Annotated in this window: 117 protein-coding genes, 6 pseudogenes and 1 riboswitch (1 of these 124 running past the window's edge); of the genes and pseudogenes, 18 read left to right on the top strand and 105 right to left on the bottom strand. The window is 35.0% G+C overall.

The window, feature by feature from the left end:
- The 11 genes from ABH966_RS15635 to xseA all read right to left on the bottom strand — a co-directional run.
- Window positions 1–462: the beginning of a HAMP domain-containing sensor histidine kinase gene (locus ABH966_RS15635; RefSeq protein WP_370079889.1), read on the bottom strand. 957 nt of this gene lie to the left of the window's left edge; 462 of the gene's 1,419 nt are visible here — the first part of the coding sequence; the start codon lies at window positions 460–462; its stop codon lies beyond the left edge, outside the window.
- A 3-nt stretch (window positions 463–465) separates the two neighbouring features.
- A complete protein-coding gene (locus ABH966_RS15630; protein ID WP_370079887.1) occupies window positions 466–1,230 on the bottom strand; it encodes a response regulator transcription factor in 765 nt (254 codons plus the stop codon).
- Window positions 1,231–1,963: 733 nt separating this feature from the next.
- The gene (spo0A, locus tag ABH966_RS15625) at window positions 1,964–2,755 is read right to left on the bottom strand and encodes a sporulation transcription factor Spo0A (RefSeq protein WP_370079885.1); all 792 of its coding nucleotides are present in this window, start codon (window positions 2,753–2,755) and stop codon (window positions 1,964–1,966) included.
- Between the two features lie 339 nt (window positions 2,756–3,094).
- A complete protein-coding gene (locus ABH966_RS15620) occupies window positions 3,095–4,042 on the bottom strand; it encodes a SpoIVB peptidase S55 domain-containing protein (RefSeq protein ID WP_370079883.1) in 948 nt (315 codons plus the stop codon).
- Window positions 4,043–4,163: 121 nt separating this feature from the next.
- Window positions 4,164–5,855: a DNA repair protein RecN gene (recN, locus tag ABH966_RS15615; protein ID WP_370079881.1), complete on the bottom strand. Its 1,692-nt coding sequence runs from the start codon at window positions 5,853–5,855 to the stop codon at window positions 4,164–4,166.
- Window positions 5,856–5,890: 35 nt separating this feature from the next.
- Window positions 5,891–6,340 (bottom strand): transcriptional regulator AhrC/ArgR, encoded by a 450-nt coding sequence (gene ahrC, locus ABH966_RS15610; protein ID WP_079561797.1) that lies wholly within the window; start codon window positions 6,338–6,340, stop codon window positions 5,891–5,893.
- A gap of 100 nt (window positions 6,341–6,440) precedes the next feature.
- Window positions 6,441–7,259 carry a TlyA family RNA methyltransferase gene (locus ABH966_RS15605; RefSeq protein WP_370079879.1) on the bottom strand — a complete coding sequence of 273 codons (819 nt, stop codon included), beginning with the start codon at window positions 7,257–7,259 and terminating at the stop codon, window positions 6,441–6,443.
- Window positions 7,259–9,160 carry a 1-deoxy-D-xylulose-5-phosphate synthase gene (dxs, locus tag ABH966_RS15600; RefSeq protein WP_370079877.1) on the bottom strand — a complete coding sequence of 634 codons (1,902 nt, stop codon included), beginning with the start codon at window positions 9,158–9,160 and terminating at the stop codon, window positions 7,259–7,261. Before dxs ends, ABH966_RS15605 begins: the two co-directional genes overlap by 1 nt.
- Window positions 9,161–9,324: 164 nt before the next feature.
- Window positions 9,325–10,206, bottom strand: a complete 882-nt coding sequence (locus ABH966_RS15595; protein ID WP_370079875.1) for a polyprenyl synthetase family protein — start codon at window positions 10,204–10,206, stop codon at window positions 9,325–9,327.
- 3 nt (window positions 10,207–10,209) lie between these two features.
- Window positions 10,210–10,443, bottom strand: a complete 234-nt coding sequence (gene xseB, locus ABH966_RS15590) for an exodeoxyribonuclease VII small subunit (protein WP_370079873.1) — start codon at window positions 10,441–10,443, stop codon at window positions 10,210–10,212.
- Window positions 10,444–10,445: 2 nt separating this feature from the next.
- Window positions 10,446–11,798, bottom strand: a complete 1,353-nt coding sequence (gene xseA / locus ABH966_RS15585; protein WP_370079871.1) for an exodeoxyribonuclease VII large subunit — start codon at window positions 11,796–11,798, stop codon at window positions 10,446–10,448.
- Between the two features lie 565 nt (window positions 11,799–12,363).
- Between xseA and ABH966_RS15580 the strand changes: the two are divergent.
- Both ABH966_RS15580 and ABH966_RS15575 read left to right on the top strand, forming a co-directional pair.
- Window positions 12,364–12,481 (top strand): annotated as a pseudogene (locus ABH966_RS15580) (IS1595 family transposase); the annotation flags it as partial.
- A 138-nt stretch (window positions 12,482–12,619) separates the two neighbouring features.
- A complete protein-coding gene (locus ABH966_RS15575; protein ID WP_370079869.1) occupies window positions 12,620–13,159 on the top strand; it encodes a GNAT family N-acetyltransferase in 540 nt (179 codons plus the stop codon).
- A gap of 73 nt (window positions 13,160–13,232) precedes the next feature.
- Here ABH966_RS15575 and ABH966_RS15570 read toward each other — a convergent pair whose 3' ends face one another.
- The 3 genes from ABH966_RS15570 to nusB form a co-directional block, all read right to left on the bottom strand.
- Window positions 13,233–14,048, bottom strand: coding sequence for an undecaprenyl-diphosphate phosphatase (locus ABH966_RS15570; protein ID WP_370079867.1), 816 nt, complete (start codon window positions 14,046–14,048; stop codon window positions 13,233–13,235).
- Window positions 14,049–14,216: 168 nt separating this feature from the next.
- On the bottom strand, window positions 14,217–15,083 hold the full coding sequence (gene folD / locus ABH966_RS15565; RefSeq protein ID WP_370079865.1) for a bifunctional methylenetetrahydrofolate dehydrogenase/methenyltetrahydrofolate cyclohydrolase FolD: 867 nt from the start codon (window positions 15,081–15,083) through the stop codon (window positions 14,217–14,219).
- Between the two features lie 33 nt (window positions 15,084–15,116).
- Window positions 15,117–15,497, bottom strand: a complete 381-nt coding sequence (gene nusB / locus ABH966_RS15560; RefSeq protein ID WP_142507174.1) for a transcription antitermination factor NusB — start codon at window positions 15,495–15,497, stop codon at window positions 15,117–15,119.
- Between the two features lie 592 nt (window positions 15,498–16,089).
- Between nusB and ABH966_RS15555 the strand changes: the two genes are divergently transcribed.
- A complete protein-coding gene (locus ABH966_RS15555; RefSeq protein ID WP_370079863.1) occupies window positions 16,090–17,259 on the top strand; it encodes an MFS transporter in 1,170 nt (389 codons plus the stop codon).
- 82 nt (window positions 17,260–17,341) lie between these two features.
- On the opposite strand, the gene ABH966_RS15550 is transcribed toward ABH966_RS15555, so the two are convergent.
- On the bottom strand, window positions 17,342–17,752 hold the full coding sequence (locus ABH966_RS15550; RefSeq protein ID WP_132356667.1) for an Asp23/Gls24 family envelope stress response protein: 411 nt from the start codon (window positions 17,750–17,752) through the stop codon (window positions 17,342–17,344).
- Between the two features lie 426 nt (window positions 17,753–18,178).
- Here ABH966_RS15550 and ABH966_RS15545 point away from each other — a divergent pair, with 426 nt between their 5' ends.
- Both ABH966_RS15545 and ABH966_RS15540 read left to right on the top strand, forming a co-directional pair.
- A complete protein-coding gene (locus tag ABH966_RS15545; RefSeq protein ID WP_370079917.1) occupies window positions 18,179–18,340 on the top strand; it encodes a hypothetical protein in 162 nt (53 codons plus the stop codon).
- A 229-nt stretch (window positions 18,341–18,569) separates the two neighbouring features.
- A complete protein-coding gene (locus ABH966_RS15540) occupies window positions 18,570–18,992 on the top strand; it encodes an NUDIX hydrolase (RefSeq protein WP_370079913.1) in 423 nt (140 codons plus the stop codon).
- 121 nt (window positions 18,993–19,113) lie between these two features.
- On the opposite strand, the gene ABH966_RS15535 is transcribed toward ABH966_RS15540, so the two are convergent.
- From ABH966_RS15535 to ABH966_RS15520, 4 genes are all read right to left on the bottom strand, one after another.
- Window positions 19,114–19,572: a hypothetical protein gene (locus tag ABH966_RS15535; RefSeq protein WP_370079861.1), complete on the bottom strand. Its 459-nt coding sequence runs from the start codon at window positions 19,570–19,572 to the stop codon at window positions 19,114–19,116.
- A 415-nt stretch (window positions 19,573–19,987) separates the two neighbouring features.
- A complete protein-coding gene (locus ABH966_RS15530) occupies window positions 19,988–20,923 on the bottom strand; it encodes an alpha/beta fold hydrolase (protein WP_370079859.1) in 936 nt (311 codons plus the stop codon).
- A 398-nt stretch (window positions 20,924–21,321) separates the two neighbouring features.
- Entirely contained in the window at window positions 21,322–21,642 is a 321-nt protein-coding gene (locus tag ABH966_RS15525) for a hypothetical protein (protein ID WP_370079915.1), read from the bottom strand.
- 366 nt (window positions 21,643–22,008) lie between these two features.
- On the bottom strand, window positions 22,009–22,242 hold the full coding sequence (locus ABH966_RS15520) for a hypothetical protein (RefSeq protein ID WP_370079911.1): 234 nt from the start codon (window positions 22,240–22,242) through the stop codon (window positions 22,009–22,011).
- Between the two features lie 506 nt (window positions 22,243–22,748).
- Between ABH966_RS15520 and ABH966_RS15515 the strand changes: the two genes are divergently transcribed.
- Complete coding sequence (locus ABH966_RS15515) at window positions 22,749–23,195, top strand: hypothetical protein (protein ID WP_370079857.1); 447 nt, start codon at window positions 22,749–22,751, stop codon at window positions 23,193–23,195.
- Between the two features lie 302 nt (window positions 23,196–23,497).
- Here ABH966_RS15515 and ABH966_RS15510 read toward each other — a convergent pair whose 3' ends face one another.
- From ABH966_RS15510 to ABH966_RS15440, 15 genes are all read right to left on the bottom strand, one after another.
- A complete protein-coding gene (locus ABH966_RS15510) occupies window positions 23,498–24,088 on the bottom strand; it encodes a hypothetical protein (protein ID WP_370079855.1) in 591 nt (196 codons plus the stop codon).
- 26 nt (window positions 24,089–24,114) lie between these two features.
- On the bottom strand, window positions 24,115–24,351 hold the full coding sequence (locus ABH966_RS15505; RefSeq protein ID WP_370079853.1) for a hypothetical protein: 237 nt from the start codon (window positions 24,349–24,351) through the stop codon (window positions 24,115–24,117).
- 88 nt (window positions 24,352–24,439) lie between these two features.
- The gene (gene accC / locus ABH966_RS15500; RefSeq protein ID WP_370079851.1) at window positions 24,440–25,798 is read right to left on the bottom strand and encodes an acetyl-CoA carboxylase biotin carboxylase subunit; all 1,359 of its coding nucleotides are present in this window, start codon (window positions 25,796–25,798) and stop codon (window positions 24,440–24,442) included.
- Between the two features lie 13 nt (window positions 25,799–25,811).
- Window positions 25,812–26,312 carry an acetyl-CoA carboxylase biotin carboxyl carrier protein gene (gene accB / locus ABH966_RS15495; protein WP_370079849.1) on the bottom strand — a complete coding sequence of 167 codons (501 nt, stop codon included), beginning with the start codon at window positions 26,310–26,312 and terminating at the stop codon, window positions 25,812–25,814.
- 200 nt (window positions 26,313–26,512) lie between these two features.
- Entirely contained in the window at window positions 26,513–27,070 is a 558-nt protein-coding gene (locus ABH966_RS15490) for a SpoIIIAH-like family protein (RefSeq protein ID WP_370079847.1), read from the bottom strand.
- Window positions 27,071–27,490 (bottom strand): hypothetical protein, encoded by a 420-nt coding sequence (locus ABH966_RS15485; protein ID WP_370079845.1) that lies wholly within the window; start codon window positions 27,488–27,490, stop codon window positions 27,071–27,073. It abuts the gene before it with no gap.
- 62 nt (window positions 27,491–27,552) lie between these two features.
- On the bottom strand, window positions 27,553–27,696 hold the full coding sequence (locus tag ABH966_RS15480) for a hypothetical protein (RefSeq protein ID WP_199777723.1): 144 nt from the start codon (window positions 27,694–27,696) through the stop codon (window positions 27,553–27,555).
- A gap of 1 nt (window position 27,697) precedes the next feature.
- Window positions 27,698–28,609 carry a stage III sporulation protein AE gene (locus tag ABH966_RS15475; RefSeq protein ID WP_370079843.1) on the bottom strand — a complete coding sequence of 304 codons (912 nt, stop codon included), beginning with the start codon at window positions 28,607–28,609 and terminating at the stop codon, window positions 27,698–27,700.
- A 12-nt stretch (window positions 28,610–28,621) separates the two neighbouring features.
- Window positions 28,622–28,999 (bottom strand): hypothetical protein, encoded by a 378-nt coding sequence (locus tag ABH966_RS15470; RefSeq protein WP_370079841.1) that lies wholly within the window; start codon window positions 28,997–28,999, stop codon window positions 28,622–28,624.
- A 5-nt stretch (window positions 29,000–29,004) separates the two neighbouring features.
- Window positions 29,005–29,214, bottom strand: a complete 210-nt coding sequence (locus ABH966_RS15465) for a hypothetical protein (protein ID WP_012295089.1) — start codon at window positions 29,212–29,214, stop codon at window positions 29,005–29,007.
- A 136-nt stretch (window positions 29,215–29,350) separates the two neighbouring features.
- On the bottom strand, window positions 29,351–30,358 hold the full coding sequence (locus ABH966_RS15460) for an NAD(P)H-dependent flavin oxidoreductase (RefSeq protein ID WP_370079839.1): 1,008 nt from the start codon (window positions 30,356–30,358) through the stop codon (window positions 29,351–29,353).
- Window positions 30,359–30,625: 267 nt separating this feature from the next.
- Window positions 30,626–31,183, bottom strand: coding sequence for an elongation factor P (gene efp, locus ABH966_RS15455; protein WP_370079837.1), 558 nt, complete (start codon window positions 31,181–31,183; stop codon window positions 30,626–30,628).
- A gap of 17 nt (window positions 31,184–31,200) precedes the next feature.
- A complete protein-coding gene (locus tag ABH966_RS15450; protein ID WP_370079835.1) occupies window positions 31,201–32,262 on the bottom strand; it encodes a M24 family metallopeptidase in 1,062 nt (353 codons plus the stop codon).
- A 2-nt stretch (window positions 32,263–32,264) separates the two neighbouring features.
- Window positions 32,265–32,699, bottom strand: a complete 435-nt coding sequence (gene aroQ, locus ABH966_RS15445) for a type II 3-dehydroquinate dehydratase (RefSeq protein ID WP_053483682.1) — start codon at window positions 32,697–32,699, stop codon at window positions 32,265–32,267.
- A gap of 60 nt (window positions 32,700–32,759) precedes the next feature.
- Window positions 32,760–33,185, bottom strand: a complete 426-nt coding sequence (locus ABH966_RS15440; protein ID WP_370079833.1) for a hypothetical protein — start codon at window positions 33,183–33,185, stop codon at window positions 32,760–32,762.
- Between the two features lie 170 nt (window positions 33,186–33,355).
- On the opposite strand from ABH966_RS15440, the gene ABH966_RS15435 reads away from it, so the two are divergent.
- The gene (locus ABH966_RS15435) at window positions 33,356–34,288 is read left to right on the top strand and encodes a DUF1385 domain-containing protein (protein ID WP_370079831.1); all 933 of its coding nucleotides are present in this window, start codon (window positions 33,356–33,358) and stop codon (window positions 34,286–34,288) included.
- Window positions 34,289–34,345: 57 nt separating this feature from the next.
- Here the strand turns inward: ABH966_RS15435 and ABH966_RS15430 are convergent, their stop codons facing one another.
- Window positions 34,346–35,254 carry an NAD(P)H-dependent flavin oxidoreductase gene (locus ABH966_RS15430; protein WP_370079829.1) on the bottom strand — a complete coding sequence of 303 codons (909 nt, stop codon included), beginning with the start codon at window positions 35,252–35,254 and terminating at the stop codon, window positions 34,346–34,348.
- Between the two features lie 876 nt (window positions 35,255–36,130).
- On the opposite strand from ABH966_RS15430, the gene ppsA reads away from it, so the two are divergent.
- Window positions 36,131–38,731 (top strand): phosphoenolpyruvate synthase, encoded by a 2,601-nt coding sequence (ppsA, locus tag ABH966_RS15425; RefSeq protein WP_370079827.1) that lies wholly within the window; start codon window positions 36,131–36,133, stop codon window positions 38,729–38,731.
- 168 nt (window positions 38,732–38,899) lie between these two features.
- Here ppsA and ABH966_RS15420 read toward each other — a convergent pair.
- The 4 genes and pseudogenes from ABH966_RS15420 to ABH966_RS15405 form a co-directional block, all read right to left on the bottom strand.
- Window positions 38,900–40,681 (bottom strand): annotated as a pseudogene (locus tag ABH966_RS15420) (vitamin B12-dependent ribonucleotide reductase); the annotation flags it as partial.
- 228 nt (window positions 40,682–40,909) lie between these two features.
- Window positions 40,910–41,791 (bottom strand): endonuclease domain-containing protein, encoded by an 882-nt coding sequence (locus ABH966_RS15415; protein ID WP_370079825.1) that lies wholly within the window; start codon window positions 41,789–41,791, stop codon window positions 40,910–40,912.
- A 93-nt stretch (window positions 41,792–41,884) separates the two neighbouring features.
- Window positions 41,885–42,679 (bottom strand): annotated as a pseudogene (locus ABH966_RS15410) (ribonucleotide reductase N-terminal alpha domain-containing protein); the annotation flags it as partial.
- A gap of 202 nt (window positions 42,680–42,881) precedes the next feature.
- Window positions 42,882–43,712 (bottom strand): lipoate--protein ligase family protein, encoded by an 831-nt coding sequence (locus tag ABH966_RS15405; protein WP_370079823.1) that lies wholly within the window; start codon window positions 43,710–43,712, stop codon window positions 42,882–42,884.
- Between the two features lie 352 nt (window positions 43,713–44,064).
- Between ABH966_RS15405 and ABH966_RS15400 the strand changes: the two genes are divergently transcribed.
- Together ABH966_RS15400 and ABH966_RS15395 are read left to right on the top strand one after the other, a co-directional pair.
- Window positions 44,065–44,454, top strand: a complete 390-nt coding sequence (locus tag ABH966_RS15400; RefSeq protein ID WP_132357268.1) for a rhodanese-like domain-containing protein — start codon at window positions 44,065–44,067, stop codon at window positions 44,452–44,454.
- 524 nt (window positions 44,455–44,978) lie between these two features.
- Window positions 44,979–45,055: riboswitch (glycine riboswitch) on the top strand.
- A 164-nt stretch (window positions 45,056–45,219) separates the two neighbouring features.
- On the top strand, window positions 45,220–46,560 hold the full coding sequence (locus ABH966_RS15395; protein ID WP_370079821.1) for an amino acid permease: 1,341 nt from the start codon (window positions 45,220–45,222) through the stop codon (window positions 46,558–46,560).
- Window positions 46,561–46,699: 139 nt separating this feature from the next.
- On the opposite strand, the gene ABH966_RS15390 is transcribed toward ABH966_RS15395, so the two are convergent.
- The 3 genes and pseudogenes from ABH966_RS15390 to ABH966_RS15380 all read right to left on the bottom strand — a co-directional run bounded on the left by ABH966_RS15390 (window position 46,700) and on the right by ABH966_RS15380 (window position 51,381).
- Window positions 46,700–47,668, bottom strand: a complete 969-nt coding sequence (locus ABH966_RS15390; RefSeq protein ID WP_370079819.1) for a glutaminase — start codon at window positions 47,666–47,668, stop codon at window positions 46,700–46,702.
- A gap of 302 nt (window positions 47,669–47,970) precedes the next feature.
- Window positions 47,971–48,295, bottom strand: a pseudogene (locus ABH966_RS15385) (amidohydrolase); the annotation flags it as partial.
- Between the two features lie 224 nt (window positions 48,296–48,519).
- Window positions 48,520–51,381: a hypothetical protein gene (locus ABH966_RS15380; RefSeq protein WP_370079817.1), complete on the bottom strand. Its 2,862-nt coding sequence runs from the start codon at window positions 51,379–51,381 to the stop codon at window positions 48,520–48,522.
- Window positions 51,382–51,789: 408 nt separating this feature from the next.
- On the opposite strand from ABH966_RS15380, the gene ABH966_RS15375 reads away from it, so the two are divergent.
- From ABH966_RS15375 to ABH966_RS15365, 3 genes are read left to right on the top strand one after another with little or no spacing between them, the layout of a single operon-like run.
- Window positions 51,790–52,239 carry a hypothetical protein gene (locus ABH966_RS15375; RefSeq protein WP_370079816.1) on the top strand — a complete coding sequence of 150 codons (450 nt, stop codon included), beginning with the start codon at window positions 51,790–51,792 and terminating at the stop codon, window positions 52,237–52,239.
- 10 nt (window positions 52,240–52,249) lie between these two features.
- On the top strand, window positions 52,250–53,152 hold the full coding sequence (locus ABH966_RS15370) for a tetratricopeptide repeat protein (protein WP_370079815.1): 903 nt from the start codon (window positions 52,250–52,252) through the stop codon (window positions 53,150–53,152).
- Complete coding sequence (locus tag ABH966_RS15365; protein WP_370079814.1) at window positions 53,145–54,431, top strand: AAA family ATPase; 1,287 nt, start codon at window positions 53,145–53,147, stop codon at window positions 54,429–54,431. Before ABH966_RS15370 ends, ABH966_RS15365 begins: the two co-directional genes overlap by 8 nt.
- Before the next feature lie 81 nt (window positions 54,432–54,512).
- Here the strand turns inward: ABH966_RS15365 and ABH966_RS15360 are convergent, their stop codons facing one another.
- From ABH966_RS15360 to comX, 3 genes are all read right to left on the bottom strand, one after another.
- A complete protein-coding gene (locus tag ABH966_RS15360) occupies window positions 54,513–55,805 on the bottom strand; it encodes a serine hydrolase domain-containing protein (protein ID WP_370079813.1) in 1,293 nt (430 codons plus the stop codon).
- A gap of 193 nt (window positions 55,806–55,998) precedes the next feature.
- Window positions 55,999–58,320 carry an ATP-binding protein gene (locus tag ABH966_RS15355; protein ID WP_370079812.1) on the bottom strand — a complete coding sequence of 774 codons (2,322 nt, stop codon included), beginning with the start codon at window positions 58,318–58,320 and terminating at the stop codon, window positions 55,999–56,001.
- A gap of 5 nt (window positions 58,321–58,325) precedes the next feature.
- Window positions 58,326–58,484, bottom strand: a complete 159-nt coding sequence (gene comX, locus ABH966_RS15350) for a competence pheromone ComX (RefSeq protein ID WP_370079811.1) — start codon at window positions 58,482–58,484, stop codon at window positions 58,326–58,328.
- A 576-nt stretch (window positions 58,485–59,060) separates the two neighbouring features.
- On the opposite strand from comX, the gene ABH966_RS15345 reads away from it, so the two are divergent.
- Window positions 59,061–60,293, top strand: a complete 1,233-nt coding sequence (locus ABH966_RS15345) for a DUF418 domain-containing protein (protein WP_370079810.1) — start codon at window positions 59,061–59,063, stop codon at window positions 60,291–60,293.
- Between the two features lie 206 nt (window positions 60,294–60,499).
- Here ABH966_RS15345 and ABH966_RS15340 read toward each other — a convergent pair whose 3' ends face one another.
- The 23 genes from ABH966_RS15340 to ABH966_RS15230 all read right to left on the bottom strand — a co-directional run bounded on the left by ABH966_RS15340 (window position 60,500) and on the right by ABH966_RS15230 (window position 75,740).
- Window positions 60,500–60,688 (bottom strand): hypothetical protein, encoded by a 189-nt coding sequence (locus ABH966_RS15340; RefSeq protein WP_370079808.1) that lies wholly within the window; start codon window positions 60,686–60,688, stop codon window positions 60,500–60,502.
- Window positions 60,689–60,979: 291 nt separating this feature from the next.
- Complete coding sequence (locus tag ABH966_RS15335; protein ID WP_370079806.1) at window positions 60,980–61,402, bottom strand: hypothetical protein; 423 nt, start codon at window positions 61,400–61,402, stop codon at window positions 60,980–60,982.
- Between the two features lie 26 nt (window positions 61,403–61,428).
- The gene (locus ABH966_RS15330; RefSeq protein WP_370079804.1) at window positions 61,429–61,749 is read right to left on the bottom strand and encodes a hypothetical protein; all 321 of its coding nucleotides are present in this window, start codon (window positions 61,747–61,749) and stop codon (window positions 61,429–61,431) included.
- A complete protein-coding gene (locus ABH966_RS15325; RefSeq protein ID WP_370079802.1) occupies window positions 61,749–62,180 on the bottom strand; it encodes a hypothetical protein in 432 nt (143 codons plus the stop codon). The genes ABH966_RS15330 and ABH966_RS15325 overlap by 1 nt, the downstream gene beginning before the upstream one ends.
- Before the next feature lie 327 nt (window positions 62,181–62,507).
- Window positions 62,508–62,966, bottom strand: a complete 459-nt coding sequence (locus tag ABH966_RS15320) for a hypothetical protein (protein ID WP_370079800.1) — start codon at window positions 62,964–62,966, stop codon at window positions 62,508–62,510.
- Between the two features lie 328 nt (window positions 62,967–63,294).
- Window positions 63,295–63,693: an immunity 22 family protein gene (locus ABH966_RS15315; protein WP_370079799.1), complete on the bottom strand. Its 399-nt coding sequence runs from the start codon at window positions 63,691–63,693 to the stop codon at window positions 63,295–63,297.
- Window positions 63,694–63,717: 24 nt separating this feature from the next.
- The gene (locus ABH966_RS15310; protein WP_370079797.1) at window positions 63,718–64,143 is read right to left on the bottom strand and encodes a hypothetical protein; all 426 of its coding nucleotides are present in this window, start codon (window positions 64,141–64,143) and stop codon (window positions 63,718–63,720) included.
- Between the two features lie 128 nt (window positions 64,144–64,271).
- A complete protein-coding gene (locus ABH966_RS15305) occupies window positions 64,272–64,832 on the bottom strand; it encodes an SMI1/KNR4 family protein (protein ID WP_370079795.1) in 561 nt (186 codons plus the stop codon).
- On the bottom strand, window positions 64,816–65,322 hold the full coding sequence (locus ABH966_RS15300) for an SMI1/KNR4 family protein (protein ID WP_370079793.1): 507 nt from the start codon (window positions 65,320–65,322) through the stop codon (window positions 64,816–64,818). The genes ABH966_RS15305 and ABH966_RS15300 overlap by 17 nt, the downstream gene beginning before the upstream one ends.
- Before the next feature lie 429 nt (window positions 65,323–65,751).
- Window positions 65,752–66,447, bottom strand: coding sequence for an imm11 family protein (locus ABH966_RS15295; RefSeq protein ID WP_370079791.1), 696 nt, complete (start codon window positions 66,445–66,447; stop codon window positions 65,752–65,754).
- Window positions 66,448–66,508: 61 nt separating this feature from the next.
- Window positions 66,509–66,826, bottom strand: a complete 318-nt coding sequence (locus ABH966_RS15290) for a hypothetical protein (RefSeq protein WP_370079789.1) — start codon at window positions 66,824–66,826, stop codon at window positions 66,509–66,511.
- A gap of 522 nt (window positions 66,827–67,348) precedes the next feature.
- Complete coding sequence (locus tag ABH966_RS15285) at window positions 67,349–67,741, bottom strand: immunity 22 family protein (RefSeq protein WP_370079788.1); 393 nt, start codon at window positions 67,739–67,741, stop codon at window positions 67,349–67,351.
- A 207-nt stretch (window positions 67,742–67,948) separates the two neighbouring features.
- On the bottom strand, window positions 67,949–68,341 hold the full coding sequence (locus ABH966_RS15280; RefSeq protein WP_370079786.1) for a hypothetical protein: 393 nt from the start codon (window positions 68,339–68,341) through the stop codon (window positions 67,949–67,951).
- 159 nt (window positions 68,342–68,500) lie between these two features.
- A complete protein-coding gene (locus ABH966_RS15275) occupies window positions 68,501–69,175 on the bottom strand; it encodes a hypothetical protein (RefSeq protein WP_370079784.1) in 675 nt (224 codons plus the stop codon).
- A gap of 210 nt (window positions 69,176–69,385) precedes the next feature.
- On the bottom strand, window positions 69,386–69,826 hold the full coding sequence (locus ABH966_RS15270) for an ankyrin repeat domain-containing protein (protein WP_370079782.1): 441 nt from the start codon (window positions 69,824–69,826) through the stop codon (window positions 69,386–69,388).
- Window positions 69,819–70,058: a hypothetical protein gene (locus ABH966_RS15265; protein ID WP_370079780.1), complete on the bottom strand. Its 240-nt coding sequence runs from the start codon at window positions 70,056–70,058 to the stop codon at window positions 69,819–69,821. Before ABH966_RS15265 ends, ABH966_RS15270 begins: the two co-directional genes overlap by 8 nt.
- 67 nt (window positions 70,059–70,125) lie before the next feature.
- Complete coding sequence (locus ABH966_RS15260; protein ID WP_370079778.1) at window positions 70,126–70,443, bottom strand: hypothetical protein; 318 nt, start codon at window positions 70,441–70,443, stop codon at window positions 70,126–70,128.
- A 253-nt stretch (window positions 70,444–70,696) separates the two neighbouring features.
- Window positions 70,697–71,326: a hypothetical protein gene (locus ABH966_RS15255; RefSeq protein WP_370079776.1), complete on the bottom strand. Its 630-nt coding sequence runs from the start codon at window positions 71,324–71,326 to the stop codon at window positions 70,697–70,699.
- A gap of 194 nt (window positions 71,327–71,520) precedes the next feature.
- Window positions 71,521–71,865 carry a hypothetical protein gene (locus tag ABH966_RS15250; RefSeq protein WP_370079774.1) on the bottom strand — a complete coding sequence of 115 codons (345 nt, stop codon included), beginning with the start codon at window positions 71,863–71,865 and terminating at the stop codon, window positions 71,521–71,523.
- A gap of 92 nt (window positions 71,866–71,957) precedes the next feature.
- Complete coding sequence (locus ABH966_RS15245; RefSeq protein ID WP_370079772.1) at window positions 71,958–72,371, bottom strand: hypothetical protein; 414 nt, start codon at window positions 72,369–72,371, stop codon at window positions 71,958–71,960.
- A gap of 231 nt (window positions 72,372–72,602) precedes the next feature.
- The gene (locus ABH966_RS15240) at window positions 72,603–73,277 is read right to left on the bottom strand and encodes a hypothetical protein (protein WP_370079770.1); all 675 of its coding nucleotides are present in this window, start codon (window positions 73,275–73,277) and stop codon (window positions 72,603–72,605) included.
- 184 nt (window positions 73,278–73,461) lie between these two features.
- Window positions 73,462–73,899 (bottom strand): SMI1/KNR4 family protein, encoded by a 438-nt coding sequence (locus ABH966_RS15235; protein WP_370079768.1) that lies wholly within the window; start codon window positions 73,897–73,899, stop codon window positions 73,462–73,464.
- 944 nt (window positions 73,900–74,843) lie between these two features.
- The gene (locus ABH966_RS15230) at window positions 74,844–75,740 is read right to left on the bottom strand and encodes a DegV family protein (RefSeq protein WP_323646460.1); all 897 of its coding nucleotides are present in this window, start codon (window positions 75,738–75,740) and stop codon (window positions 74,844–74,846) included.
- A 166-nt stretch (window positions 75,741–75,906) separates the two neighbouring features.
- Here ABH966_RS15230 and ABH966_RS15225 point away from each other — a divergent pair.
- Window positions 75,907–76,495 (top strand): annotated as a pseudogene (locus tag ABH966_RS15225) (IS66 family transposase); the annotation flags it as partial.
- A 251-nt stretch (window positions 76,496–76,746) separates the two neighbouring features.
- Here the strand turns inward: ABH966_RS15225 and ABH966_RS15220 are convergent.
- The 12 genes from ABH966_RS15220 to ABH966_RS15165 all read right to left on the bottom strand — a co-directional run bounded on the left by ABH966_RS15220 (window position 76,747) and on the right by ABH966_RS15165 (window position 88,792).
- Window positions 76,747–77,067: a hypothetical protein gene (locus ABH966_RS15220; protein ID WP_370079766.1), complete on the bottom strand. Its 321-nt coding sequence runs from the start codon at window positions 77,065–77,067 to the stop codon at window positions 76,747–76,749.
- A 124-nt stretch (window positions 77,068–77,191) separates the two neighbouring features.
- A complete protein-coding gene (locus ABH966_RS15215; protein ID WP_370079764.1) occupies window positions 77,192–77,692 on the bottom strand; it encodes a CPCC family cysteine-rich protein in 501 nt (166 codons plus the stop codon).
- Window positions 77,693–77,850: 158 nt separating this feature from the next.
- Window positions 77,851–78,297, bottom strand: coding sequence for a hypothetical protein (locus tag ABH966_RS15210; RefSeq protein WP_370079762.1), 447 nt, complete (start codon window positions 78,295–78,297; stop codon window positions 77,851–77,853).
- Between the two features lie 337 nt (window positions 78,298–78,634).
- Entirely contained in the window at window positions 78,635–79,060 is a 426-nt protein-coding gene (locus tag ABH966_RS15205; protein WP_370079761.1) for a hypothetical protein, read from the bottom strand.
- A gap of 82 nt (window positions 79,061–79,142) precedes the next feature.
- Window positions 79,143–79,907 carry a macro domain-containing protein gene (locus ABH966_RS15200; RefSeq protein WP_370079759.1) on the bottom strand — a complete coding sequence of 255 codons (765 nt, stop codon included), beginning with the start codon at window positions 79,905–79,907 and terminating at the stop codon, window positions 79,143–79,145.
- An 885-nt stretch (window positions 79,908–80,792) separates the two neighbouring features.
- A complete protein-coding gene (imm45, locus tag ABH966_RS15195; RefSeq protein WP_370079757.1) occupies window positions 80,793–81,122 on the bottom strand; it encodes an Imm45 family immunity protein in 330 nt (109 codons plus the stop codon).
- Window positions 81,123–81,296: 174 nt separating this feature from the next.
- Complete coding sequence (locus tag ABH966_RS15190) at window positions 81,297–81,734, bottom strand: SMI1/KNR4 family protein (protein WP_370079755.1); 438 nt, start codon at window positions 81,732–81,734, stop codon at window positions 81,297–81,299.
- Window positions 81,735–81,950: 216 nt separating this feature from the next.
- Window positions 81,951–82,397 carry a contact-dependent growth inhibition system immunity protein gene (locus ABH966_RS15185; RefSeq protein ID WP_370079753.1) on the bottom strand — a complete coding sequence of 149 codons (447 nt, stop codon included), beginning with the start codon at window positions 82,395–82,397 and terminating at the stop codon, window positions 81,951–81,953.
- Window positions 82,398–82,999: 602 nt separating this feature from the next.
- Window positions 83,000–83,941 (bottom strand): hypothetical protein, encoded by a 942-nt coding sequence (locus tag ABH966_RS15180; protein WP_370079751.1) that lies wholly within the window; start codon window positions 83,939–83,941, stop codon window positions 83,000–83,002.
- On the bottom strand, window positions 83,932–86,172 hold the full coding sequence (locus ABH966_RS15175; protein ID WP_427447857.1) for an RHS repeat domain-containing protein: 2,241 nt from the start codon (window positions 86,170–86,172) through the stop codon (window positions 83,932–83,934). Before ABH966_RS15175 ends, ABH966_RS15180 begins: the two co-directional genes overlap by 10 nt.
- Before the next feature lie 689 nt (window positions 86,173–86,861).
- Complete coding sequence (locus ABH966_RS15170; protein WP_370079750.1) at window positions 86,862–87,854, bottom strand: DUF5713 family protein; 993 nt, start codon at window positions 87,852–87,854, stop codon at window positions 86,862–86,864.
- Window positions 87,839–88,792: an RHS repeat domain-containing protein gene (locus ABH966_RS15165; RefSeq protein WP_370079748.1), complete on the bottom strand. Its 954-nt coding sequence runs from the start codon at window positions 88,790–88,792 to the stop codon at window positions 87,839–87,841. Before ABH966_RS15165 ends, ABH966_RS15170 begins: the two co-directional genes overlap by 16 nt.
- 45 nt (window positions 88,793–88,837) lie before the next feature.
- On the opposite strand from ABH966_RS15165, the gene ABH966_RS15160 reads away from it, so the two are divergent.
- From ABH966_RS15160 to ABH966_RS15150, 3 genes and pseudogenes are all read left to right on the top strand, one after another.
- Entirely contained in the window at window positions 88,838–89,032 is a 195-nt protein-coding gene (locus ABH966_RS15160) for a hypothetical protein (RefSeq protein ID WP_370079746.1), read from the top strand.
- Entirely contained in the window at window positions 89,029–89,382 is a 354-nt protein-coding gene (gene tnpB, locus ABH966_RS15155) for an IS66 family insertion sequence element accessory protein TnpB (protein WP_370079744.1), read from the top strand. The genes ABH966_RS15160 and tnpB overlap by 4 nt, the downstream gene beginning before the upstream one ends.
- A 65-nt stretch (window positions 89,383–89,447) precedes the next feature.
- Window positions 89,448–90,377, top strand: a pseudogene (locus ABH966_RS15150) (IS66 family transposase); the annotation flags it as partial.
- On the opposite strand, the gene ABH966_RS15145 reads toward ABH966_RS15150, so the two are convergent.
- The 25 genes from ABH966_RS15145 to ABH966_RS15020 form a co-directional block, all read right to left on the bottom strand.
- Entirely contained in the window at window positions 90,323–91,183 is an 861-nt protein-coding gene (locus ABH966_RS15145; protein WP_483308139.1) for an RHS repeat domain-containing protein, read from the bottom strand. The pseudogene ABH966_RS15150 and the gene ABH966_RS15145 overlap by 55 nt on opposite strands.
- 305 nt (window positions 91,184–91,488) lie before the next feature.
- Window positions 91,489–92,169, bottom strand: coding sequence for a hypothetical protein (locus tag ABH966_RS15140; RefSeq protein ID WP_370079738.1), 681 nt, complete (start codon window positions 92,167–92,169; stop codon window positions 91,489–91,491).
- A gap of 157 nt (window positions 92,170–92,326) precedes the next feature.
- Window positions 92,327–92,941, bottom strand: coding sequence for an RHS repeat domain-containing protein (locus ABH966_RS15135; RefSeq protein ID WP_370079736.1), 615 nt, complete (start codon window positions 92,939–92,941; stop codon window positions 92,327–92,329).
- 30 nt (window positions 92,942–92,971) lie between these two features.
- Window positions 92,972–93,538 (bottom strand): RHS repeat domain-containing protein, encoded by a 567-nt coding sequence (locus ABH966_RS15130; protein WP_370079734.1) that lies wholly within the window; start codon window positions 93,536–93,538, stop codon window positions 92,972–92,974.
- 104 nt (window positions 93,539–93,642) lie between these two features.
- A complete protein-coding gene (locus ABH966_RS15125; protein ID WP_370079732.1) occupies window positions 93,643–94,260 on the bottom strand; it encodes a hypothetical protein in 618 nt (205 codons plus the stop codon).
- Between the two features lies 1 nt (window position 94,261).
- The gene (locus ABH966_RS15120) at window positions 94,262–99,676 is read right to left on the bottom strand and encodes a DUF6531 domain-containing protein (RefSeq protein WP_370079730.1); all 5,415 of its coding nucleotides are present in this window, start codon (window positions 99,674–99,676) and stop codon (window positions 94,262–94,264) included.
- Window positions 99,677–99,706: 30 nt separating this feature from the next.
- Complete coding sequence (locus tag ABH966_RS15115) at window positions 99,707–100,105, bottom strand: DUF4280 domain-containing protein (RefSeq protein ID WP_370079728.1); 399 nt, start codon at window positions 100,103–100,105, stop codon at window positions 99,707–99,709.
- A gap of 321 nt (window positions 100,106–100,426) precedes the next feature.
- Window positions 100,427–100,924 carry a hypothetical protein gene (locus ABH966_RS15110; protein WP_370079726.1) on the bottom strand — a complete coding sequence of 166 codons (498 nt, stop codon included), beginning with the start codon at window positions 100,922–100,924 and terminating at the stop codon, window positions 100,427–100,429.
- A gap of 39 nt (window positions 100,925–100,963) precedes the next feature.
- The gene (locus tag ABH966_RS15105) at window positions 100,964–102,061 is read right to left on the bottom strand and encodes a pentapeptide repeat-containing protein (RefSeq protein ID WP_370079724.1); all 1,098 of its coding nucleotides are present in this window, start codon (window positions 102,059–102,061) and stop codon (window positions 100,964–100,966) included.
- Between the two features lie 15 nt (window positions 102,062–102,076).
- Window positions 102,077–103,612 carry a phage baseplate assembly protein V gene (locus ABH966_RS15100; protein ID WP_370079722.1) on the bottom strand — a complete coding sequence of 512 codons (1,536 nt, stop codon included), beginning with the start codon at window positions 103,610–103,612 and terminating at the stop codon, window positions 102,077–102,079.
- Complete coding sequence (locus tag ABH966_RS15095) at window positions 103,609–104,253, bottom strand: hypothetical protein (RefSeq protein ID WP_370079720.1); 645 nt, start codon at window positions 104,251–104,253, stop codon at window positions 103,609–103,611. Before ABH966_RS15095 ends, ABH966_RS15100 begins: the two co-directional genes overlap by 4 nt.
- 960 nt (window positions 104,254–105,213) lie before the next feature.
- Complete coding sequence (locus ABH966_RS15090; RefSeq protein WP_370079719.1) at window positions 105,214–105,657, bottom strand: hypothetical protein; 444 nt, start codon at window positions 105,655–105,657, stop codon at window positions 105,214–105,216.
- An 87-nt stretch (window positions 105,658–105,744) separates the two neighbouring features.
- A complete protein-coding gene (gene cdiI / locus ABH966_RS15085) occupies window positions 105,745–106,119 on the bottom strand; it encodes a ribonuclease toxin immunity protein CdiI (protein ID WP_370079717.1) in 375 nt (124 codons plus the stop codon).
- 11 nt (window positions 106,120–106,130) lie between these two features.
- The gene (locus tag ABH966_RS15080) at window positions 106,131–106,292 is read right to left on the bottom strand and encodes a hypothetical protein (RefSeq protein ID WP_370079715.1); all 162 of its coding nucleotides are present in this window, start codon (window positions 106,290–106,292) and stop codon (window positions 106,131–106,133) included.
- A gap of 534 nt (window positions 106,293–106,826) precedes the next feature.
- Window positions 106,827–107,237, bottom strand: coding sequence for a hypothetical protein (locus ABH966_RS15075; protein ID WP_370079713.1), 411 nt, complete (start codon window positions 107,235–107,237; stop codon window positions 106,827–106,829).
- A 13-nt stretch (window positions 107,238–107,250) separates the two neighbouring features.
- Window positions 107,251–107,649 carry an EndoU domain-containing protein gene (locus ABH966_RS15070; RefSeq protein ID WP_370079711.1) on the bottom strand — a complete coding sequence of 133 codons (399 nt, stop codon included), beginning with the start codon at window positions 107,647–107,649 and terminating at the stop codon, window positions 107,251–107,253.
- Window positions 107,650–107,936: 287 nt separating this feature from the next.
- Window positions 107,937–108,389 carry a hypothetical protein gene (locus ABH966_RS15065; protein ID WP_370079709.1) on the bottom strand — a complete coding sequence of 151 codons (453 nt, stop codon included), beginning with the start codon at window positions 108,387–108,389 and terminating at the stop codon, window positions 107,937–107,939.
- A gap of 826 nt (window positions 108,390–109,215) precedes the next feature.
- On the bottom strand, window positions 109,216–109,407 hold the full coding sequence (locus ABH966_RS15055) for a hypothetical protein (protein WP_370079707.1): 192 nt from the start codon (window positions 109,405–109,407) through the stop codon (window positions 109,216–109,218).
- Window positions 109,408–109,914: 507 nt separating this feature from the next.
- Window positions 109,915–110,712, bottom strand: a complete 798-nt coding sequence (locus ABH966_RS15050) for a hypothetical protein (RefSeq protein ID WP_370079705.1) — start codon at window positions 110,710–110,712, stop codon at window positions 109,915–109,917.
- Between the two features lie 420 nt (window positions 110,713–111,132).
- Window positions 111,133–111,654, bottom strand: a complete 522-nt coding sequence (locus ABH966_RS15045; protein WP_370079905.1) for a DUF2247 family protein — start codon at window positions 111,652–111,654, stop codon at window positions 111,133–111,135.
- Window positions 111,655–112,609: 955 nt separating this feature from the next.
- Window positions 112,610–112,975, bottom strand: coding sequence for a hypothetical protein (locus tag ABH966_RS15040; protein ID WP_370079703.1), 366 nt, complete (start codon window positions 112,973–112,975; stop codon window positions 112,610–112,612).
- 172 nt (window positions 112,976–113,147) lie between these two features.
- Window positions 113,148–113,597 carry a hypothetical protein gene (locus tag ABH966_RS15035; RefSeq protein WP_370079702.1) on the bottom strand — a complete coding sequence of 150 codons (450 nt, stop codon included), beginning with the start codon at window positions 113,595–113,597 and terminating at the stop codon, window positions 113,148–113,150.
- Between the two features lie 194 nt (window positions 113,598–113,791).
- Window positions 113,792–114,031, bottom strand: a complete 240-nt coding sequence (locus ABH966_RS15030) for a hypothetical protein (RefSeq protein WP_370079701.1) — start codon at window positions 114,029–114,031, stop codon at window positions 113,792–113,794.
- 679 nt (window positions 114,032–114,710) lie between these two features.
- Window positions 114,711–114,836, bottom strand: coding sequence for a pentapeptide repeat-containing protein (locus tag ABH966_RS15025; RefSeq protein ID WP_370079903.1), 126 nt, complete (start codon window positions 114,834–114,836; stop codon window positions 114,711–114,713).
- A gap of 17 nt (window positions 114,837–114,853) precedes the next feature.
- Window positions 114,854–115,135, bottom strand: coding sequence for a pentapeptide repeat-containing protein (locus ABH966_RS15020; RefSeq protein ID WP_370079700.1), 282 nt, complete (start codon window positions 115,133–115,135; stop codon window positions 114,854–114,856).
- Between the last annotated feature and the right edge of the window lie 208 nt (window positions 115,136–115,343).

Genomic DNA, 115,343 nt, shown 5'->3' with positions numbered 1-115,343 from the left:
AGGTATCGGAGGAGGGCTAATATATACCGTTGCAATGAACGAATTATCAGCTGAATAAACATTATAATGAGCTGTATATAAATAAGATTGAACTAGATATAAATTAGATTTTTCATCGAGATTTTCTGAAAGGGCTTGATCACCTTCAGGGAGTAGAGTATTTTCAGGTTCCTTCATTCTTTCAGTGTAGAGCAACTCATCATCTGCAAAAATAATGAGCAGATCAAGATTATCTTCTTCGGCTTTCTTTCTTAATTGACTTTTCCATTCTTCCTTATCAAACTGTGTCTTATCAGTATTCACTATATTATTCTGCACCCATGAGTCCAAATCGAATCTTTGACTCTCTTTGGATGAAAAAACATTCGTTAGTTGTGAAGCAGTTTTCGCTAAAAGGATTGGCGTGAAAACAATAGCGATAAGGCTCAACGCAATAAACGCCTTAAAACTAATCTTTGGCATTTTTTATCCTCTCATTCCTTTATGCAACTGGTAACCAACGGATCTAATTGTTTTTATCTCGGGAACTGTATCGAAAGGAGCTAGCTTTTCTCTTAATTTTGCAACATGGACTCGCACACTGTGAAACCCAGTTACATCGTCATTCCATATTCTATCTATAATTTGCTCATACGTTAGCACAATCCCCTCATTTTCCATAAAATAATATAATAAATCAAACTCAATTGTCGTTAGCTCTACTGCTTGTTGTCCTACCCTCACTGACCTCGTGTCTAGGTTTAATTCAAGTTGATTGATAGATAAAACCCTCTGCACATCTATAGCTTTCCGAGAATGTATAGCTATTCTTCTTTCAACTGCCTTGACCCTTGCCACGATTTCACTTGGACTTGCCGTTTTGACAATATAATCATCAGCTCCAAGCATGAGACCTCTAATTTTATCTGCATCGGTTTGATGATTGGCACTTAAAAATAAAATAGGAACCTCTGAATCTTTTCGAATTCTCTTGCAAAGGGTAAAGCCATCAGTTCCAGGCAGCATAATGTCTAAAATAATACAATCTATTGTCATTTGACGTAACAGTGTTTCTACCTCTTCAGCATTTTTAGCACCATAAACTTCGTAATTTTCCATTTCTAGAAAATCAGTCATTAATTGAATAATTTCTATATGGTCATCAACAATTAAAATATTTCTAAAAGGCAATTTAACCACCTCTTTAATTAAATTTCTATAGCTTATTTTACCATTTTTAACTATCTTCATACTATTCTACTATATAATTCATTAAAGAGCATGCTTTACAATTCAAACAAACCACTTCTATTTATTTTTTAAGAAAGAAATTATGTCATAGAAAGTACAAGCTGTTCCAAAAAGATCTATTACTTTTATAGTACTAGATTGTTCTATTTCAAGAAAAGTTTATTTATAAAATGTTAAAAGTCTTGATTTTTTAAATGATACTTCTGCCCCCGAAACGTCTTATCGTCTGCTACACGCTCTCGTAACATGTTCACAAATTATGTAGAACACGGCAACAACGAAAATGTATTGTATATTCTGCGTAGCCATAGCCACTCAGACCTTCCATTCCTGCCCTTTATGTTCGGCAGCACCATTCAGTTACCAAAGCCAACAAGGAGGCTTCTAGCGATATCCTAGACGTTTGTATGTGGTAGAAACGTCATAACCTGTCAAGTTTAGTTGCAATTGGTATTACTAGGTATCCACCAATAGCTAGCTCATGCTGACTAAAAAAGACAAATAAGAAACTAGACCTTTGCATTCGTCTAGTCCCTTTGCCACACAATCCAACATAAAACGGACTATTTCATTATCGAAATTAGTCATAAAAAAAAACACCTCCATGAATGGGAATTCCCATAAATGAATGTGTTTCATAGTTTAATTCAATTATTATGATCTCAGTAATTAGTGGGTATAAATTCAATGAATTCTCTCTAAATAAGTCCTGTAATCTTTTGTGGCTCTAACCTTAACTCGCCATCATATCGATGCGAATCTTGTCTGCGATCATGGCGATGAATTCGCTATTTGTCGGTTTCGATTTTAAATGATGCACCGTATAACCAAACATCGACGAAATTGATTCATAATTGCCACGGTTCCACGCGACTTCAATGGCATGACGAATCGCACGTTCAACTCGTGATGGCGTTGTATTGAATTTTTTAGCAATTTCTGGATATAAAATTTTCGTCACAGAGCCCAATAACTCGATATCTTCGAACACCATCTGGATAGCTTCTCGCAAATAAGAGTAACCTTTAATATGAGCTGGAACGCCGATTTCTTTAATAATGGCTGTAATCGTGCTATCTAATTGATGTTGATTTAATTTTTGAGGTGCAGCTGGTTGTAAAACACTTGTCTTTTTAGGGAGTGTAGCCTTCTGCCCAGCACAATGTAAGATCTTTTGAACCAATTGATCAAATTCAAATGGCTTTAGCATGAAATAGGATGCACCTAAGTCTACAGCTTGTTTCATCACATCTTCTTGGCCAAAAGCAGTTAACATTATAACTTGAATTGATGACATTCGTTCATTTTGATACATCGACTCTAAAACAGCTAACCCATCAAGATGCGGCATGATTATATCTAGAAGCAAAATATCTGGTGCGAATTCTTCTAGCATTTGTAAACAAACTTTCCCGTTTGAAGCAGTTGCAATTATTTCAATTTCAGGATGCCCTTGAAAATACTGCTCCATCGTTTTTAATAACTCACGATTATCATCTGCAATCGCTACTTTAACCTTTGTCATTTAAATTCCTCCTTTTGAACTGTGCTTTGAAATACCCCAAAGCGTCACCTATCCCCTAATGCAATTTTTGCACACTTTGGAATTTTCGACATTTTCGTTTTAAAAACCTTTTCAATTTCCAAAAATGAGTATGTAGTCCGATACTTTCTTTTTATATCGACAAGTTATGATAAATACCTGCAAAGCTTCGAATGCTTATATCATTTATTTTAGAGAAAAAACGGAGATAAAACTACAGTTTTTTTTTAGTATCGCAAATCGCTTCATAAATAAACGAAATACTTGATGAACAAGATATTTTCATGAAGAATGGAGCTACCTTTTTGGCAGCTCCTTCTTTTAAGATGATTTTTTTAACATTTCTGCTACTGTAAGCGCTGCTCCCTTTTTTGGCTCCTCCACAAACATATGTGTAACCGCACCTACAAAACGACCGTCTTGAATGATAGGACTGCCACTCATCCCCTGCAAAATACCACCGGTTTTTTCAATGAGCTTTTTGTCAGTTACTATGAATTCAAGGCGTTCATTTTCAACCTTGGTAATTTCTATTGAAAAAGTTTCCACCTTACTGCCCTCAATCGCAGTATAGATTTCAGCCTTCCCTGTTTTTATATCCTTTTCATGCATAATTTCAATTGCTTTAGGCAAACTTTGTTGATAACCGTCTTCCCAACGGCCAAAAATTCCATAAACTGTATTTTTATCTATACTCCCTAATCGATTATGATGTTTTTCAATGGAGGATATTTTATAGCCAGGTTGACCGGGTATGCTTTTACGAATTTGTTGAATCGAAGCTAAAAAAATGGAGCCAGCATGAAAAATAGGGGCTTCTTGTAACGTTGAATCAACGATTTGGTGGCCTAATGCACCGTAATTTTTTGTCTCTGGATCAATGTATGTCAATGTTCCTACTCCATCTGTTTCATCTTTTAGAAAGGAAATAACATGTTCTGCTTCTTGCTCCTGTAAATCAAGTGTCATTTCTTTTCCTTCACTTTTTATCGTCCATTTCTGTTGTCCTTGCCGAGCAACAGCTTTTTTGGCATCTACAAGCGTTTTTACTGTAATATCATTTATTTTTTCAATTACAGCGCCTCCTTTCATCCACTGATTGGAAGCTAACAGTACATCATGTGCTACAAATACATGTGATAGCTGAAGTTGAATACCAATTGCTTCGCCCATCGGAATAAGCTTTTTTGCGGCAAAAGCCTTTACGGGCATGAATAATAAAACGATGAGCATAGGCAAAATGACAAATTGACGCCAACGACGATACATACGACACCTCCTTTTTATTTTTGTCTTTTTACTATGTGTTTTTGTGGCGTTCTTATAAGCGGTAAATATTTGCGCAAAAAGAAAAAACCCAGAAACAACGAGCTGTTTCTGGATTCTTTTGCTATCTCATTTGTTTTTTTCGTGCATTAGCCATGTTTAAGAGCTCTGTTGCATGCTGCAAAGTTAAATCTGTAATTTCCGCTCCAGACATCATGCGACTGATTTCTTCAATACGAGCATTCGTATCTATTTCCAGTAATGACGTAAATGTTCGATCATGCTCGACTTCTTTTTTAATAAAATAGTGATGATCGGCCATCGCAGCCACTTGCGGTAAATGCGAAATACATAAAACTTGAGAATTAACGGATATTGCAGCAATTTTTTCTGCAATTGCTTGTGCTACACGACCACTTACACCTGTATCTACCTCATCAAAAATAATAGATGTTATGCCATTAGAGGAGGAGAAAATCGTCTTTAACGCAAGCATCATACGCGATAATTCTCCACCAGAAGCAATTTTCGGTAAAGATTTTGGCGGTTCACCGACATTCGTAGAAATATAAAAAATTACTTGGTCTTTACCATTTGCATCAAAGTAAGGCAATTCATCAAAATTAACAATGAATTTTGCTTTTTCCATATGTAATTCACGTAGTTCGGCCATAATAGCTTCACTTAAATTATGTGCAGCGTCCTTTCGAACAGTAGAAAGTTCTGCAGCAAGTTCAGTTAATACTGCTTCCATTTCCAATACTTTTCGTTCTTTTACTTGTAAAATTTCGTCTCGATTTAAAAGCTCATTTAACTCTGTTTTAATTTTATCGTAATACGCTAAAATTTCTTCAACTGTTGAACCATATTTGCGCTTCAAATTTTGTATTAAGGCTAAACGTTGCTCAACTTCATTTAATCGAGCCGGATCAAATTCTAATTCATCCAATACATTTTTGACCTGGTAAGCAGCATCCTGTAATGCATAAAATGCAGTCGTGACAGATTCTGATGCTTCTTTAAATTGCTCGTCAACTGTCGCAGCATCTTCTAATGCACCCATTGCATTGCCAATCCAGTCAAGGCCTTTTGAATCACCTTGAATAGCTTCATATGCGGCACTCGAGCGTTCGAAAATCTTATTGAAATTCATTAAACGGCGACGTTCATCCAGCAACTCATCTTCCTCGCCAAGTTTTAAGTTGGCATCCTCTAGCTCTTTCATTTGGAATTGGTACAAATCAATACGTTGCGCCATTAACTGTTCGTCAATCGAAATCGAAGCTAATTCTTTTTTAAGTGAACGATATTCATCGTATTGAGAACTGTACAAATCTTGAATAGGTGTTAGTTGTTCCTCAGCAAAATGATCAAGTAAATAGATATGCTGTTTCTCATCCATAAGCTCTTGATTTTCATGCTGACCATGAATATCGATAAGACTAGCCCCAATATCACGTAGTACAGATAATGGCACAAGTTTACCGTTTACTCGACAAACACTTTTTCCAGAATCATTTAAATCACGGCGTAGAATAATGGTATCTTCTTCTATTTCTATGCCCGCCTCTTCAAGTTTCTTATAAACAGGATGCCCAGAACTTGAAATTTGAAATAAACCACCTAATTCAGCCTTTTTAGCTCCATGACGAATAAATTCGGAATTCCCTCGGCCGCCAGCAAGTAAATGCACGGCATCGATAATAATTGATTTTCCTGCACCCGTTTCACCTGTTAAAACTGTTAAACCATCTAAAAAACTAACTGTTAAATCCTCAATGATGGCAAAGTTTCGAATACTAAGCTCTCTTAACACAAATTGTCACCTCTGTATCAAATTACCCTGCTATTTTATAGCATTTCTAATAAGCGATTTTTTGTATTTTCACGCTCATCTTCGTTACGACAAATAATTAAAATAGTATCGTCTCCAGAAATAGTACCTAAAATTTCAGGCCAATCTAAATGGTCAAGTAGTGATGCAATAGCATTGGCATTACCAGGAAGAGCCTTCATTACTAAAAAGTGTGATGCACCATCAATGCTGACAAAAGCATCAGCTAATGCACGATGTAATTTTTGTATAGGATTGAAACGTTGGTCTGCGGGCAAGCTATATTTATAGCGTCCATCCTGTAAAGGTACTTTCACAAGATGAAGCTCTTTAATATCACGTGATACTGTTGCTTGTGTCACATTATAGCCTGCATCCTTTAAAAAATCGACTAAATCATCTTGTGTTTCAATTTCATGATTGGCAATAATATCCCGAATTCGTATATGCCTCTGTCCTTTATTCATGTCGGTCACCTCTTATAAATAGTTGAATATTTGTATATTTACACTACCATTTTAAACATAAAAGCACAAGAAAAAACACGGCTCTATAAGAGAGCACGTGTTATTTTAGTGCACTATGCGCTTCTTCAACGAGTGCATTAAAAGCTGTATATGCAGGAATTTCTTCATTACCTACAGGATTCACTAAATGGAATAAAAATTCAATATTTCCTTCGCCTCCTGTAATTGGCGAAAACGAAGCATCCTTAACGACAAAGCCAACCTCTGTCGCCATTGCAGCAGTTTTTTCTAAAACTTCTAAATGTACTTTTTTATCACGAACAATGCCTTTTTTACCGACATTCTCTTTCCCAGCTTCAAACTGAGGCTTCACTAGTGCCATTACATCGCCACCTGGCATTAACACTGTTTTTAAGACAGGTAAAATAAGCGATAATGAAATAAAGCTAACGTCAATTGTTGCAAATTCTGGTAAGCCCTCTGTTAAATCTGCCGCTGTCGTATAACGGAAATTTGTTTTTTCCATTACAGTTACACGTTCATCAGAACGGATCTTCCATGCTAGTTGGTTAGAACCAACATCTAATGCATAGCAATGTCTTGCACCATTCTGTAATGCGCAATCTGTAAAACCTCCTGTAGAGGAGCCAATATCAAGCATTAGCTTCCCCTCTACAGACATATCAAAAATTTGTAGCGCTTTTTCAAGTTTCAAGCCGCCACGACTAACATATTTTAAATCAGAGCCTTTTACTTGTAGTGGTGCATCTATAGCAATTTTTTCCCCCGCCTTATCGATGCGAGTTTCATTAGAAAAAACAAGCCCTGCCATAATAGAGCGCTTTGCTTTTTCTCGCGTTTCGCATAGTCCACGCTCTACAAGTAAAATGTCTACACGTTCTTTTGGTTGTTTTGTCATTATTTATTCAAACCTACTTGCTGTTTTTGTTGAAGTAACACATGCAGACGTGCCACTGTATCCTCAGCCGTCATATGAATTTCAGCGAGAAGCTGATCTACATTACCATGCTCAATAAAATGATCAGGGATTCCCATACGATCGATTATTGCACTTAAATAGCCATGGTCATGGGCAAATTCTAATACACCACTACCAAAACCACCTTTTAGGACTGCCTCTTCAATCGTCAATATTGGCTTACGGCTTGTTAATATACGGTGAAGCATATCCTCATCCATCGGTTTAATGAAACGGGCATTGACTACCTCTATCTCTACACCTTGCTGCGCTAAAATATTGGCTGCTTCCATTGCCATTGGAATGGTCGTACCAAAGGTTAAAATCGTTGCATCCTTACCTTCACGTAATACTTCCCAGCTACCAATTGGTAACCTCATAAGCTCATCATCCAACGGAACACCTATACCATTACCTCGAGGATAACGTAATGCAATTGGACCGCCATCATAGTCTATGGCTGTTTTCACCATATGCTGACCTTCATTTTCATCTTTTGGCATCATAATTGTCATATTTGGTATATGACGAAGGAATGCAATATCAAATACGCCTTGATGTGTTTCACCGTCTGCGCCAACTAAGCCTGCACGGTCAATCCCTAGAAAGACATTTAGATTTGGACGTGCAATATCATGTAGCACTTGGTCATAGGCACGTTGAAGGAATGTTGAGTAAATGGCTAAAAACGGCTTCATGTTTTGTGTCGCTAAACCTGCCGCCATCGTTGCTGCATGTTGTTCAGCAATCCCTACATCAAAGAAACGTTCTGGGAAATCTTTTTGGATCCCTTGTAATTTTGAACCCACTGGCATTGCAGGAGTAATAGTGACAACGCGTTTATCCTCATGAGAAATTTTGCGGACTGTCTCAGCAATCAAGCTACTCCAAGCTGGACCTTTCGTCTCAGACTTTACAAAGGCACCGTTTTCAATTTTATAAGGTCCTGTCCCATGCCAATTACCAATTGTATCATCTTCAGCAGGTTTATAACCTTTGCCTTTTTTCGTAATGACATGAACGAGCACTGGGCCTTTTACTTTTTTAGCTTGTGATAAAGTTGTCTCAAGAGCATCAAAATCATGTCCATCAATCGGACCAAGATATTTAAAGCCAAGCTCCTCAAAGAACACACCTGATACTACTAAATATTTTAAGCTATCCTTTACGCGCTCAGCCGTTGTAGCAAGCTTACCACCTAGCACTGGAATTTTATTAATGAGCGATTCCAATTCTTCTTTGGCTTTTGAATATTCTTTGGCTGTACGAAGACGTCCTAGTACATTGTGTAACGCTCCGACGTTTGGAGCGATTGACATTTCATTATCGTTTAAAATGACAATCATATTTGTTTTAGCATGGCCGATATGGTTTAATGCCTCAAGAGCCATACCACCAGTTAAAGCTCCATCTCCAATAATTGGTATCACGAAATTCTTATCTTTTTTGATATCTCGTGCTGCTGCCATACCCATAGCTCCTGACAAAGATGTCGAGCTATGACCTGTCTCCCACTCATCATGTTCACTCTCCACACGCTTCGGAAAACCACAAAGCCCATTGAACTGACGTAATGTATCAAATTGATTTGCACGACCTGTCAAAATTTTATGCACGTAAGCTTGGTGGCCAACATCCCATAAAAACTTATCTTTTGGACTGTCAAACATTTTATGGAGCATAATCGTTAGCTCCACAACACCTAGGTTCGGTCCAATATGACCACCCGTGACAGAACATTTTTCGATTAAGAAGGTACGAATTTCTTCTGCAAGTCGCTCAAGACCCTTCTTATCTAAGCTTTTTAAAAAGGCTGGACTAGTTATCTTATTTAAATCCACCTTTCTCACACACCTTTTCAATAAATTATTCACCGTAATCGTGTTTCCACTATTATAACAGTGTTATTAATATGCTAAAAGTACGAACACTTTATTGTTTGCACATTGGCAAACGCCCTCACCTATTTTAGCATATTATATGCCTTTAACGCCTCGTTTTTCCCCTAGTTTTTACGATGTACAATATAGGCTGCAAACTCACGTAATAAGTTGGCGTCTACTTCCAATTTATCTAGTGCGTTAATGGCATGCTGATAATGCTCAGCAAGCTTTTCTTTTGCCCCATCTAAAGATAATAGAGCCGGGTATGTGCTTTTATCACTTGCTACATCTTTACCTGCAGTTTTACCTAGTTCTTCTGTAGTACCCTCAATATCTAAAATATCATCTTGAATTTGGAAGGCAAGACCGATATGATGCGCATATTCCTTTAAAGTTTCGCGTTCTTCTTGCGTTACATCAGCTAATACTGCTCCCGCTTCAATACTAAATCGTAATAGAGCGCCCGTTTTATTAATATGGACATGCTCAAGCTCAGCTATGTTGAGCTGACGCTTCTCACCTTCCATATCGAGTACTTGACCCCCAACCATACCTTCTGCACCAGCTGCTTTACTTAACAGATTGACTAGTTCAATGCGTTTTTCAGCTGATACATCCATGCGTGCCAATATGCCAAACGCAAGTGTATTCAATGCATCGCCTGCAAGTGTCGCTAATGCCTCACCATAAACTTTATGATTTGTTGGCTTACCTCTACGGAAATCATCATTATCCATACTTGGTAAATCATCATGGATTAACGAATACGTATGGATGATTTCAATGACTGATCCTACAGTTAATCCATTCTTTAAATTTGTATTGTATAGTTCAAGAACAGCCAATACGAAAAGAGGGCGAATACGTTTACCTCCAGCTTTTAATGAATAAAGCATTGATTCCTTTAAATTGGCTGGTGCATCAATTTTCTCGACTAGTGCAAACATTTCAGCTTCAACTTGTGGTATGTTGCTTTCAATAAAATGTTTTAATTGCTCGTTCATTTCTTAGTTCTCTCCCTTTAGTGGATCAAATGCCGTAGTCTCACCTGTCTCTTGGACAATAGAAATTAACTGCTCCTCAGCATGTTGCAGCTTGCCATGGCAAAATTGTGATAGCTCCATACCTTGTTTATATAAATCAATCGCGTTTTCTAGAGGCACATCACCTTGCTCTAACTGACGGACAATTTCCTCAAGTGCCGTCATTGCATCTGCGAAAGTTTGTTGTTTCTCTGCCACAATTATTCCCCCTCATTTTTCGGCAAGATCTTTACCACATCAGCAATAACCTTTCCATCATGGAAGGAAAGTGTTAATTGATCCTGTGGCTTTACATCAACTGATGATTTTAACATTTGATTATCTTTATAAGCTACCGTGAAGCCCCTTGTTAAAATGGCAAGTGGATTCAATGCTTCTAAAGTTCTGACAGTTGCCTCAAATTGTTGTTTTTGTTTCGTTACATAATGAGTTGCAGCACGAGTTAATTGTTGGACGTGAGTTTCTAGCTCTCGTTGATGGAAAGCTAATGCCTTTTTTGGCGAGTGCTGCTCTACCGCACTATGTAATTGTTGAAACTTTGCTTTTTTCTTCATTAAATCGACCTGCATTGCTTTTTGTAATCCCGATTCAAGTTGTGCTAGCCTTTCCGTAAATGGTCGATATAGGCGTTCTGGCATTGACAACGGATAAGATTGTTGGAGCTTATTTAGACGCTGACGTTCTGCCATAAGTTGCGCTCTCACGATTTGATGCAGTTGTGATTTTTGTGTAAGCACCCGTTGATATAAATCTTGTTGATCAGGTACAGCCATTTCAGCCGCTGCCGTTGGTGTCGGAGCGCGCAAATCAGCTACATAATCCGCGATAGTCGTATCGGTTTCATGACCTACTGCACTAATAATCGGGATACGACTTCCAAAAATCGCTCGTGCAACAGCTTCCTCATTAAATGCCCATAAATCCTCAATCGATCCACCGCCACGCCCAACAATCAGTACATCGCAACTCGCATCGATATTTGCTCGCTCAATATTTTGAACAATATTTGGCGCTGCTTGTGCTCCCTGTACAAGGGTTGGATAAATAAAAACTTCAGCAAGTGGATAGCGTCTTTTTAATGTTGTACAGATATCTCGAATGGCAGCACCTGTTGTTGACGTTAAAACACCAATTTTTTCTGGAAACCTCGGAATTGGTTGTTTCCACTCAGCTTTAAAAAGTCCTTCTTGTTGTAACTGCTCTTTCAGCTGGTTAAAGGCAACAAACAGGCTACCTATTCCATCTGGTTGCATTTCCTGTACATATAATTGATATGTACCGTAGCCTTCATAAACGTTTACATCTCCACGGATAAATACTTGCATACCTTCCTTTGGTTCAAACGCTAATTTTGTGGCTGCAGTTTTAAACATGGTAGCCGCAATTCGTGCTCCATCATCCTTTAATGTAAAGTAAATATGTCCTGATTGATGAATCTTGACATTGGATAGCTCTCCCTTTACATAGACTTCACGTAAATGCGGATCAGCATCAAATTTCCGTTTAATATATTTTGTTAATGCTTTTACAGTTAAATAAGAAGCAGATGACATTTTCCCGGCTCCTTTACTAAAATCAAGTTTTTCACAAAACTACACCTATCATAACATTTTTTATTGCGCTTGACGTGCCAAAATGCAGTTTCGTTAGAAAAAACGACTGTCTTTCATAGTATTGAAAACCTTACTATAACATTTCTATAGTATTGTTACCTGAATAAAGCTTCTTTAAAATGATATTGCTTATGCAAACGAATCGCATTTAAAAATTTCGATAATTCACTGAAATAAAATAAAGAATCACAAAGCTATGAGATTTTCATGTTATTTTTAACTAAGGGATATATTAAATAAAGTATGGCTTTCAATGCAAAGCGAGGGGTTGATTTCCGTTCCGACTGGGCGCTTTCCTGGGGGCGTCCAGCCTCCACTCCAATCAACCATTTCTCTTATATGTGTCTTTAGGTCGTTACTCTAATTTAGAACTCCTACCATTTCGTTTTTCAACATCAAGAAAACCTCACAACTAAATATAGTTATGAGGCTTTTTAAATTAATACCTATGTTTAAGAACTTTGTTGATATTTGATAAGAACGAACTCAGATGGAAGAAACGAGTCAAGGGGTTTATCATATTCGAATGTAAAAAGTTTTCATAGTCGTTTGAAAGCTGGATAAGTCGATTTAATGGCGTGGCGACGAAATACCTTGACCATTATTTAAGTTGCTTTCAATTTTTCACAAAATAACCGTAATGATGATACAACAGGTAGCAAGATCATTATTGAAAATTGCTTGTTCTCAACGATTGTTACCTATGATAAACTCAAGCTATCAAAATTTTCCATTTAGAAAAATAATCAGGGGGAAAGAGGATGAATACAACTGAATTACCAAAAGTCAATTTAAGAGAATTAACTCTTAATGATGTTGAAGACCGTTATCAATGGTGTCTTGATAAAGAAGTGATAAAACATTTAAATATGCCAGCGAAATATCCACCTTTTAGTAGGGAAGAAACTGAAGGTTGGATTAAAATGTGCATTACCAAAACAAATGGATATGAACAAAAAGCGATCATTACAGAAGAAGGAAAGCATATAGGTTGGATAGATTTGAAGAACATCGACACACTCAACAAACATGCAGAACTAGGGGTGGCAATAGGAGATAAAACCTATTGGGGTAAGGGCTATGGATTATCTGCAATGAAAGAAATGCTTTTGTGGGGCTTTAATGAATTAGACCTTAACAAGATTTGGCTTAGAGTAGAAGTTGACAATGCAAAAGCAATTAAGTCTTATAAGAGAATTGGGTATGTTGAAGAAGGTATACTAAGACAGGACCGACTAAGAAATGGTGAATTTATTGACCGTTTAAGAATGAGTATTCTGAAACACGAGTTCGTCAGTTAGCAAGAGCATAAATAGAGAAAGGGAACTCCAAAGATGTAGTTCCCTTCTAACAATATTCTTTAACATAGCTAAATTAATAAAATATTAATAAGAGAATACCTACAAGAAAGCAATAATATGTAAAGTAGCTAAGCTTGCCACTTTTCATGATTCCCATAAACCAACGCATTGCAAAATAAGTCATAAATAATGTCACAATAAATGTCGAAGCGTATGGAATTGCTAATACACCTTTATTTGGCTCATTTAAAAAATCTGAAATTCCAAGGACAACCCCACCAAGACTTACAGGAATATAAAGCATGAAGGAAAATCGCAAAGCAGTTTCCTGCTTCATACCAACTGCAACGGCTGAAATAATGGTCGCTCCTGAACGGCTAATGCCAGGTGTTAAAGCTACAGCTTGACCAAGACCTACGATAATGGCGTCTTTTGCAGTCAAATCCGCATCCTTTTTCGTACCACGCATATTACGGATTAGCCATAGGGCAATACCTGTCACAAATAGCATAAGTGCTATCGTAGTCATACTAACATTATCCGCAATAACATCCCTTAATAAAACACCTAAAACGCCTGCTGGAATAGAACCAATCACAATGAAAACGGCAAAACGGAAATCAGCTTTATAACGATTCTTTCCTGTTTTGAGATACAGGAAAAAGTTTGTAATGAGTCGGACAATATCCTCTCGATAAATATAGACAATAGCTAGTAAAGAAGCTGTGTTCGTTAAAATAGCAAAAGTAAAACCTTGCTCACCAAGACCAAGAATTTCGCTAGCAATCATAACATGTCCGCTCGATGATACAGGAATTGGCTCAGTAAATCCTTGTACAAGACCGATAATGATATGTTTGATTATAAGTATTAAATCTATGTTTTCCATAAAAACCTCCCTATTAAAATGTATGACCCAAACATTACATTAGACGTTGAAGGCAATGAAAAGTTCATAAAGAATACCTGAAAAGTAAAATAATGCAAAAAAAGCCACCTCAATAAAAAAATTGAGGTAGCTTTTTTGCAAACTAAAGAGTCATTCAATCATTCAAAATTATAACTTAACTGTATGTGCAAGCTTATTTTCTGCTGCTTGAACTGTGTTGAATAGAAGCATAGTAATTGTCATTGGTCCTACACCGCCTGGTACAGGTGTAATGTGAGAAGCAATACCATCGACCTCACTAAAGTTTACGTCACCGCAAAGCTTGTTATTTTCATCACGATTAATACCAACATCTATAACAACTGCTCCTTCTTTAACGTGTTCCTTCGTAATAAAGTTTGCACGTCCAACTGCCGCAATTAATATATCTGCTTGTTTAGTGAATGAAGGTAGATTCGGTGTTTTGGAATGCGTATATGTAACGGTTGCATCTTTTTGTAGTAGTAGTTGTCCCATTGGTTTACCCACGATATGACTACGCCCCACGATGACCGCGTGCTTTCCTGCTACTTCAATTCCTGAATATTCAAGAAGTTTCATTACGCCAAACGGTGTACAAGGCAAAAATGTTTCTTGGCCAAGCATCATTTTCCCAACGCTTACTGGTGAGAAGCCATCAACGTCTTTTTCCACAGCAATTGTGGCAATAACAATATCCTCATCAATATGTTTTGGGAGTGGTAATTGTACTAAAATACCATGAATATCTTCACGATTATTTAATAATTCGATTTGTGCTAATAATGAATCCTGTGTAGTTTCTTCTGGCAGTTTGATTAACTCAGAAAACATACCAATCGCTTCACAAGATTTTTGCTTATTTCTCACATATGTAGCCGAGGCTTGGTTGTCTCCTACTAAAACAACCGCTAAGCCTGGTGTTAATCCTTGCTCTTTTAAACGCGTTACTCGCTCTGCTACTGAATTACGAATTTCTTGACCAATTTCTTTACCATTAATAATTGCACTTGACATAGACCTTAGTTACTCCTTCCAATTCAACACATTTTATTGTTCTGTAAATTTAGAAAGTACGCCATTAACAAATTTCGACGAGCCATCGTCGCCAAATGTTTTGCATAACTCGATTGCTTCATTAAGTACTACTCTTTTTGGTGTTTCTGGCATGTATAAAATCTCGTATACAGCTAGACGTAAAACCGTTCTTTCAATTTTAGGTAAACGGGCAAGTGACCACTTTTCAAGATGCTGCTCTATAGTAGCATCGATTTCCTCTAAATGTTCAACTGTTCCAGTAACAATCTTTTCGTAGAAGACATTTGTTGGTTGTCCTTTAATATGACCCATTGCTTCTTCTACTGTTAGTTCAGTATTGTCTAGCTGAAACAAAACTTGCAACGCTTTTTCGCGTGCCTCATGTCGTTTCATGTAAAGCTCTCCTTCTTAAGTGGCATTAAGGTTTATAATAGCATAAATTCGTGAGAGAAACACGAATTCAAGCAAGTTTTAAATAATCTGATACCTTTTTCAAGCAACTTTTTGCTTATTTTAACACCCTGCAATTAACTTTTCTAAGAAATATATTGAAATTAAAAATCAACCTTTATTGTTTAAATACCAAGAATGTTATAATTAAGGAAATTAAACATCATTTTTCAGGTGTTCATTACGCATTATGAAGTTATATGTACAAGCCGTAAAAGAACGAACGCAAATCCCGCCTATTTTACTGCGATATTTGTAAATATAAAATTCATTTTGATGCGATATAAAACTTCTTTAGCTCTTACCAGTAAGGGCATTTTATGAATGAACGTAGAGAAATAAATATGCCTGCTCCATTGACATCGTATGAAAGAAATATATAACACTTTGTATAACCGCGAACGAATACTTCCACACTTATAAAAAGTTAAAACAAATCTTTTGACTCTATAGTTACTATAGGGTTTATTGTATTACTTGGAAATATTCTAGTAGACTTTGATTCATGTATCGTGAAAGATTGAAGGAGAACAATATGAATAAGCAACAACTTTTAACTTTAAGTATTTTATTATCGAATTTATTCATTGCCTTTTTAGGTATTGGTTTAGTTATACCTGTGCTACCAACACTTATGAATGAGCTGAAAATTTCAGGCTCTGTCGTTGGTTATATGGTGGCCGCATTTGCTATCACTCAACTTATCGTCTCGCCGATTTCTGGTAAAATGGTGGATAACATTGGCCGTAAAATTATGATCGTTGCGGGTCTTTTTATATTCGGTTTTTCAGAGCTATTATTCGGGCTTGGACGCACAGTTGAAATACTCTTTATCTCACGTATGTTAGGTGGTATCAGTGCTGCTTTCATCATGCCTGCGGTAACTGCATATATCGCTGACATTACAACCCTGTCACAACGTCCAAAGGCATTAGGTTACATGAGCGCAGCGATTAGTACTGGCTTTATTATCGGACCAGGTATCGGTGGATTTTTGGCCGAATTCGGAACGCGCTTACCGTTTTATGCTGCTGGTATACTCGGATTTTTAGCAGCGCTCTTGTCATTCTTTTTACTAAAAGAACCGACACGTGCTGCCGATGATGAACAGTCTGCACCATCAATTTTAGGCAGTATGAAGCGTATTTTTAGCCCACTATACCTTATTCCATTCGTGCTTATTTTCGTATTATCATTTGGTTTAGCTGCATTTGAATCGTTATTTAGCCTATTTGTGGATCATAAATTCGCATTTACACCTTCAGATATCGCGATTATTATTACGGGAAGTGGAGTAGTCGGGGCTCTTGCTCAGCTAGTTTTATTCGATTGGCTAACAAAGAAAATGGGCGAGATTAATCTTATCCGTTATTCACTCGTCCTATCTGCTGTTTTAACATTTGCTATGACATTTGTAAGCCACTATTTCGCAATATTATTTGTCACATTCTTTATTTTCGTCGGCTTCGATTTAATTCGTCCTGCCGTTACCTCTTATTTATCAAAAATAGCTGGTAATGAACAAGGGTTCGTTGGTGGCATGAACTCCATGTTTACAAGTCTTGGTAATATCTTCGGCCCTATTTTAGGTGGAGTATTGTTCGATATCAATTTGAACTACCCATATTACTTTGCGACAATTGTTTTAACACTCGGTGTTATCCTTGCTTTGTTCTGGAGAAAACCAAAGCATATTGAAATATAATAAAATAGCAATACTAATCACTGCTGATCAATTTCCATTAATAACGTAAAAAGAAGGATTGCCCTATAGGCAACCCTTCTTTTTATTCTTGTACGGCTACTTCTTCTTTTTCAAAGTGAATACCTGTAATGTGTACATTCACTTCTGCTGTTTCAAGTGCTGTCATATTATAAATCGCTTGGCGAATTTGAGTTTGTACTTCCTTCGCCACTTTCGGAATTGTATAGCCGTATTTTACAGAGCAAAATACATCAATGGCAATCTCACCAGTTTCAGTAACACCCGATTTAATGCCCTTATTGTGAACTTTTTTACCGAAGCGTTCTACTACGCCAGTAGCAATATTACCACGAGTGGCCGCGACCCCTTCTACCTCGTTCACTGCGATTCCAGCAACAACCTCGATTACTTCCGCTGCTACTTCAATTTTCCCAAGTTCTTCTTTTCCAGAAGGCGTTGGTTGTACGAAAGATTGTCCTACTTTCTCTGCCATACAAATATCATCCTTTCCCTTACACATCACAAACAAATGCTGTACTTACGCTTATTATACTATAAAAAGGGAGGTTTGGCTTCGTAAAGCAGATTTAATTTATATGAGACAGATTTATGTCTATATATTTAAAAAGTTGGGCGATAAAAATGAAAAGCGAAAACAACCGCTACCTCTCAATAAATTTTCCACTTCCCTCTTTGTAAAATAATCAAATTTAACTTACAGAAGATTGAATCCTCCTACTAGCCATTTTTCACTCGGAAACCTGACGTTGATTTTATCACCTACGACTTCTTATTCCGATAATCAACATCCCAAAATATTTCATTTTTTCCATTTTGATTTCAATAAACAATCATAATACACTATAATTCTCTTATATACGGATTTTCTGAATAATTAAGAAATATGTAGGAGAAGGAATTGAACAACATGGATATTTTTACGTTTATATTAGTATTAATTTTAGTTTTCACAGGTTTAGCAATAGAAAGAATTATGAAGGATATACGGGAACAAAATAAAGAAATTATTGAAATATTGAAGAAGAACAACCGAGATACAGAAGAAAATACAAGCAATTAAATTGAACATTTATTCTAAGTTTCTGCGTATGAAATTAACTCTAGAAAATTTAAATAAATTGCAGAGTCAATGTATTTTCACAAACAAAACCGCTTTTAAGCGAGATCGATAAATATAAAAAGTTGGGCGATAAATCCAAAATTTTAATCGTTAAATTCAAATAACCTCTCGATAAAAATTGAAAAGCGAAGAAATCTTCGTAGGTTTCTTCAGTATGGGGGAATTAGATTTGTTTATTGTCAATGTTGAAGGGGCTATAAGAAAAGATGATAAGTGGATAATTGTTGAAAGAAGTAAAAAAGAAGAACATGCGGGTGGATTACTTTCACTTGTTGGAGGAAAAGTAGATATTGAAGGAATTTCATCAAATATATTAGAAAAAACTTTAAAAAGAGAAGTTTTTGAAGAAATTGGTATTAAAATTAAAGAGAATTTAAAATATATACATAGCACTTCATTTGTAACAAATAAAGGTGAAAACGTTGTTGATATTATTTTCCTCTGTGAATATGAATCAGGTGATATTTTTGTTAAACAACCTGAAGAAGTAGAAAAAGTATTTTTATTAGCTACGGAAGAAATACTTAACAACCCTCAAGCTCCTAAATTTTTAAAAGAGTATATCAAATATGCTGAATTAGCACTGTTCTAAAGTAGGTGAAATAATGGGGAAATAAAAGTAGCAGTATAAAAAACATAATGTTTTCGAATTACTCTAAAGGGAGCAATTTTTTCCTTACGTTGTGCAATAATAGCTCCCTTTAATGAACTACCTAATCTACTTCTAAAGCGAAGGCGTAGAAAGCGTCGCCACGAGATAAATTCGCTTCCTTTTCATCCTTCCACCATACACCATATGAATAATAATAAACTCCACGTTGTGTTGGTGCGGTAAAACGATTGTCTTTCACCATTACTTCAGTTTCCTTTTTATCACTTATTAGGACAAGATTAAATTCATTTGGTTTTGGTTCGTATTCCATCACAAGAGTTATATTTTTACCAGATTTAACTTTTATAGGTTTTTTACCTTCTAATAGTTCAACTGGTCCAGCGGTATCAACGCATTTATTTGGCCAACAATAGGTACCGAGTGTAGTTTCAAATTTTTTATTATCAATTTCTATATAGACTTTTGGAGGCTTTCCTCCTGGCAATCCATTAGTATTTGAACACCCCATTAAGGTGAGTCCAAAAAGAGCTGCTAAATATAAAAAATATTTCTTCTTCATGCACATCCCCCTCAATATTTGGCGAACTCATTTATACTACGTTACAAAACAATTTTTATATTTTCTGATCCGTTTCATATTTTTTTGTTTTATCACATGGATATGTATCATTTCTTCGATATATGCATTTTTATTAATTTGATTCATATATTGTTAATTTGTAAACAATCAGCTTTTTCCCCTTTCTTTTTCTATATATTCTCTAATTGCAATAATCGTTCGTCTAAAATAATCTCGTCCTATAAATCTACGCCTGAATAAAACCTCCTGACTAGTAAAAGTCAGAAAGTATAAGAAATAGACGTTAGCGCTTTATTCCGTTGTTAACGAATCAATTCCTTGCTTGTCCCCAAAACATCATTCTCTTCTAGGAAATTCGTATTGAATTGAGCTGATTTAAAGACGTCATTGTTCATTAATTCTGCTTTCTGATACTTATCAAAGACTGATTAAACTTGACTGACTCTTCCCACTGGGGAAAATGACTTGAGTTTTCGAACCAAATGAGTTTTTTTGTCGTTTTTATCGTGTGATAGTAATCCTCTACTAATGAAGAAGAAACATGCTGATCATGACGCCCCTCAAAAAACGTAATAGGGACATCGAAACTCTTGTATTCACTAAAATCAATTTCCATGAGCTCTTGCCACAAATATTGTATAGATTGTAGACTACCTTTTTCGCGATTGATTAAATCTTTAAATGTGTACTTTGATGAAAAAATGAAATCCCTTACCAGTTGGTTGTAATTGCTTTTCCCATATAAAGAATGTCTGTATCGAACCACTAATTTAGTAACAAATAATAAATCGTTTAACCAATCTTTTTGAGTCAATGAAAGGTCAATATTTTCCAATCGCTGAACAATCTTTTTTTTATTTTGTTCTCGACTTTCTTTCAAAACAAAATCATATTGACACTGCAATCCTTTTTTCATGTTAACTACTTGACCACATCCAAAATAACTATGTACTAATTGTGGATATTTTTTAATGAAAATTAAGCCTAGGACACTTCCCCATGAGTGACCTAAAAGGTAAACTTTCTCTTGTTTAAACGTTTCTAACAAATAATGAATTAAACTGTATAAGTCTTCTATATAAGTTTCAATAGTTATTTGTTCCTCTTCCGAAAAAGTATAGTAAGATTTCCCCGCCCCTCTTTGTTCCCAGACTACAACATTAAACGTTTTTCCAAGTTCTGAGTTATATTTATAAATCAGTGGTAAAGCGGCATCACCTGGACCACCGTGCAAATACACTAAAAGAGGCAGATCGTTATCTTCACCAAAAATAGAAATAAATTGTTCTGAAGAGCCTATTTTTATATAGTTTGACACTTGAGTTTTCATTTTCTTCTCCTTCCTTACTATCGATTTGTTCCAACTTGTAATTACCGCGTTGTTTAAAATAAGGAACAATTTAGTTTTTGAATTATGGCTCTTCATCAAAATGTATGCTTGACTGTATATTCCGTTACAGGTGAATGCTTTCCGTCGGCACAGCTTTGCTTTCGGAACTAAAACTCGCCACCATTGCAAGTACATATTTTGATGTTGGCCTGAATTATATTTATTGTATCATTTTTCCAAAAAAGATATTTTATTTAAGCGTTAAAAAGTACATTAGTATATAAAAAATAAGCCGATCAATAATCGACTTATTAAACACCCTAATTGAATAAGTGAGAGTCTACATTACCACGCTTCTCACTTTATTAACTTATATAAATTATTGTGAATATGTAGTGTTACTGTCTCTTTTCAACAAATAATAAAATTAGTGTTGCTAATGGGCCTAACAAAAGAGAAAGTAAAAACCAATTGAACCCTGTTCTATTCTTCCCTTGTGCAAGTGCAGCATTTATCAACGCCAATGTACCCCAACCTACGACATATTGATTATCCATCATCTGTCCCCCTATTTCATTTAACCATACTGCACCGTTAGTGTAGATTTCTTCATAAATTTGATTATAACACATCCAAATAACATGCTTCATAAAAGGTGGCAATACTGTTAAATCAAATAAGCCTGACCTCGAATTCTGCTTACGAGTAATATAAACCATTACAACCTCCATAACTACCTAGCCTCTCACAATTCCGATATCTCCAAGACAAAAGCATTCTTATTAGTATGTAAGCCTAGCTTTATGCGTACTTGGTCTACTGATAAATTTCGTGTATGCACCGTCAATCACTCTCCTTAATTCGGAGTATAATGCCCTTGACACAACATGATAATCGGCTGTCATGACTTTTATTTTGGGCTATTAAAACGAGTTATGAGCTTGTGGGGATTCCTGCGCTTATTTTTTTAACGCAAAACTGACGTAAGTTAATCGGGATAACTAAATTCTATATATTGCTCATGACTACCAACTATCCACTTAAACGATCTCGATACGTCTGACAGCGTTGAATAAGTGAGGTAACTAAAGAATGATAATTTCACCAGAGTATTCTCTTAAATGTTCAATGGCTAATGTCACTGCACCTTCTTCTGTCTCAATTAAACTCAATCCTATCTTTATTGGACTCCAAAATTCATATCCGCAGTCTTCTTGCCACATATATACTTCTGTTGTATAAAGACCATCCCTCCTTTTTATAATTTGAACTTTATATTGATTACTTGGAGACATCATTTCCTTTATCATCTGTTCCATCGTTTCACCATCTTTACAAATATTAATGTGTATATTATAACTATTATTCTTCAAAATGTTTAAAAGCTGTGCGCAAGTTCCGAACACCAGAATGCACCTGTCAGAATAAAGGGCTTTGGGGTCACGCACTTTCAACGCAAAAAAGAACGACCAACAAACGAGATTTAATTCTTTCGTTGATCGTTTTGTTATCGTTTTATTCCTTCACGTCCAAGCAATCGATAAATTGTTCCTTTTCCGGCTTTGTAAGTCTTGCGAATGTCAACAATTGAAACGCCGTATTGATAATCCTTAATGATTGCGTTGCGTCTGACTTCTTCTTCTTCGCCTTCAACTAACTTCGTTTACGCTCTTTAAACTTTCCTTTAGCTTTAGACCCCTTTATTCAAATTAATCATGAATAATAATCCTGTTTACCTTGATAAGAATAATACGATAAAATATGTTAGGCCAACTTCAAATTTGCACAAGGAAATATTCAACAGTTATACATAGGAAGTGAAGAATTGTATTATATAGTACTCTCAATAGGATTAATACTCGCTCTCTCGCAAGCTATATCATTAATTTTTATGTATCAAGACAAAGAATTGCTATCTTTCGATGGATTTAAGTCTCTTTTTGGTTTTTTAGTAGGTGTTACGTTATTAGTGATTACCCTACCGAGTCTAAAATCTATTATCCAAAAAGATTATGACGTTATTAGTGGAGAGTGTACGATCGAAGTTGGTTCATTCGGACGCCGTACATCAGCAACTTTTGAAATGATCGAAACTGGTGAACAATATACCTCATTCGATATTCCTGAACTGGATGCTTATGGTATGTCAATTCCTTACTATTGTAAGGTGTCAGTTGCAAAAGAAAATATGTTTACAAAAGACAATATGTTTACTATGGGTTACGAAATTTACGATGTAAAATCCCGAAAATTAATATTAAAAAATGACTAGAGACGAATGCAAACGTCTCTAGTTTTTTTTAATCACTATTGGCACAAAGACCGTGTATGGGATTGTTGGCAAATGAAATGCTTGGAGATAATTTTAAAAAAGAGCAATGCATTAGCGATTTTGATGCCCTTCTCCTGACTACTCCCACAGCTAAAGCAGTGGGGTTCTTATGTACTTAAGAGAAGCGTTACAAAGCTCTCCACAGATGGTGTTGCCATGTCCTGTGTACAACATCTTTGATTTATCCTCTGTTCCATAAGACTTTCTTATTTACACAACCGATGTTGTGTTGGCAATAAGTTTTAACGAAGGCAGGTAGCTCTACCTACGAAGGAATACCCCTCAATTACAAACAAATCTTGTTTGCGAATACGCACAGGAAGGGTTAATCCATTCCAATAGACAATATTCTCTTTAAATCGAATGCCTGCTTTATTAGATTTCCCTTCTACAGAATGAAGCATTCCGTAACGTTTAAAGTGTTCTTTACTCCCTTTAAATAGAACATCTTGAACCGCTTTCCAGACAGTAGAGGCGATCTTCTGAGAAGTATTGCTATCTATATGTTTTTTATAGTTATGTTGATGCTTTTTAATATACGCATGCAGTTGATATTCACTTAACCCAAAAGATTGACGAATGTTATCTAATTCTTTTGCAGTCTGCTTCAACTCTTTTGAATCATTCGATTTTTTCGCTTTTTGGTAGCAACGTAATTGTTTTCGATAGTGTTTTGATTCTTGCATTAAAGTATATTGTTTTACTGCATAAGACAAAGTTGTATTATAGAGTGTACGGGCAATTTCAAAACGTTTTAATAGAATATCCTTTTGCCATGTATCTATAAGTAACTTGAGTTCTATAACAAAACAATCTTTCTTCCCTTTCGTCATTACCCGTCACTCCTTTCTTTTTTTGATTATTTACAATATACAATATAAACATATGTTCTATAAAGAAAAAAGCACTTCATTCCTTCCATCTCTGAAGAAGTGGGCTTCCAGAAGCTCAATTCTGTGACGTCCACTAAAAATTTTGGAGGTGCAATTAGCTCTTTGTCATCCTGTTGAAATGCTCCATTAAAGTTTGGTATCTGTATGCCTCCTGTAAAGTCATTCAAATCAAATATCCCTGTTCTCTGTATATTTTGGGACATAAAAAAACCTCCTAACTAATAAAAGTTAGGAGGTAATAAAATTAAGAACTTTGATGGGTGTTCTATTCCCTAAATCCACAAATCACAATTACTTGCTTTTCCCCAAAACATCATTCTCTTCTAGGAACTTCGTATTGAATTGCGCTGATTTGAACACGTCATTGTTCATCAATGCTTGGTGGAACGGAATTGTTGTATTGATCCCAGGACCAGATACTTCAAATTCGCTAAGCGCACGATTCATTTTCGCGATCGCTTCTTCACGTGTATTGGCATGAACAATTAGTTTCGCAACCATTGAATCATAGTATGGTGGGATTGTATAGCCAGCATATACAGCAGAGTCAATACGTACACCGTAGCCACCTGGAGTTACGTAAGTATCTACAGTACCAGCTGATGGCATGAAGTTTTTATAAGCATTTTCTGCGTTAATACGGCATTCAATTGCCCAACCATTTAATTGTATATCATCTTGAGTGAAAGGAAGTTTTTCACCAGATGCAATTTTTAATTGTTGTTGTACAAGATCCACACCAGAAATCATTTCAGTTACTGGGTGTTCTACTTGGATACGAGTATTCATTTCCATGAAGTAGAATTTATCTTCTTGATAGTCATAAATAAACTCAATTGTTCCGGCACCTTCATAGTTACAAGCTTCAGCAGCTTTAACGGCAGCGGCACCCATTTCAGCACGACGCTCAGAAGATAGCGCTGGAGATGGAGCTTCCTCTACTAATTTCTGCATACGGCGTTGAACGGTACAGTCACGTTCACCTAAATGTACAACGTTACCATAGCCATCCGCTAATACTTGGATTTCACAGTGACGGAAGTACTCGATGAATTTTTCTAAATATACGCCTGGGTTACCGAATGCTGCAGCAGCCTCTTTTTGCGTAATTTCAATGCCTTTTACAAGGTCTTCTTCTGTACGAGCTACACGGATACCTTTACCGCCACCACCAGCAGTTGCTTTGATGATCACAGGGTAACCAATTTTAGCAGCCCATTCTTTACCTGTTTCGATATCTGGAACAATACCAGTACCCGGAACAAGTGGAACACCTGCTGCTTCCATTGTTGTACGTGCAACGTCTTTAATACCCATAATTTTAATAGAATCAGATGAAGGTCCAATGAACTTAATGCCTGCGTTTTCACAAGCCTCAGCGAAGTCAGCGTTTTCAGATACAAAACCGTAACCTGGGTGGATACCGTCTGCACCAGTTTTTTCTGCTACGCTAAGTAAAGCTGGGAAGCTAAGATATGAATCTTTTGAAAGCTTTGGCCCGATACAATATGCTTCGTCTGCTAATTTCACATGTAATGCGTCAGCGTCTGCTTCTGAGTATACGGCAACAGATTGAATGCCTAACTCTTTACAAGCACGAATAATACGCACAGCGATTTCGCCGCGGTTTGCAATTAAAACTTTTTTCATGGTTGTGCACTCCTTACTCAGCTTTTACAAGGAATAATGGTTGACCGTATTCTACTAATTCACCGTCTTTAACAAGTACTTCAACGATTTCCCCTTGAACTTCTGCTTCAATTTCGTTGAATAGTTTCATAGCTTCTACGATACATACGATTGTTTCATCACCAACTTTGTCCCCCACTTTAACGTAAGCTGGTGAATCTGGATTTGGAGATTGATAAAAAGTTCCAACCATCGGTGACACAATTTTATGTAACGATGGGTCGTTATTTGCTGGTGCTGCAGCTGGTGCTTCTTCAGCTTTTGCTGGAGTAGCTGGTGCTACAGGAGCTGCTACAGGCGCAGACTGTTGTACAACAGGTGCAACTACTTCTTTTTTAGGTGCTACAGTATCAGTAACAACAACACCATTCTTTTTTAATTTAACTTTTGCGCCATCTACTTCGTAAACGAACTCGTCAATCGAAGAAGAATCTACTAATTTAATAATTTCGCGAATTTCTTGAATTTTGAACATTTCTAACTCTCCTTATGAAATAAAATCTACTACAAATACTATTTTATATTTTTTTCGAACAATTTGAAATACTTTAATGCAAATTAAGTAAATATGAACAAAATAAAAGGCTTTCCTTTACTAAACGAAAGCCTTTTCATTATACTGATATATAACAACAGTTTCAAATAAACAGAAAATTCCTCTTTTTCTCTCTATTTTTAATAGTTATTCGCGCTGAATTTTACTTGGACGTCATTTGCGCCTTCCATCTCTGTTTTTACCAAGTAAATAATTTCATTTGCTTGAGCTTTTGATAGCTCCTCAGCCATAACAGTTACCTGTACTTTATCACCATCTGCTCGAACAAACGCATCGGAGTAACCTGAAGATTTAATAAGCATTTCTAACATTGCTTCAGAGGATTCTTGTTTTATAAGGTTATCCATTTCATTATAAGCTTCACTTTTTTGTTCTGCTGTGTAATCTTTTGAACCGATCTTCTGCTCTAATTGCAAACGAAGCTGGCTTCTTTCATCACTAACTTGCATGCGCATTTCTTCAAATAAATGACTTGGAGAAGATACTTCCTTCGTCTCTCCCTCTTTCGTTGCTTCTTGATCAGTCACACCCGTTACCGCAGTTTGCTGTAATGCGTCATCTGTGAAAATAGTTAGTCCATTAAATTGTTTTGCTGGATCAACCAAATAATACACTGAGATAACCGCTACTAGACTTAATAATGTCATAAACCAAACTGTTCTTCTACGTACGCGCATTTACTTTTCCTCCTTATTCTCCATTGGAACGATAATAATTCGATGAATCGGCAATTGCATTACTTGACTAACAACAGCACGAATTTCATTTTTCACAAAGATATCTGATGCTCCTTCTGAAACAATTAGCATCCCTGTTACTTCTTTCGTGCCTTGTTCAGTTCCTCGAAAATATTGACTGAATAGTTTATTGTCATCCTTCTCAGCTGTCATATCTCCGTAATAAAAATAGACTTTAACCTCCCCAACACCTTTCATAGCCTTTAGTGTTTGCTCAAGTTTTTCTTCACTGGTCATCGAAGTTACTTGCCCATTCGTTGTACCCGTTTGATACATTGGTAAAATGATGAAAATTCCCACGGAGGCAGCAATAAGCATTAAGACTATAAATGACGTTGATTTTTTTCGTTTCTTTTCCACATCACTTGTACATTGCCTCCTTTCATCTTCTCTTTTTCAAGTGTATGTACGCTTGTTTCCTCCTATGAATTGATAAATGGAATCTTTAATAGCAATTGCAAAAATACTAACGTAATAACAAGCTTTGTAAGTGAAATTATTTCTTTATCTTCTGTTAAAAACACAAATATCTGACAGATAAAGAGCATCGCTAATAAAAGAATCAATCTATCTCCCCCCAGCCATAACTTGCACAAAAACGATGAGGAATAAACAAGAAAACATAAATGAAAAAGCAATTAGAAATGATACAGCACATAAGGTAAATAGAGATTTACTAACATGATCAAGTAGTTTACAAATATCATCAAAAGCAATCGGTTCTAAAATAGCAGCTAACATTTTCAACGAATACGCACTGACAACAAGCTGAACTGTTGGAATAAACGACACGGTAATAACCGCTATAAAAGCAGAAATACTAGTAATAGAAGAGGAAAATTGCGTCATATGCTGGAACATCGAAAAACTATCTACTATAAAGGAACCAACAACCGGAATATTTTCCTCTATTAATTTCTTCACAGGCTCTGCAACAGCTGCATTGACACTAAATGCGGCCACGCCACTCGCCGACATTAAAATGATGTAACAAATTACAGATGCCGAGACGATGCTCATAATGGTAAAACGAATCAATTCGGCAATTCTCGTAAACGAGATTTCTTTAACAATGACACTGCAGACATCAAACACAATGGCAAAAAGCACTCCTGGAATAAGCCATTTACTACTAATAATCGTTAAGACTTGTACAAAGAAAAGTAAAAAAGGCTGCCAAGAAGCTATCGCTGTAATACTGCTAGATAAAAGAAAACTTGAAGTAAGAATGGGATAAAATGCAGTAAATATATGTGCAAGTCCCTGTGCTATTTCGTCTATCAAATTAAATGAACTCACAACAACTGGTCCTATAGTCGCCAGTACAATAAGAAAAAAAAGTATCCTTGTCCCTTTTTCAAATTCTGGTAAAATCATATTAACAATCAAAATAATAATGACATAGCTACACAAAATAAGCGTCATCTTCAGCAATAGAAAGAATGGATCCGTTAAAAACGAAAATATTTGCTCCAGCAATGTCTTCGCCCCTTAGTTTAGCCGTTGTAAAATGGCCGACACCTCCTGTAAAACAGCCAAAAATTCCTTAAACCAGTACAACAAAATAACAATCTTGACCCCATCGTAGACAATATGCCCGAGTACTTTATAGCTTTGTTCTACAAGTAAAAAAGACACCCATTGCCCCACATAAAAAAGGCTAGCACTTACTACAATTGCTTTTGCATAAGGCAAAAAAGCTAATGTCTCAAGCAATTGCTTGATGAATGGCAATAGGAGTGTAGAAAACAGCATACTAAACAGCAAAAACGAAAACATTACACTAATCAGCGCATGGAGTGGCTTTATGACTTCTTTTATAAGCAATAATAAAAGCAGCATGACAACAGCTACAATGACAATTTCCATTTACACTACCCAGAAGAGGTCAGCCATTGAAAGAATGTAAGGATTTCATTGAAAAATAGACGTAAAAATCGCAGTAATTCCGCTGTCATATATAAGTAGGCAATGAAAAATAGGAAAAATGAAAATTCTTTTTTTCCTGTTTGATCAAAGAAGACATGAAGAAGCGCAACTACTAGTCCCACTCCAGCGACTCTTAATACGTCTTGTAATTCCATTTCATACGCCCCCTCGTGTACAGCAATATATGTTGCTACCCCCAAAAAAAGACCTCTATACATACGTATAGAGATCTTAGTATTTTTATGAAATTAATGATGCCTTGGTATAACTTCGCCCAGAATCGGAAAGAAGTTACAGTAGCTTTTCAATGATGCTTTTCACAGTACCTCGTTGTTTCACTAAATAGCTCTTTTCACCCATCCACATCGATAAATATTCGGCTTTGCCCTGTTTTGCACTTTCTTTACGAATAGTGGTAGTTAGATCATTTTGCAATGGATAAGGTGCTACAACAGCATCCTTCATACGTTCCGTAAAAGCATTTGCTAAACCTCTTGCTGGTTTACCAGAAAAAGCACGAGTAATCGTCGTCTGCTGCGCTTTCGATTCAAGCAAGGCATTTTTATAAAGAGGTGAAATTTCACACTCATCCGCTACTAATAACGCTGTACCAATTTGAACCGCTTGAGCACCTATTGCTAGTGCTTTACTTACATCTTCCTTTGTGACAATGCCCCCAGCAGCAATAATCGGAATGGAAATTTGTCCTACTACTTGCTGCAGTAAATCATGCAAATCTATTAATTGCATTGGTTCAGTGAAAGAACCACGATGACCACCGGCTTCACCACCCTGAAGGACAACAGCTTGCATCCCTGCTTGTTCTACACGCTTCGCTTCCTCTAATGTAGTAGCTGTACCAATAACATAAACATTGTTGTCCTTTAAACGATGAATCACATCTGCTGAAGGAATGCCAAACGTAAAGGAACAAATGGCTACATTTTCATCAAGAACAGCTTGTACTTGTTCTTCAAATACTTCCTTGGACGTGACACTTTGTACAGGCGAAAGCCCAAGCTCATCATAAAACGGTTGTAAAGCCATTCGAGCTTTTTGAAGTACATCGATATCAATACGTGGCTCTTCCTGTACAAATAAATTAACAGCAAATGGCTTTTTCGTTAGCTTTTTAACTTCCTGAATAAAACTTTTTGTTTGCTTGCCATCTAAATAGCCTGCTCCAATCGAGCCTAAAATACCTTCCTCTGCACAGGCAGCCACAAATTTTGGCGTAGTTACACCAGCCATTGGCGCCTGTATTATTGGAGACGTGGTCTCAAAAATTGTTTGTAACATAGCATTCACTCCTTACTATTATTGTAAACAACTTTTCCAAATATGACCACATACCAAATGATAGAAACTACTTTTTATAAAAATAGTAAAGGTCGCTATTTCTCTATCTATTGTCACAAAAAATTTAACTTTATATGTATCAAATACGAGCAGATGTTTTATGTGCGAAAGCGTAGCGACAGGTACAGATGTTTGGACACCCCTGAAAGAATTTAAATAAAAACCTACCCTTTTGTTAAAAAAGAGTAGGTTGATTGTTTTTATTTATTACGCACGAGAAACGTAAGAAGCTTCTTCTGTATTGATGATTAACTTGTCACCTTGGTTTACGAAGAATGGCACTTGTACAATAAGACCTGTTTCAAGAGTTGCAGGTTTTGTACCACCAGAAGCTGTATCACCTTTAATACCAGGCTCTGTTTCTGTTACTTCTAGCTCAACAGTATTTGGTAATTCAACACCTAGCATTTCACTTTGGTATGATTGAATATGAACTTCCATGTTTTCTTTTAGGAATTTTAATTCATATTCAATTGCAGCTGAAGCAAGTTCAGTTTGCTCATATGATTCTAAGTCCATGAAAACATGCTCGTCACCTTGTGCATAAAGGTATTGCATTTTACGGTTATCGATTTGTGCTTTTTCAACTTTCTCACCAGCACGGAAAGTTTTTTCATTTACTGAACCGTTACGTAAGTTACGTAATTTAGAGCGTACGAACGCAGCACCTTTACCTGGTTTAACGTGTTGGAAATCTAACACGCGATATAATTGGCCATCTACAACAATTGTTAGACCTGTACGGAAATCGTTTACTGAAATCATTTGTGTTCCTCCATAGTTTATAAAATAATAAGTTCTTTTGACGAATGAGTTAGCAGTTCATTACCTGTCTCTGTGATTAAAATATCGTCCTCGATACGTACACCACCGATTCCCGGTAAATACACTCCTGGTTCAATCGTTACGGCCATACCTGGCTCTAGCACCGCTTCTGAACGCATTGATAAGCCAGGGCCTTCATGTACTTCAAGACCAATCCCGTGTCCTAATGAATGACCAAATGCCGCGCCATATCCTTTTTCTGTTAAGTAGTTACGTGCAATCGCATCTGCTTGAATCCCTGTAAAGCCAGGCCCAACCTTTTCAAGTGCTAAAAGCTGGGAAGCAAGGACTGCGTTGTACATATCCACTAATTTTTCAGATGGCTCGCCAACTGCCACAGTACGTGTAATATCCGAGATATAGCCATTGTACAGTGCTCCATAGTCTAATGTGACAAAGTCGCCTTTTTCAATCACTTTATTCGTTGCAACGCCATGTGGTAAAGCTGAGCGAAGACCAGACGCAACAATTATATCAAACGAGGATTGAGTTGCTCCTTGTTTACGCATGAAAAATTCTAATTCATTCGAAACCTCAAGCTCTGTTTTACCAGGCTTAATGAAGTTTAAGATATGTGTATATGCGTGATCAGCAATTTCACACGCAACCTTAATAATATTAATCTCTTGTTGCGTCTTAATCAAGCGAATTTTTTCAATTAGCCCAGAAATCGGCACTAAATCAGCTTGAATTTTATTTTTATACAGCTCATACGTGCCATAGCTAACAGTATCTTTCTCAAAGCCCAATAATTTGATGCCCATATTTTTTACTTGTGTTGCAATTTCTTCAATGATCGTCGCCTCATGCTTTACAATTCGGAAGTCCTGTACTTGCGCAGTTGCTTGCTCTGTATAACGAAAATCCGTGATAAACACAGCATCATTTTGAGACACAATCGCTACGCCCGCTGTTCCTGTAAAACCAGTCATATAACGACGATTGTACTCGTTTGTAATTAAAATACCGTCAATATTTTGTTCCTGAAGTGCCTTACGTAGCTTTTGTAATTTCATCATAATCAATTCTCCCTCTCAATAAATGTGCGTAGTGCCAGTTCATAGCCTTTCGTACCTAGTCCACTGATTTGACCAAGGCATGCCGGAGCGAGATAAGAATGATGACGGAAAGCCTCACGTTTATGGATATTTGAAATATGTACTTCTATAACCGGCACAGAAATCCCTGCAATTGCATCATGTAACGCAATGCTTGTATGGGTATATGCACCGGGATTAAAGATTATACCATCATATTTTTCGTCCTCTGCTTCATGTACCCAATCAACAAGTACCCCTTCATGATTAGATTGACGAAACTCGACAGTTGCACCTAAAGACGCCGCAAGATTCTGAACATTGTTTTTCACATCTTCTAATGTTTCATACCCATAAATATGTGGCTCTCGTTTGCCTAGTCGATTTAAGTTAGGTCCATTCAAACATAATAACTTCACGCATATTCGCCTCTTTCTATGTACTTGCCATTATTTTATCATACAAGGCGCAGACAGCAACTAATTTCCTTTTTGTGCTGTGTGTTCCTTTTGATGAAAATTCGCAGTTTCAAGCAAGAAACGTAATAGACAAATAACAATGACCATGAAAGGGATTGATAGTTTTTTAAAGGAAGAAGATTGTAAAGGCAAATCCAGAACAATCCATTCTAATGTGATGGACAAAAATAGGCCAAGTAGAAAAGAAGATAGCACAGCTGGGATAATATAGACATATCTCAATGTAATAAATAATAAAAATCCAATAAAAAATAAGACTAGGATGAGAAAGCTCCATTGAAATAGTTTTGAGCTACCTTCAAATATATCCCACTTCTTATAAAAACCTATTGGATTCCATTTAATGAGTTGAAAGTATTCAAGTCCCTTTAAACACAATGCTAAAACAAGTGCACTGACGAGCGATGTTATACTAGCTACTTTCAAGTAAAATCCTCCTAACTTGTACCACGAGTTTATTTTCAAACGTTAATCATTTCCTAAACTGTACGATTAGTGTAACCATATAGAAATTTTACTATGCGTAACTCTAGAGGTTTTTCACTAAATTTAGTACAATGGTACAGTTGAAATATATAAAGAGAGTGGTGTTAGCCTTGAGCAATTCACCTGTATACGGGGGACAAGCACAATTAGAAGGTGTAATGTTCGGAGGAAAGGAACATACGGTTACCGCTATTCGCCGTAACGATGATTCCATTGATTATTATCATTTTAAAAAAGTTCAAAACCCTATTTTACAAAAGCTTAAAAAAATTCCATTGATACGGGGCGTTGTAGCACTGATTGAATCAGCTGGTTTAGGCTCTCGCCACATGCAATTTTCAGGGGACCGTTTCGACGTTACACCTGGCGAAGAAGAAGAGCATAAAGAGGAAGGCTCGAGACTTCAAATGATTTTAGGCGTTGCAGTTGTAGGTATTCTTACCTTTTTATTCAGTAAATTTGCCTTTACATTAATTCCAGTATTTATTGCGGATTTTTTCTCTAAATGGATAGAAGGCAAAACTGGTCAAATTTTACTTGAAAGTGGCATTAAGTTAGTTTTACTACTTTCCTATTTATATTTTATATCTTTAACGCCACTAATTAAACGAGTATTCCAATATCATGGTGCAGAACATAAGGTTATCAATTGCTATGAAGCTGGTATGGACGTAACAGTGGAAAATGTGCAAGCACAATCACGCTTACACTATCGTTGCGGTAGTAGTTTTATGCTGTTCACTGTGTTTGTAGGCATGTTTTTATATTTCTTCGTGCCAACTGATCCACTTTGGTTACGCATTTTGGACCGTATTCTATTAATTCCAGTTGTTCTTGGTATATCATTTGAAGTACTTCAAGCGACAAATGCGTGCCGTAATATTCCCGTGTTACGCTTCCTGGGCTATCCAGGCTTATGGCTACAATTACTAACAACACGTGAGCCAAAGGATGAGCAAGTAGAAGTAGCCATCGCATCCTTCAATATGCTGCTTCAAGTTGAACAGCAACCAGAAATCGCAGCTACTTTAAATCATGATTAAAAATTAAGGGCAAGTCCAACTGATGAGTTTGGTTGGACTTGCCCTTTTTTATAGTTTTTACAATGGCTGTACAGAAATTATTTGTTGCTTTGCTTTCTCGTACTCCGCTTCCAATGTTATGAGTATTTCACGAACCGATTCTCGCTTGATAACATTTGTGATACCATGACCCGCCGACCAAATATCTCGCCATGCTTTTACATTGACAAGATGTGTCAAATCAACATCCTCTCTTGGCTTCAATGTCGCTGGATCAATGCCTTCCTTCAATAAAGATGGAATTAACACATTAACATGGACACCGCTAAAGGCATCGGTATATAAAATATCAGAGGTATCACTGTCAATTACCATATTTTTGTACTCCTCAGGTGCATTTCCTTCATCACAAGCTAAAAAACGAGTACCCATATAAGCATAGTCTGCCCCCATTATTTGAGCAGCTAATACGTCTGCACCGCTAGAGATGGAACCTGATAAAATAATTGTCCCCGTAAAGAATTTCTTTACGGCAGATACAAAGCCAAATGGGTTCAGTTGCCCACCATGCCCACCAGCACCTGCACAAACAAGAATTAGTCCGTCTACACCCGTTGCAGCAGACTTTTCTGCATGCTTGACGTTCGCAACATCTGCATAGACCCTCCCACCATAGCCATGTACAATGTCCAAAACTCTCTTTGGATTACCGAGTGACGTAATGACAATTGGTGGCTGAAACTGTTCAATTAACTGTATATCTTCCTCAAAACGTGTATTCGCTACAGGATGACATATTAAGTTGACTGCCCATTGCTCAGTCGGTAGTGCCTTTTTTATTTCTTCTAGCCACTCAGCACATGTTGAAGCGGGTCTTGCGTTTAATAATGGAAATGAACCGATAGCCCCTGCTCTACTAGCTTCAATAACCATCTTAGGGTTAGAAACTAAAAACATCGGAGCTACTATAATTGGTAAACTAAACATACACTCTCCCCCTCTATACTTAAATATTTCGAGAGATTTCCTGAAAATCCTACTAAAAAAATTTAAATTTTAGTTCTGACCCCACATCTTACGTTGAAATGACAAGGACCCATCTCCCCTCTCAAAGGTGGGAGACTTCCGTAGCTAGGGTTTGTCTAAATGAAGATAAAAAAAGTACCTATCCGTCTTGTTAACGATATAGATGGTTACTTTGAAATAAAGTTCGATCAAAAATACCCCACAACCAGTATTTTACGATAAATAAAAAGAATCCATTTTGAACATAGATAGATCAAAATGGATTCTTATCCAGAAGAATTAATTATCAGTTTTATAAAAAAGTTTGATCATTTTCTACCTGCGTCCTTCACAATCGCGCCCTTTAATGGATATCATATTATTTTTATTATGTGGTTTTGTTGAAGAACATTGCTTAAGCGTAATTCAACATAAGCACCCGTTGGTGGCAAGATAATCCGTATAGGCAATTTTTAATGACGGTTATGGGTATAGTAAATCCGTTAGACGTGATCTAATTCGAATACGTCAACGTGAAGGAATTAATTTAGCGAAATAGGAAAGAAAAAACCGCAGAAGAGTTAAAAAGTATCTTAGGCATGCCGGGATTAACTATGTATTGAGTCGGATTAAATCAGGTTTTTGATGTGATTAGCGGAAGAGGGAAATCAAGAAGAGACTTGGATATTTTCACCAAGTTCTTTAATATTGCACAAAAACAGACACGAAGATATAATTATATTACAATTGTCGTCTACAAAATGTGCATAGTAATCCTATTTTATAATTTAATTATATCGCACTGGTAAGCTCTTGTCAAATATTTTTTCTCAATAAAATGGTTAGGAGAGATGCAGAATGAATTCTTTAGTTCTTGGTTTTCAGGAAATGGATAAAACACAGCTTTTGCTCGTTGGTGGAAAAGGGTCAAATTTAGGGGAATTATCAAAAATCGAAGGAATACAAGTACCAGAGGGATTTTGTGTTACAACGGTGGGTTATCAAAAAGCCATCGAACAAAACGAAACGTTTCAAATATTGTTGGACCAACTATTAACGCTAAAAGTAGAGGATCGAGATCAAGTTGGCGAAATCAGCAGGAAGATTCGACAAATCATTATGGAAGTAGAAATCCCTTCGGACGTTGTAAATTCAGTTGCACACACACTCTCTCAGCTAGGTGATGACCATGCTTACGCAGTGCGTTCTAGTGCGACTGCTGAAGATTTACCACATGCCTCTTTTGCTGGTCAACAAGACTCCTATTTAAATATCATCGGCAAAGATTCCATCTTGCAGCATATTCGCAAATGTTGGGCTTCCCTATTTACGGATCGCGCGGTAATCTACCGTATGCAAAATGGATTTGACCACAGTCAAGTGTATTTATCCGTTATCATACAACGGATGGTTTTCCCACAAGCATCAGGGATTTTATTTACCGCTGATCCGATAACTTCTAACCGAAAACTGCTATCAATCAATGCCAGTTTTGGACTCGGAGAAGCACTGGTCTCTGGCTTGGTCTCTCCCGATTGTTATAAAGTACAGGAAGATAAAATCGTCGATAAAATGATAGCAACCAAGAAATTAGCTATCTATAGCCTAAAAGGAGGAGGAACAGAGACACAACAGATCGATCCGAATCAGCAAAAGACACAAACACTTACCGATCAACAGATTTTACAACTAGCACGCATCGGCAGACAGATCGAAGCTTATTTTGATTGCCCACAAGATATCGAATGGTGTTTGGTTGATGATACATTTTATATTGTCCAAAGTCGCCCAATCACGACCCTTTTCCCCATCCCTAAAGCGAATGATCAAGAAAACCACGTCTATATATCTGTCGGTCACCAACAAATGATGACCGATCCTATGAAACCATTGGGATTGTCTTTTTTTCTGTTAACGACTTCTGCGCCCATGCGTAAAGCAGGCGGAAGGTTGTTTGTTGATGTTACGCATCAACTAGCTTTACCGGTCAGTAGAAACAATTTATTAAATGCTATGGGACAACACGATCCGCTCATGAAAGACGCACTTATGAACATCATTGAGCGTGGAGATTTTATAAAATCGTTACCGAATGATATTAAAGCACCGAGTCCCAACAGAGGCAATACAGATACGCTAGCACAAATTGAAAACAATCCATCAATCGTTTCTGAATTGATTAAGCGAAATCAAACATCCATAGAAGAGTTAAAACAAAACATCCAAACGAAATCAGGAATAGATTTATTTGATTTTATTCTAGAAGATATTCAGGAATTAAAGAAGTTTTTATTTGACCCACAAAGTTCAGCTGTATTTATGGCTGCTATAAATGCTTCAATATGGGTTAATGAAAAAATGAACGAGTGGTTAGGTGAAAAAAACGTAGCAGACACGCTTTCTCAATCTGTACCAAATAATATTACTTCGGAAATGGGTCTAGCACTATTAGATGTCGCAGATGTGATCCGTCCTTATCCAGAAGTAATTGCATATTTACAACACACAAAAGATGATACCTTTTTGGTTGAACTAGTTAAATTCAATGGTGGACAGGAAGCTAGAGACGCTTTCTATGTTTTTCTCAACAAATACGGAATGCGATGTGCTGGAGAAATCGATATTACGAAACCTCGTTGGAGTGAAAAACCGATTACACTTGTCCCCATGATTCTTAACAATATCAAAAACTTGCAGCCTAATGCCAGCACTCGGAAATTTGAGCAAGGGCGACAGGAAGCTTTGAAAAAAGAACAAGAGTTATTAGAGCGATTGAAGCAATTACCGGATGGTGAACAAAAAGCCAAAGAAACAAAACGAATGATCAGCCTAATCCGAAATTTCATCGGTTATCGCGAGTATCCAAAATACGGCATGATTAATCGCTACTTCGTTTATAAGCAGGCTTTACTGAAAGAAGCCGGACAACTCGTACAAGCCAACGTTATTCATGAAAAAGAAGATATATACTATCTCACTTTTGAAGAACTTCGTGAAATCGTACACACAAATAAACTAGATTACCAGATCATCAGCGAGCGAAAAGACGAGTACAAATTATATGAAAGAATTACTCCCCCACGCGTTATCACGTCTGATGGTGAAATCATTGTAGGTGAATACAAACGAGAAAATCTCCCAGCCAAAGCTATTGTAGGGCTGCCTGTTTCTTCTGGAGTTATCGAGGGACGCGCTCGTGTCATCTTAAACATGGAAGATGCCGATATAGAAGAAGGAGATATATTAGTTACCTCCTTTACTGACCCTAGCTGGACACCATTGTTTGTATCCATAAAAGGTCTAGTTACCGAAGTTGGTGGACTGATGACCCATGGAGCAGTTATCGCGCGTGAATATGGCTTACCAGCAGTTGTTGGGGTGGAAAATGCCATTAAACTGATTAAAGACGGGCAACGAATTCGCGTACATGGAACAGAAGGGTATATTGAAATATTGTAATAACTAAAAACGTCAAGTAAGAGCCTCTGTCTTAATGGACGGCAATCGGCTTTGTGCTTAGGCCTCCCCCTCAAAGGTGGGGGTACTTCCGTAGTTAGCTTTTGTCTAAATGAAGATAAAAAAAGTGTCTATCCGTCATTTTGACGAGATAGACACTTTTTCATTATTTTATAGGCCACATTTCAACTGTGCAGCACAGTTTGTACATGTATTACAGCCACCAATTTCTTCAACAGTTCCTTTACGGCATACAGGACAAGTATTCCCTACATCCGAACCAATAACTGTTGTCGATTCTAATGCTTGAATCGTATCTACTAATACAACAGGACGCTTCGTTGGTACTTCTACTAATTCTTCTTCAAATGATAGTTGATCCATATCATTTTCTTCAGCTTTTAGTGTCAGTACTTGTGAATCACGGCTACCATCTACATAGACCGTACCACCTTTAGCGCCACCTTTATATAAGCGCTCGTATACTTTTTCAACTTGTTGTACTGTATAACCTTTTGGTGCGTTTACAGTTTTTGAAATAGATGAATCGATCCATTTTTGGATGATACATTGTACATCAGCATGTGCTTCTGGTTTTAACTCCATAGCCGTAACGAACCATTCAGGAAGTTCATTCTCATTAGCTTCTGGATGACGTCCTAAATATTCTTGTACGATTTCTGCTTTTACCTCGATGAATTTACCTAAACGACCAGAACGGTAATATGTGAATGAGAAGTATGGCTCAAGACCTGTTGCCACACCAACCATCGTACCAGTAGAACCAGTTGGAGCTACTGTCAGTAAATGTGAGTTGCGAATACCAGTTGCTAAAATTTGTTCTTTAATGTGTGCAGGCATTTTTTGCATAAAGCCTGTTTCAGTAAATGCTTTACGTAAACGTGCTGTCTCTTCCTCAGTTGCTCCTACAAGGAATGGGAAGCTACCGCGTTCTTTTGCAAGCTCCGTTGACGTCTCATACGCAGTTTCAGCAATCGTTTTAAAGATTTCATCAACTAGCTCATTACCCGCTTCTGAGCCATATTCTTTCTCACAATAAATTAGTAAGTCCGCTAAGCCCATTACACCCAAGCCAACACGACGCTCTCCAAGAGCTTGTACACGGTTTTCTTCTAAGAAGTATGGTGTAGCATCAATAACATTATCTTGCATACGAACACCAACACGAACTGTTTCACGTAGTGCTTCATAATCAATTGTTTGATCTTCCTTATTCGCAAACTGTGCTAAGTTCACAGCCGCTAAGTTACACACAGAATATGGTGCAAGTGGTTGTTCCCCACACGGATTTGTCGCTACAACGCTTTGACCATAAGCTTTTGCGTTTGTCATGTCATTAGCGTTGTCGATGAAGAAAATACCTGGCTCTGCAGAGTATGTTGCACAAACGTTGATTAAATTCCATAATTCCTTCGCTTTAATCGTGCGGTAAGTGCGTACTTTATAGCCCATTTTCTCCCATTCGCGTACATCTCCAACTTTATGCCATTCACTGTTGTAAATAGCCATCTCTTCTTTTGTATATTCTTCAACAGCTGGGAAACGAAGCTCAAAGTCAGCGTCATTTTCTACAGCTTGCATAAATTCTTTTGTTAATGTTACAGAAATATTTGCACCAGTTAAAAACTCTTGATTGTGAACAGTATAAGTACCACCATCACGAAGTTTGTTTTCTGCTTCACGAATAATAGCCGTATCAAAACCGCCTAAGCCTTCGATACCTTTATAGTTAACAATACCTTGGTACATAGCTTCCTCTTGAGATGAAAGAGGCTTAAAGTTTAATTTTTCTTTTGCTAGACGAATAATTGAATTATCCGTTGTATTTTCGATTAGGTATCGAAGAATACGTGGATTTTGCATTTTCGAAATAATAAATTCCACGATATCAGGATGCCAATCTGCCAGCATAATCATTTGTGCCGATTTCTTACGCGGGTTCGCTATACCCACTCTCTATGTCACCATAGAAGTTGAGACCATATCTTACATCTTATTAGATGTCCTCGCACTTCGGAGTGGCTTCACTCCTACTCTACTCACTTCCGCTAACATAGCGTGCTTTCGATGGTCGTTGAACCTTCCTCTCTGAAAGAGGCTTGGCTGCTGATTGTCTTTATCCCACTGCTATTTTCAAGCATTCACGCTTACCGTTTCCAGTTACGTTGTAGCTAGCAGTGCATTTATAATGCGTTTTTTAACATTTTCAAAATCACTTTTTATCTCATCTTCCCAGAAACGAAGTAAAGTGTACCCGTGAGCCGCTGCAATTCGATTTTTTTCAATATCCCTGGCTTTTATCCTCTTTTGAACTTCATAAAAAGTGGAATAAAATTTTGGATTCCTATGCCAAAAATCGCCATCACACTCAATTAGAATATTTGTCCCTAATAGTAGAAAATCAAATTGTGCTCCTTCAAAGATGAAGGAATATTTGTAGGGAATTGATTGTTCAACTAAGAAATGCTCTAAAGCTCTTTCAATACTAGTTTTTCTAAATGTTTCCCTCTCTAGTTGCTTTAATGCAGCTTGTCGAATCTTTTCGATGGTTTCTTCACTATAAACCCCTGTCTTACCGCTATTCCATGAAGGAGTTCCATTTATTTTTCTAGTTTTAGCTGTTTTTGAAATGATATTTTCAAAATGAACCTTCTTTTGTTCATCCGGCATTTCATTATGCCATTTTCCTGTATTTTGTGATCGAAGCCTACTCGCACACTCTTTACTACAAGTTTTAGTCTGCCGATGTTTTTCATCGAATAGTTTTCCACAAATTACACAAGTTAAAGGCTCACCTTTTCCTCGACAGCTTCTACTACAAAATTGATTGGGAATACCACGCCTCAATTTAACCTCTTTATTACATAAAATATATTGGCAGGTAACCATTTCTATTGGATAAAAATAAGATATTAAATAATTATCTAACGTTAAGTTATGCTCATTTTTCAAATGAGACGTATACCAACCTTGTTTATTATGATTTATTGTAAAACCACATATTAAACAAGTCTGTGGCTGTTTCGCATCATAAACATCCATAATTCCCACCTCGATTAAAGTGACAATATTTCCGTTAAAGAGTTTCCAGCAATTCACGAGGTTTGTTTACGCAGAAGCACCTAGATTATGCTTACCTCTGCGGCTACCACCTTGTTCAACAAGATGAGTCAGCTTCGCAATATCATCTAACCATGATACAGAGCCAGATGATTTACCATTTACACCACGTGCTAAAGTGTTACGTGGACGCAATGTCGAACCATTTGTCCCTACACCACCACCGCGGCTCATAATTTCCATTACTTGCTTACGGTGATCACTAATTCCTTCACGTGAATCTGCTACAAATGGCATTACGTAACAGTTGAAGAACGTTACATCTGTTTCAGATCCTGCTCCGTAAATAACTCGTCCAGCTGGAATGAATTTTAATGATACTAACTGCTCATAAAATTTCTCAAACCATTCTTGGCGTTTCTCTGGTGTTTTTTCAACAGAAGCAAGTCCTGTTGCATTTCGTTTTGCGATTTGTTCATAAAATATTTCAAGAGGCTTTTCTAGCACGTCAATTGAACGCGTAATCACACCCGTTTCTTGCTCTTTCGGATCATCTAAAGCACTACGGTAATCTTCCTCAATCAAAATTTCTGCTGTTTTTGTAGACATATCAAGCTTTTGGATTGTCCCTAAACCACGTGCAGGGAATTTTGGATCTGACTTCACTGTTAATACGACGAAATCACCGGCTTTTAACGTTTTCTTCTCCGTATCCTTAAACGAGTAGCGATCGATCATCACAAGTCTAGATACACCTTTATGCGTTATGTGCATATTAGGTGTTACAGGATGAACCTGTGGAAATTGTTCAATATCTTTGTTTAACTGTTCAAATTTGTTTACTTCGGGTTGATGATTTGTAAGTACCATCGTTTTGCCTCCCTTGTTTTCTGCATTACAATAATAAATACACAATATCATGTGTCGTTAAACACTACATATTGTGTATGTTTCTTTAAAAAAGATACTATATATAGTTTTTTAATTCAACTCTTGCAATTTCGAATAGAATCCGAACTGCTTGTTATTACAAGGGTTGAACGATAAAAAAATATTTTTCTTATACCATTTTTTATTTTTTGAAGTTCCAATCATCACATGCATATTTTTTTTCTTCTAGTGCATGTACATATTCTAATTGCTCCTCAGAAAGTGTAAATGGTTTTAAATCAATTTGCAACGATTTTGCAAAACCATCACGAAAAGCTGTCACACATTGTTCAATAGTCACTGGTTCTTTGACAAGATTATTGATAGCAACCGCTTTCTCTGGCATCTTTCTACGCATACGGTCCTTCGCTTCTTCACTTGAAAAATTGAAAACAGACAATAATTTCTCCTGATCTAAATCAAGTAAAATAGCTCCGTGCTGTAAAATAACACCTTTTTGACGAGTTTGTGCACTACCCGCTACTTTTTTACCTTCTACAACAAGCTCATACCAGCTTGGCGCATCAAAGCAAACTGCGCTTTTTGGTTTCTTTAAGTCTGCTCTTTGTTCTTCTGTATCAGGTACACTAAAATAAGCATCCATACCTAGATTATGAAAACCTTTCAATATACCTTCACTTAACACTCTATACGCCTCTGTCACTGATTCAGGCATATTTGGATAGCTTTCTGAAACAATGACACTATAAGTCAATTCATGTTCATGTAAAACAGCTCTACCACCTGTTGGACGACGAACAAAGCCTAGTCCTTGTTCTCGTACCGCATCTAGATTGATATCTCTTTTCGCTTGTTGAAAATAGCCAATCGAAAGTGTTGCTGGCTCCCACTCATAAAAACGAATAACTGGTGGAATTAAACCTTCACTATGCCAATCAAGTAATGCTTCATCTAATGCCATATTAAAAGAAGGGCTACATTTCCCTGAATTTAGAAAATACCAAGTTGTCATATTTTCATCTCCTACAAATATTTAATTAAACTTTAGCGAAAGTGTACAAAATAAGTCACCTTATATATGGCATTCATTTTAACAAATGTTATCCAATTCTTTGTTATGAGCCAAAAATAATGCTTCTCAAAATTTTGACACCGTGCGTTAAGTTCTATTCTTTATGAAAGTATCCACCACCCTAATCCAAGAAAATAGTGGAAAGATACTGTGACAGTTCACTAATAAAATCCATATAAATAGAGATAAATTAATTCTAGCCACAATCTAATTTATTTTATCAAACTCATTGGACTATCGCTAGCGCATCTTTTATAATAATAAAGAAGATAGAAAGGGGTAAGAAATTTTGTTGAACATACTTATCACAATCGGTGTTATTTTAGTAGTTGTAATTGCTTATATCGGCATTAACGCCCTACGACTAAAAAAAGCCGTAACAAACCTAACACAAGAACAATTTATTGAAGGCTATCGTAAAGCACAGCTTATCGACGTACGTGAACAAAAAGAATTTGATGCTGGTCACATCCTTGGTGCACGCAATGTTCCTTCAACTACTCTACGTCAACGTCACAAAGAAATCCGCCCAGATTTACCAGTATATTTATACTGTCAAAATACAGGCCGTAGCTCACGTGCTGCTTTATTTCTTAAAAAACGTGGCTACAACCAAATTTACCAACTTCAAGGCGGCTTCCGTACTTGGACAGGTAAAATAAAGTCCAAAAAACAAAATTAAAAAATCAATAAGACATTAGTGACTAATATAAATAAATCTACTCACGGAAACAAAGTAAATTTATTTATATTTACCTATATCACATTGTTTAAACTAAAAGAAACCATCTCAAATGACTATGAGATGGTTTACTTTTTGCAAAAAATTCTGAGTTTCTACTATATTATATATTTTGTTTAATGTCTGACAAGTTAGTTGGAGTAAGTTAAAGCAACGAAAGATACATACTCTCTTTCACATTCCTTTACCAAAATGCGAGCCGCTTCCTAAGCTAGTTCCAATTTTCATCTCTTCCAACTCCATATACCGCGAATTAAAACATTATCCTTAAATTTACATATGTCTAAAAATACTATTTTTCGTAAAGTATTTACCTAGATGAACTCCATTCTTCTTTTTTTCTGAAAATGTCTGAAATTTATCCTTGAATAATTAAGTAGGCACTGATAGGATTTATAATATCTTAAAATAATGTCATACAGACATACAATATAAGCTATGAATGCTATGGATAACACTATAGCAGGAGCAGTTCTGGAGAGAGCGCATTTTGCGTCGCCGAAGGGTTCACTATCTCAGGCAAAAGGACAGAGGAGTAATATCAACTTTCAACATGAAAGCTATACCACACGAATGTTTTCTTTTTTTACATACAACATCCGCAATTGGTATTTGTTATTCTGTCATTTACGAGACTAGTGTCACTACTAGTCTCTTTTTTTATTTTCCAGTCATAGTTTTTACGTATCTTTGAGGGGGATTAACGTGGAACAACAACAATTAAAACGTGAATTAAAAAATCGCCATGTGCAGCTCATAGCGATTGGTGGAACAATCGGTACTGGTTTATTTTTAGGATCAGGCAAAGCCATTGCTTTAGCGGGACCTTCCATTATCTTTGCTTATCTCATTGTCGGAACCGCCTTATTTTTTGTTATGCGGGCATTAGGTGAACTATTATTATCGAATGCTGGCTATACATCGTTTACTGATTTTGCATCCGAATACATAGGACCTTGGGCAGGTTACATCACTGGCTGGACATACTGGTTCTGCTGGATCATGACCGCTATGGCAGATATTATTGCTGTCGGCGTTTATGTACAATATTGGTTTGATATACCACAATGGGTGCCTGCAATTGGCTGTTTAGTACTGTTATTAATGTTGAATTTATTAACTGTAAAACTATTTGGCGAACTAGAATTTTGGTTTGCACTTATAAAAGTCATTACAATTGTGGCACTGATTGTGATTGGAGTATTCATGTTATTTACAGGTTTTCAAACAAGCTCTGGCACAGTTTCTGTTGAAAATCTTTGGGCACATGGCGGGTTATTCCCGAACGGCTTACACGGTTTCCTAATGGCATTCCAAATGGTTGTTTTCGCTTTTGTTGGTGTCGAGTTAGTAGGGGTTTCTGCTGCTGAAACAGCCAATCCTAAAAAAAATATTCCTTCTGCCATTAACAAAATTCCATTACGCATTTTATTATTCTACGTAGGGGCATTATTTGTTATTTTATGCATTAATCCTTGGAATGAAATGTCTGCCTCTAGTAGTCCATTTGTACAAGTATTTACACTAGCTGGTATTCCAATTGCTGCAGGTATTATTAATTTTGTCGTACTTACATCTGCCGCTTCTGCCGGTAATAGTGGTTTATTTTCTACTAGCCGTATGCTTTTTAATCTTGGGAACAACAAGCAAGCTTCGCCAAAGTTTGCAAAGCTCAATAAAAACAGTGTGCCAAGTAACGCACTCGTTGTTTCTGCAATTGTAGTTTCCGCTGGTGCATTACTAAGTAAATTAATGCCTGAAAACGCCTTTAGTGTTGTTACAACGATTAGTGCTATTTGCTTTATATGGGTATGGAGTATTATATTAATCTCTCATATCATTTATAAACGTAAAAATCGCGCACTTCATGAAGCATCGATTTTCAAGGCACCTTTTACTCCGTTCGTGAACTATTTAGTACTTGCCTTCTTTGCTTTTCTATTAGTAGTCATGTTCATTTCAGAGGCAACACGTACCGCATTACTGTTAACACCAATTTGGTTTATCATACTAATGATTATTTATAAAATGAAAAGAAAGAACTAATACGGTAAAATGAATTGTCCCGAATAGTGACACTTTTAAAGAAAGTGTACCTATTCAGGGCTTTATTTATTGTGCGAAAGCGAAGTAAAATCACAAAAAAGATGACTACGTCCATTTACGAAGTCATCTTTCATATTGATTAAAAAATATTCATATTCCACTCGGTAGCAATATGCTTGAGTAAATTCACTCCGGCTACACTGTTCCCAATGTCATCAATTGCTGGTCCATAAATGCCTATACCACAGCCGGTAGGAAAAGGTGAATCTAAGCCTGCGTGACTTGGTACAGCCGCCAAAATTGCCCCAGAGACACCACTTTTAGCGGGTAATCCTATAAATGCCGCAAATTTCCCAGAAGCATTATACATACCGCAAGTAACCATCAATGCCTTCGCTAATTTTGCTACTTGTTTAGGGAAGAGCTGTTTATTTAAATGAGGATGATAGCCATCATTGGCAATGACTAAACCAATCATTGCCAAATCCGAAACATTTACTTCAATAGCACATTGTTTCAAATATACCTCTAATGCTTCTTCTACAGGACAATTTAAAAAGCCCGAATCCATTAAATAATAGGCTAATGAACGGTTTCGATTTGCAGTTTGCCACTCAGATTGATAAACCTCTTCATTAACCTTTAATTCCTTGCCAACGATTTGTTCTAAAAATTGAAGGATTTTTGAAACCTTCTCTTGCGGAGAATTTCCATCAAGCATAGAGGATACTGTAATTGCACCTGCATTAATCATTGGATTAAAAGGTTTTCCAGGTTGATGGCTCTCTAGACGAATAATTGAATTGAAGGTGTCACCTGTAGGTTCAACATCTACTCGTTCTAAAACATAAGGTAGCCCTCGTTCCATACACGCTAAAATAAATGTAACGACTTTTGAAACACTTTGCAGGGTAAATAGTTCAGTTGTCTCTCCGGCTTTCATTTCCTCATTATTAGTACCGATAATCGAAATCGCTAATTGATTTGGATCTTTTTCCGCTAAAGCGGGAATATAGCTTGCGCATTTCCCCTCTTTTGCGTAAGGACGAAACTGTTTCACCCATTCTGCCGCAAGCTGATTATTATGATTGATATGTTCTGTCGGCATTTTGTGATCTCCTTTCAAAAAACGGCATTTTTACGCCATAACTACTCAATAAATACACTTTACTAAGAAAAAAACTTAATAATAGGCAAAAACAGAGTCTCCATAGTTTACCCTACGAAGACTCTATTTGGTATAACTTTTTAAAGACTTTTTAAAGTTTTCGAGGCTTAGCCTTCTGGAATTAGCGAAACATAAGTCTCCCCATCCAGACGTTCCTACCACTCTTTTTTAGCTTCTTCAATAAGTACTGGATTGTCAATTAAATCAACAGCAGTCTATTTCATAAGTTGGTATTCCTAAATCACTAAGTATGTCACCCCTGCAAATGGTTGAACGACATTTGGAGACGATCCTCCTATGTTTGTAACCGCATAATGCGTGCTTCTGGAATGATATGCTCATGTAAATAGTTTACCCCAACATTCATGAGTTCAACTGCATCTAATGCACTTCTTCCTAAATGTGATGTGGCTGCTTCTCGCTAAGCTTAAAAGTAGCTGCATAGTTTGCTAGAGAGGTGTAAGTCAAAACAGATGTAAAAGTACCAGGATGATAAGATATTGCATCATTGACATCATCAAAAATACCAGCTTTCTCCATATAAGCTTTACCTGAACCATTTTCCTCTCTCCAATCAACTTATCCACATGACATCCTTTTAACATAATGTCATTCAACTTTTGAATTTCATCGGAACATTTTTTTGTTTTATCAACCAACTTTTGAATTTTATCGACTAACTTTCACGTTTTATCACCCAACTTTTAATTTTTATCGACATCCACCTTCCAGGCACACACACTAAAACCCCGAATAAATTCGTTATTCGGGGTTTTAGTTTAAACTATTTTTTATAAATCGTTTGCATACATTTTATTATATAAAATTTCTAATTTTTTCGAGAGCTTACCGTAAGCAGTTTGCCAAGTTTTACGAGCTGCTGCATTCTCTTCTGTCGAAGGTACATAAAGAGCATGTACATCGGCTACCTTTTTCAAATCACTCTCGGCCTGTGTTAGCTTAGAATAATTTTTTACGATGCTCTTTTCTGAAGCACTAAGGCCATCATATGCTGTACGAATTTCTTTTACTTTAGTCTCCAAATCATCAATATATTCACCATTTACAAGGAGTGAATTAATTGATTCTACTAACTTCAAAGCACTTTCATTAGACTGTTGTTGACCTTGATCCTTATCGATAATGGATTGTCGTATTTCTGGACTGACTAAACTCATTTGTTTTGATGTTAGCTTATAAAAAGCTTTAATGACAGTTGTTGGGTTATTAGTAAATGATTTTTCATACGTCTTCATAAATGATTCTACTTTTTTCACATCGGAAACCGCTGTTGTTAAGATAGACGCATTCGTAATACGTTTTTTATCACTAGAGCTCAGCTTATTATATTGCGTTGAAAGCTCATTAATTTTTTCTATTGAAACTGTATACGTATCGTTTGAGACAATTTTTGCAATTTCATTATTTAACTTTGTGATATCTGGTGCATTAACATCTTCTAAACGATGGTTAAGCAAGTCTTCATATTGCTGTTTTGCTAGAAACTGTTGATTTGCAGGTAGCTTTGCATAAGCAGTTTGTACTGTTTGAATTTTTTTCGCTTGTTTCGTAGCATCTGTTTCTTCTCTTGCAGTTTGCACTTTTTTATGGAATGACTTAACACCAGAAAGATCTTTACTAGCCGCTGTTAATAAATAATAGTTTGTTACGTACTTTCGTCCAGCGGAAGATAAGTTTTTATATTTTGTTGTTGCTGCATTAACAGCACTTTCGAATTGGGTAAACGTATATTTCGTTACATCAGTAAGCTTATCAACATCAGCCTTTAAAGCCAATGCAGCAGCTTTATCAGCAGGTTCCTTACCATTTAAATCAACCGTAATAGTCGGGGTATTTAATAAAAAATCGTTTGCATTATAAACAAGTGATTGTTGTAGACTAGTTAACTTATTATAAGCTTTCAATACATTAGTGTAATTAGTTTTCAACTTACTTTCAGCTACCCCTGGCGTTACTGATAGCTTTTGATAGGCGTCCATGTCCTTAATAATTTTTTCAGCTGCTTTAAAATCCTTTTGCAGGGTTACCATGCTATCATATCCGACAATTTTAGCCGCTGAATTTTTCGTTAAGCCCTTATATTCATTAATAATACGGTTTACATTATTAACATGACTTTGCCAAGTAGTTACTGACGGATCAATTGGATAACTGTCATCCACATCGCCTACATAATTGTCAATCTCGATATTTAATCTGTCAATTTGACTGTTTTCTGCGTTTTCTGCTTGAAGTAATGTACTAATATATTTTGCTGGTACAAGTTGAAGTTGTTTATAAGTTAACTTTTCATAAGACGTACGAATTGATTTTGCTGTTGTCACCTGTTTGCTAGGCGAATCATTTTGTGACAGCTTATCGAAAAGTTTAATAAATTGTTCAATCTTTTTAATATCCGACTTAGCATCACTTAAAATTGTTTGATTTTGAACAGTTGCTCGGTAAGTTTGAGATAATTTTGCTATATCCTTTTCAATTGTTTCAACTGCTGTTTGTAAAGATTCTATGCTAGTAGGTACATACGTAACAAAAGAATTTTTATATGCTAACAATTCTACAATTGCCTGATTTAGTCTTCTAACTTCTTTAAATTCTTCAATATGTGACGGATCTATCAAAATGTTTTTAATACTATTGTATAAAGCATCATTTATATCTAAACTACGTTGTAATAAATCAAACTTATCATAGGACTCATCGATTTCTTTTAAATATTTCGGTAGGTCTTTTTCATTAACCTCTTTTACCTTATCTACTTTCTCATTTAACTTGCTAATTAAATCTACATCTGCAGCTGCTCTCTTTAATACGTCATAATTTGTCACATTCGCCTTTGCTGCAGTTGATAGTGCCTGATATTTACTTTCTAATGCCGTTACTTCTGCTTTAAAAGATTCTAAACTTTTTACATTATATTTGTTGTCATTTATTAGTAAAGTTTTTATTTCCTTAATCATTGACTCAGATGGTTCGTTAGATACTGTTACCACACTAGAAAACTCAGATTCTACGAAAGCAGTTCCTACCTTTGCCTTTACATTAACCATTATATCTGTGATGCCAATACTTAAAGCATTATTAGGAATTCGGTATGTGTCGTTAGTAGCTCCATCAATTATTGTGAAGGATTCACCTACTTTATAAAACCATTGATAGCTATATGTAATCTGACTGCTTTTCAACTTTGCTCCGGCATCATCGGTTACAATCGCACCTGCGACTTGTACCAATTCACCAGGTACTGCATAATTTGAACTACTATCAATTCTTGGCGCAGTTATTGAAAGTTTTAGTTCATTAATCGAACGGGGTTCACTCTTATACTTATCGCCATTTGTTGTAGTCGCTTCCACGAAAACTGCTTTGCCTGCCGCTTCTACTGGTATTGTAAATGACGCTGTTGTGGCACCAGAGATTGGTTTATTCGTTGAATCGTTAGAACCATCTACATAATACCACTGATAACCTTTAACAATCGAATTTGCTGGTAAGTTTTCAATAGAAGCTTTTAAAGTTTCATTTACTGTATTTTGTCCTGTGATGGAAACTGTATTGGCTGCTGCTCCTGCAACTGTTGGTACAATAAGAGCTACTGGGATAGCTGCTGCTGTCAAAAATAATTTTTTATTCAAATTTTCATACCTCCTCTATCATCTATTGAATTATATCGGTTACATTTTTAATAATTCTCTTCATTTTATTGAATATTTCTAAAAAGTGTATTTCCTCCCTATTCCAATAACGAAAATAATAATATTTTGATTATCCATTGATTTTAATACTACTTATTTCCCCTTCCACATTTTCACAGCAAATGTCATTCACTTGGGATAATGAGATCCAAAACGACGAAACAAAAGAGATCATTAAATGAATTTGATTCAAAAAATTAACCTGAACAATATTGTAAGTAATGAGAATTAAGGAGCATAATAACCGTTTTACAATCCTGCAAAGAAGGTGTTTCCAGTTTCAAGAAATATATGTATAATACAACTATTATTAGGATATTAATAGGGAACAAGGAGCTTGATGGTATTATGGAAAATCTTTATGAACCTAGTTTAACAAACAATGAAGTAGACAGGACAAGAAGCTACGAGATTGGTAATCTATTTTTTGTTGCTATGTTTGGTGGTATTTTTGCCATTACCATACTAGGTATACAAAACGCTAAATGGCTAAAAATCGAGAAAAAATACATACAGTTGTTAACGATTATTAGTATTGTACTTATTATTGCGAAGCTTGCAATCGTTTACGCAATTGGTCAACAACTAATCCTCATAGATGAAAAGTATATTAAATTAGTTGGCCGACTATTTGGGGTTGCCTGTTTTTTCATTTTCTTCGTTTTTTTAGACGAGCCATATAAAGAACATTTAGCAGTAGATGGTGTTGCTGAATCATTATGGAAGCCAGGGTTTATCGCAATCATCTTCTCTGGCTTAATCGATGCTTTGATTACGTTATTCTTACTAGCACTATAGGAGGTATATTATGAGTGAATTCGAAGAATATGATGAATATGAAGAACCATCCTTTGAAGTTATTAATCATTATTTTAATATAGGGAAATATCCCCAAGTTATCGAGCTTATTAACGAGGAATTACAAGACAATATTGAAAATAGCGGGCTTTGGTATATGTTAGCTTACAGTAACTATGCAATAAATGAATTTGACGAAGCTGAAGAACAATTTCATGAAGCCATGAGATTAGGATTCGATGAGGAACTCATATTTTATTTTCTCGGCCATCTATACATGGAAACGGAGCGATGGCAAGAAGCAGAAAAAGCCTTTCTTGAATCACTTCGCTTAAATCCAAATAATGCAGAAACACATGCAAGCTATGCTGTTTTAATGAAACAAACAGGATATCGTAATAAATCAAAGTTATTAATCAATAAAGCATTAGAATTAGATCCAGAAAATTCATATGTGTTACGTAGAAACTTTATTTTACAAGGTGTACATGGAAGTAAAGAACAACAAATCCTTGCATTAGAACAATATATGAATTCAGCAGATAGTGAAGTTGCAAAATTGTTGCACCTTGGAATAAATGCCTCCTTCCGAAATAATGAAAAAGAAGCGAAAGAATATTACAGACAAGCCTTTCTTTTAAATCCTGAGGATCAAACATTACTATCTATATTAGAAGAGATGGAAATTACAACTCACCCTCTGCTAGCGCCTAATCGTTTTATGGAACGTTTAGGGGGTCCCTCTATCATGTGGCTTGTAGGGATTGGGCTAACCTTTTTATTAATAGCATTAGGGTTTGATAGTCTAGCCATGCTGTTTTTAAAATGCTATGTAGTACTTGCACTCTATACATGGATATCAGTTCCTTTGACAAAAGGGCTAAGAAAAATAAGGGGTTATCGATATGGATAAAATTAAATGGTTACAGCAAATGGTGGAACAAAGCCCAACTGACCCTCAAGCACATTACTGGCTTGGAAAAGAGCTTGCTGAAAACGATCGCTGGCTAGAAGCTGTACAATCGTATTCAACAGGAATTTCTCTCTGTACAGATGATGCACTACGTATGGAAATCATTAATGAATTAACAAAAACGAGTATACAAATTCAGCAAACGAAGTCAATGGATATCCAATCACCAGTTATTGAGCAGGAAAGTCCTGATTTAGATGAAGTGATTGAGACTACTGAAGACATTGCCGCTTCAGCAGAAGAATTACTTGAAAGAGAAGTCAAAAGTGAAGAAACCGAGTCGGATCAATTAATAGACTTTACACCTAGGTTAAAAGTTATTGATGGTAAAGCCCCTAAAGCAGTAAAAAAAGGTAAGGAACAAATCACTTTTACAGATGTTGCTGGGCTTGATGACTTAAAAAAGACCATTACTTTACGTATCATTAGCCCATTTTATAACAAAGGTCTATTTGCTAAGTTTCGAAAAAAAGTTGGCGGCGGCGTTCTTCTCTATGGTCCCCCGGGTTGTGGAAAAACATTTATCGCCAAGGCAACCGCTGGTGAATGTAAGGCTAATTTCTATCCTGTTCATATTACAGACATATTAAATCGCTATATTGGAGAAAGTGAACAAAATTTAAAAGCTGCTTTTGATAAAGCGCGTTTTCAAAAGCCAAGTATTATGTTTTTTGATGAAGTAGACACGATTGGTATGAGTCGGTCTAAAGCTTCTGAATATACTCGAGGAATCATCGACACATTCCTTACAGAGTTAGAGGGAATTGATACAAGCACAGATGAAGTGCTTATTATGGCTGCTACAAATACCCCTTGGGATATCGATAATGCCTTAAAGCGCCCTGGTCGATTCGACCGTCTCATCTTTGTCGCTCCACCAGATAAAAAAGCGAGAGAGCAAATTTTTAAATTGAAGCTAGCGGGAAGATATGCTGAAGAAATAGATGTAGCAACACTAGCCGCTCAAACAGAATTTTTCTCAGGTGCAGACATTGAAAATATGATTGAATTAGCTACTGAAAATGTACTTGCTGAAATTTTAGCAACCGGTGATGAACGTCCAATCACAACTAATGATTTATTACACGTTTTAGAAGAGATACAACCATCTACATTAGATTGGTTACGTACTGCAAAAAACTACGTGAAATACGCAAATCAATCAGGACTTTACAATGATGTCGAAAAGTATCTTCGTATTCACGCTAAGCGCATATAATGAATAAAATCAAAGAGGCATCTCAACTAATGATTTGGGATGCCTCTTTCTAAGTTTCAAAATATGATATTGATTCTCCATCTATTGCTTATGAAGCGTATAAGATTTTTCATAACAATCAACGTATTGCACACACTCTATTTCGCCTGATAATGAATAATAAAATATCAATCGTTCATAAATCATCTCTGTTAAAAAAGTGCTTTTCGTAGCGTCATGACTAATTGGTATAAGCTTAAATTTATATAATGCTCCATACATCTTAGGGACCGTTAGATAAAGCTCTTCATTTTTAATAGAAATAGTAAGTACTTTATTTTCCATTAAATATTGTCCCACGATAGATTCTTTCTTTGTGAACGTTATCGGAACTGCAGGTGCCGGTGAAGATACATTTTTATCAAAAACAATCTTTGCAATCTCTCTACTTAAGTGCATGACAGGTGTAACATTCATATTACTTAAAAAGATAATCGTAACTTGGTCATCAACAAATCTAAGGAAATCACTTGAATAACCGCTAATATCTCCAAAATGATGCACACATTTTTTCCCCATTACTTCAGAGACCATCCAGCCACACGCATAGGATCCAAGATTTGGAGTCAACATTTTCTCTGTTAATTCTTTGCGAAGTATTTTGGATGATGTTAATGCCTGATCCCAAATAAATAGGTCCTCTGTTGTTGAATATAAACCGTAGGAACCTAATGGGAATGACATATCCGCATACGCTGAATGAATGGGTTCTTCCCAAAATGAATAACCAGAAGCTAAACCTGGAACAAGCTTCACCCCATCATCACAGCCTGTATGATACATACCTAATGGATGACATATATGCTGCTGTATATAATCTGCATAAGACATGTCTGAAACTTCTTCAATAATAGCCGTTAACAACGCATACGCTGAATTCGAATAGCCAAATTTACTACCAGGTTCAAACTCTAATTCCCTTTCTTTAAAGGAATCAATTAACTGATCTAATGTTGATGGCAATCTCATTGTGCGAAACCAAAAATCAGGGGCATTTGTATAATTAGGTATTCCAGAACTATTAGTTAAACAATGAAATATTGTTATCTGTTGACCATTCGGATAATCTTGTAGATATTTTCCTACACAATCATTTATATTCAACTTTTGCTTTTCATGCAATTGAAATATTGCCATCGCTGTAAATGCTTTCGTGAGCGACCCTATACGAAATTTAGTTGTGGGTACATTGGGAATGCTATGCTCCCAATTCGCCATACCAAACCCTCTGTTTAAAAGAATATTCTCATTAGATGCAATTAATAAAGTACCATTCAAATAACCGTTTCGATTATAAGAATCTACCCAATTATTTAACCGTTCTTCTAATAGCATGTGAGTTTCTCCTTACTAAAATGAATAATCATTCTTTAATTTTTTTACCTGATGAGTTGCCAAATCCGCATATCTTGAAGTTCTATATACTTCAATGCAAAACCTCCCAATCCAACTCGCACTGTAATTTCTACACAATACGAGAAGATTAGGAGGTGTTTAAATGGTTCATATCTTTCTTTCTATTCATATATTATCCTCTACTAAGAGTTGGCTTTCTATTATAAGTATCGTAGTCATAGGGATGAGTATGATTTCCTTCATTTATCTTAATTCGAATGGACATTCCTTCTCCTACATTGGTATTGATAGAAAACTGGCCATTAAAAGCATGTACCCTCTCTTGCATTCCCCTGATTCCCATTGAATCAGAAACAATAATTCCATCCATTTGGCATCCTACACCATCGTCTAAATAAATAATTTCAAAGCCATCGTCTGTTTCTAACAAATGAATTTCGACAGTGTTGGCATACGAGTGTCTTAATGCATTGTTTAACAACTCTTGAAAAAGCCGATAAATCATCAAGTTTAAACGCTCATCTTCTAAATATAGACGATCAATTGTGTAAACTAAAACAAAATTCGCACGCTTATGAACTTTTTGAATAAGCTTCTCAAGTGCAGCATTTAAGCCTAGTGTATCTAATAATGGCGGCTTCAAATTTTCACAGTAGCCTCTTAAATCATTCAACGATGCAATCATATGATCATGAATCTTAGAAAGGTTCACCTGAATATCCGTTGTCCTCTTCGCATGAATACATACATCCATTTCTCGAGCAATATGTAGCTGCTCTTGTAAAACCGTATCATGAAGCTCTTGAGCTAATTGATATTTTTCTTGTTCAAATCGTAGCCAAAGAAGCTTATTGAGCCATGGTAGCTGACTTTTATCAGCCTCTTTCATATGCTTTAACTGTTCTAATAGACCTTCCACCATTTTCGTATTTTCAATAAAATTATTTACATATAAAAGTAATAATTCAAGCCATAATAACTCCTCATCCTTTAAATAAATCGATTTATTATGGTCTACGACTAGTATTCTTTTATAATTTACATCTTGGTGGATAAAAGCTATATAAAAATGCTCCGTTTTCTTTATATCCCCCATGTGGAGATTCTCAAGTAATATTTCGTCCATTTGATTTTGAGTATAGTCTTTTGATGTACTTGTGGAAGTAACTTGATGTGTTTGCAAATCATAGGTTAATACGTAAACATGTTTAATCTCAAGGTGTAAAGCAATTTCTTGAACAAATTTATCTAGCAAGTCTTCAATCTTCACGACCCTACCTATACTATCAACTGTCGTATACAATCGATGGATATAATCCCCTTTTGTTGAAAAAAGAATTTTTCGCTTATGATAATCTATTTTCTCTTTAATATAGAAAAGTGCTATTAATGATAAGAAGGCAAAAAAGAATAATTCCGCCATTCTTGAAATAGACAAATCAGTAATTACATACAGACCTATTAATAACCAAATCGTAAAAACAAATGAAAAATTAAAGTAATAGCGTAAACGGGTAATAAAGTATTCCATATCAAATATACGTTCAGTGAGCTGTGTACATATAAAGCTGAAAGGTATTATTACTAGAAAGAGGGAACAAATATCTGCAGAGAGTATTTGTTTATGAAAGATAACTTCTGGTAACGCGTATAAAAAAAGAAAAGGTATAAACGGAATGATTATACTGCTCAATAATATTTTTAATTGTGGTACTTTATATTTAAAATACCCCGAAATCATAATCCCTAGAATTATAATAAGTAATAAGAAAAATGCTCCTAAGATTACATTTGAAAGCACAACATGTATGGAGTTATTTCTAATACCATAAATGCTTAAAAATACTACCGAAAGTGGGAGTATATATAGTATCTTTATATTTTTTATAAACAACCATTTTATATTTAAAAAATCAAAATAAAGCCTTAAAAAATGTATTAAAAGTACAGGACATAGCAGCATACTACTACGATTTACAATGATCCCTACATTATTTAATATCCCAGACGCACCTATACTTACATATGCTAATGAAACTGTTAAAATAAATAGAATTAATAGATTTAATAGCGGTGTATTCTTCTGTTTAATATACAAATATACAGAAAGTATTAATGATAGGAAATAATATACAGTAGGTACAACGAATACATAATAAAATTGTTGAGGAATATCAAATGTTTTTATTTGTACATGTACTTCATCACCATTAGGTTTCAAAATTGTTAAATCATTTGCTGAACGAATAATAAAATCATATTGTATGATCTGAATATCATTAATAGAGCTTCCATCTATTTTTAGCACAATATCTCCAGGCGATATTTTTTGCTTCCTTGCCCAATCTTTATAATAGGAATCTGTAACAATCCACTGTCCGTCTTCTTGTTTTATTTTTATACCTAAAAAAGAAGTGCCATAAGTAATAAATAATAAATAGACACCTATTATTAAATAGATACTTATAGCACTACAAAACCAATTATTTTTCAAAAAACTCAGTTCCACAGACCCCACTCTGGGCGTAGCTCTTCATCAAACGAGTCTAAAATTGCCTTCTGCTCAAGCTCAGTAACACCAACTAGAGAAGCTTTTTTTTCTTTTAACAAAGATACCATCGACGGATTTTGCTCTAAAAATTGAATCATTTTAATCATAAAATCTCCTCATTTCATCAGTTTTTTTATACCTTTTACACACAGTTACATCATTTAAAGTATTGAGTATATTCAAACTTCTCTCACTAATTCTTTTCCAAGGAATTAATAACCAATAATGTAACCTCAACTTTATTGTACCATTATTTTACATACATTCAACAATATTTTCTATAAATTGCTAAAAAATAATAGATTACGCAGTATTTTCACATAATGTACTAATTTTCACAATACTTCGTTATATTTTTATTATAAATTTCTACCATTACAAAAATAAAAAGCTTATTCCTCCTCCTCTTTTAAAGTTGGAATAAGCCAATGTTTTATAAATTATTTTTAGTAAAGGAAACTACTTTTAAGGATATCCCTAAACAGTTCATTCGGAAGAATCATAAACTCCTAACATTAAATTTCCAAATCCCTCTCCCCATCTAACTCTTTGATTCATATATTACGATGCCTTAAATTTCCTTATAAAATCCTGATAATTATCATTTAAAGTCTCATTAACAAAGGTTTTTCAACGGTAACCATTTGTTGAAAGAACAAAATAACAATGAAAAGGATGATTATATGAAGCAAAAGCTTTCACCCATATCTGCCAAAGAGCGGATTGAAACACTCGATGTATTAAGGGGGTTCGCATTATTAGGAATCATATTAGCCAATATTGTTTGGTTCCTTTACCCCGCCTACATGCAGGAAGATTTAAGTTTTAAAAATGAATGGACTTCTTTTTGGAATGGCGCCGATTATACAGTTAAAACTATACTTACTATGTTTGTCGATGGAAAATTTGTCATGCTCTTTTCCATGCTGTTCGGTTTTGGCATGGTCATCATGCAGGAAAGGGCTGCCGCAAAGCAATTAAACTTTTGGGGAATTTATTCTAGACGACTTATTGCGTTATTTATTTTCGGTTGTATCCACGCCTATTTCATTTGGTTTGGAGATATTTTAACAGACTATGCAATTTTAGGATTATTACTCCTTCTCATGCATAAGTTAAAACCAAAAGCTATGTTAATTATTAGTTTAACTTTATATAGCTTACTTTTGGGGTCATTTACGTTTGGGGCAATATCTTCTGATTCTACTACGCCAATGTCAATGTCCATGTCAGAGGAAAGTCGTCAGCTCATGCAAGTTACGATCGAGGCCCACCAAAATGGAGATATTCAAGAATTATTAGATGCTAATCTTATGGAAAGAACTTTTTATACAATGCGTAATGGGCTATATGTTCTTTTTTTAGGCAATCCTATATTTTTTTTATTTTCAAATCTTCCATTCTTACTAATGTTCTTATTTGGAGCAGCTGTTGCGAAGAAAAAATGGCTTCATCGTTTTGAAGAATATCGAAAAGGATTTTTCATTACGTGGTTACTAACATTGATTTTTGGTGGAACATTGGGCTGGATATTACCTTCCCTTTCAGAAAACTTTTCTACTGTTCAATATATTAGCTCGCCACTCCTAACAATCTTTTATGCCATTAGCTTAATCTTTATTTATCACACGGTGAAAGGGAAGAAAATTTTACAGTGGTTAGCGTTCCCAGGAAGAATGGCATTCACAAACTATATCGGGCAATCTATTATATGTACATTTTTATTTGGACCATTTGCATTCGGCGTATACGGAAAACTCCACTTAACTACAGCTATCATCATTGCCATTGTCATTTTTGTTTTCCAAGTGATTTTTAGTAAGCTTTGGTTATCCAAATTCCGCTTCGGGCCATTAGAATATGTTTGGAGGTCATTCACTTATTTAGGTATTAAAAAGGAATCTAAAAATGCATAGCTTAGGTGAGGATTGACTGCAATTCGGTGAATTCCTCGATAAAACGAACTAAGAGGCTGCCTCTTAACTATCTAAAAAACAGCCAGAAATCGGCTTGACCGTTGACTGGCTGTTTTTATGATTCCAAAGAAAAAGTATTTGAATTTAAAAATTTCCGACCGAGCTATAGCATTCTCGTTGGTAATTGCGTAAAGTACCTTAAATTATTATAACTTCTTTAATATCGGCTCATTTGTTGTAAGCAATTCTACTCCAGTATCAACTCTATTAAATAACAGGTAATGTTTTATGTTGTCTGTTGGAATTGTTCCAGAAATTTGAAGTGTAAAGTTATTAAAATAACTTGAGTCTGTTAGCACAAACATTCTATTATTTTTAAGGATATCTACTGGCATATTAGAGACTCTATCAATGAAACCATTTTCAATAGAATATCTTATATCCAATACATCGTTAAATTGTAATTTAAATTTGTTATTTACACGATTAGAGAAATAAATCAATAAGGGAATTTCCTCACAATACCTATCCTCTACAAATTATTTTACACCATTTACTATATTTATTTGAGTGTTCTTCTTGTATTGAAACCTCTGAAAAATTTGTTCTTGCATATCACATGAAAGCTTTTGCAAATTTATCAACATTGTATTCATACGCTTACTCTATTTTCTTTGTCATTCAATCTAAATATTTTTAATAAACAATTCTAGAAAATACTCTTCTTCAAATATCACAATCCATTTTTTAAAATCCCTATTCAGTATCATAATATCTAGAGATTGGCTTTCTTTTAAATAATGTTGCAAAAACATTTCAATACTTTCAAAGAAAACTGCTAAACCTCCATTACCACCAATAATGAACTCAGTATTATAATTCAAATAAGGTAGTATCTTTTCTTTTATCCAATCGATCATATTACATCTATTAGAATCAATCGGAATTCTATCATCACATTTACTATCAATCTTTCTTATAGCATCGATTACATCCGTTTCATTTTTCGTTAGTTCCCCTTTTGAAACCATTCTAAATGATTTAATTCCAGGGAAATTTTCGTATTTCTTTTTGAATTTGAAGAGCTCTATTTTGTCCTTAAAATCCACTTACTCACCCCTTGCTTACATTTGATTTAACGTATAATACGTTGCAAATCAGGTACTTTTTCATTTTGAATTACGAATTGCAATATCTTATCCTCATCAAATTTGTATCCAGGTTTATCCTTTGGAATTTCAGCAAGAGGTGTTTGAAGCAACGGATGCTCTATATTAGGCGTGTCTAGTCCCTCTTTTTCTCTTATTAATTGAATACAATAATAATCGTAAGGAATACAGTCAAACGATAAAATTTCACTTAATTTATGAGGCGTGTCGCTTAGACTATAAATGTGGAAATCACATAGTTCATAAAGATGCTCTCCAAAATTATTTGTATCGTTCCAACTGTGCATTAATCTTTGGTAGACATGATCATCTGTAAAATATTAAACAATTCAGGCATTTCCCCAGTTTGCCAATAATGATATAAGCATGTCATGAAAACATGGTGAGTCTTATTCTCATAATAAAAATCTCGATCTTTTGTAAACATATTCGTTGCATATTTGTATGTTAGCTCTGCAATATCTTCATAGCCCCATAATAAAGAAAGTCCGATGAGCCCTCCTATTTCCCTGTCCGATACATTTCTTTCACTTGGATTGCTTTTGATCATTTGATTCAACCAAAGAAGTTGTAGCTCTATTAAAATCCATGCTGACGGTTCTCCATTTAGTATTCTATTTTTTGCGTTCATTTCTAGGTGAACACCAATTAATAAGCCTAAGCTATCAGCTAAGTGATTTCGTTCATTTTTTTGAATTAAGTCCTTTACTTCCTTCATTCGTTCATTCGTTCATCTAGTATTTCTTTTACCTCTTCATCTGAAATTACTCTTTTTTTGTACTCCTTCATTGCTCGATCAAAATACTTCCAATATTTATTAGTACGCATTCTTCCACTCCTTTTGATGTCATTTTGCAATGAGAAAATTACTTTATAATCTACAATAGCATATCAAAATCTATTTTTTTGCCTTCTTAAAGTACCTTTATGAATTTCATCCAAGATATCTATAAAATAATTAATTTTTCACAAAAAAACATATGTAAAGAAAGGATTTTGGTATCTTCTTTACATATGTTTTGAAATTTTATATTGATTTACCTAATTAACTACTTAGTTTTATAGTCATTTCCTCTGGTTTGTTAATATTTATCACATAGATTAAATCAGCGGTTGAATGTGCTTTCAATAAGTTATCTTCTAATTCCAATTTATAAAATGGATTGGAAGCCGTTGAAAAGAATGCCCATATCAAATTATTGTTCATGTCAACATTAGCAATAAACCCTTCATTGCCCATACCACCTTCACCACAAATAAATATTCTATCATTATGTTGAATTTGTGGATGTTTCTCAATCTCACACCAGATGTCCTCATTAAAAGACATGATACTTTCTAAAGAGGTTTCGCATAGGGGATTTATAAAGTAATTTGTAGTATTACCGTCCATTACTTCATAAGAATCCATAATAATAACTTTACCTGATATATAAATTATGCCATCTATTCCCGGAAGCTGATTGTTTTTCCAATTAGTTTGTATAATTTCGTTTATTTTCATTTTAATCTCCTTAGTTACTATTACGATCCTTTTATACATACAATATCAGATTATTTTGCTGTCCCTTTCGGTGGCATTATGATTTTTGGAAGACCTGATCTGTTAAAAGGTCTTGAAAGTAGTTTCTTATGTAGATTACTGCAGTAAGTTCCACCGTTATGTTTGGGTTATAGGTACTTCTGTTATTCCTGCTCTTTGAGACTCAAATGATTTCTATTATCCTATGTTGAACATCATCAAGAAGTACAGCGCTCTCGATAAACACTCTTATACCAAGAGCTCAGTAAAATTGTTACTGAATAACAACCCTCTCTATAATAGAATTCCTTTATAAATCAGTATCAAAAACACCTATATAAGTAAGTTTATTATACAGTTTAGTTTCATCTGATATTACTAACTCTGGATCCATATAATAGAACATTGAATTTATACTTTCAAAACCTTTTTCTTTACTGGTATCCTGTATTTCAATACCTATTTCTGATGAAACTGATAACTCCCCCAAAAACTCTTTTATATTTCTCAACTCTTCTGTTCTAAAAACACCTATTAAATCCTCGTCATACCACCTTTCACCAATATCTTTACAAAATTGACATACATTATATTCAGAGTCATCGATATCTATATCCGGATCGCTATAATCCAGTTCAAAGTATTTTTCAAAAACATTTGATTCATCATGGTTAATACCAACCCATATATGAACTTTAGACATGTACATTTTATTACAACCCACTTTCAATAATTAAATATCTCGTATAAAAAAAAGGAAATCATATTCCTCTTTCTGTATATTTAAAAACTTTTTCAAACTTCTATTAATTATAGAGAGTCCTATATGTAATATAGAATTTAAATAAAAATCAAGCATTTCTTCAGTATCTAAAATTGTTACTTGAACACCAAATCCGTTATCTATTAAAATTACATCATGACCTTTTTCCAAGTATGGCGTTACTCTTTCTTTAATCCATGCTATCTGATGTTCTTTATCACATCTATTATCTATTCGCTCATTTGGTATACTATATGTTTTATATACGTACTCTGTTTCCCTGTCTTCATTTTCAGTATATTCATTAGATAATAATATTTTTTCGAATTTAATGCCGGGGAATTTTTCATATTTATTTTTTGTTAAATGTCTTTGTAGCTTTTCCCTTAAATCCATAGTTTTTCACTACCTTTTACATATGATCTCTAAATGATGATCTCCACCTTCTGGATCATTTATCGGTCTTTTGCTTTTAAAGTTCTTTCTACGTCGCTTAAATAAATCATCCCTGTTATTATTTATACTTAAAGTTTTAAATAACGGAAATCAAAATCAATACCTTCGCCATCCAGCAGATTTGCTTTATACTCTATTTCTTCCTTAGAACTATCAAAAGTAACTTCTGTGTACAATTTCTGGATTTCAATTATCTCATTTAATAAATAGTCATTGAAATCTTTATATACTTTAGCCCCATTAATGGGATCATGAGAAAACAAATAAACCTCTCCAGTGTCTCTTTTAAAACAAATAGGATCATTGCTAGGGCTTTCAGAAAAAACAATATATTTATCTGTTTCTTCCTGTTGAAAGTGTAATGATACAAATTCCCAAATAGAATTTGTCAATACTTCCCACTCATCAATTTTCTTAAGGTTGTACATGAAATCAGAACTTTCAATACCACCAAAATTTATGAAATAGTCTTTCGTTTGTGAGGGAATTATCCAGTCTAGATATTGCTCTGTCTTTTGAAAAATTTTTTCACATTCTAATGAAATCACTTCTACATCATAATCCTCAAGAAAGGATGTTAGGTTTTCAATCCAATCGTCTTCCCCTATCTGTCTAATTGGTACCATCATAAGCATCCCCATACGATTCGAAATTTTCAGCCAACCAAAACCAATTTTCACCTTTACTAGAGTATAAATGCTCTAACAGTTCCGTAAAGCTTTTAGCAATAATCTGACTATCCCCTGGTGTTGCATGGGTTTCCAAAAAACTATCATAGCAATAACCGAAATGAGACTTGCTCATGTCAATACTAATGTATTGGTTTATTTGTTCAGATTCAGCAATAAGATACCAGTCATTACTAATATCATCTTCTAGTTCCTCCCAAATAACATCATCCTCTGGGTAAAGCCTTTTACTAGTTGGAATAAACTCATTTGAAGAAACTATTTTTATTCCATAAGGCTTATCTAAAAACATTTGTAGGGAGTCATAATTACTAAAAAAATAATGCAAATCTTTTGGAAGAGCTAAATCACTTGTGAAATCTGTGATCCTTTTCACAAGTCTACAATTACTATCCTGTTCAATTTTTTTAATAATCTCTATTATCTTCATACTTGCTCCTTTAATCTCAAATTTACTTGTATTTATCATATATGTATTTATTGAATTCTTTGTAAAACTTATCTCGTGCTTCCCCTAGGTACTTAGCTGCATCAAACGTTACATCTAACAACTCTTGTGCTTGCTTTGCTATTATTTTATCCCAATCCCCCTACTTTTCCAATTGTTTCCTCGAATCACTTCTGAATACGTCATAACAATAGTTAAACTTTATCCAAAAGGTAAATAAATTTAGTTTAAAAAAAGAGTAGCAATAAATCCAGATACTGCGGATTTATGCTACTCCTTAAATGTTTTTTGCAAGTGAGAAATTCTTAATTATCATAGAGATATACAGATAAATGTTATCACATATCATCCAGCGAGTACTACGATGTCTGTTTTATTATCACTAAGTTTCTACTTCCATTCAGAATTATTTTATTTTAAATCAACAAATTCCGGACTACGTACATTTCCTTCTTTAACTAACAGAACGCCTTGAATTTTCTCTTTTCTGCAAGCATCCACGAAAACTTCATCTACAACTATCTCTTCTTTTGATTCTTTCATTCTTACGACATGATATCCATTAAGGGATTCTTGAATAAAAGCAATAATATTTAAACTAATTGGCCCATCAGGTATGGATTTAATTAGTGGTTCATAGTCTGATCTATTATGATCTAAACAAGGAATCAGATTTAAAACATTCATTACAAAGTAAGAATTGTTTATTTCTCCCGTTTCTGTAGATTTTATTATTGCAGGAATGAACTCGCAATCTGAACCTAATCCTTCTATTAGTGTTTTTAGCTTTAAACTTACTAGTTTACCACCGACTGTTGGTAAAATATCATACTGTTCCATATAAGAATCGAACCTATCTACCACGTATAAAAGTTTTTCACTCTGAGAATAAGGTGTTCCTTTATCTAAATCAAATCTATTATATTTATTCTCATTAGAATAAAAGAAATATACATCTCTTTTGTAAGAAGCTAACAATCTGAAATAACTCATCTCATACTCATCCTTCACAATGTAGTCTGGTTTTGCCAGTTCTAAGATTTTTCTTTCCCTATTTATTATATCTTTCATAGCATAGTGGTATTGCTTAGAAATCCATTTGCTCAACTCGCAGACATTCGTTGTATGTTTTATAGCGATTCAAATATGAGCAACAAACACCATGATATTAAATATTTATTGTTAACGATTCAGCAAAATTTTGTAATTTTTTTATAAGATAATTGATTTCATCAACTCCCATAATCATACACTCGTCGGCTTCCATAATCATTATGTCTTTAATAATGCCTTCAATTTCATTTGGTAAGTGTCGATTATATTCTAAATAAACAATATAAGCAGATTTGGCAATCTCAATAGGATCGTTTGTACTTTCCCAAACAGATACTAGTTCAATTAATGATTTTTTTATCGACATATTTTTTGTAACCCTATTTTCCTTTCTTAATTTTTGTGCAACCTTACCTTCTTTGATATCTTTCAATATTTCCTGTCTTCTATTCTTTCTTTCTACCTGTTATACCCCAGGTTGAGAACTATTCGAGTCATATGTCGTAGATAAATTCCATTATCTCACTGTTGAAATCAATATCGTATTGTTTCAAAATTTCTATTGGCCTTGGAGCAGCAGGATGATCCATAGCAATGTGAAAACAGCTCAATTTATAGCAAAAAAGAGCAGAAAAACCACCTATCACCTAAGGTTCTATTACTCTTTTGATATGCTTACTGCACTAAAATATAAACGTTTAAATAAATATGTACAAAAATGCTTTTTTAACCAAGTACATTTTTGATTTCCTTTGTATTATAACTTTACAGGAAGTGGCGAGCATCATAGCCTTGACCGGTTAGCCAGCTCTTGATATAGCTGGGTTCTAGGCTATTGAGTAGAGGTCCGTGTCAAGTTGTAATTATTCACGCATTTGTATAGAAAAGTAGTTAATCAGCGAAAGTGTACATACTTATACTAGCAAAAATGTACATTGTTATTTTTACGTTTGCACTAAAAATCGGTTTCGAATAATCCGATATAATGCAGGCCGTTATAAAGCTTTTTAACATCTGTAATTTCGATTTCCGAATCGAAATAATAAAACATTGTGTTTACTTTGTCTAATCCTTTTTGAATACAGATGTTTTTTATTTCAACCATCGACTCATCCTCTACTGATAGTTCTTCAATAAATTCATCCACGTCTGTTAATTTATCTTGCCAGTAGACACCAATCCAATCCTCGTCATACACTTTTTCATTAATATCCTTACAAAATTCACATATCTTATATTTTGGATCATCGATATCCATGTTTGGATCACTATAATCGATTTCAAAGTATTCATTAAAGGTATCGTTATCTACGTTGCTAATTCCTATCCAAACATGAACCTTACTCATTATCCCCATTATTATTTACAACTCACTTTTATATGATTTTTATGATATTCTGCAATTATTTTTCTAACTTCCCTTTTGGAGTTCTTGAAAGCCTGAGACAATTGTCTATGAAAATTACTACTTGCTTTACTAGATTTTCCAGGTAGCCTTATTAAATTTACATGTGCTCGTTTAGGTTTCTACATCTTTTGTAATTAGCTACTCTTTTTATTCTATGTTAAATTTTCCCTCAACCGTTTTTATAAAATCTATTACATCTTTTTCCGTAAAAGAAAATGGACTAAAAATATTTTTTGTTAACAACTCTTTTTCTTCATAACTCAACTTCTCCCATGCCCCATTTTGAGCATTTTCTACTGCTCTTTCTTTAAAAAAATTATGATTTTCAATCTTCCGCCATTCACTCCATGTATCTTTACCTTTTTCTTCGATTTCGTATTCTGTTAACATATCTACAATATTGTTGCAGATTTTTGCAATAATGGGACTACCCGCAACATCGAAATTATCTGGACTCTTATGAAATTTTGCCTCAAGTAAAGCTTTATGTAAGTTTAAAATTTCATAATATCCCTGAACCTCTAGTTTTATTTCATTCATAGAAATGATTTCCTTCCTTTATAAAATTCAGTTTTTAAGCTCCTTACATGTGATTTAGTTTCCAATACCATATATAGATTAACCAGCATTATTTTCTCTTTCAGTAATATCTTTATGCAGTTTGTTAGGGATTCTTTCCATGTTCACTTGGATTATATTCTACTGGATTTTGGATTTTTTGATCTTCCACCTTAACTTTTCGACATCCATTTGATTTAGTTTCAATTGTTTTGTGTATATGAATATATCTTCGTTAACATACTCAAATCGAAATGTGGTAGTTGGTATAATATTTTTATTTTCATGATAGAAACCATTTCTAATAATTGTATCAATTGTCTCATTGCTATTATAAGAATATTTATCCACCAAAAATGTTTCTTCGTTCAATTCTTCGTCTCCATCCAAGTCAACGTCCTTTAAATAGAATATTACTTTTTCAATCGCAGTCTCTTTAAAAACTACACAATATACTTGTTCTAAAACTATTTCATCATTATCGTTATTTAGATACCTAAGATACAATTTCATTCCATCTTCTTTTATTACAAAAACGCTGCTCCATCCCTTATTTTCACTATCATATGAATAGTACAGTTCACCATCTTTTAACTTATTTACTATAACCCCCTCGTTAGATTTGGGCTCAGCTTTATAGATTTTCGGTTCCTTTAATTGATTCAGTACATTTTGGTATGGGAAAAATTCCAAAAACGAATCACTCCAAATAACTGTTTCATTTACTATGTCTTTTATTTGGTAAAGCATATCTTCGTATGAGTCGAAATATTTTTCAAAAATTTTACGCAGCAAATCGTATTCTTTTTTTATCACCTTGTACACTTCCCTAATTTTTTGTCGTTTTTGTTTCCCAACTTTAATTCCATCTGGATTTTCCGTAGACCGTCATGCTGATAAGTCTTTCGTCAAATACAAAAAACATATGTAAAGAAAGTGCTTATACGTCTTCTTTACATATGTTTTTGAATCTTAATAAAATACATTATTATCAAGAAAATAATATAGAATTAGTTGTAGATCGCACTATTCGAGTAAATCCTTTGGTGCTATCCCACGATTGTTTGCCTTTTTAGGATCTGCTCCATTCTCTAATAGATATCTTATTGTTGATGTTTCATTACTATTTTCCATGATCGCTCTCCATAAGGGTGTATTGCCTAAATTATCTACTGCATCAATTTCAGCACCACGAATTATAAGAACCTTAACAATATTATATCTGTCATAAATAGCTGCAAAATGCAGTGCGGTTAAGCCCGATGCATCTTTAATATTAACATTACATCCAATATTCACAAGATAATTAACAATATCATCCTTTCCTTCAACGATTGCGGTCATCAGAAACGTACGACCGTCCCTATCCACACTATCTAAACCATATTTTTGTAAAAACGCATTAATTTTCTCGTAATTTGATTCATTTAGTAACACATACAACTGTGTATCATCGAATTTATTCATGAATCATTCTTTTACTAAATCTTTCGCTTTCCTTTATATTTTTTAAAATTCTCCCCTTTTTAAATTTATTTATCTCATGAAAGTAAGGAAGATGAGCATAATATTCATCAGAAGCATATTTCCAATAAGAAATCTCTGATAACTTTGTAGTAATCATACTGTCTATATTCTGTTCTACTTCACTCCTCTTATCTAATAATTCTTTTCGAATTTCAAGTACTGTTGAGTTCATTCTACTCCTCCATTTAAAAACACATATCATTGAACCTTTTATAAGAGGTAACATATAAATCACTTAACTACGGCATAAGACTACTTACCCACTCTTTAAGATTTACAGTCCACTCTTTACTCTTAACTTTTTTAAAGTAAAGTATCTTGCCATTCCGACTTTCTTCACAATAGAAAATATCATTCAGATTAGTACTTCTTCTCCCAAAATCACCATGAATAGGGAATATTAAAGTAATAACTTCTTTATTTATACCTCTCGTTATTTTCCAATAAACTGTAAAATCATTTGTTACATAATACAATTGATCAGAATATGCATTTGAAACCGACCAGCCACTTTGAATTAGCTGATTCTCTAACATTTCTAAATGTTTAATTGACATAGTTCTCCTTCTTAAAATTGATCCCGGAAATTTTTCTCAAAGTATTTCCATCCTTAGTTAAATGTCTTCAAATTTTTCTGCATTAAAGGAGAACCTCATCCGCAAATCCCCTTGGCGGGTGTTCTAGCAATTGGTTTTTCCATTTACAATAAGTCTTCATCAACTTGATTTCCTCGTACATTATTCAAATATAGTTTCGTTTTCTATCCTCTATTTTATAAAAATAACTTATTTCACTAGAATATTTATCAACCTATGAATATTGCCAATATCCTACTATTGGATTCTTTATTGAATCCTCCGTCACAATTGCATACAAATACACAGCACCAAACCCAAATGGAAGGCTTGTGCCTGAATGGAATAATCCATTGGGATAACCGTCCTCATCAATTTGACACAAGAAACTATACCCATCTTTTTCTAATTCTGAGTAATAATATTCTTCTTCTTGGATGTGAAAGGGATTCCCACCAAACTTAATAAAAAAAGGTGTTTCAAAGGCTTGTTCCTCATTTACAAAAATACCTTCTGAAATATAGTGTTTAACAATTCCAAATTCGGTATAAGTGGAATCCAAACTTTCTTTTGAAACCGGATGTTCAAACACGTACAATGAGCAGTTTGGATAAATATTTTTTGAAACACGATTTTCGTATTCTTTTGGTATAAAGACCGAAACCATGTTATTTTTATCTAGTGGACTTACAAAACAAAGATAGAAGTGATAATCAAATCCAATTTCACTAAAAAATTCACTTTTATCGTCAAAATATGCTGGGGCATTTCCACCAATCCATCCATTACCAACATTCTGATTTTTGTCTAACTGAAATATAATACTTTCTTTTCGTTCAACTACTATGTTATTTTTATTCTCCATATTATTATCCAAATAACTTATCGGATTTTCCCCCCCTTTGCTCTTTCTACAGATTAATCCATGTCTTCAGGCGACTTCATTCCATTACCAAAGTATTCGTACTTCCACACATCGCCATTCGGTTCTGTTTTCTGAATCAAGTGGCCCTATCATAGCTGAAAATCCTAGTCTAAGAAGAGGATGAAGAGTAAATATTACATCTCTTCCAGCTCATATTGCAAACTTAGGTTTACAATGACTTTACAAACTTCCTCTATTAACTCACTTTCTTGAACTCTTCTGTTACCATTAGTGCAGATGTATATTTCATCCTTGCAATTTTCTATAGTACACCATCGATCCCAATTAAAATCGTCATATGGAAATACAATTACTTTTTGATCCATAATTACATCTTTATACATTTCATTAGACTTTAGGACAGAGAATATCTCCTCGATTACCAAATCTATTTTTTCTTTATCTTCAAGAACTATACTGTACTCAATACCCATATTATCAACCCCCTTCTTCATGATTTCTTCATCTACGTCAGCCAAGTTGACTGCTTATTCGATGGTCTACCGGTATAATATATTCTTTACATATGTTTTTGGAAGTCTTGTATTTAGATTCCATCAAAATATTAAGTTCATCCAACAATCCAGCTAATTATTATCCCTTTTGCCTTTTTCAAATTATCATTATTTAATGTACAAACTATTACTAATTCATTCAGAGTACCTTTGGCATCAACAGTACTATTTCTCCAAGAGGTAAATACGTCCCCTTCAATTGGATTTTCTTGAATAACCCTTATTATTCTCCCATCTTTTTTAGATCTCGCTGAGAATATTGGGTTTCCATCCATCACTTTTTTCCCATTACTGAAAGTGGTTTTATAAAATGGGCTTAACCAATCGCTCTTATTAATATTTTCTGTATCTAGCCACTTAAAAAAGTTATCCATCCAATATTTTTCTAAAGCTTCATATACCTTTTCATCATTTAAATAATTATCAAAACCGTGGATATTTTCTTCTTTATCCAGGACAAACACCTCCAATGCCTTTCACCTATACAACTAACCTTTCATGCACCATTCCCTTTACTAGAAAAACTTTTTTAGACTTCAGATACAGTTAGCGGATGATTTTGAGGCCATGCAATAGACTCCTCAAATTTTACAACTTGCTCTTGAATCCTATTCCGCAAAAAACATGTAAGGAAGGAGCTCTTAATTTTATTAGCGTTGGCTCTCTGAACATCACTCAAATTCTTTAGGAAGGCTATTTGCTTAATTTTTTACTGGACTAATTAGAATCACATTCTTTGAATTGTGAACCTCTAAACAATTGTATTTTTGATTTAAAATTTCAATTGTTTTTCCATACTTCATAAGTGTGATATCTTGGATCACTAAAAAAGGTAAACCATTCAGTTTTTCTCTAATATCTTTTATAGAAAGTTTCAAATTAAAGCATTTTCTTATGTCCATAATAAATTTATTTGCATCATTTGGTACTCTGACAACATACACTTTTACCTCATCTATCAAATCAAGTTCGACTGAAGGAACATCTTCTTCATCTATAACAGGATTATTTTCAAGCCAAGTAAAAAAATCAATATCTAAAGAATATAAAGGCGACGACAATGCACCCAAATCTTGATAGAATACGTTTAGTTGGTCGCTATTCTTTTTTAAAAACACTCCTTGACCTCCACCATCATCCCCTATCAAAATATAATCTGGTGCGTAAACACTTACTTCATACAACCCGTTCCTTTCCACTGCAATGTTAAAACCATAAATATTTATTCCGTTTTCAAATGTAACTTCCTCAAAAAAATTCCAAAACTCAATTAGTCTCGTAGGTATGTTCGTTTGTAAACTGGTATTGATCTCATTTGCATCAAAGTTTCTTTCTGTTCTAGTGATTAAAGGTGTCGACTTAAAATTTAAAATCATTGATTTCCTCCAATTAAATATGACCTAGTTTATTTGCTATACCTTTAAGGAATCTTTTCCCCATTTCGCTGTTTGTTTCTGAGTTCTTCATTAGCAGAAGGAAAAAACAGACAGGATAAAGCGATAACCTCTGTTTAAATTGTCTGTTTTCTTTACCTAAGGCCCTTTTTTATCTCTTCTGGAATTAATCATCTTCACATTTTTCAAGATTATTTATGAAGGTAACAAAGCTATTTGATAAAAAATTGATGCTTCTTTCTGTAACTTCCCCCAAGTCCATCCATATAAGAACAACACTTCCGTTATCTAGATCAATACAAAATAAATTTCCACCCCAATCATTTGCAAACGGGAGATATTTTTTTGGGAGTGCATCTCTATTTATGAAATCTAGGTACCTTTCTTCTAGTAGCCTTGAGCTATTTGTATATTTTATTGGAGAAAACTCGGCAATTTCCGTTTCAATGTCAATATCATGGGCATAATAACAAGGTTTAACTGGAATCCCGCCATTAAATTGTAAATAATGGTCTTTAAGCTGTTGTGGTAAATTAAATCCTAATGTAATTTCAACATCGTTTAAGTCGTTTATTGTTAGTTGAGTAGAACAATCTATAAACATTCTCTTCGCTCCTTAGTTACTACTTACATGTCATTTTTCTAGATTCATTGTTTCTCCATCCAGATTCATATGAAGCTTCATACGTACCAAAAAATCCAAAATGATGTTCGAACTGTTTAACCGACCCTTGATGTTTCAAAGTGGCCTTAATTGCATGGTTACCTCGCCTGTTTTAGGATTAAAATTTGCTACTTGGTGCCTTATCCTATAGCACTAATATCCGCTTCTTTAAATGCTGCAGTAAAATCTGAGCTCCTATCAAAAGCCTTGATATAAAGGTATTTATTGATCAAAAAATGGGTATTACCCCATTTTACTACAACTCCAGGTACTACTCACCTGATGATGAGGATAAACACTACATACACGAAAAAACAATTCCATTTTTAACGCAAAAAAATATGTAAAGAAAAGGCTTAAGGCTCCTCTTTACATATTTTTTGGAAAGTAATAATCGTATTTATCTTAATATGATATTGCGAAATCAGTTGAATAGAGTTCTATTTCCTCATCTATATACTGCCCTTGATATCTAAAGTTAAAAACTAAAAGGCAATAAACTCTACTTCCAGTAAGTAAGTTGCTCTATCAATACCAAACAATCCCTATTTACATGATAGCAAGACGTTGATTTCTCTGAATCAATCTAGCCTAACTTCGCTCATACGTTCTTTCAATCTCATGAAAACCGATTTCCTTGATGATCTACCTTTTCGTATCATGTTCAAACTAATGCGCTTCGCCTTTTTCATTGATCACAGCGATTAACTACTCTTATGTATCATTAGAGAAAAACATACGGTAAGCCCGTAATCAAATAACGCATATAAATAACCAGGCATCTCCGGTACGATAAATGTATCAATTAGAGGAGGTGCTTCTTTATGTCAACTACCAAACTAACAATTGTCCCTGTGACACTAGATCCGATCACTGACAACTCTTTATATAGTAACTAATTCAGCTTTCTTTTTCTTAAGTGGTGCAAGCTCTGGTAGACGTACCCAACTTAAACCAAGCGTTCCTTCACCTGCATGAACCGCTACACAAGCACTTAGTGGTAATACGGAGAAGTTTATGAGCGGATATTCGTTCTCTAAAGCTTTTTTCCAAGCGGTTGCGCCTTCTTCATCATTACAGTGAATAATTGCAACTTCAGGGATAATACTTTTTTCTAGATCTGTATTTAAAACATTTTGTACATATGTTTTAGCTCTAGTCGTAGCGCGTACTTTTTCTTTCATAACGGGCTTCCCATCTTCAAATGATATGACAACTTTAATATTCAACAAGTTACTTAAAAATGCTTGAGTCCCTGAAACTCGACCACTTTTATGTAATTGTGATAAGTTAGCCGGAATAAATGAAAGCTCACTGTTATCTGCCATCTCATTGATTCTTTCAACAATATAGCCAGGTTCAAAACCTTCACGCTCTAACTGCTGACCGAGTTTAATCATTTTCATCATCGGAAATGACCCGATTTTTGAATCCACTGGATATACTTCAAATTCAGCTTGACCAGCTGCTGTGAAAGTGCTTTGATAAGTGCCCGAAAGATGTTGAGAGGTATGAATTGCAATTGCACATGTATACCCTTGTTCTTTTAATGATTTATATAAGTCTACAACTTCACCAATAGCAGGTTGTGATGTCTTTGGATTTTTTTTAGCATTTCGTAGCTTTTCGTAAAACTGATCATGTGTCATATCAACAGTTTCGCGTAAAGCCCCTTCTTCGAACACTATATTAAGTGGTAATACGTGAATTTGATTGTCCTGTATGAACTTTTCATCTAACAATGCTGCTGTATCTGTAACCCATGCAATTTTCTTTCCCATTTAAAAGTAATCCCCTTCATCTATCGTAGAATATTATTCATTTTATCTTATGCAACTATACACAGATAAGATCATCATGAGTAGTGATATTTATAATACTGTATTTATTTTTTACAATCTTCGACATTATTTCGACAATAATTGCGATAAAAATAGCATTTTATAAGCATACGGTAAGCTATCTAATATTTCATTCGCTAATTGTTGGGCGCATATACGACGTTATTGGCTGAAAGCCGATAGCAAAAATGGGAAAATCGGCTTGGATTACTGTGATCAACTGTATCGCTTAGAACGGCAATATAAGCATCTCTCACCAGGAAAGCGTCGTAAAGCACAGCAAAAGCAATCAAAACCGATTGTCGAAAAGTTTCAGGAATGGGTAGATAAATCGCCATTCTTCGGAAAAAACACCTTAGATAAAGTTTCCAAAAATACATTAAATCGTGTACATAGGTTAAAAGTTTCTCTGTTCGATGGTCGGATTGGAATTGATAATAATCCAGTTGAAAATCCGATTCGTCCTAATGTGATTGGCCGAAAGAACTGGCGTTTTTCTGTGAGTGAAGCTGGTGCTAAAGCGAATGCACTGCTTGAGTCTGGCTGAAACAGCAAAAGCGAATGGTATCGATTTCTATCAATATTTAGTTAAACTAAGGATGGAGCTGCCGAATTTACCGATCCATCAGCAACCCCAAATTTTAAATAAATACATGCCTTGGTCGAAAAATATCCAAGCCACATGTGCAAAATAGCCATCTATTCGAAAAAAATTTCAGATAGATGGACATTCGTTGTGCGGTCCGGAAAGATGCGCATATTTTTTGTATTTCGGGCTCACAACATACGAGATAATACATTTCTATTTCTAAAAAAACACATGTAAAGAAGGACTTAAATACTTTTCTTTACATGCTTTTAAGTTTCATCTTGAAACAAGTAGCCCTGCTTTTTAATTTTTTTATAAGGTGTAACTATAGCTAAACAGTTTAATTTAAATTTTCTGTTATTTCCGAGTAACTGGAATCATTTTTTTATAGACTCCCCTCAAAAATACATCATTAATAGCGGATAATAGTTTCTCTTTGGTGATTTTATCTACTAGTACAACATTTTCCTCATAAAAGAAGCTATACATTTTTAATTCATCATCTACATCTTGCTTAAACCTTGTAGAATCATAAAAGTTGATCTGGAATTCATTTTCATTATTTATTTTTAAAATAGTACCATATAAATAACCTTTTGATTGCATTTCAAATTGAACTAATTCGTCATCTAAATCATAATCGAAAAATACTTGAAAACCATTTAGTTTAATTTCCATTTTATTATCACCTTGTACATTCTGTTTTTACTTTAGACAACTCCTGCTTATATTGCTCCGGTGTTACTATATAGGAATAACATTCAAAATGCTTCTAAATAGAAACCTCAGTTACAGCGAGAAACTACTGTGAATTCTCGTAACCTTTCTTAAAAGGAATTATATTTGTATTAATTTCTTTGAGTTTGCTCTCTCTGTAGTTTCTTAGTGTTGAAGCATTGGCATAACTATAATTGTCTTGAGAGGCTTCTGATTTGCCATCATCCTCCCAAAAACATACTGGGCAAACATCATACTCACCTCTAGATTCTAATGTTAAGTACCCACAGCAGTGACATTTGTATAATTCCTTTTCTTTGCCTATAACAGTATAATTTTCTTTGAAACAGTCTTTAATAAATTTTTCTAAAAATTCATTTGAAACACCAGCAAATATTTTTTCGCAATAGAAGTTAATTAAAAAATTTTGTACTTCATCAGAGTATAAATCACTGTATTCAATTGAATTTCCGTTATCATCTAAGTAATCAGCACAAAGTCTATCTTTTATTTCGTTTTCAGATAAACTTGATATTTTATTAATAGAATAACATTTAAGCGCAAAGTTCCTACTTAACTTGTGCATTTAATTTTAACCTCCGATAAGGATAATCCTGTTTTTTCAGTGCTTTAGAATTTTTCTATCTTTAACATGCCTTACAAGTATCCACGATTACCTTACGATGAATTTTCTGAACCAATCCTGTCAGATTTGGTTCGTATTCGGCAGGGCTATAATACAAATCAATTTAGCTCGTTGACAGAATACGTCGATGCTATTAATTCAATATAGCTATCATATCCCTTAACAATATAATGTTTCAAATTCAACCTATTTCTGGGGTCGTACTTCTTTATATTTTCCTGTAAATGTTTAGAATCTATCACTTCATAAAATCCTGAATCTGGCTGATGAAGTATCTCTTCATCATTCTCCAAGTGATTTCCACTTGATGATTCCTTAGAAATACAAAAACCATTATAATTGGATTCATCGAAATTTAGCGTTACACATTTAACTTCGGCTACAATTGAAAAAATAATTTCTATGTTAACACATTTTTCTTTATCTATGCTCTTTAATGGTATAGCACCAACTTCAATTCTCACGCCACCCGATTCTGTATATACCAACTCTAAATCAGTAGTAGATATTTTGAATATAAAATTTAATGACTTTAAAGTTAACATTCTTAAAACCTCCCGTTTTTTCACCTAGACAACTTGTTACATTCTTAACAAGACCAGAACCATCTTTATTCTTTGCAATCGATTCACCCGACCTTACATAATCAAGATACTTGTTCAAAAGCGCTCAAACAAACGCTTACCTTAATATATAATTTAACAATTATTTCTGTAATCGTTCCGAGATAAGGAGGAATAAACCCAGTTAATCAAAACACGAAAAAACACATGTCCATGGAATAATACCCTTTACATGTGTTTTAAAATTTCCTACAAAGCTACACATTTCTATGTTGTAGATTTCTGTGCTCTTGTTAAATAATTGTAGTGGTTTATAAAATTATACGCTTTTATCCATTTTTTCATCAGCTATTCTAAGTCCATCTGGCAAAATAAGATTGTATTCTTGAGCCACAACTTCAATAACCTCATCGTAACATTCAAGAAAATAATGCTTAAACCCCTTTTCAACTAATGTCTTTTGCTGATTCAAAAAGTCGGAATCAATCACTTCACAAAAACATGTATCCAATAAATTTTCGTTAAAGTAATCAAGACCACAAAGTCCAAACTTGACTACATTTTTAAAAATGAAAGAAATATCAATGCATCGTTCTTCTGTAGAAATATTTGATGCCAACGCAGTTGATAAATTTAACGAAAGTTCAACTTCTCTTGGAAATCGATCCATAATGAGCTTTTTTAAAATCAACGCATCTCTAGCATCTATTACACCAACAGTTGTTTCTATTAATCTGGTTCTCATTATGCCCTCCATTTCTTTACCTAAAGCAACATCCTACCGGCTGTTCCGTAGATACCCATACGTTTTTAATATTCTTTATTTATTACAATTCAAAAACACTAAATTTAATTTTATTATAAATCAGTTCCTCATTTATTATTTTTTCAATCTCTCTCCAGTCCCCGCCTGCTAACCCTGAACCAATTTTAGGCATCTGTATAGATAATCTATGTATTAATGAAAATCTTGCAACTTCTTTTAAACATAAACGAAGTGCATCGTAATCAATATAAGTTGTACTATCTTTATAATTTTTTCTCACACCTTTTTGCGCAAGCATATTTGCAATAAAAATTGTTTTCTGTTGATCTACACATACAAACTGAACTTCTCCTAACCTAAATGTTTCTTTGTCATTAGACCATTTTAGATATTCTTTTTTTGCAAGCGGGAATTGCTTTGATAGAGATAGAACAAAGCCTTTTCCCCATAATCCTAATAGGTTAACAACATGAATGATTAGTGTATTTTGTTCTAAAGGAAGAGAAGCATCACCTTTTAAGTAACTTATTTGTGATTTGTTAACATGATCTAAAATTCCCTCTTTCCACTTACCTTCAAATTCTAATCTAGTAATAGGTATACTATCACTTAAGTCTAAACTATCGATATGTCCATCGTACAATAAAAATCCAATATTTTCGTTCCAATCGTTCAACGATGAAGAAATATACATATCGTTATTGATTATATTGATCTGCCTAGTTGCAACTCCATTCTCAAATTCTGTAAATAATTGTCCGTTACCTTTTGCAAAATCAATATTATCGCATTTGTAGTATAATAAGCTTTCAATCTTTTCCTCCACTAATGTCCACCTCTTTCAGAATATCTAAATTCAATAATAAAATCCCTAATCTAGGTTCACGAACATTTAAAGCTGCAACATCAAAAAAGATACGCTATTTTAGTTTTCAAACATCAACATAAATATTTGCAGCTAATTTAAACACCCAGGGTAAATGTTCGAATCTTCTTAGGATCGAACAGAAAAATTCCTACAACGCCTCACCCGAAACAAAACTTCTTTCGCTATAATTTCAGTCTACGTTTCCCTATTCCAGGTCGGCAATATCTTAAATAGTTTATAATCAATTGCTGATTCCTTTAATACAGGGGGGCATTACTTTTACTACAACATCCTAATAAAATAAATCTTTCTGAAGTAACTTTAATTGCTCAATTCTCTCTGCTATAAAATCTTTATAACTTTCTTGTGTAAAACACTCAGGCCACGTATTACAGAATTCTTCACGTGAAATCGTACCTATTATTATTCTAATAATTTCCACGCAATAATATACAAAGGTTTTATTATAATAATCATCATCTGAATAGTCCTCTATAACTTTCCTAACCAACTGTTGCATTTTTATAAATGATTCTTCATTTCACTCTGCATTCATTCTAATGTAATATGCTAACTCCTCATCAGAATCATCATATTCAAGAAACTGCTTTAAACTATCTTTCATAAAATTCAACCCGTACAGGTAATAGCACTGTTAGGTATTCCTCCTTCCACTAAAGCCTCTTTTGCTCCTTTTGCCATTTTATTTGCTCGATGAACGGGATCATCTTTATGTACCCTATAATCCATATGGCTCTTTTTTAAAACCATACGTAATAACTACAAATGTAAATGCTAGCACCAACCATGAAGACTACAAACATCTTGCGATTAATGTGGTTTTTAAATATCATAAAAATGGTTAGGGGAGTCTTTGTATATAATGTGTACTTCATCAATTGGACAGTCAATGTATCCCCACTTATTCCAATTTAATTTCAGCCACTTAATATCTATTGCATATCCCTCATTATCTTTTGGAATTGACTCTTGAGGTAAATGTACAAAAGTTAAGCCAGCTTTATATCCAGATGCAACTAATAATGAGTACTGTTTTTGTTGCTCAACAACCATAAAATCTACATAATCTTCATAGGGATATTTCCCCTTACATCTTAGTATTGCTCCGCGTTCTATATTTTCTTTTAAGTCAATCAATTTTATATTCTTCATATTAACCACACCTTAAATTATGTTTTCCAGAAGTATCAGCAGGCAAGTAAACTCATGTAAGGTAGGCTTTTAACAGCTTCATACATATGTTTTTGGATAATTATTAACTGGCTATTTCATTAGTGGATAAAGTTATCCGAAATTTAATTTAACTGCTTGGGAGTAATTCATAAATTACCATTCAGCAAAATTCTCCTCAACGAAATTTCCAAAAGATTTCGATAATACTTCTTTATCTCCTGAGTCGTGGTAGTATATTACGACTTCACCATTAGCATTTATTGCTATTGGATTACCTGAACCATCATCAGAAAAAATTAAGCTTTTGTTAATTTCAGGAGAAAACTCATCTCCTTCAAATGATTCTCTGCACCAATTCGTCAAATTAATAATAGTTTCATTACCTATGGATGAACCATTAGAAAAGGCATGAATTGCTATTCCTGCATAACTGCCTCCAAATCGCTTAATAAATTCTTTATAATCATCATCTAGCTTTATTTGAAGTTCTTCCTCTGCTTTCGCAATCTCTTTAAGCGTGGCAGGTATTCCTTTTAATTCAGGATGATTTTCAAGAAAACATTCTATTCTTTTCATCAGTTCTTCTCTCATTTTTCTTTAACTCCTTTTTTATTTAGCCCCGTCATCCAGCTATGTAAACACACCATTTTTATATTTTACAATCATTTGATTATAGAATTTTCCTTGTTCTAGCTTGTCCTGATTTCCAATTAATTACTGCACCAAACTTGACAGGTATTACATGGGTTATATGTGTTATTGATTGAATGATAGATTCATTCGGCACTAGGGTGTCCCACCAAAATATTATTTAATTTTATTTTTTATTATATTGATATAGCCCTGATACGTTCCCTTCTGTTCATCGAACATCCAAACATCCGCTAAATCTATTAAGTTGTTCTCTTCAACATTTACAATCATTCTATCTAATTTACTCTTATGTGCTGAGAGCATTTTCGAACTAATGGATGACAATTTTTCCATCAATTCCATTGAATCAATATCAGCATAGAAAGGTGTGTTCTGTTCATCAATCCTTTCAATAATTTCAAACGTTGCTAAATCAATAAAAACATCTTGTCTAATACAACGAATCAAATCAAAGTTTGATAACTCACACAGACGTTTCCCAGTAATTTCTAAGTACCATACAGGAAGTGACATATCCGAATATTGAGTTGCATTTTGTACTACACCTTCATATTCTTCATTAGTCAAAAACCCTTTTAATGTCATTTTTCTATTAATCATATACATTACTCCAATCACTATTTAGGTGGATACACTCCAACATGGGGGCAAACATATCTTCAATTTTTTTCATCGAAGCGTTTACCTCATTCAACTTAGATGTCGAAATTCATTATCTAAATTAGGATTTTTAACCATCCCTTCCCAACTTCGATTCAAAATCAACAAAACCTTAATATGCGTCAGAAACTTCTTGAGCATGATCATAATAGCCTCCGGTTTTGGAATAGGGTCACCAACTAAGTCCCTCTGTGCTCCTTTTAAATCCATTTAGGTTATATGTGTGTATGTTCTTTCCCGTTGATTCAAAGTAGCCCTCTGACTAGGTGATTTTAATTTTTGCAACATCTAATAAATCATCAACGCTTGGGAATAACCTGCAACGATCACCCGTACCCAATGTTGTAATTTTAAAATCCCTTAATAAAAAATAATCAACTTAAACCATATTTAAACTACTTCTCCCTCTTTATTATCGGTAATTCATAGGCTGTTTTTGTGCTTCATCATGCCGTATATAATGTTTACAAGTCATCTGATTGCCGCAGTAAGGCACTTCCTTTTTATTACACTGACTACTCTATAGAACGCAGTTGAGAAGTTTAGTAAAATAGATCAGCATTTTCCCCATGCTCTTTTTTTAATTGCTCCGCTATTTCTTCAAATGTATATATCTTTGCCTCTTTCTTAGTTCTCTCAACAAGTTGAAACTTTACGTCTAGCTCTGAACTATAACCAGTAGGAATCATGGGATAGACAGCCATAGGCGTTGAAAACAGCTCATGTTTAATTACAGGGACACCTAATCCTAACTTTTGTCTCACTTTAAATAGATTAATTAGTTCCATAGGTACAAGACCAAAATATAGAAACTCCTCATCTTTCCATTTAGTTCCCGTAACACCGATTCCATTTAAATGATACTCACATAAGCTATCCCAATACTCATCCTCAATTTCATTGAATGAATGATCCCACTCAGCTACAATTCGCTCATAGATACCTAATCCATCACCGTATTGCATGACCTTATCTTTTATAGGATTCGGTATCCCTAGTTTCTCAATTAAGTAATGTATCAAATACGTACTTGGGTATACCTTTTGCTTAATGTATTCCTTATTATTCTTATACTCATCTCTTACTAAATCAGCAGCAGCTTTTGTTAATAGTAGTTCTATTAAATCTATTCTTTCCACATACAACGCATAATTTAATATTGGTGCAATTGGATCAATTAAAGGAAAACTAGCACCTGTATATGAGTAAGCATCGAATTGTGCAGTACGTTCAAAGAATTTCCAGCATTCATCATTACCTTGAAAAAGAAGATTTTTAGCAGCAATATGGTTACAATTAGGCGTTCCAGATAAAGTTTCATAAACAACATTAGTATTTTTCTTCAAATTCCTTTTTTCAGAGAAAAAGGAATAGTCTTCATAGAAATTTTCTTTAGTATCACACTGATTAATAACCTCATCATATCTATATCTCTTCAGTGCTTTTTTAATCAGATTATGTTTAAATTGCGGTTTTATTTGCACTTAATCTTAATTCTCCTTTTATCAACATTTATTTGTACCAATTTATATTTTAAAGTACCTTGAGTTTGTGCATTTCTAAGTTGTCTCATTAAATCATTTTGATACTTCGGCATATTACCCCAGTGTCCGTTTTCATTTTTTATTATTTTTTGAATATTATTTTTTGTCCATGTAGGCATATTTGATTTAGAACTATAACCTCTTCTACTTGATTTGACTTCTATAACATTGAGTTCACCTGTTGCACGATCTATTGCAACTAGATCAAAGCCTTGGTTTGATTTATTTTGTACCGAGCCTAAAACATTAAATCCGTTGCTACTTAGGTATTTAGAAGTGATTTTTTCTCCCCAATCACCTAAATTTTTATTACCAAAATTCATTACTTGACCCGCCGTAAATAAACCAAGAGGATCGAATTGAATATTTGGATTACTTACATATCCATACAAAGTCGGATTCCCACCAGCAAGCCCAATAGGATCTTGTTGTAAATACATTCCCTCACTTGGAGAGTAGTATCGGAATCTGTTGTAATATAATCCGATCTCCATGTCCTCATACTGTCCCTGATACCTAAACGGAATGAAATCCTGCTCACCCGTGAACTCCATCACTCGTCCATAAATATCAAGCTCAGCCGACCAAACCGAATTACCTTCTTCATCATAGGCTTCTACAGGCGTTCCTAGATAGTCACAAATAATACTGTAGTTACCATCATTCGTGATTTTAGCTGAAGGTACAAACCCATCATTAAACACCCATGTGACTAGATTATCAGGTATTTCAGACTTTTTCAGTGAAGAATATTCCTCTAGATCTTCAAATTTATCTGAATCATTCTGCGAGAAATACTCATGCAGAATAATATTCCCATCCCATACAAATTTCATTATCTTTTCGTCGGAACTCTTCTCTATTCGTCTACCTAGCGAGTCATACTTGAAAGTAACTTCTGTGTTGTTAGGCTTGATGACCTTCGACATCATGCCATTACCATAGTACTCGTACTTCCAAGTATCACCATTCTTCTCAACTTTCTCAATCAGATTACCTTCATCATCATAAGAGAAGGTTGCCTCTTTCGTTTCAAGTAATCTGCTTCCGGTACCATAAACACGATCTGTCTTTTCTTTCGTTTCATACAAATTCCCGACATCATCGACACTTCGGTGTAAGAAGTCAAATTGACCGCCTTGATTGGACCAGACGAGGTTACTGAATTCATCGTAGCCATAGGTAACTTTTACACCCGTTAACTCGTTGACCATGCTTCGTAATCGATGATTGACGTCCCAATTATACACGCGTCTTCGTGTATCTCGATTTTGGCTACTTATTCGATGGTGCGTTGGTCTACCAGCTACATCATACTGCCACTTGTTGATGACATCTCCTGGTAAGATCCGCTCAATCTCTTGACCGAGTTCATTGTACTGCATTGACGCTGTCCAATGTGCTTGCTCTGAGCGAGAGGCTGTGATTTGTGACACATTTCCCATCTCATTACGAGCGACATCGATTTTTGCACCCAGGCTACTCGTAATCTGTGAACGGTTTCCTAATTCGTCATAGCTACTCGCAATCCAATGGTCATTTTGCCACTCCTTGATTACTTGCCCAGATGAGTCGCGTTCCAGCTTTATAATCACATGCTCATTTTCAGTCTCAATTAACGAACCATTTTTGTCATAACCAAACGTTTCCCATGTGTCATCATAATAATCAACTCGAATGACATTTCCTAGATTATCATGCTGATACGCTGTAAAACGATCACCTGGACGTTGAATTCTCTGAACCAATCCAGCCAGACTTCGCTCATACGTTCTTTCTATCTCATCAAAGCCGATTTCCTTGATGATATTGCCTTTCGTATCGCGTTCAAACTGGTACGCTTCGCCTTTTTCATTGATGACAGTGTTTAACTGCTCCTCTGTATCATAGGTGAATTTGACTTTCTTCCCACCTTGTTCTCGGGATATTAAACTGCCAAGAATGGTGTAATCAAAGGCTACTTGCGTATGGTTATCTTTTGCAAAAACGACATCGTCATATGCATTGTACTTTAATTGAACGTCGTTACCATCTGATAGATTTGCACGTACAAGACGATTCAAGTTATCATATCGGAACTTCTCAGTAGCCCCTAGCGGATTGGTCGTTGTTGTGCAGTTACCACTACGGTCATATGCCCATGTCGAACTTGTCCCGTCTGGCAATGTCATTTGACTTAAGTTCAGATCAGCATCATAGGCTAAGCTTTAGATGGATATAAATCAACATTTAGGTATTATTACGAAAGAACAAAAGGGCAATAAAATCCTTTTAACTGGATTTATTGCCCTTTTTAAATTAAGCTTCAAATCATTTTGAAGAACTTAAAGACTTGTTGCAAGTCTAGATACTTTCATTAATTTTTCCTTTTATTCAAGAAAAAATACCGAACTTTTTTATCTAAAGAAAAGAAAAATGTTAGCGTGGAACCTCTTTGTGCATCGAAAGGTATCAAAACTTACAATCAATATTTTCGATAAAATGGAACTGTTATCATAGTAAATACTGGAATCCGGTTGTTTATACCAACTTGTAGTAAACATTGATATTTTTTTATTCTATTATTTTGCAACTCACCAACTCTAACATACCAATTATTGGGTGGTGCAACTGAAATATAGTAACCTAAACCATTTTCCTCATAAACATGGTAAAGAGAAGATATTCTAGAGCTTGTAGGATTGGATTTATAAATATGCGCATTAACGATTACTTTTATCACATGTGTTTCGGGATATAAGTAACTAGACTGGCTCATCAAATTGGTAAGTATTCTGAATAGTCTTTAACAGTTCTGTTTTTACATATGCATATTGTTTTCATATCGAAATAAAAGAAAGTTTCGTGTGCAAATTAGCTACTACCAATCTCTTTCCCTAAGGGCATCCTCAACATCAATACCTATCTTAAAATATTGTAAAATCGATTCTACTGTATTAGCAATAGAATCTCTTGCAACAGTCTCTATTTCACTATTATTTTGTTCAAACTCACCTACCAAACCGTTAATAGCCATTGTCATTTCATCAAGTTTACTTTGAATCTTATCTACTTCATGTTCCCCTTTTTCTATAAATCGAACAACTTGCAGAACACATTCCTTTACTTTATCTACTAAAAATTCTGGATAAAATGGATCGTTATACATATTAATTAAATAATTAATTTTAGTTCCTTGTTCTCTTTGTTGGTTCTCATTTTTAGCCTCTACTCCAAACTTCGGAACTCCAGCTTGCCACATTTCTTCAACAGTTTTCAATGGATACTTATCTTCACCAATCAACTGTTGCTCCTTTAATGGATCAATCCACTTATTATTATCTATCGATATAATTAATCGACGTAGTAGTTGGTATCCAGTATTAAATCCAACAAATTCATAGTCATTTAAAATGTTTGAATCGTTTCTATCAATGTTATAATGAATAATCTCATTACCCATAATACCTTGATCACCAATTTTTGGATCTATTTTCACCAAGTTATAAATCAGTTGGTTATCGCTATAATCAGACCGATTCCCCCACTGTGCTCTGTCACTACTAATGAAAAGCTCTGGGATTGGAACTTTCAAATTAGGACTAATATTTTTTGCTACCTTTCCCATCGATGATGTTTTAAAAAAACCTTTTAAAACCATACATACTCCAAATGGTTTCAAATTATTTAAGTCAAACGGCTTCTCATTAAAATTATTACTTTCACTCGTGATATTAAAAAAAGCAACATATGGGTTTTCTAATAATTGAGCAATGATGTATAAATCTTCTTTTAATTGTATTGAATGAATATCGTTTTTCTTCCAGCTAAACCTTTTTAACATATCAACACCCTTTCTTACCTTTTTTTGCAAACTGAAATATTCGCTCGTTTTTTCAATTCCGCATCTGCCGCTTCTTTATACTTGTCTCTTTTAAGATTATTTTTCCCTACAGGATTTTGCTTATTATCAACTTGATCTCTTCCATATTTTTTAACGTTTTCCTCGAATCCATATTGTTCCAGTCCACGAGCGGTGTTTTTACCGTTAATATCATCGCCTCGATATACAACTTTAGGTTGGTAATCCGGTACTTTCGGATTTGCAGGATCATATCCTCCGGGATAACGATAATCCAGAACTTCTTGCGCAGTTTTTCCTGTTCCTGGTATACTTGCATAACCTGTATAGCTTTTGCCATTTCTTATACCTTCATAAGTAATATGTGTTCTCCCAGCACCTGTACTTACATTTAGTCCAAATGGATCTATCCAAATATTCGGATCAAAAACGTATGCATATAATGTTGGATTTCCATCAGCAAGTCCAATCGGGTCAATTTGAGTATAATTCCCTTGTTCTGGGTCGTAGTATCGGAATCTGTTGTAATATAATCCGATCTCCATGTCCTCATACTGCCCCTGATACCTAAACGGAACGAAATCCTGCTCACCAGTAAACTCCACCACTCGTCCATAAATATCAAGCTCAGCTGACCAAATTTGCTTTCCATGTTCGTCATAGGCTTCAAAAGGCGTTCCTAGATAGTCACTAATAATGCTGTAATTACCTTCATTCGTGATTTTAGCTGAAGGTACGAACCCATCATTAAACACCCATGTAACTAAATTGTCTGGTATTTCTGAGTTGTTCCGTGAAGAACACTCCTCTTTTAATTCATCTGAATCTCCCTTCGAGAAATACTCATGTAGGATAGTATTCCCATCCCAAACGAATTTCGTTCTTTTTTCGTTTGAACTCTTTTCAATTGTAAGCCCGTAATCAAATAACGCATATAAACAAACAGTCACCTCCGGTACGATAAATGTATCAAAAATTAGAGGAGGTGCTTCTTTATGTCAACTACCAAACTAACAATTGTCCCTGTGACACTAGATCCGATCACTGACAACTCATCATCAACAACTTCACTACAAAATTCTCCTGAGCCGAGCTGCATCATTAAAACAACTAGTGCTGAAATTTCCTTCTTTAATGGCGTAGATGAGCGCATCATCCAAACGATTCTGAAGGAGTTGAATAATCAATGAAGCAAGATTTTACGAGCGTGCAGAACATCTACATTATTTGCGGTAAGACCGATATGCGTAAAGGTATTGACGGTCTCGCAACACTCATTCAGGATGCTTTTAAACTTGATCCATATAGTGATTCCATCTTCTTATTTTCTGGAACGAGTAAAGACCGATATAAATGTTTGTATTTTGATGGAGATGGCTTCGCCATACTTTATAAACGATTAGATAATGGCAAACTGCAATGGCCAAAAGATGAAAAGGAAGTACGAAACCTTTCACAAAAGGAACTTCGCTGGCTTTTAGAAGGTTTATCTCTTCAGCAGCCAAAGGCAATTGCGAAATCTGCAAAAGGTGTCTTTTAAATTTACTTTCTATAATGGTATAATCAACCATAACTTATATTGAACGAAATGTGGTGAATGATTTGATGAGCACTTCTAACGAAAAAGTGATTCAACTTCTTGAAGAACAACTTGCGTATATGAAAAACCAAAACAAAGATTTATCGAAACAAATTGAAGTGCTAACAGAACAAGTTCGCCAATTAACAAAAGCTTTATACGGCTCTAAATCAGAAAAATCAAAGTATCAAGCACCAGACGGGCAAGGCTCTTTATTCGATGACGATCCATCTTTTAACGAATCTGAGCACACAGAAGAACAAAGCACGCCAACTGTTACCTATACCGTTGTCCGTAAACTACATAAGAAAAAACGGAATGATTCTTTTCATGATGGGATTGAAATAGAAGAAATTCACCATCATCCCATCAATACACAATGCGACTGTTGCCTTGGCCCAATGACCGAAGCCGGTACAACTATTGCGCGTGAAGAAGCAAAATTCATTCCGGCAAAAATGATGCGCATTCAGCATATTGAACATGCCTACGAGTGCAAGCACTGCAAAATGGATGCCACACAAAAAGCACAAATGAAACGTGGGAAAGCCCCACAAGCTGCCATTCAGCGAAGCATCGCGGGACCTACCGTTCTAGCAAAACTTATCTATGATAAGTTCATCCAATACTTGCCTCTTTACCGTCAGGTAAAGGAGTGGGAACGATATGGCCTGCTTACGAATGATAAGAACTTATCAAACTGGGTGATCCGTGCAGCTGAAGATTGGCTTCTACCGGTATATGAACAGATGAAGCAGACATTAACAGCAAAATCTGTTCTGCATGTAGATGAAACCTATGCGCAAATAATCAAACGTTCAGACGGAAAATCCGGTCAATCGAACGCCTATAATTGGGTGTTCCGAAGCGTGCCAAGTCAAGGACCGATCATCGTTCTTTTTCAAAGCGCTTTATCGAGAAGCCGTTCTGTATTAGAAGACTTTACAGCTGGTTTTCCTGACCAAACCCTATTACCTTCATCATCATAGGCTTCAACAGGCGTTCCTAGATAGTCACTAATGATACTGTAATTACTTTCATTCGTGATTTTAGCTGAAGGTACGAAACCATCATTAAACACCCATGTTACTAAATTGACTGGTATTTCAGATTTACTCTGTGAAGAACACTCCCCTAGGTTTTCAACTTCACATGAATCTTCCTCCGAGAAATACTCATGTAGTATAGTATTTCCATCCCATACGAAACTCATTGTTTTCTCGTCAGAACACTTCTCTATTCGTCTACCTAGCGAGTCATACTTGAAAGTAACTTCTGTGTTGTCTGGTTTGACGACCTTCGACATCATCCCATTTCCGTTATATTCGTACTTCCACGTATCACCGTTCTTCTCAACTTTCTGAACGAGATTACCTTCTTCATCATAAGAGAATGTTGCCTCGCTCGTATCAAGCAATCGACTTCCGGCACCATAGACACGATCTGTCTTTTCTTTCGTTTCATACAAATTCCCGATATCATCGACATTGCTGTGTAAGAAGTCAAATTGACCGCCTTGATTGGACCAAACGAGGTTACTGAATTCATCGTAACCATAGGTAACTTTTACACCTGTTAACTCGTTGACCATGCTTCGTAATCGATGGTTGACGTCCCAATTATACGCGCGTCTTCTTGTATCGCGGTTTTGGCTACTTATTCGATGATGTGTTGGTCTACCTGCTACATCATACTGCCATTTGCTAATGACATCTCCCGGTAAGATTATCTCAATCTCTTGACCGAGTTCATTGTACTGCATTGATGCTGTCCAATTTTCCTGCTCTAAACGAGAAGCCGTGATTTGTGACACATTCCCCATTTCATTACGAGCGACATCGATTTTTGCACCTAAGCTACTCGTAATCTTTGAACAATTGCCTAATTCATCATAGAGCAAGGAGTAAGCACACTGAAGAAACAGTTCCACTTCTAAACAGGAAAACATATGTAAAGAAAGAACTATTACTCCTCTTTACACATGTTTTGGAATCTTTATAAATAGCTTTATTCTGCATCTTTTGCTGGCAATGCTGATCTAAGCAAATAACTCATGTTATAAATTTCTTATTCTTGAATATATGAGTATATATCGTCCTCTGATAAATCAAATAAATTCATCTTAACATTTTCATAATGTGCTGATGAAATCTTTAATACTTCTTTAAGAGAAATACTGATTATATAGAAATCACCATCTTCAATAGCCAAGAAATCACCATCAGATAAATCCCTTAAGTGTAACATTCTACGGTCTTCTACTTTAACCTCAAATACTTCACTCTCATTAAAGTTTCGAATTCCCCAAGATAACAATTTCCTTTTTATGGTTCCTTCTATTTCTTTTTCTTTTACTTTAACAAAGTCAATATTTATTTTACTTAGGTCTAAATCAAATTGGATTAATTCAACATCAGAGGAGACGCCTGCAATTACTCCGTTGTTAAAAAAAATCTCAAGATTTACATCTTTGCTCATATTTTTATTAAATATTTTAACACCTGTAATAGAAAAACTTTTTTCACCTTTTTTTTCATATTTTTTCACAACTTCTCTATGAAATGAAACTCCAATATAATTATCTAAATATCCAGTTACCGGAAAAATGCCTTGTAAAATTCCTTCCTTTATTTGTTTTAAATAAATTGAATATTTACTTGGTAGTTTTTCTAAAACTGCTATCAGCCTTTTATTAAACCAGTCAACTTCAATTTCAAAAGATTTTTTTTTACGAAAAAAACCAAACAATTTAATCACTCCTAACTCGTTCTTATAATTTACCTACATTTCTTTGATGGGAACTTAGTAAACCAGTTATATTTTTCAAACCATCCAACATCTGGTTTAATCCATTTTTTTAGAAATTTAAATCTATATCTATCAATTATAGAATGTTGTATAGTATTCAATTTCCACACATTAATCTGTTATTTACTAGCCAATCCGGCAAATTATATCTCCTTTGTATACGCTGTGTAATAAACATGTGATGATACTCTGTACTAATTCTTTGGTCTCCAATCATTGCCAAAGTCTCTGTTCCACCCCGGGTCTTTTTGTATGCTGCGAAATTTCGTGCTTGTTCACTTTTAGATAGCTTACCTTTCAAACCAAAAGGATCTATCCAAGTATTTGTGTCTTTCACATACCCATATAAAGTAGGATTATTCCCTGCAAGCCCAATAGGATCTTGTTGTAAATATATCCCCTCACCTGGCGAGTAGTATCGGAATCTATTGTAATTTAATCCGATTTCTATGTCCTCATACTGCCCCTGATACCTAAACGGAATGAAATCCTGCTCACCCGTGAACTCCATCACTCGTCCATAAATATCAAGCTCAGCCGACCAAATCTTTTTACCTTCTTTATCATAGGCTTCTACAGGCGTTCCTAGATAGTCACTAATAATACTGTAGTTACCTTCATTCGTAATTTTAGCAGAAGGAATGAACCCATCATTAAACACCCATGTTACTAGATTGTCAGGTATTTCAGACTTGTTCTGTGAAGAATCCACCTCTAGATTTTCAAATTTATCTGAATTATCCTACGAGAAATACTCATGTAGAATAGTATTCCCATCCCACACGAAACTCATTGTTTTTTCGTCAGAACTTTTCTCTATTCGTCTACCTAGCGAGTCATACTTGAAAGTAACTTCTGTGTTGTCTGGTTTGATGACCTTCGACATCATGCCATTGCCATAGTACTCGTACTTCCACGTATCACCATTCTTCTCAACTTTCTGAATCAGATTCCCTTCATCATCATAAGAGAATGTTGCCTCTCTCGTTTCAAGTAATCTGCCACCGGCGCCGTAGACACGATCTGTCTTTTCTTTCGTTTCATACAAATTACCAATATCATCGACACTACGTTGTAAGAAGTCAAATTGACCGCCTTGATTGGACCAAACGAGGTTACTGAATTCATCGTAACCATAGGTAACTTTTACACCTGTTAACTCGTTTACCATGCTTCGTAAGCGATGATTGGCGTCCCAATTATACACGCGTCTTCGTGTTTCGCGGTTTTGACTACTTATTCTGTGGTGTGTTGGTCTACCTGTAACGTCATACTGCCATTTGCAAAGTAAGAACCAAATAATCCCCATCCTTATGTAGATGGGGATTTAAAGTATTATATAGATAACTTGTTCGAGACTATGCAAGTGGTTGGAAAAGTGTTGACCAAGGAAGTCATTAGTCTAAAGCATTCTTATTTTATATCTGGATAATTATGTTCCATAATAAAACATAATTGTTTATACTTTTTTTCAAAGTTTTTTCTAAAATATTCTTTACCTTCTTTAGATAACTTTTTTTCTTCAAAAGCCCAAGATAATAAATATTCTTGAAAACTATTATCTAAATCTAAATCTAATGGAATAATTTTATCTACAGATACTTCATTATCGTTAGATGTTGTGATAATTTTCCTTGCCCTTATAATAATAGGTAATTCTATCCATTCTCTGTAAGGACCTACACTTTTTATCATTTCTATATCATTTAAAAAACTGAAAATAATCTTATCAGAAACAAGATCATTTATAAAAAATTTTCTCATAAACGAAATACGTTTATTAATGTCATTTATCTCAGAAAATAAGTTTATAAAATCAGAGCTTTTTTTTATTAAAAAAACACTAGTAAAGTTTATAAAATACTCAGCACAACTTTGTATCATCGTTTTTGATGGGGTATCATACTCAACTTCCATGACTAGAGAGAGTGTTTTTGAAAACTCTTTTTTATTTAACCAAAGATTTTTCATTCTTTCTTCATCTCTATAATAGTAAATTATTATACTTAGAATATCTGTTTTTTCTTTCATTTTATAAGCATCTCCCTTTTGAACCCCGTGCTCCTGATTTAAATGGACGTCCGCCTACCATAGCACCTCCAACTTTTCTTATATAATTAGCTATTCTTTTTTCTGATTTACGCATTTTACTAATTACAGATTTATCTTTTATTAATTCAGTTGCATTTTTATTTAACTTTCCATCTAATACAGTTCCATCTGCTTTTATTTTTCCAATCGACCTTCCATTTTCTTCTATGTGGAAATGAATAGGATCTGCATGTTCCCTAGCTAAATCGTTATAATAATGGACAATACTTGTATTTTTAAGCGAAGCAATAATTCTATTTGGTAAAGTAGGTGCTGAATCCAATCCAAATGGATCTATCTTTGTATGCGTATCACTTACATATCCATATAATGTTGGGTTATCTCCAACAAGCCCAATCGGGTCTATTTGAGTATAATTCCCTTGCTCTGGGTCATAGTAACGGAATCGGTTATAATACAATCCTATTTCTTCATCTTCATACTGCCCTTGATAACGGAATGGAATAAAATCTTTCTCACCTGTGAATTCTTGCACTCGTCCATAAATATCAAGCACTGCTGACCAAACCTTATTACCTTCTTCATCATAGGCTTCAACAGGCGTTCCTAAATAGTCACTAATAATACTGTAATTACCTTCACTTGTGATTTTAGCTGAAGGTACAAACCCATCGTTAAATACCCATGTGACTAGATTATCATTTTCTAGTTCAGCTGAATCATTTTCTGAGAAATACTCATGTAGGATAGTATTCCCATCCCATACGAATTTCATTATCTTTTCGTTTGAACACTTCTCTATTCGTCTACCTAGCGCGTCATACTTGAAAGTAACTTCTGTCTTGTCTGGTTTGATGACCTTCGACATCATGCCATTGCCATAGTAATCGTACTTCCACGTATCACCATTCTTTTCGACTTTCTGAACCAGATTTCCTTCCACATCGTAAGTGAATGTTGCCTCGCTCGTTTCAAGCAATCTACTTCCAACACCATAAACACGATCTGTCTTTTCTTTCGTTTCATACAAATTCCCGACATCGTCGACATTGCGGTGTAAGAAGTCAAATTGACCGCCTTGATTGGACCAAACGAGGTTACTGAATTCATCGTAACCATAGGAAACCTTAACACCTGTTAACTCGTTTACCGTGCTTCGTAATCGATGATTGACGTCCCAATTATATACGCGTCTTCGTGTGTCGCGGTTTTGACTATTTATTCGATGGTGTGTCGGTTTACCTGTTACGTCATACTGCCATTTGCTAATGACATCCCCTGGTAAGATTCTTTCAATCTCCTGTCCAAGTTCATTGTACTGCATTGACGCTGTCCAATTTTCTTGCTCTGAGCGAGAAGCCGTGATTTGTGACACATTCCCCATTTCATTACGAGCGACCTCGATTTTTGCACCTAAGCTACTCGTAATTTGTGAACGATTGCCTAATTCATCGTAGTTACTCGCAATCCAATGGTCATTTTGCCACTCCTTGATCACTTGTCCAGTTGGGTCTAGCTCTAACTTTACGGCCACATCCTCATTCTCAGTTTCAATTAACGAACCATTTTTGTCATAGCCAAACGTTTCCCATGTGTCATCATAATAATCAGCTCGAATAATATTCCCTAGACCATCATGCTGGTACGCTGTCCAACGATTACCTGGACGTTGAATTCTCTGAACTAATCCTGCCAGACTTCGCTCATACGTTCTTTCCATCTCATCAAAGCCGATTTCTTTGATGATATTGCCTTTCGTATCACGTTCAAACTGATACGCTTCGCCTTTTTCATTGATGACAGCGGTTAACTGTTCTTCTGTGTCATAGGTGAATTTAACTTTCTTTCCAACTTGTTCTCGAGACACCAAGCTGCCGAGAATGGTGTAATCAAAGGCTACTTGCGTATGGTTATCTTTCGCAAAAACAACATCGTCATAGGCATTGTACTTTAATTGAACGTCGTTACCATCTGATAGATTTGCCCGTACAAGGCGATTCAAGTTATCATAACGGAATTTCTCTGTGGCTCCTAGCGGATTGGTCGTTGTTGTGCAGTTACCACGATGGTCATATGTCCAGGTCGAACTCGTCCCGTCTGGCAATGTCACTTGATTCAGGTTCAAATCAGCATCATAAGCTAAGCTTACCATATGGCCTTGCGCATTTGTCACCGTTTCGATCAAAGATTTCTCATTATAGGAAAATTCAGTCTTTGTGCCATCTTCTAAAATATTTGCCTGCAATGTACCATCCTTATTATAAATCCACTGACGACTGCCACCCTCTGCGTTAACTGCTTGAATCAGTCTATCTTTTTCATCATATTGAGCCGATAAGGTACTGCCATCTGCAAGAGTAATCGTCACTGGATTTTCCCACTCATCATAGCTATATGCCGTGACACGATCATCTTCATCTACTTCTTGGAGTAATTCAAAGTCTTCATTATATTCGTAGCTTACTTCGCTACCATCTGGATGAACAATTTTCGTACAGAGGTTATCTTCGTTGAAATAATAATAACTTTTATCGCCCAAGCTATTCGTAATTTCATTATAGCCTTCGTGATAGGAAAGCTCCCCTGCAAGGACATTGCCATCTCCCCATGTTTTGATGACTCGTGCACCTGTAGTTGGCCCATCATAGCGCCAGAAGAAGCTATTTTTATTGCGATCCGTTTTTTGCATCATTAAGTGATTAACATATTTGATATGTGTACTTTGCCCTAACGCATCTTGTATTTCGATTAAATCTTGTCCATCATTGTAAACATAACGAACTAAGACTTCACGACTCATCTGGTTACGTAAGGCAACTTCTGTCATTCTGCCTAACTCATTGGTCGTAACATCGAGCACTCTTCCAACACTGTCGGTTACTTGGGATAAGAAACCTTTAAGATTATACGCAAATTGAATATGATGGTCTTGCTCATTTCTTACTTCTTTTAATCGGTATTTTGTTTCTGTTGTTTGTTCAAATACATAAATCAATCGTGTATCATGCTCAAACAAATGATACTCCTCGCCTGTATTTGTTAAGGTCATTCTTTCTCGTTTGTTAAAATAAGGCAAGTTTATTGGTAAAATTGGAAACCCAACTGCGCGACCATCCGTCACAACAATCCCAATCAGGTCATCTTCTTCAAAAATCTCTAAGGCTAGATCGTATGTAAAGTGCATACCATGACCTGACAAGCCAATCCGGCTACTATCACTGTACCAAGCGCGTTCCCATGAAAGGGGGATAGGTCCAGGTAGTTCAAAGTCGACGCCTTCATAAATCATACGCCCTGTGATTAAATCAACGGGCTCAAAACCTCTTTTACAGAATTTTTTACTTAACCCTTGTGTACAATTAAATTTCTTTAATACTCCATGATTAAATTTCGTTAGCCCAGCTTTGGCCATAGCTTTCATTCCGTCTACTGCCTTCGACACAGCGAGCAATTCATCCATCGAAGAAATGACTTTATCTGCGGCCGTCTTCACAGCCTTAGATGCTTTGTTAGCTAGTTCCGCTAGTCCCTTTACTGCATCTAACGTTTTAGATATTTTCGGATAAGCTGCCTTCATCCCTTTTAGTAATGCTTTTGATCCATCCATAATCTTATCCGCAGTTTTTACAATTTTTCTCGCTTTATTGGCTTTATAGGCTACTTTTGCGGCATCACCAATTACTGGGATTGCCCCCGCTAAGTTCATGGCTGCATCCATGTAATTCCCTCTTGCCAAGCTAATTCCTGCATTCGCAATATCTGCAAATGTACCGATGACAGGGATAAATCCAGCAACATCCAATGCTGCACTTACGCCATCTACTAATTTACTGAACCAGCCTTTCTTCTCTTTCTTCTCTTCTGCCTTTTGTGGGAAAATTAGGTCAACTTTCGTCGTAGCTTCAATCGCTTCTTCATTTAACTTCGGTGGTTGGCTTTGCTTCTCTATACCTTCTTGTTCAATGAGCGTACTAATTAATTGTGTGTCAGCGGCCATAATCACATGACTTTGTTCCTTCGCGGATATAGCAATCCATTCTTCCGCCTCTACGGCTAGCTCTTTCATTCCACTAATTTCGAGTATTTCATCCGCTGCTAGCATGATGGTACTGTTACTTTGAAATGTTACGCCATCTCCATCATCCATCTTTAAGTCCAAGACACCATCTACTGCACTAAAGGTAATATCACCAACACCTAATGTCACATCTTTCCCAACATTGGTCGCCAATGATTTAACGGTAGTGTCCGCCATTTTCTTCGCCTGCTTTTGTCCACCCTCTGGTGTGGCTGGATTAACACGCACTGAGCTGATAACAATAGCCTCTTCTTCAACTGCACTTGGAAAATGTAATTGAGCACGTGCACCTATTTGAGGCATTAAATACATAACACCATTGGCATCTGCTGAATAAGCAAACCAATGTGCTTTTTCATTATCCTGGCTTTTATCTATATCTAAATGAATTTTGACTGTGTTTTGCGTAACATCAATAATCTTTCCTGTAAACGCTGCACCAATGAGATCTAAATTACGTACCAATCGCTGACGAATACTTTTCTCTGGTTGGGCAGTATATTGAAACTTCAACACACCCTCTTCAAGATGGGTTTCCCTAGCCGTTACGATATAGGAACTTCCCTTGAATTGCACCAACGTGCCCAACTCATGGGGTTCCGTGCTTTCAAACTCGCAAAATGTATAATCGGCTTCACTCACATCAGTACCATCGTTTTCAGTAATCAAGCGATACGCATCGACGTCCATTCGTACTATAGAAGGCAGATGGTCGATCGTTATGCTTTTCCTACTTTGAGGTGTACCAAGCCAGAATCGAGCACCTTTTCCTTTTAAATCAGGAAAAACAACTGCTTGCAAATGGGAGGCCATTCTTTTAATAAATTCCCAATCTGTTTCTAAGTATTGAATCGCAATACTACCAATGGCTTGACCGTTAGAAGCTTGGTCGATGTAATCCCCATTAGGATAGGCTTTCACGATGTTATTCATTAACTGCACATACGTCATATTGGCATCTTGAAAAGAACGTGAGCGCTTCGCAATATCCATATTTGCTGTATATGATACAGCCTCAACAGAGACATAGTGAACCCCTTGTGATGCCTGCAACTCCGCATTATCAATTCTTCCTGAGAACAAAATGGCACTGTCTCGCCCAAATTTCACAACAACTTCATCTGTTTGATTGACCCGCTGAATATACTTTTGCGCTTGCTCTTCAGCAATCATTCCCGTAAAGTACAACCTCGCATGGTCATTGGCCTTATGTTTGATAGTTAGTTTATCTAAATGAATAAGTGGATAAGGCCACTCGAGCACAAGATCCTCATACGTACTAACCATGTGTACTTCCTTTTCTTCTAGCGATTTCATTACTTACCTCCTTTCAATCAACCTTGTCTTTTAAAAACCTTGTTTCGGTATCTCTACTTCCTCTTGACCGTCATGAATAATTTCGATTTTGCCTCCACCTGCTGAGCATTGGGTATGGCAGCGGCTTAATAACGCTTGCTTCCCCTCGATATTGACATTTTCCATTCCTTCCATCCAATCAATAGAGCATGTTGGTGTACACGGTTTTTCTAACTTTAGGCAAACACCAAAGGTTGGGATGTTATCAGGGTTTCGATCCCCTACATTCATGACGGCTTTCTCTTTAATATAAACGCCATGATCTTGCGGCAAATTTAAATAATTGAGGTGGCTACCATGTTCACATGAAATGATTGCTCCATGTACAACATAACTAAATTGCTCTTGTTCCGAACCTTCTGTTTCCAAACTTTCTACAACTTGAGCCATTGGATATCCTTCCTTTCGTATAATTTTGGATCATCACCATAACGTGCGGTTGATTTCCGTTCCAACTGGGCGCTTTGTAGCTGTCGCTACAGAAAACATTTGTTGCTGACGCTTCGCTTTCGCACAGAAAACATCCGCTTCGCTGCAGGGTCTCGGGCCAACACGATGTTGGTCACGAAGGCGTTATCACAGGATGTGATGGTTTTAGCCTTCGTTCCCCTATCGCTAATCCCCAAGGAGTCGCCCAGTCTCCACTCCAATCAACTTTTATACAATGTCATCCACAACTTTTGGTGATGAACCATGATTTATTAGAATGATCTATCGACTTGCTAGTTTTACTTTCTGCAACTGAATCCCGAGATATGGTCGTCGTAGCATACTTTCTGCCACATCTAAATTGACGATGGTGAATGATTCCTTTTTGCCGTCGACTTGAAAAATACAATCCAGTTCCACTTTCTTAGGGTCAATTACGAGCTCCTTTATTTGTCCGTCTGGATAATAAGCCGTCTCATCGGAAATACAGTTCTTATTTACAATGTCCATAAGCCAATGCACGCGTTGTGTTCCTTTCTTCACATCCGTAAAGACAATGGCTATAAATTCTAAGTTGTCCTCGTATTTCACTAATAACCCTTTCAAATCATCCGATACGATTCTTCGAGGCTTCTCTAAATAATCCAGATATACCGCATTCTCTTTTTCTATTACTTCCCCGAATACAGATGAACAGACGAAGTTATCATCGAGGTCTGTTTTGAAAGGAATAATTGGATTTGTAATGCTTTGATCTTGCCGAACAATAAAATACTCCATCTTTTCCTCCTGTAACTATCATTTCTATTGATTTCAACGTTAATGAATCCAATGAATGTCTTTTATCTGGTCTGGGCTAAATAGATATTTCTCTTGATCGCGTTTAAAAAAGGTTGCTCCTTTTAAATTAGCACCTGTAAAATTAGCGCCTGCGATCTGCGCAAACTCAAATTTTGCATTTTCCAAATTTGCATGACTGAAGTCAGTGCCAAGGTAACACGCAACTTCATCATCAGGAAGCATTAGCGTTTTTCCTTGTGCATGCGTAAAATTAGCGCCTGCTAAATTGGCATTTCGAAAATCAGCATCTTGAATGGCTGCATAGGAAAAATCAACATTCCCTAAGCTACAATCTACAAAACTAGTCCCGACGCAAACGCTTTGCTTCAATGAAGCCCCCTCTAAGTCACTGCCATTGAAATTCGCATAAGAAAAGTCCATTTGGTCGAAAAGTTTTTGCTGTAACTGTAGGCTTGAGAAATTTTCAAACGTATATGACTTATCCATCTCGTTTTTCCCTAGCCACGAGAGAAGATTTTGTTCCACCCGTTCCCGTTCGTCGAACATCGCAACATCTTCACTAAATCCTTTATATTCACCGACACGAAATCGCAAACACGCTGCTCGTTGGAAATCTATTTCGGGTACGGTTTCTTGTTGATAGCGGAAGAGATAGCGTACCAATTGAATGATATACTGATGAAACAGAATCACAGTCTGTTGAATGATTCCTCGAACATCAGCTGCTTGGATAGCGAGATATGGCTTTCTTTCTTTTTCAAGCGTTTCGTGTAAATCTATAATCGCCTCACTAAGCCAATCCGCTTCATACTGTGCCGTGCATTCTCCCCAGTCGTAGTACCACTTTTCTCCATACGCTTCTAGCAAATACGTACACTTGTTATCTAGTAATGATGTTCGCAGCAATGATAGATGAATAAAGGCAACTGGCGCTAACCTTCCCTGTTCTTGCTGATCTCTAATATTTGCAAACAGCTGTTCAAGTGAGTGAATGATTGGTTTTAGTAAGATTTCCTTCTCTTGGCGAAACTGTCGATCAACCTTCTCTTGTAATCGGCTAATATGAACTGACACGCATTCATCCATAAAATGCTGTAATGCTTCTTCTCGTTTCATGCGTCCACATCCTCACTAATTTGCTCGTACTTCTGTTCCTTTGATCTCCATTTTGTCTTCCATCTTGATTGAACTGTCTTTACAAGTCATCTCAATTTTCTCGGTCGCATTAATCATAATTTGCTTCGCATTGATGGCGACTTTATCTGTTGCTTGTAAGGTAATATTTTTATCACTTATGATGGAGATCCCATTATCATCCATAAGCGAAATCATTAACCCTCCACCAGATATGACAATCCGATCCGGTGCAAGTAGAATTTGTTTACCGTGCTTCGTTCTGAGCGTTTTGACATCTGGATCAGCCATCCGTGCTGGGTCTTGGCGACTATCCTCTGGTGGTGCAGGTCTTGACCCACCGCCGCCACCTCCGCCACCGCCACTAGCACTTCCACCGCCTCCTGGACTAGGCGGATTTGTCGCTGCTAACATCGAACCAGATTGTGGTGGTGCTTTTGATACGGAACTAATCGCAATCCCTTCATCCTCACGATTGCCTGGGAAATAGATTCTAACGTTATCAGAGAGCTCTGGCATGAAGTACCAGCCTGTATTATCTTCTGATGCATAGATCGTTGAATACGGAAACCAATACGCTGTATCTTTATCTTGACCTTCGTCGAAATCGACATGAATACGAATTTTATCCCCCGCTACATCAATTACTTTCCCTTGAATGGAGGCACCAATAATAGCTTGATTATAAGTAGTATGGACACTGAAGCCGTTCTGAGGTGTTAACGTGTAGATATGCTTGAACAAGCCATCTTTTAAAGTTGAGAAGATTTTATAGACATATAATTTTTTTGATTGGAAAGTAACTTCATTGCCTATTTTGAATGGTTGAAACGATTCTACTTCATAGTACATATAGTCACTATCAGTAATACCGTCAAGATGATTTTTACTGGACACAAGGAAATTGCCAATCGCCTTTTTAACTCGATAATTGATTGCCTCCATTTTCTGCGTGCCCCCAGCTTGAAACGGTACACCGAAGTAAAACTTGGCGGCTGGGTGAACCGTATCTGGCACCAGACCTGTATGGAATCTTGATGCCATACGTTTAAGAAACTCCCAATCTGTCTCTATATATTGCATCGTGAAACGGCCAATAGTAGCGCCCTTTGAGGCATAATCCATGAAATCTGCACCTTTTTGATCGGCAATACATGCATTTATTAATTCACTATAGGGCATACTCGCATTTTGATAGGTTTGGTTTATCTTCTTCACATCTAACACATACGTATGTGAAACGGCTTTAACCTCCAAATAATAGGTACCCAAAACCGATTTCACTTGTACATCTAACGCCAGCCCATTAAAAATAGGAATAGTTTGTCCACCACTACCGATTTGCAATACTTCAATAGCCGTTTCTGCATCGGTCATATATACATAGGAATCTTCGAGTTCATCTGGAATCACGCCCGTTAAATGCAATGTAGCATGCTCATTCATTTGTTGCGTAATTTCGATTTGATTGACGCGAATATTATAGGGCATCACGATGATATCTTTATACGTTAAGGCTGTTTCCTTATTCATTCGACAACACCTTCTCCATCTAATAATTTGTTTTCAACCAAGATAGATTCCATCATGCCGTAAGCAATGGGTTTCCAAATATTCATCTCTTTTTTCAAACAATTAACCGAGCCCATCGTCACATTTTCGCCTACAATAAATAAAAACATTAAATTATAAATCTTGTTATCTAGTGCTGGCGAAATAAAATCAAAGTAACCAATTTGTAAACCGTTAACTTCATTCATGCCGCTATCCAACATTTTCGTAGTTGGCTGCGTTTTTTGAAGGATGTTCCTCATGGCCTCTGTGAAGTCTTCTAATTCCTCTTCTTTTACCTGTTGTTCCATGATTTTCAGCGTGACATTGATGGACGTACTTTCGCTTGTATAAATATAATCGGGCCTACGACTGGAAGGATATTTAATATCCATTAATTCAGTCTCCATCACGTCAAATGTTGCAGGCATGCACATCCGGATTTGATCCTCATAAAAACTTATTTCTTTAAACTCAATCGTTTCATCTTCAATCATGAGCTGACCATCTTTAATCGCTTTCACAATATCAGTATGTAATAATTGGCTTTCGATGTTCTCCATTCGTTTCTTCTGCCTTGCATGTTTCGTCATCTCGATAACTTCTTCATCCATAAATTTCATTGTTTTCGCTCCTTTATGTCGATTCTTTATTCGCTGACCTTGTATTTTCGCTTTCCTTTAAATAACAACGATTATTCAGGCCATTTTGTTATTAATTTAATTTTTTTCAGCAATATTCCAGTAATAAATACATTTATGGCAATATAACCATTAATTGGTTATTTTCATCATTAAATATGCTAATAAACCGTAGATAAAAAGTCAACATCCATAAGTTCTATTATTTGGAATAAACAAAAAAATAATCCTGAAGATCGGGAAAATTTGAAATTTAGTAGTTAGATTTACCGTGTGAGGAAAATATAAAGCGGAACTTTAATCATTGGGGTATAAGAACTTAGTACACTATTTAAATAGTCATCATCTTATATGAAAATACGAAAAAGCACTTGTCGCCTTTTATCGGCAATCAAGTGCTTTAAGTTTATATATTTTTTAAGCATATTAATATTCGTAAGTTTTATAAGTTATTATTTTCATATAACAGTATGACTTTTTTAACGCTTGGCACGTGTAATGAATAAATCCTTATGCTTAAATCTCGTGTGTTTGTTGCATATGACATTCATAAGTGGCCCTTGTAAGTAAAATGTCATCTCTCCTATTCTCGCTTTTATTACATTAGTATTAAAATAGCACCTCTTGATGATCTGCGTTCATGAGTTATCCATTCAAATCCGATGATTCCATAAACTTTTCAACCGTATCCTTGTTTATCGTAACGAACTTTTTCTCGTATGCCAGAAAATTTTGATTAATAAAGAAGGTATTTTATAAATCGTTACAGCAACTAATCTCATACGTCCTTAATATCAAGTTTTTATTTTGCTCTCCATTATTTTTTGAATACTATTTCCCATAAGCTATAAAAATCCTTGAAAGGCTTTTGCCAAAACTAAATTTATTATTACTATGATTCAAAGGCTGTTCTTTCCGGGAACACACCGCCTTCTTTTAGCGCTATTCGAAGATAACACCGAAACTAACATTTTCAAAATTCAAATATGCGTTACAAATATCAGAAGTATAGTAGGGTTCAAGTTCTTGGATATTTCTCTGAGTAATAAACAATCCAAATCCAGATACATTGTTATAATCATTTTCAAATAATTGAATTTCTGCATCGGTATCATCATTAGCAACAATTATTTCTACTTTTTGATCAATTGACTGAATAGCCTTTTCATGAACTTTAATCAACTTATCAATTTCTTTGTGAATATTTTCCTTTTGAAATTCTATGTCAATTAAATCAAAATCAGTTTCATAATATTTACGATCATCATATTTATAGCTATTTACTTCAATTTCTTCAGTATATTGTTTCATAAACAAATTACAAATTACTTCAATTTCTTGTTTCTTTAATTCTTGTTCTGAGAGATAGGTATTAACTAATCTCACTATTTAACAACTCCTTTCTCAATTAAATATTGTTTAGCATATAGCAACTAATAATTTGCAAGACTCATTACACGAAAGTTTTTTTCTTCATTTAACATCCATATTTTTCTTCATATTATCTAAGTACATTTCAATTTCTTGCTCGTACTGTGGATTCTTCTCAATATACTTCTTTTCTGCTATTTTAAAGTAATGATAAAGGAGTTCATAGCTAAGAATTATTGACTCATTCCCAAGTTCAATTTCGATACCATTAAATTTTTCTTCATAAAGAGTCTTATCATATTCATCTAAGTCACTCCAAAAAGTAAATCCTCCAAAATCTATTCCAAAACCAATCTTATTACTCAAACATCTTGTAGCGTCTTTAAATGACCCGACAACATAACAAGCATTAATTAAATCTTCCACTAGTGAGTGTTCTATACTAATTAAATCATTGGAACCTAGTAGTTTATCCATTCATCTTCCTCCTATGGTGTAGGTGTTGTTGGGAATAACGATGTAAGTTTACCATTTTCAAAATACCCCACCCTTGTTACTCCTTTTGAATCAACTCCAGTCCAAACGCGCGGTAAGACCTCTGTTGTTTCTTTTGCTAAAGCATTGTTGGTAGCCTCTATCCCTCTAATCATTAGGGCCTTTCTTATGGACACTGTAAAATGGTTGTTCACTGCTCTTAATATCACAGCTATATTTCTCTAGTTCTCGTTCTCTCAGCACTTTTACAATATCTAACCTCCAGTTGTAATCCTAGAGTGGAATTGTTTTAACCATAACAAAAACCTCGAAAGGTGGTTAGCCAATCAAGGTTATAGTTAAAATACTCAAAAATTATTTTGTTCCTACTACACCATAGCTACACAAAAATAGGTTTCTAACACTTTTAGAGAACCTCCCAAATCAATTTCCCTATATTGTAATATAAAATATAGTATCAATAAATTTAATTAAGGCATCAAGTTTAAATAAAAGTATACTATATTCATCTTATAGGATGTAGTCCAGTTAGCCGACCAAAGTTTACTATTAAAACAATTTTATTTCACAGTCATTTTAATTCCTCACTTTCTTAATTTTCCGGATATCCTGTAAGGATAAAGCTATCTTTATTTTAGGAATCAAGTGCTTTTGTACATTTTTTAAGTTTAATAATATTTGCGAATTTTTTATAATTTGTTTTGTTGTAAAAATGCTTCTAAAATCCTTTCAATAGGCAAACTAGCATTTTTCAGTAGCTTCTCTACTTTGTCCTTTATTTGCTTATTAGAGGCAATTATTTTTTTATACTCTTCACCATCAAAAGAACGTAAAGAATCTATTGCATATTCAGCCACTTCATCACTCTCATTAAGTAAATCTAGCAATAATTTAAATCCATATACTCCATTATCTTCATCTATACAGTAGGCTAATCTAATTTTATAATTATCATCTTTATCTTTTAGTCTTCGAATTACATTCTCCCAATCAATATTAGTAAACTCACTCATCAATTCCTGCACATACATAAATTCATCGTCATAAAAATAATTATCTGCACTATTTTCAGATAATACTCCATCTACTTTTTCGTACATTCATTTTCCTCCTCTAATTAGTAAAACCACCTGGTAATAGTGCATTAATTTGCCCTGTTAGATAGCCGCTAACTACCGTATCACCTATTTTAATAACATCAATTTCTACACCATCATCAATACTTCTATGGAAAGTTGCTCCATCCCTTCCTCTAATGCTTATTGGAGGAGAATTACCAATATCAGTCATACTATCTAAGATTTTAATATCACCCCAACCATCATGAAATATTGTACTATTTTTTATTTTCAAAAGATTCCCATCTAGAAATTTAGTTATATATTTGATAACTTTTGTATCGTCAGAGTTGATTTTAATAGATTCTGTAGCATAATTAGAATGACTATTATTAATGTTTGATGAATGCCCTCCAATAATTTCATTTTTATCAGGGTTCTTTCTCTGCCCCAAAAGGATTTTTTCTCCATTTCAGGTGTGATAACATTGATTTAGTTCCGTTGACTCGCTTACTATTATTACCCGTACCCTAAGGAATATTTCGGTTGCTTTGGTTTAAGATTTCCTTGAATGCAAAAAAAGGCTTATTCCTAGCTCATAATTCAAGTTGGAATTGCCTTTTAAAGTTTACTTTGCGTGATTGTCAGTATATTAAATGTTCTTGTACATTCCTTAAATTCTACTCATTATTCAAACTGTTTTTTTGTAACCATTTCCATACTACTTTACCGAGAAAAACATTATAAATTATTATTTTCCACCTTAGAACTTCTATATTCAATTTCAATAATTGCTTCTTTAGCAGTTTCTTTTATTTCTTCGCTCGAATGATTTAAATACGACTCTAGGATAGTAACATATTTTTGCTTTCCTGAAAAACCGAGGGACGTCAAAACATATGTTATATGTTCTTCATTAAAAGTTGATAGATATGGCAATAACAGATCCAATGTAATTTCAGAAGCAATGTCTTGATAAACTATACCGTTATGAATAGTATGAAGAATGCTTTCTTTCAATGCATTATCCTTTTCCAAAGTAATATGCGATAGTAGTAAATTAATACCTTCTATTAACTCAGCACTATCAAAACATCCGCATTCTAAAATATCTCCTATATCCTCAATATTTTTTTCTTTCTCAAATTTATCATCAAATAATAATATACTTTTTATTTTTTCAACTAATTTCATGTCCCTTCCTCTTCTCTCCATTTTAATCAGGGTTTATTTAGTCACTATTCCATACAAAACTACCTCTTGCACGTAAAATGTCATCTTGCCTATTTCTCACACTTTCCTTCCTAGACCACTATTTACATAGTACTCCTTGATGGTCCAGCCTTCATGAGTTTTTGAATCAAATATCAGATTACTTTTTAACCACAAACTTCTTTGAGTTAAGAAAAAACCTTGAATGGCATATAGCCAATCAAAGTCAATCAAAGTCAATCATCCAGATTATTTATTCGAAGTCTTCAAACCAACAAGTAAAATATTTCACACTTTCATTAAAGAAAATTACACTTCGATCATTGATATCTGAACAAGCAGAAACTCTCCCTTTATCCCAAGACCATTTACTTGATATCTTTTCAAGTATTTTTTCTGCCTCTCCCATATCAAGAACATTTGATGTTTCGATATCACATGTAACCTTAAAGCATCCATCAATTTTCCAATAAGGTTCACTTGAACACACATTGAATGAGGTAATATAACTGTAGACTTTTTTATAAAATCATTTAATATTATCAATGCCATTTCGTTATTCTGACATTCTACAAACAAGCTAAGTTTAAACATAATACCTCCTAATTTAAGTTAGTGTGAAAGTGTTCCATCAGGTGTAACGTCAATATATTTCTTACCATTTTTCGTATATTTTCTCCACTCTTTCATTCCTTTTTCAGAAAGTTGAACATCCCATTCAAATTGAAAATTCTTGCTTGGATACCATGGTAAGGACCCTTAACCCATACATCCCCAAATTTATCAACATATCCATCAAGTTGCTTATTTAACTTAACTTCTTTACCACGTTCTCTACTTGCTTGTTGACCTTTTCCGTCATACTGCCTAGTCCTTTATTAGCGTTTTGAACACCTTCACTGATACCCTTCGCTGCATTGCCCACCACTGGAATCATTGCTCCAAAGAATAAGGTAGTACTGACCTTGTCGCCTCTTGCCGCATAAATAATGCCATTCACGCCATCCGCTACTTCTCCTACAACCGGGATTAACCCTACTATATCTATCCTGTTTGTAGCGTATTTAACAGATTTTTAGGCTTAATAGTGATTAACAGCCGGCGCTTATATGTTTGTGTTATTTGAGGGTAGGTAAAAAAAGAAACCACAACACGGGCGGTTAGCTCGCATTGTGGCGTTGTAGTTAGAATGAGAAGATCATCCTAATAACGATGTTGAATCAGTTGATGTTTCAATGTGTTGTAGTAACGCATTATTCTGCATTTACTGCTTTCTAATATACAGAACGGTTGTCTACTTCAAGCATAGTAGTATTTCATGAAATTCTTTCCAAAATCAGCGTTGACACGCCAACGTAAGTAAAATATCATCTCGCCTATTCTCGCTCATATTTCTTTATTATAAAAATATCACTCTTTGGTGGCTTAGCCTTAATGAGTTATTAATTCAAATACAAGGATTAAAGCCCACCCAATATCATAGAGTATATTGGTAATTTTTCCAATCCTACAAATAGTCAACTACATTTAATATAGTGTCTTTTAATGCAACATAACTTAGTTCATTATAGGGCAATACTTCTTCGTAAATTTCTAAAAAGGCTTTTTTTAATTCTAATTCTCCATGTTGAGTTAAATCATCATCGTTATCGATTTTCTCAATTAATTCAAAAAATCTACCTAGCTTTATACATAAGTTCGAATCAATATTTTCATTTGCATCAACGTGGTAAACTACATCTGGTATTAAATGATTACTAGCATAATAAATCAAAATTCCCACCATCTCATTATTCTGTAAAACAACAGAAAAGTCTGAGGTTATCTTTATTTCAATGGAGAGGTTTGCTCTGTCCCATTTTTCAGAATAGGATAGTAAATTATCCTCTTCAATATAGTACTCGGTAAAATCCGATAAATTACATTCGAAATTCCTTTCCTCACTTATTTTGATGTTCCCCTCTCTCTCTTCTAATAAGACTTTATCCATTTTCCCACTTTTTACTATTATTGGTTCGTTTAACTTTATTACTGCTCCTATAAAATTCAAATCTTCCTTATTAAATAATATAGTATCTGAATCAGACCACAGCCATTTAAAACTTCCATAACTTTTATTTATTAATTCTTCAATTTCGCCGTAATTTTTCTCTTTACCAATCCATATAATTTGACTCGATAAGTACCATCTTACATCAGTATTACTTATAAATTGTATATTATTAATATTTATTTTCATATTTTTATGGTAATATTTGCGTAGCAGGTGGCATGGTCCCCCCACTTGGGGTTGGAAAAGCTCCATTTACAATTGCGTCTTGTGTGATTGGTTATCCGTCTGTGGGTTTATCACCAAAGATTTCAGCACCACTTGCTCTCCCTTTGTTCCATAGTTAGTAATTGTATTTCCTTTTGAACTGCCTTTGCTATCAACTATTACTACATTTCCTTCCTTCATATAAATTAGGGTCTATAAATTATTACCTGCAACATAAACTGAATCAAGAATGAATACTATTTCCAATTATTTTCTTTTCCAAGTCTTCCATTATAGTTTCTTGCATATTTATTTTTTCACTCATGGCTTTTTTACTAATATATAGAGATATTTTTACCACGAAGGTGATATTGGTATTAGCCAACAGTATAAGAAAATGCTTACTGTACACCTCTTCTGCTAGCAGTTACAAATATTTTGCAACCCGCTTCTAATCAAGCTTATAACCTAAAAGATAATATCGTTTTGTAAATATTGGTGTTCCTTGTTTAGAAAGTCATTAAATAAGTTTATTAATCTAGCTAAATTCTCATCTTTTGAGTATTGTGAAGGATTATACCCGTCTTTCGGAGGGAGATAATTAATAAAACTATCCATATCTTCCGGATAATTAAAATCAGCATATACTTCAGTAACTTTGTTTAATAACTCCTCGAAATCAGCTAGATGTTTCATTTTTAAATAAGCCAACATCCCAAATCTCCATTTTCGTTTTTCAAATTGCCAAACATCAGCACCTAGGTTCAAGTCATTGAAATGTAACTCGTTTAATATATTTACTAGTAAACTTTTGTAATCAAAATCATCCTCACCCCAAGCTAGCTGAATAACATTTTGATTACTTGTTTCTGGATGGTTAGTCAGAAATTCAACTGCATAATTCGTTATGTCACTATATTTTATTAGATCAAGTTCTAGTCCTACATATAGCGTAGGCCAATCGTACTTTATTTTGTTTTGCTTAAGAATATCTACAGAAATATTTATTTAAATCACCTTATCTTTATGGTCCTTTTTATCACCTAGCAATATGATTTTAAAACACATTAGATTGTTTAATTTTGTGTGTTGGGTGCGCTTAAAACATCGACTTACAGGGAAATGCCATGTCTATTCATACAGTAGGGTGTGTCTCTCAACATTAGAAACTGTATGCAAAGTGCTAGGTATTGACAGGCAAGATTTAATCGGAGTGCAGTAGTCATCTTGCCATAGTAATCGTTCTAACGTATGTAAAGTAGGTAGGGAGAAAACAAAAATTGTCTTTTTAAACATCGAAGTAGTGGTAATTAATGAAAAATGGTTCCTTTACTAGTATGAAAGAGCATTAAATAAGGTATATGTTTAATGGTTGTTATTCCCACTAAATAATTTGATAAAAATTTATATAGGCTTTATATGAGTTATTCCTATCATATAAATAACAAGAGGTTTATTTGGCACTCGACCACATTTATTAGAAAAGGATGGTAGCCACTCAACTAGCAAAATTCTAGTAAATAATTATTTGCGGTGCAATTGCTGAAATTACTTCAATGATATCATCTTCGGTAATAAATACATAATGCTCTATATTCTTATCAGCAAATTTTTCACAACTCTCTTCATTGAACCATTTTACAAATGAAGAATTGTTTGATTTATATATAGGCCATTAAAAAAGTCATCTCCGTATTCTTCTGACCAATAATTGCTAGATTGTAACATATCCCCTTCATCCGTCATTCTACAAGTCAAAGCTGCTTTTCCAAAAATAATATCAATTTTTTTGTCATTTTTACTTTCAAATTGTATTTTTAATCCGTTCCTATCTTGCAAAAGGTATTCTAGCCAAATTTTATTAGGCAGTCGCCGATTCAATACCGTTAACTGGCTGTAGAATAGGGCGTCTATCACGGTACCTTATCTCAATTAAGGTTATTAATTATACTTTGTCAATAAATATATCAGTACATACAACTTCCACATTTAATGGTGGCATTGAAATATTACACTTTAATATGTTTTCTTCATCCTCAAACTCCACCTCGCTGATTTTAATATTCTGAATAAAATAAGGAATCTGAGGTTTAGTTAATTCTTTTAAAGGTTTTAATCTATCCTCTACACTTGTAATAAATAGAAATTTTGAACAACCAGTGAATAGTAATTTTACATTATAATCTGTGTCCTCAAACATAATAGTAATCTCGTCACAAAAAAAGTTAGTGTCCATTTGTAATACTCTTGCATCCCAATAATGTATAGCTTCTATTTCACTTTGAATATGCTGAGCTTTCAAATTAATCACCTCACTTTATATAAGGTATATAATCATTTGTTTTTTTCAATTTAAGTAATCCTAACTAAAATGTCATCTGAGTCTTAATCTTGTTTTTTCATAGTATTGGACGACGCTATACTTCATGGCGATACAATCTACATTCGGATTCAACCCCCAAATCAATACTTTTTTATTTTACTCATCTTTCATATACAGTAATGAATAATTCTCCGTCCTCTTCCTCAAATAGACTTACTACTATCCCCCGATTTGGGAATCTGTTCTTAAAGCTAAGTGACCAAAATATTTTAAGAACCTCTCCTAAAGCTTGTATTTGCTCCTCTAAGTTCCTATCCTCTTCAACATTAATATGAAAAAAATCTCTAACTTGATATAAGTTCATCATTTTTTCTATATTAACTTTATTATTTTGACATTCCTTCTTCCACATATCGAAATTTTTTTCCAAAAATTTATCTTTTAATAAAAAACATCCTTCGACTTCAATAACATCCGGATAAAAAAATTTCGCAAATCCAAGTGCTGTTTTTATATCTGATTTCATATTTACATAGCTCCACCATGTAAATTTTCCTTCATTAGCATCTTTAAACTCCATAAATTCTCCATTTATTTCATCATTGAACAATGAATATCACACCCTAATCTTTTTATGGAATAATTTTAGGTACTTCAGATAGATCAGCTGGTCGAACCTCGTAACCATTTTGAAACTTCACCCTTGTCTTTGACCATCAGTACCGTAAGTCGTATATCTATACAAGTACGCGAATAATTACAACTTGACACGGAGCCTCTACTCGCATGATTCGATATTATTAACTAACTATTCATATTATTTAAACATTTATTCGCTAAATCAAGGGCAACTCCTAATTTAATTTGATTCTGCTTACTTAGACCTTGTAAATATTGAGTAATAGATTTAGATTCTATAATTGGTTCAATTTCTGCATTATATCGATCTAATTCAATCTCCAAGATAATGTTATTATTAATTAATAACTTATAAATATCCTCACCTTGCTCAGGTATCCAATCAATAATATAAACTACTTTCATTTCTGGATATTAACTTGTTATCACTTCAAGTAATCTTTTATTCTCTTCACTCTCGAAAAGTGATTTATTAGATTTTACAAGTATCTTTCTTATATCGTGTTCAGTCTTACTACCAATTAGTTTCACGTTTCCACTCCTTTTATTAACATTTTATCACCCTAGGTGTCTGTCACTAATTTACCTCGACTATCAGTAAGATATATGTACTTCTACTCAACTTTCCAGATAAAGTTAGAAGAAAACAGCTCCTTTCTTTACCATAAATGTGACGAATCCGCCTAGTCCCCTTATCTTTTGACGTGCTAAACAATGTGTTTTAGTATCGGCTTATTATCTCAGCGTTTCCTCTGCTTGTACTCGCCATGTTTCTTTTTCTCTACTTTGATTTCTTTGTATGCAAAAAGGCTTATTCCTAACTCATAATTCAAGTTTGAATAGCCTTTGAAAGTTTATCTGTCAGTTTTTTAAGTATTTTGAGTGTATTACCAAAATTTTATTCATTGTTTAAACTGTTATTTTGTAACCATTTCTTTGCTTCTTCACCTGTAAGAATTATTGGTTTTTCTTGGGTTCCAATATTGATACTTTTTATAAAAGCCTCTTCTATTCCACGAATTCCAGTTAATATAGCTCCGTTTAGCAATACACTTTCAAATGTCGCTAATCGTATATCAGCATTTTATAAAACTGCATTACGAAAATCCGCCTCGTCAAAAAAAGCAGCTACTAAATTAGCGTCTGATAAATCTGCTTTAACAAACACTGTTTCAATACATTCACTATCAGCAAGTCTAGCAGCTTTAATATTGGCATTTGTGAAGTCTACATACGAGACGTTAGATTACCAAAATCCGCTCCTTCTAAATTTGTAGATATAAAAGTTGATGAATATAGTAAAGATAACGAGATATCCTTGTTATTTAAATCCATGCCATCAAAGGTACAACCTGTTATATACGCTTGGTCTAGTGGATACTGGGACAAATCCACATTTCGCAAATCAATCTCATCTATACCCAGTTTTTCTCCTTGTTCCCCAATAGTTTCAATCCAAAGACGATGCGACTCTAATTGAACGATAATTTCTCTGAAATCAGTTATCATACTTAACCTCCCTTATGGATACTAAATGGTCCTATTGATACTCCAGCTTTTTCTATTGTCTCTATTTGCTGATTTTTCTCATAAACAAAAACCCAATTGTTTGATTTTTTAACGTAAGCCCGTATTCAAATAACGCATATAAACAACCAGGCACCTCCGGTACGATAGATGTATCAATTAAAGGAGGCACTTTTTTTATGTCCACTAC

This window comes from Lysinibacillus sp. RC46, from assembly GCF_041262385.1.
GTDB lineage: Bacteria > Bacillota > Bacilli > Bacillales_A > Planococcaceae > Lysinibacillus.
Note: the sequence above shows the minus strand (reverse complement) of the source record. Positions and strands in the feature narration are given on the sequence as shown.

What these genes read in the sequence shown, in the direction of transcription:
- ABH966_RS15630 (WP_370079887.1), bottom strand. Translation starts at nt 1,230, where the DNA reads ATGAAGATAGTTAAAAATGGTAAAATAAGCTATAGAAATTTAATTAAA.
- spo0A (WP_370079885.1), bottom strand. Translation starts at nt 2,755, where the DNA reads ATGACAAAGGTTAAAGTAGCGATTGCAGATGATAATCGTGAGTTATTA.
- ABH966_RS15620 (WP_370079883.1), bottom strand. Translation starts at nt 4,042, where the DNA reads ATGTATCGTCGTTGGCGTCAATTTGTCATTTTGCCTATGCTCATCGTT.
- ahrC (WP_079561797.1), bottom strand. Translation starts at nt 6,340, where the DNA reads ATGAATAAAGGACAGAGGCATATACGAATTCGGGATATTATTGCCAAT.
- ABH966_RS15605 (WP_370079879.1), bottom strand. Translation starts at nt 7,259, where the DNA reads ATGACAAAACAACCAAAAGAACGTGTAGACATTTTACTTGTAGAGCGT.
- ABH966_RS15595 (WP_370079875.1), bottom strand. Translation starts at nt 10,206, where the DNA reads ATGAACGAGCAATTAAAACATTTTATTGAAAGCAACATACCACAAGTT.
- xseA (WP_370079871.1), bottom strand. Translation starts at nt 11,798, where the DNA reads ATGTCATCTGCTTCTTATTTAACTGTAAAAGCATTAACAAAATATATT.
- ABH966_RS15575 (WP_370079869.1), top strand. Translation starts at nt 12,620, where the DNA reads ATGAATACAACTGAATTACCAAAAGTCAATTTAAGAGAATTAACTCTT.
- ABH966_RS15570 (WP_370079867.1), bottom strand. Translation starts at nt 14,048, where the DNA reads ATGGAAAACATAGATTTAATACTTATAATCAAACATATCATTATCGGT.
- folD (WP_370079865.1), bottom strand. Translation starts at nt 15,083, where the DNA reads ATGTCAAGTGCAATTATTAATGGTAAAGAAATTGGTCAAGAAATTCGT.
- nusB (WP_142507174.1), bottom strand. Translation starts at nt 15,497, where the DNA reads ATGAAACGACATGAGGCACGCGAAAAAGCGTTGCAAGTTTTGTTTCAG.
- ABH966_RS15555 (WP_370079863.1), top strand. Translation starts at nt 16,090, where the DNA reads ATGAATAAGCAACAACTTTTAACTTTAAGTATTTTATTATCGAATTTA.
- ABH966_RS15550 (WP_132356667.1), bottom strand. Translation starts at nt 17,752, where the DNA reads ATGGCAGAGAAAGTAGGACAATCTTTCGTACAACCAACGCCTTCTGGA.
- ABH966_RS15535 (WP_370079861.1), bottom strand. Translation starts at nt 19,572, where the DNA reads ATGAAGAAGAAATATTTTTTATATTTAGCAGCTCTTTTTGGACTCACC.
- ABH966_RS15530 (WP_370079859.1), bottom strand. Translation starts at nt 20,923, where the DNA reads ATGAAAACTCAAGTGTCAAACTATATAAAAATAGGCTCTTCAGAACAA.
- ABH966_RS15525 (WP_370079915.1), bottom strand. Translation starts at nt 21,642, where the DNA reads ATGGTTTATATTACTCGTAAGCAGAATTCGAGGTCAGGCTTATTTGAT.
- ABH966_RS15520 (WP_370079911.1), bottom strand. Translation starts at nt 22,242, where the DNA reads ATGGAACAGATGATAAAGGAAATGATGTCTCCAAGTAATCAATATAAA.
- ABH966_RS15510 (WP_370079855.1), bottom strand. Translation starts at nt 24,088, where the DNA reads ATGACGAAAGGGAAGAAAGATTGTTTTGTTATAGAACTCAAGTTACTT.
- ABH966_RS15505 (WP_370079853.1), bottom strand. Translation starts at nt 24,351, where the DNA reads ATGTCCCAAAATATACAGAGAACAGGGATATTTGATTTGAATGACTTT.
- accC (WP_370079851.1), bottom strand. Translation starts at nt 25,798, where the DNA reads ATGAAAAAAGTTTTAATTGCAAACCGCGGCGAAATCGCTGTGCGTATT.
- accB (WP_370079849.1), bottom strand. Translation starts at nt 26,312, where the DNA reads ATGTTCAAAATTCAAGAAATTCGCGAAATTATTAAATTAGTAGATTCT.
- ABH966_RS15490 (WP_370079847.1), bottom strand. Translation starts at nt 27,070, where the DNA reads ATGCGCGTACGTAGAAGAACAGTTTGGTTTATGACATTATTAAGTCTA.
- ABH966_RS15470 (WP_370079841.1), bottom strand. Translation starts at nt 28,999, where the DNA reads ATGGAAATTGTCATTGTAGCTGTTGTCATGCTGCTTTTATTATTGCTT.
- ABH966_RS15465 (WP_012295089.1), bottom strand. Translation starts at nt 29,214, where the DNA reads ATGGAATTACAAGACGTATTAAGAGTCGCTGGAGTGGGACTAGTAGTT.
- ABH966_RS15460 (WP_370079839.1), bottom strand. Translation starts at nt 30,358, where the DNA reads ATGTTACAAACAATTTTTGAGACCACGTCTCCAATAATACAGGCGCCA.
- efp (WP_370079837.1), bottom strand. Translation starts at nt 31,183, where the DNA reads ATGATTTCAGTAAACGATTTCCGTACAGGTCTAACAATTGTTGTAGAT.
- ABH966_RS15450 (WP_370079835.1), bottom strand. Translation starts at nt 32,262, where the DNA reads ATGATGAAATTACAAAAGCTACGTAAGGCACTTCAGGAACAAAATATT.
- ABH966_RS15430 (WP_370079829.1), bottom strand. Translation starts at nt 35,254, where the DNA reads ATGTTTAGTTTACCAATTATAGTAGCTCCGATGTTTTTAGTTTCTAAC.
- ppsA (WP_370079827.1), top strand. Translation starts at nt 36,131, where the DNA reads ATGAATTCTTTAGTTCTTGGTTTTCAGGAAATGGATAAAACACAGCTT.
- ABH966_RS15415 (WP_370079825.1), bottom strand. Translation starts at nt 41,791, where the DNA reads ATGGATGTTTATGATGCGAAACAGCCACAGACTTGTTTAATATGTGGT.
- ABH966_RS15405 (WP_370079823.1), bottom strand. Translation starts at nt 43,712, where the DNA reads ATGACAACTTGGTATTTTCTAAATTCAGGGAAATGTAGCCCTTCTTTT.
- ABH966_RS15390 (WP_370079819.1), bottom strand. Translation starts at nt 47,668, where the DNA reads ATGCCGACAGAACATATCAATCATAATAATCAGCTTGCGGCAGAATGG.
- ABH966_RS15375 (WP_370079816.1), top strand. Translation starts at nt 51,790, where the DNA reads ATGGAAAATCTTTATGAACCTAGTTTAACAAACAATGAAGTAGACAGG.
- ABH966_RS15370 (WP_370079815.1), top strand. Translation starts at nt 52,250, where the DNA reads ATGAGTGAATTCGAAGAATATGATGAATATGAAGAACCATCCTTTGAA.
- ABH966_RS15365 (WP_370079814.1), top strand. Translation starts at nt 53,145, where the DNA reads ATGGATAAAATTAAATGGTTACAGCAAATGGTGGAACAAAGCCCAACT.
- ABH966_RS15360 (WP_370079813.1), bottom strand. Translation starts at nt 55,805, where the DNA reads ATGCTATTAGAAGAACGGTTAAATAATTGGGTAGATTCTTATAATCGA.
- comX (WP_370079811.1), bottom strand. Translation starts at nt 58,484, where the DNA reads ATGATTAAAATGATTCAATTTTTAGAGCAAAATCCGTCGATGGTATCT.
- ABH966_RS15345 (WP_370079810.1), top strand. Translation starts at nt 59,061, where the DNA reads ATGAAGCAAAAGCTTTCACCCATATCTGCCAAAGAGCGGATTGAAACA.
- ABH966_RS15340 (WP_370079808.1), bottom strand. Translation starts at nt 60,688, where the DNA reads ATGCCAGTAGATATCCTTAAAAATAATAGAATGTTTGTGCTAACAGAC.
- ABH966_RS15330 (WP_370079804.1), bottom strand. Translation starts at nt 61,749, where the DNA reads ATGCACAGTTGGAACGATACAAATAATTTTGGAGAGCATCTTTATGAA.
- ABH966_RS15325 (WP_370079802.1), bottom strand. Translation starts at nt 62,180, where the DNA reads ATGAAGGAAGTAAAGGACTTAATTCAAAAAAATGAACGAAATCACTTA.
- ABH966_RS15320 (WP_370079800.1), bottom strand. Translation starts at nt 62,966, where the DNA reads ATGAAAATAAACGAAATTATACAAACTAATTGGAAAAACAATCAGCTT.
- ABH966_RS15315 (WP_370079799.1), bottom strand. Translation starts at nt 63,693, where the DNA reads ATGTACATGTCTAAAGTTCATATATGGGTTGGTATTAACCATGATGAA.
- ABH966_RS15310 (WP_370079797.1), bottom strand. Translation starts at nt 64,143, where the DNA reads ATGGATTTAAGGGAAAAGCTACAAAGACATTTAACAAAAAATAAATAT.
- ABH966_RS15305 (WP_370079795.1), bottom strand. Translation starts at nt 64,832, where the DNA reads ATGATGGTACCAATTAGACAGATAGGGGAAGACGATTGGATTGAAAAC.
- ABH966_RS15300 (WP_370079793.1), bottom strand. Translation starts at nt 65,322, where the DNA reads ATGAAGATAATAGAGATTATTAAAAAAATTGAACAGGATAGTAATTGT.
- ABH966_RS15285 (WP_370079788.1), bottom strand. Translation starts at nt 67,741, where the DNA reads ATGAGTAAGGTTCATGTTTGGATAGGAATTAGCAACGTAGATAACGAT.
- ABH966_RS15280 (WP_370079786.1), bottom strand. Translation starts at nt 68,341, where the DNA reads ATGAATGAAATAAAACTAGAGGTTCAGGGATATTATGAAATTTTAAAC.
- ABH966_RS15270 (WP_370079782.1), bottom strand. Translation starts at nt 69,826, where the DNA reads ATGAATAAATTCGATGATACACAGTTGTATGTGTTACTAAATGAATCA.
- ABH966_RS15265 (WP_370079780.1), bottom strand. Translation starts at nt 70,058, where the DNA reads ATGAACTCAACAGTACTTGAAATTCGAAAAGAATTATTAGATAAGAGG.
- ABH966_RS15260 (WP_370079778.1), bottom strand. Translation starts at nt 70,443, where the DNA reads ATGTCAATTAAACATTTAGAAATGTTAGAGAATCAGCTAATTCAAAGT.
- ABH966_RS15255 (WP_370079776.1), bottom strand. Translation starts at nt 71,326, where the DNA reads ATGGAGAATAAAAATAACATAGTAGTTGAACGAAAAGAAAGTATTATA.
- ABH966_RS15240 (WP_370079770.1), bottom strand. Translation starts at nt 73,277, where the DNA reads ATGATTTTAAATTTTAAGTCGACACCTTTAATCACTAGAACAGAAAGA.
- ABH966_RS15235 (WP_370079768.1), bottom strand. Translation starts at nt 73,899, where the DNA reads ATGTTTATAGATTGTTCTACTCAACTAACAATAAACGACTTAAACGAT.
- ABH966_RS15230 (WP_323646460.1), bottom strand. Translation starts at nt 75,740, where the DNA reads ATGGGAAAGAAAATTGCATGGGTTACAGATACAGCAGCATTGTTAGAT.
- ABH966_RS15220 (WP_370079766.1), bottom strand. Translation starts at nt 77,067, where the DNA reads ATGGAAATTAAACTAAATGGTTTTCAAGTATTTTTCGATTATGATTTA.
- ABH966_RS15215 (WP_370079764.1), bottom strand. Translation starts at nt 77,692, where the DNA reads ATGCACAAGTTAAGTAGGAACTTTGCGCTTAAATGTTATTCTATTAAT.
- ABH966_RS15210 (WP_370079762.1), bottom strand. Translation starts at nt 78,297, where the DNA reads ATGTTAACTTTAAAGTCATTAAATTTTATATTCAAAATATCTACTACT.
- ABH966_RS15205 (WP_370079761.1), bottom strand. Translation starts at nt 79,060, where the DNA reads ATGAGAACCAGATTAATAGAAACAACTGTTGGTGTAATAGATGCTAGA.
- imm45 (WP_370079757.1), bottom strand. Translation starts at nt 81,122, where the DNA reads ATGAAGAATATAAAATTGATTGACTTAAAAGAAAATATAGAACGCGGA.
- ABH966_RS15190 (WP_370079755.1), bottom strand. Translation starts at nt 81,734, where the DNA reads ATGAGAGAAGAACTGATGAAAAGAATAGAATGTTTTCTTGAAAATCAT.
- ABH966_RS15185 (WP_370079753.1), bottom strand. Translation starts at nt 82,397, where the DNA reads ATGATTAATAGAAAAATGACATTAAAAGGGTTTTTGACTAATGAAGAA.
- ABH966_RS15175 (WP_427447857.1), bottom strand. Translation starts at nt 86,172, where the DNA reads ATGACATTGCCAGACGGGACAAGTTCGACATGGGCATATGACCGTAGT.
- ABH966_RS15160 (WP_370079746.1), top strand. Translation starts at nt 88,838, where the DNA reads ATGTCAACTACCAAACTAACAATTGTCCCTGTGACACTAGATCCGATC.
- tnpB (WP_370079744.1), top strand. Translation starts at nt 89,029, where the DNA reads ATGAAGCAAGATTTTACGAGCGTGCAGAACATCTACATTATTTGCGGT.
- ABH966_RS15145 (WP_483308139.1), bottom strand. Translation starts at nt 91,183, where the DNA reads ATGCAGTACAATGAACTCGGTCAAGAGATTGAGATAATCTTACCGGGA.
- ABH966_RS15130 (WP_370079734.1), bottom strand. Translation starts at nt 93,538, where the DNA reads ATGGGGATTATTTGGTTCTTACTTTGCAAATGGCAGTATGACGTTACA.
- ABH966_RS15125 (WP_370079732.1), bottom strand. Translation starts at nt 94,260, where the DNA reads ATGAAAGAAAAAACAGATATTCTAAGTATAATAATTTACTATTATAGA.
- ABH966_RS15120 (WP_370079730.1), bottom strand. Translation starts at nt 99,676, where the DNA reads ATGAAATCGCTAGAAGAAAAGGAAGTACACATGGTTAGTACGTATGAG.
- ABH966_RS15115 (WP_370079728.1), bottom strand. Translation starts at nt 100,105, where the DNA reads ATGGCTCAAGTTGTAGAAAGTTTGGAAACAGAAGGTTCGGAACAAGAG.
- ABH966_RS15110 (WP_370079726.1), bottom strand. Translation starts at nt 100,924, where the DNA reads ATGGAGTATTTTATTGTTCGGCAAGATCAAAGCATTACAAATCCAATT.
- ABH966_RS15105 (WP_370079724.1), bottom strand. Translation starts at nt 102,061, where the DNA reads ATGAAACGAGAAGAAGCATTACAGCATTTTATGGATGAATGCGTGTCA.
- ABH966_RS15100 (WP_370079722.1), bottom strand. Translation starts at nt 103,612, where the DNA reads ATGAATAAGGAAACAGCCTTAACGTATAAAGATATCATCGTGATGCCC.
- ABH966_RS15095 (WP_370079720.1), bottom strand. Translation starts at nt 104,253, where the DNA reads ATGAAATTTATGGATGAAGAAGTTATCGAGATGACGAAACATGCAAGG.
- cdiI (WP_370079717.1), bottom strand. Translation starts at nt 106,119, where the DNA reads ATGGATAAACTACTAGGTTCCAATGATTTAATTAGTATAGAACACTCA.
- ABH966_RS15080 (WP_370079715.1), bottom strand. Translation starts at nt 106,292, where the DNA reads ATGATTAGAGGGATAGAGGCTACCAACAATGCTTTAGCAAAAGAAACA.
- ABH966_RS15075 (WP_370079713.1), bottom strand. Translation starts at nt 107,237, where the DNA reads ATGTACGAAAAAGTAGATGGAGTATTATCTGAAAATAGTGCAGATAAT.
- ABH966_RS15065 (WP_370079709.1), bottom strand. Translation starts at nt 108,389, where the DNA reads ATGAAATTAGTTGAAAAAATAAAAAGTATATTATTATTTGATGATAAA.
- ABH966_RS15050 (WP_370079705.1), bottom strand. Translation starts at nt 110,712, where the DNA reads ATGGAGCTTTTCCAACCCCAAGTGGGGGGACCATGCCACCTGCTACGC.
- ABH966_RS15030 (WP_370079701.1), bottom strand. Translation starts at nt 114,031, where the DNA reads ATGAAAGTAGTTTATATTATTGATTGGATACCTGAGCAAGGTGAGGAT.
- ABH966_RS15020 (WP_370079700.1), bottom strand. Translation starts at nt 115,135, where the DNA reads ATGATAACTGATTTCAGAGAAATTATCGTTCAATTAGAGTCGCATCGT.